Source organism: Salipiger sp. ABN3_019 (assembly GCF_056158605.1).
The window spans coordinates 2012360-2125163 of record NZ_JBSWTP010000009.1 but is presented as its reverse complement, the minus strand read 5'-3'; the positions used below and the strand labels follow the sequence as shown (position 1 = coordinate 2125163).

The following is a 112804-nucleotide window of genomic DNA, read 5'->3' as shown; positions in this document are numbered from 1 at the left end:
CAAAAGCCGAACCCGTTCCCCAAGTCGATCTACGACAACGTCGCTTACGGGCCGAAAATCCACGGGCTGGCCAAGAACAAGGCCGAGCTTGACGAGATCGTCGAGAAGGCCCTGCGCCGCGGCGCCATCTGGGATGAGGTGAAGGACCGTCTCGACGCGCCGGGCACCGGCCTTTCGGGCGGCCAGCAGCAGCGTCTGTGCATCGCCCGCGCCGTGGCCACCGAGCCCGAGGTGCTGCTGATGGACGAGCCCTGCTCGGCGCTCGACCCGATCGCCACCGGTCAGGTCGAGGAACTGATCGACGAGCTGCGCGAGAACTACTCGGTGGTGATCGTGACCCACTCCATGCAGCAGGCTGCGCGGGTCAGCCAGAAGACCGCCTTCTTCCACCTCGGCAATCTCGTGGAATACGGCGACACCTCGCAGATCTTCACCAACCCCGTGGATCCCCGCACGGAATCCTACATCACCGGACGGATCGGATAAGTCATGAGTGACGAGCTGAAGAAACACATCGCCTCGGCCTTCGACCGCGACCTCGAGGGCATTCAGGCGCAGATCCTCAAGATGGGCGGTCTTGTCGAGGCGGCGATCCATGATGCCGCGCTCTCGCTCGAGAGCCGCGACGAGGAACTGGCACAGAAGGTCGTCGCCGGTGACAAGGCGATCGACGAGCTCGAAGAGCTGCTCAACGAGGAAGCCGCGCGGGTGATCGCGCTGCGCGCCCCCACCGCCCGCGACCTGCGCGTGGTGCTTTCGGTGATGCGGATGTCGGCCAACCTCGAGCGGATCGGCGATCTGTCGAAGAACATGGCCAAGCGCACCTCGGTGCTCTCGCAACTGGCGCAGATCGAAGGCTCGGCCACCGCGCTGCGCCGCATGTCGCGCGAGGTCGAGCATATGCTCAAAGACGGGCTCGACGCCTACATCCGCCGCGATGAGGCGCTGGCCAAAGACGTTATCGAGCGCGACCGCGATGTGGACCAGATGTACAACACGCTGTTCCGCGAGTTCCTGACCTTCATGCTCGAGGATCCGCGCAACATCACCTCCTGCATGCATCTGCATTTCATCGCCAAGAACGTCGAGCGCATGGGCGACCATGTGACCGCCATCGCCGAGCAGGTGATCTTCCTCGCCACCGGCGAGATGCCGCATGAGGGTCGGGTGAAAGAAGACCGCACCTCCTCCGACCCGGCGCTCAGCGCCGATGCGGGCAAGGAGTGAGGCATGGCCGCTGATCAACCCACGGTTCTGGTGGTCGAGGATGAGGCCGCGCAGCGCGAGGTGCTGCGCTACAACCTCGAGGCCGAGGGCTTCCGCGTCGCCGCCGCTGGCAATGGCGAAGAGGCGCTGGTGCTGCTCGACGAAGAGAACCCGGATGTGGTGGTGCTCGACTGGATGCTGCCCAACCTCTCGGGGATCGAGGTCTGCCGCCAGATCAAGACCCGCACCGAGACCCGCAGCCTGCCGGTGATCATGCTCTCGGCGCGTTCCGAAGAGGTTGATCGCATTCGCGGCCTCGACACCGGCGCCGACGATTATGTGGTCAAACCCTACAGCCTGCGCGAGTTGATGGCGCGGGTGAAGGCGCAGCTGCGCCGCGCGCGCCCCTCGGCGGCCGGGCTGCGGCTGGAGTTCGAGGACATCGTGCTCGACGCCGAAACCCACCGTGTGATGCGCGGCGGGCAGGAACTGAAGCTCGGCCCGACCGAGTTCCGCCTGCTCTCCACCTTCATGGAAAAGCCCGGCCGCGTCTGGTCGCGCGAGCAGTTGCTCGACCGGGTCTGGGGCCGCGACATCTATGTGGACACGCGCACCGTCGACGTGCACATCGGCCGGCTGCGCAAGGCGCTCGGCGCCCATGGCGGCGAGGATCCGCTGCGCACCGTGCGCGGCGCCGGCTACGCGCTCGGCTGAGCGCGCACCTCACACCCCACAGCGAAAAGGGCGGCCCTAGGGCCGCCCTTTTCTTGTCCGCGCTTCTTCTCTTTTAAAATACGCCGGGGGAGTCCGCGGCAGCGGACGGGGGCAGCGCCCCCATCGCGATGGGCGTCAGCCCGCCGCGCCCGCGGTATCCACATCCACCACGACCGAAAAGCCGGGCCGCAGCGCCTGCGCATCCTGTCCCTCGTCGATGGAAATACGAACCGGCAGCCGCTGCGCGATCTTGGTGAAATTGCCCGTGGCGTTGGACCCCGACAGCAGGCTGAATTCCGAGGCGGCGGCGGGCGAGAAGCCCTGCACATGCCCCGCAAAGGCGCGCCCGCCAAGCGCGTCCACGGTAAAGCGCACGGGCTGTCCCGCCTGCAGCCCGTGCAGCGCGGTTTCCTTGAAGTTGGCGATCACCCACAGATCGGTGCCCACATGGCTCACCAGCGTGGTGCCCGCCGTCGCATATTGGCCCACATGCGCCGAGACCTGACCAAGGCGGCCATCCGCCGGGGCGCGGATCTCGGTGTGGTTAAGGTCGATCTGCGCCAGTTCCACCGCCGCCTCGGCGCTTTCCACATCCGCGTTGCGCGCGGCGATCTGGAGCTTTGCGCTTGCGGTGGCCTCGCGCTGGACCTGAAGCTGCGCCTCGGCCTGCCGCACAGAAGCCTGCGCCTGCCGCAGCGCAAGATCGGTCTGGTCGGCGCTGGACTGGGACGTCACGCCGCGCTCGCGCAGCTTGTCCATCCGCTCGGCGTCGGTCTGCGCGGTCTCCAGCGTCGATTGCGCCGAGGCGAGCGCGGCCTCTGCCGCATGCTCGCTGGCCACCGCCGAGCTGACGCTCTGTTTCGCCACATCGACGGCGGCCTTGGCGGAGGCCAGCGTCGCCTGCGCCTGTGAGAGTTTCTGGCGATAGCTCGACGGGTCGATGCGCGCGATCAGATCGCCTTGCTTGACGGTCTGGAAGTCGCTCACGTCGACCTCGGAGAGATAGCCCGAGAGCTGCGGCGCGATCTGCGTGACCTTGCCGCGCAGATAGGCGTTTTCGGTCGAGGGATGGGCGGCGGCAAACGGCGGCAGGTGCCATGCAAACAGCAGCAGCAGCACACCGGCGATGCCGATCGCCGAGGCGATGAGGGTCGGGAGGGAGAGGAATTTCTTCATTGTTCTTGCTCGGATGGGTCAGGAGGGTTGCGGCTCTGGCTGGGTGTCTTGCTCGGTGTCGGGCCGGGCAAGGCGCGCCGCCAGCCAGTCGCGGAAGATGTGCAGCACCAGCGCCACGAGCGACGCCAGCGCCACGAGAGAGATCATGAAATAGCCGTCGTTATAGGCCATCACATAGGCTTGGCTCGAGGCGGTGCTGGCCAGTTGCGACACAGCCTGCGCCTTGAGTTGCGCGCTGTCGGCGATCTGCGGCGCAAGCTGCTGCATGCTGGCGGCGATGCTCTGCGCGGTCATCGGATCGGCGCTGGTGAGTTCCTCGCGCAGTACCTGCAGGTGGAAGGCCTGCCGCTCGTTGATCAAGGAACGGAAGATGCCCGAGCCGAGGATGCCGCCAACGCTCTGGGTGACCAGAAAGACGATGACGAAAGAAAGCAGATACATCGGCCCTTTGCTCAGCGCGGCGATCAGCCCCTTCATCATCGCGGGCGCCATGAAGAGCATCGAGGCGAAGGCGATCAGCGTCTGGCTCACATACATCTGCTCGGGCCGGGTCTGCAGCGTCGAGGCGCTGTCCATCCACGCGCCAAACGCGATGAGCGCCAGCGAGACGAAGTGATAGGCAGGCTCGCGTCCGGGCTTCATCCACCCCACGCAGGCCAGCGCGCCCATGGCGGTGCCCGCAAGGATCATGGTGAACAGTCCGGTCATCTGCGCGCTGCCCAGCCCCAGCGCCTGGAACAGCGCCGGCGCGCCGGTGCTCTGCTCTGACAGCAGCAGGCGGAACAGGAACAGCGTGAAGGCAAGGTGCAGCATCGCCGGGGTCAGCAGCCAGCGGATGTCGATCAGCGGCGCGTCGCGGTGCAATTCGAGGATTACCGCCAGCGTCAGGCACAGCACAGAGGCCGCCAGCAGCCAGCCGAGCCAGGGCAGGGCGGTCCACCAGTGGATCGGCCCCATGATGAAGCCGGTGACCAGCCCGCCGAGGCCGATCGCGATCAGCCCGAAACTGAGGAAATCGGCGCGCTGGATCACCTTGCTGCGCGGCATCGGTCCCATCGGCAGCAGGTAGACCAGCATCAGGCAGACCATCGACAGGCCCAGCGTGGTGAAATGGATGCCCGCCAGCCCGCCATCGCCGATCAGCCACGGCGAGACCACCCGCGCCAGCGTCGGCCCGGAGGTCAGCAGCATCAGCGCGATCGGCAGTCCGAGGCGCAGCTTCCACTGCTGTGCAAGCGGCTCGAGGATATAGAGAAACGCCAGCGTCGAGAGCGGCGCGGCGGCTATCCCCGAGAGGAACTCGATCACCACCGCCGAGCGCAGATCGGTGATCCACAGCGAGATGAAGGCCACCACCACATAGACCGCGATGCCGATCTCGGCGAAGCGCCGCAGCCCGTATTGGGTGCGCAGCTTGATCAGCATGATGGTCAGCGAAGCGCGGGGGATCATATAGGCGGCCATGAGCCAGCTGGCCTGCGCCGTGGTGATCCCAAGATCGCCGGCGATCTGCGGCAGGTTGGTGGAGATGAACCCCTGTCCCAGCCCCTGCGTCACACCGATGGTGAGCGAGGCGCCGATATAGGGCAGCGCGCGGCGCAGGGGCATGCCCGGCGCGGGCGGCGGCGGTGCGGCCGGTTGTGATGCGGCCGGTTCTGGTGCGGCCGGTGTCGGCGTGTCGGAAGGGGGCTCCTCCGCGCGCTCCGGCTTCTGGTTTTCTGTGGTTTGGTCGGTCATTCGGAAGTCAGCTTGGTTGCGTTGAGCGCGATGCGTTCCAGCACTTCGCAGGCGAGGTCCTGATCCTCAGGTGAGATCCCGTCGAGAAGGTCGGCGCGCACGCGCCCGAGAAAACAGGTGATGCGGCTCGATCTGGCCTTGTCGGTGAGATGCAGCGCGCGTTTGCGGGCGTCGCCGTCGAGCGCCCGGCGCTCGATGAAGCCCTGCGCCTCCAGCGCGTCGATCTGGCGCTTGAGCGCCGGGGCCTCGATGCGCAGCACGCAGGCCAGTTCCGCCTGCGTCGCGCCCTCGTGCCGTGCCAGTTCCGACACCACCCGCGCCCGCGAGAAGGTCAGCCCGAGGTCCTGCGCGCTGGCATCATAGTGTGTGCGGATCTCGCGCGTGGCGGCGAGCAGAGCTTCAAGTACGCGTGTAGACTGGCGGGCGTCGGAGGTGTGGGAGGTATCGGACATGAGGTTGGGCCGGGTTACTGCGGTTGCTTAATAGGATTGGTACTTAACAGGGTAAGTAGTTTCCGCAAGCGGGGCTCACGCAGGCGTGACCCTGCGGCAGGCTTGGGGTGATGGGTTGAAAGAAATGGGGCTCTGCCCCGTCCGCTTGCGCGGACTCCCCGGGATATTTGTCTCTAGACGAAGGGTGCGGGGCGTGGGTCTTCGTCTAGATCAAAATATCCCCGCCGGAGGCAGACCATAAAGCGCCGCCAGAAACCACGACCGGGCATTGCGCTGAGAGGAATTTGCGGCTCCAGGGGTTGCGCGCTCACGGGAACGGGAGTATAGGCGCGCCCACGAGAACGCCACAGGCGGGGTCGGGCCTTTGGGGGAGACATCCCCAAGCGTCCACCGGTTGTCCCAAAAGGATGAGCCCCCGCTGAGGATTTATGAAACCGGAAAGGATATACGGACATGGCTCTCCCCGAGTTCACCATGCGCCAGCTGCTTGAAGCAGGCGTGCACTTTGGTCACCAGACGCAGCGTTGGAACCCCCGCATGGGCGAGTTCATCTACGGCGCGCGCAACGGCATCCACATCATGGACCTGACGCAGACCGTCCCGATGCTGGACGCTGCGCTGAACGCGATCCGCGAAACCGTCGCCAAAGGCGGCTCGGTGCTCTTCGTTGGCACCAAGCGTCAGGCAGCTGGCCCGATCGCCGAAGCCGCAGAGAAATGCGCACAGTTCTACATGAACCACCGCTGGCTGGGCGGCACGCTCACCAACTGGCAGACCGTTTCGCAGTCGATCCAGCGTCTGAAGACCATCGACGAGCGCATGGAAACCGGCGCAGAAGGCCTCACCAAGAAAGAGCGCCTCGGCATGGAGCGTGACCAGGCGAAGCTTCAGGCATCGCTCGGCGGTATCCGCGAAATGGGCGGCCTGCCCGACATGCTCTTCGTCATCGACGTCAAGAAAGAAGCGCTGGCCGTGGCCGAAGCCAACAAGCTGGGCATCCCGGTTGTCGCCATCGTCGACACCAACTGCTCGCCCGAAGGCGTGGACTACATCATCCCCGGCAACGATGACGCGGCACGCGCCATCTCGCTCTACTGCGACCTCGTTTCGCGCGCAGCCCTGGATGGCATGACCGGCCAGATGGAAGCGGCAGGCGTTGACCTCGGCGCTCTGGAAGACGCACCGGCAGAAGAGCTGCTCGCCGACGCGAACGCAGGCAAGTAAGCCATCCGCGCCTGCCGCGCCCCCGTGCGGGGCGGGCGCACCACGCTCTCGCGCGTCCCATGGGTCAGTTCCCTGGGCCTGTCGCGAAAGCGTCACGAATTCATGACAGGAGCGGGTGGCCCGGGGCAGGGCCGCCCCACCGAATTTGAGATGAGGAGAGCCGAGATGGCGATCACTGCTGCACAGGTTAAAGAACTGCGCGAGATGACCGGCGCAGGCATGATGGATGCCAAAAAAGCGCTGACCGAGACCGATGGCGACATGGAAGCCGCGGTTGACTGGCTGCGCACCAAGGGCCTCGCGAAAGCTGCGAAGAAATCCGGCCGCACCGCCGCAGAGGGCCTCGTGGCCGTTGAGGTTGAAGGTGGCGTGGGTGTTGCCGTCGAGGTGAACGCCGAGACCGACTTCGTTGCCAAGAACGCCGAATTCCAGGGCATGGTCCGCGACATCGCTGGCGCCGCTCTGAAAGTGGACAGCGTGGAAGCGCTGGCCGACGCAGAGATCGAAGGCAAGAAAGTCTCCGAGCTGGTCACCGACAAGATCGCCAAGATCGGCGAGAACATGACCCTGCGCCGGATGGCCAAGATCGAAGGCGAAGTCGTCGCCACCTACGTGCACAACGCAGCAGCGCCCGGCCTCGGCCAGATCGGCGTGCTGGTTGCCATGACCGGCGGCAGCGAAGAGTTCGGCAAGCAGGTCGCGATGCACATCGCAGCTGCCAACCCGGCCTCGCTGAACGAAGCTGAGCTGGACCCGGCGGTTGTCGAAAAAGAGCGTCAGGTTCAGATCGACATCGCCAAGGAATCCGGCAAGCCGGACGCCGTGATCGAGAAGATGATCGTCGGCCGCATGAAGAAGTTCCTTGCCGAAGTGACCCTGCTGGGTCAGCAGTTCGTGGTGAACCCCGATCTGACCGTCGAGCAGGCTGCGAAAGAAGCTGGTGCCGAGATCACCGGTTTCATCCGTCTGCAGGTCGGCGAAGGCATCGAGAAAGTCGAAGAAGACTTCGCGGCAGAAGTGGCCAAAGCCGCTCAGGGCTAAGCCCGCTCCGGGGCCATCTCGGCCCCGCTGCCGAAAGATCGAGAGGCGTCCCATCCGGGGCGCCTCTTTTGCTTTGGTTCATTGTGCCGCGCAGCGGGGCGCGCAGGGCCGGATGCTCGAAGGTGCCAGAGGCCCATGCAGGTCCATGCGTGAGCCGGGGCAGGGGCAATGGGCCAGAACGAACGTTCTTCTACGAGGGCTTCGTGTTTGGGCGAATTTCGCCTGCCAGATGTGGGCCGAACGAGGGCCAGACGGGGGCTGAAAACAAGAGCGGAGCCGCTCCTTGGAGCGACCCCGCAACCTGTGTTTCTCGGCACCCCAATACATTTGGGGATGAGGCCGGAGTGCCAAGACAGGCGTGCCAAGCCGAGCCCAAGCGGAAATTGCGAGGGACCGATCTGGCTCCGGTATAAACCGGGAGGCTGGCAGAGCCCCGAAATTGCGGGGAGTGACAGTCTCGGGTTCCTATGGCCAAAGCCACCACTCACGGAACATGAGTGAGTGTGCAACGGACTGACGCTAAGTAAAAGAGGGGTGATGCAGCGCGAGGCACTTTAGAGCGCATTCCCGGGCATTTCCGGCCACAGTTTCCAGTTTTTCAAATGTCGCCATAAGCAAACGCAAAAAAGAACACGCGCGATGCGTGCTCTGGGGGCATTGTTTCGATGTCCGATTCGAATTTGTCGCTCTGTTAATTCAGGCGCTCTTATATATCCAAAATGAACATTTGGTTGAGAAATGTCGCCTTAGCGACAGCTTGTGCGCTGGTTTCTACGTTCAGTGTGTCTCTTGCGCGACGCAAGTGCTTTTCCACAGTCGCCTGCGTCAGCCCCATGATTTGTGCAATGTCCTGAGTGGTTTTGCCGTCGCCGACCCATTCCAGTGCCTCGCGCTGGCGCGGCGTCAAACTCTGATCGGGCGGGATGTAGGGCAGGGTGAGCACGCGCAGGTGGAGTACATTGTTGCACAGCAAAATGGTCTCGCCATGGGCAGCCCAGATCCGCTCGACCTGGTCCTGCGTCATGCCGGGCCGCGCGGTCAGCGCGATTGCGCCCTTGGCCCGATGCGAAAGTGATTTAAAACCAATGGTGTAGCCCGCGGTGACCTGTTTGGACGCGTTGAACGCCACGACCCGCCGCGCATCTTCCGACAGCTCGCCCCGCTCGAGCGCCGCGGCTGTTCGGCTCCAAGAGCGCGGGCCTTCGTTCTCCAGCGCCCAGCGGACCATGGGAGAATGACGATAGAGCCCGTTGCCGATGAACTCGCGCGTGTAATCGGGCCGGTGGTTGGTCAGAACGAGGAAATCATTGGGATCGCCCAGCGAGGTCGGCGTGCGATAGCGGGTGAACCCGTAAAGCAGACGATCGAACCCATATCCGGCCATTTTCGCAACATGCATGGACCATGCGGTCTCGATGCTGGAGGCATTGGTGAGTGCCAGAAGATGGGCCCGATCATCCGGGGTCATGAGCGTGTCACTCCAAGTGGGACACCAGCGCATCCATGGCCAGCGTGTAGCCGCGCGCACCGAAGCCGCAGATCACGCCAAGCGCGACCTTGGCGATATAGCTGGTGTGGCGAAAGCTTTCGCGGGCGTGAACATTCGACAGGTGTAATTCGATCGTCGGAACTTCTGCCGAGCTGATCGCATCCATCAGAGCGACCGAAGTATGCGTGTAAGCGCCGGCGTTGAGAATGATACCATCTTTGGTGCCGCGCGCGGCATGGATCGCGTCGATCAGCGCGCCTTCATGGTTGCTCTGAGCGAAATCCAAGGTGACGCCGATCTTTTCCGCGTGAGCGCGGCACATGGCCTCGACGTCGGCCAGCGTGGTGCGGCCATAGACTTCGGGCTGGCGCTGGCCAAGCAGGTTGAGGTTCGGGCCGTTCAGAATGAGCAGCGAGTGCATGGGCAAGTCTCCGGTAATTCCCGCCCAGATAGCGCGGGCGTGATCGGCTTGTCCAGAAATCCCGCTAGCGGAGCCTGTCTTGGCGATGATGCCGGTGGCGGCGCAGCAGCAGTGCGGCGGCCAGCGCGACGGCGAGCGCGGCGAGCAGCGTGGTTACATCGCTCGAGAGCTGGGCGATCTGCGGGATGAAAGGCGCGAAGGCCGCGCCGAGGCCCATATAGGCGCTGACCCAGACCAGTTCTCCGGCGAGATCGGCCAGCGCGAAGCGCAGCCATGGCAAGCCGCCAGCGCCAGCCACCAGATTCATCGCGGGGCCAAGCGGCGCGATCAGCCAGCGCGTCAGAAACACCGCCATGGCGCCGCGCTCGGCCAGCAGCGCCAGCGCGCGCTCCAGCGTCGGCCCTTGGCGCGCGGCCAGCCGGCCGCCAAGCAGCCGCGTGCCCAGCAGACGCCCAAGCCAATATCCCAGCTGATCGCCCAGCAAAGCCGCGCAGAGCGCGGTGAGCGCCGTGGCGACAATGGGCAGCTCACCAGCGGCAGCCAGCGTGCCCGCGACAAGAACCATCAGCGAGCCCGGCGCCATCGGCAGTCCGAGCGAGGCCAGCATGATGGTTCCGCCAAGCACCGGCAGACCCAGCTCGGGCAGCAGCGCGAGGATCGTATCGCTGAGGCTGCCCGTGACATCGCTCATTGCTTCTCGGCCTCGATCACGGCGCCAACCTCGGCGAGAAGCTGCGCCAGTGGCTCGTTGCGCGTCGCGGCGATCTCCTCAAGGCTCAGCGGCTCGCCGGGCTGCGGCGACAGCCCAAGCGCCGGGCCGAGGCTGCGGTGTGGCAACTGATGCGAACGCTCGAGATAGCCAAGCGTCATCCAGCCCTCGGGAGTGACATTGCGATGCGCCGGATCGGCCCAATAGAGCGCGTGACGCACGGTGCGGACGCCGACAAAGACCGCTGCGGCAAGGGCAAGGGCGATAATCGCGATGAGGATGGGACGTGCGGGATTTCGGCGCATACCACCAGAATGCGGAGATTTTCGCGCCGCGTCAAAGGGCTATCTGGTCTTTCTCAGTGCCACGCATCTGCAGTTTAAGTACATAATACCAATTATGAGAATCGCTATAGTGGGAAAGGCACATTCTAAACTCCGTTGCGACAATTCCCCTATCTTTCTGGAAAGTAAGGAGAACGGATGATGGCGCACACAGAGTTAGACCTTCGTGAACGGCGCAGTATCGAAGACATGCTGAACGCAAAGCTGCCAGTCAGTAGGATTGCCGCTGAACTCGGCCGTCACAGGTCCAGCGTCTACCGAGAGATCAAGCGCAATAGTTTTGTCGCTGACGAGCTGCCGGAGCTGAACGGCTACTATGGTGTCGTGGCGCAAAAATCAGCGACCGCGCGTCGCGCAAGGCGACGCAAGCTCATCAGGCTTCCTGCCTTGCGTGAGGCCGTGATCGACCGGTTGAAGGAAGGTTGGTCTCCGGAGCAAGTTGCGGGGCGTCTTGCCTTTGAGGGTCACGAGACCCGCATCAGCCATGAAACCATCTATGCCTGGGTCTACGGCCCCGAGGGTCGTGCCGAAGAGTTGGCGCGACATTTGCCGAGGCGGCGCCAGAAACGCAGGCCCCGGTATGCACGGCGTTCCCGCAACCAGGTCTTTCCTCCCGAACGCTCGATCCATCAGCGACCAGAATACGTTAAAGCACGGGAAACATTTGGTGAATGGGAAGGTGATCTGATGATCTTCGAGCGCGCACAAGGCTCGATGAACGTCGCGGCGCTGGTCGAGAGAAAGACCCGCTTCGCAGTCCTGTTCCGGAACAACGATCGCAGCTCCACGCATTTCATGAACAGCTTGATGAACGTGATGACACCGCTGCCTCAGGCGGCGCGCAAGTCGATCACCTTCGACCGTGGGTTCGAGTTTCGCGACTGGCGAAAGCTCGAGGCCGGCATCGGGACAACCGCCTGGTTCTGCGACCCGCAGGCACCCTGGCAGAAAGGTTCGGTGGAAAACCTGAACGGACGTGCCCGCCGCGTCCTGCCCCGTGATACGCCTCTCGCATCGCTATCAACACCCCAGATGAAGGAGATCAGCGAGAGACTGAATGCGACACCGCGAAAGTGCCTCGGATGGCGCACGCCAACGGAAGCCTTCAGAGAAGAAATGGTGAAACTGAGATAGCGGAACCTGTCGCAACCACCCTTGAGCTCACAAAATCGAGGTGGGAATTTTGGTGTCCCCACCTCGAATTTTGGTCAGACGCGCACCAGCTGCTTGCCCAGATTGGCGCCGCTCATCATGCGCAGGAATGCTTCGGGCATGCGCTCGAACCCCTCCAGAACGTCCTCACGGTAGCGGATATGCCCCGCGGCCTGCCATTTGCGCAGATGCCGGAACGCCTCGTCGCGCTTGTGCCACCAGTCGAAGACCACCAAGCCCTCGACCCGTGCGCGCGTCACGATCAGCCGCGCGCTGGCCCTGAGGCCGATGTCCTCGCTCGCGGGCTTGTCGACCACCGCGATGCGACCGCAGATCACCACACGCGCCCGCGTCGCCAGTTGCGCCAGCACGATGTCGTGGATGGTGCCGCCGGTGTTGTCCCAGAAAACATCGACGCCCTCCGGGCACGCCTCTGCCAGCGCCTCGGCGAGCTTTGGGTCGCGGTGCGAGATCGCAACGTCAAAGCCCAACTCACGGCAATAGTTCAGCTTTTCCTCGCTGCCTGCGATCGCCACGACGCGCGCGCCCATCAGTTTTGCGATCTGGCCCACAAGCTGTCCCACAGCGCCCGAGGCTGCCGAGACGACCACGGTTTCACCCGGCAGCGGCCGCGCGATCTCGGTCAGCCCAACATAAGCCGTCAGCCCCGGCATCCCGAGCCACGACAGCGCCGCCTGCGCCGGAACCCCTTCGGGCACCCGGTTCGTGGCCTGAGCGCCCGGCAGATCCGGGCTCAGCACCGCATGGGTCTGCCAGCCAAACCTCATGCTTTCGGCCATGTCGCCGACCTTCCAGCCCGGATGCGCCGAAGCGATCACCTCACCGACACCGCCGCCCTGCATCAGCCCTCCGGGCGCAACACCGGCGGTGTAATTGGCCCCAGGAGCGATCCGCCCGCGCATATAAGGATCAAGCGAAAGCCACTGGGTTTTCACAAGAATTTGCCCTGGCTCAAGCTCTGGGATCGGCGCGTCTTCGAGCCGCCAGACGTCCTCGGTTGCCGCGCCCTGCGGATAGTGATCAAGCACCCATCGGCGGTTCATCATGGCTCTATTCCTCCCAAATCCGGCGCGTTCATGCGTGTTTCCGCCGAAGCGCTAGCAGCCGTGCGGCTTTGCATCAATGCTCTTGCCCCGGCGCGCACGCTCGGTCACAAGGACAGAATGAACAGCGCCCCCGATATCCTTTGCATCGGCTCCGTCCTGTGGGATGTGATTGGCCGATCCGCCAGCCATATGCGTCAGGGCTCGGACGTGCCCGGACGTATCACCCGCCTGCCCGGCGGCGTCGCGATGAACATCGCGATGACCCTGACGCGCTTTGGTCTGAAGCCCGGACTGCTTAGCGCGGTCGGTCAGGACCCCAACGGGCACGAGCTTGTCGATGCCTGTGAGCGGCTTGGGTGTATCACGGAATTTCTGTATCGTTCCGAGGACTTGCCGACCGATATTTACATGGCGGTTGAAGGTGCGAACGGGCTGATCGCGGCGATTGCCGACGCGCATTCGCTGGAACAGGCCGGTGCGCGTATCCTAGCGCCGCTGATCGACGGCCCGCTTGGTCAGACCGATGCGCCATGGAGCGGGCCGGTCGCGCTCGACGGCAATCTCACCGAGGCGCTGCTGGAGGAAATCGTCCGCCTGCCCGCCTTCCGCGCCGCCGACCTGCGCATCGCCCCGGCGAGCCCCGGTAAGGCCGAGCGTCTGACGCCCTTCCTGCGCGCGGGACGCGGCGTGCTTTATGTGAATCTCGAAGAAGCCGGCCTTCTGTGCATGCAGAGCTTTGACGATGCCAAGACCGCGGCGGCTGCGCTGATCGAGCGCGGCGCGGCACGTGCGCTGGTCACCGATGGCGGCAAGCCCGCCGCCGATGCCACCGCCGAGGGCGTCGTGTCCGAATGTCCGCCCGAGGTGCTGGTGACCCGTGTCACCGGCGCGGGCGACACTTTCATGGCGGCGCATATCGCCGCCGAACTGCGCGGCGCTGACCGTGCCACCGCGCTGCATGAAGCGCTGGAGGCCGCCGCAACCTACGTATCCGGAGATATCGCTTCATGAGCCTCGTGCATCTGTCCGCCCCCGTTGCCGACGCGCTGGAAAACGGCGCGCCCGTGGTGGCGCTGGAATCCACCATCATCACCCACGGTATGCCTTGGCCGCAGAACCTCGAGATGGCGCGCAAGGTCGAGCAGACCATCCGCGACGGCGGCGCCACGCCCGCGACCATCGCGGTGCTCGACGGCAAGCTCTGCGTAGGGCTCGACGATGCGCAGCTTGAGAATCTGGCGCAGACCAAACACGCGGCGAAGCTCTCGCGCGCCGATATGGCGGTTTGCATGGCGCGCGGCGGCACCGGCGCCACCACCGTTGCGGCGACGATGATTGCGGCGCGGCTCGCGGGGATCGAGGTTTTTGCCACCGGCGGCATTGGCGGCGTGCATCGCGGTGCCGAGCAGAGCTTTGACATCTCGGCCGACCTGCAGGAACTGGCGCAGACCCCGGTGACCGTGATCGCGGCCGGCGCAAAGGCGATCCTCGACCTTTCGAAGACGCTGGAAGTGCTTGAAACCCTTGGTGTTCCGGTGATCGCCTTTGGTCAGGACCACCTGCCCGCCTTCTGGTCGCGTGAGGCTGGTCTGGCGGCGCCGCTGCGGCTCGATACTCCCAAGCAGATCGCCGAGGCGCAGCGGATGCGCGCGGCCTTGGGGCTTCCGGGTGGCCAGCTTGTCGCCAATCCGATCCCGCCCGCGGCGGAAATCCCGCGCGACACCATGATGCCGATCATCCAGCGCGCCATGGAAGATGCCACAACGCACGGCATCCACGGCAAAGCTGTGACGCCCTATCTGCTGCAGCGCATCTTCGAGCTGACCGAAGGCCGCTCGCTGGAGAGCAACATCGAACTGGTGCTCAACAACGCCAAGCTGGGCGCTGCGATCGCTTCGGAACTGAGCGCCCTGCCCCGAAGCTGACATCACAGGCTCGCGCGCCCATTGTGAAGCGGCGCGCGAGTGCCTAGGTTGGTGCGGTAACTTCTTTTTCCGGACCACGAATGAACACCCCCTTCGACGAAAAGCCGCGCCGTCCCGGCATCTTTGCGAGCCTCCGGGCCAGCTTCCTCACCGGGCTGGTGGTGATCGCGCCGGTCGGCCTGACGGTCTGGCTGATCTGGACCCTGTTTGGCTGGGTCGATGGCTTTGTGCTGCCGCTGGTGCCGCAGCGGTTCAATCCCGAGGAATACATCGGGATCAACCTGCGCGGCGTCGGGGTGATCTTCTTCCTTGTCTTCACCATCGTGGTGGGCTGGGTCGCCAAGGGCCTCATCGGCCGCTCGGCGATCCGCTTTGCCGAAACGCTCGTGGACCGGACCCCGGTGGTGCGCTCGATCTATTCCGGCATCAAGCAGATCGCCGAGACGGTGTTTGCCCAGACCGAGCGCAGCTTTGAGAAGGCCTGCCTTGTGCAATACCCGCGCAAGGGCATCTGGGCGATCGGCTTCATCTCGACGCAGGCCAAGGGTGAGGTGCTGGAGAAATCCGACGTCACCGGAGAGCTTGTGTCGGTCTTCGTGCCGACCACGCCGAACCCCACCTCGGGCTTCCTGCTCTACTTCCCGGTCGAGGATGTGGTGGAACTGGAGATGAGCATCGAGGACGCTGCGAAACTGGTGATCTCCGCCGGTCTCGTCTATCCGCCCGAGAAACCCGGCGGCAAACCCAAGGTCGAGCCGGTGCGCCGCGCGAGCTGAGGCTCAGCGCAACTCGGTGACCATTTCCGCCGCCAGCCGCAGGTCCTGCTCGAACAGGGCCTCGGCTGCCGGTCTGTCCGCGTCGGGCAGACGCAGCAGGTAGGATGGGTGCAGGGTGATCAGCACCGGCGTGCCGTCTTCGGTGTGCTCCACCCGTCCCCGCCGCGCCATCAGCGCCGCGCGACTTCCAGTGAGGCTCTCGGCGGCAGTCGCGCCCATGGCGAGGATCAGTTTCGGCTGCACCTGCGTGCGCTCGATGTCGAGCCACCAGCGGCAGTGCATCACCTCGCCCCGGTTCGGCGCCTGATGGATCCGGCGCTTGCCGCGCGGGGTGAATTTGAAATGCTTTACCGCATTGGTCAAATAGGCCTGCGCCCGGTCGAGCCCGGCCCGCGCCGCCACCTTGTCGAAAAGCTGCCCTGCCGGGCCGACAAACGGACGGCCTTCGAGGTCTTCGCGATCTCCGGGCTGTTCGCCCACCACCATCAGCGCCGCATCCTTCGGCCCCTCGCCGGGTACCGGCTGCGTCGCGTCCTGCCACAGCGGGCAGCGGCGGCAGCCCTGTAGCGCCTGCGCCAGATCGTCCGGTATCTCGGGCGCTAAATCCGGCGCGCCGCGCAGCCTTGCGGTGATCTTCCCGGCGCGCGCCGGGGCCAGCGTCGGTGCGGCCTCGGCCATTTCCTGTGCCCGCGCCTGTGCGCTGGCCAGAAGTTCGGGGATCAGCTGGGTTTCGGGCATATTGTGCCAGTATTTCTTTGGCATCTCCGCCTGCATCGCCCTGGGCTTCAGCCGGGCGGGATTGAAGATATTGCGGAAATAGGTGCGCCAGAGGTCTTCTGTGGCATCCTCGGGCAGATCGGGGCGCGTGGCCCCGGCGGCGAAGCGCAGATCGCCGCCCTCGAAATGCGCCGAGATATCGGGTGTGAGAATACACCAGTCCATGTCGCCGAAACGGCTGACGAAGAAGGGCGCGGTCAGCTCGACAATATGATGCGTCGGCTCGAACCACGCGGCAAAGCTGCGGCGGTTGGCACCGGGGGCGCCGATCTCGCGGAACCGAACGAAGGCGGTCATCTTGTGGCGGTCGCGGCGGACCTCTTTGGCCATCCGTTCGAGCCGGTCGATGCGCGGATCGGCGCGGTCGCTCAGCAGGCGCTTGTCCGAGCGCAGCGCCCAAAGCAGCGCATAGAGCCGGGCGAAGCGCTCGGGATCTCTGTGGCAGATCACCAGCCGCGCAAGATCGACAAAGCCGCGCGGCACAGAGGGCGGCGCGGCGGCGCCTGATGGCGGAGCTTCGGCGCCGGGGCCATTGGAAATGAGGGCATCGGAAAAGAGGCCATTGGAAAAGAGGTCAGCCGCACCCTGCCCGCGCTGCCACAGCAGCTCTTCGGGCGGGACTGAGGCGGCAAGCAGAGCCCGCGCCTCGTCGCGCCACGCCTCGAAGGTGCCGATCTCTGGCAGGCTGACGCTGCGCATCAGATCAGCTGCAACTGCTCGGGCGGCGGCGCGAAACGGGCGCGAAGATCGGCAGCATCGCTCAGCGCGCGCGGGCGCCAGTCGAGCAGCGTGATGAAGGGCTTGGCCTGTTTGAGGTTCGCCCCCATCCGCCGCAGATCGTCATAGCGCAGCGTGCGGTGGCGGCGTGTGGCAAGGATGCGCCCGACGCTCTTGGTGCCCAGCCCCGGCACCCGCAGCAGCATCTCACGCTCGGCGCGGTTCACATCGACCGGAAACAGATGCCGGTTGGTCAGCGCCCAGGCGAGCTTTGGGTCGATCTCCAGATCGAGATGCCCGCCCTTGCTCGAGGCCGCGATCTCGTCGACGTCGAAGCCATAAAAGCGCAGCAACCAGTCCGCCTGATAGAGCCGATGCTCGCGCATCAGCGGCGGCTTGATCAGCGGCAGCGCGGCGGAACTGTCGGGGATCGGCGAGAAGGCCGAGTAATAGACGCGCTTCAGCCCGTAGCTGGAGTAAAGCCGGGTCGAGCTGCGCAGAATGGTGGTGTCATCCGCCCCATCGGCGCCGACGATCATCTGCGTCGACTGCCCCGCGGGCGCAAAGCGCGGCGGGCGCTTGCCGGTAAAGCTTCGCTCCTTGCGGGCCTCGCGCTTCAGCCGCACGTCGGCCATGGCGCGGCGGATCTGCGCAGGATCCTTTTCCGGCGCGTAATCCTTCACCGCGCGGTCGGTCGGCAGTTCCACATTGATCGACAAACGGTCGGCATAGAGCCCCGCTTCCTCAATCAGTTCGGGCGCGGCATCGGGGATGGTCTTGAGGTGGATATAGCCGCGGAAGTGATGATCGAGCCGCAGCATCCGCGCGATGCGCACCATGTCGGCCATGGTCTCGTCGGGGCTGCGGATGATGCCGGACGAGAGGAACAGCCCCTCGATGTAATTGCGCCGGTAGAACTCCAGCGTCAGCGTCACCACCTCCTCGGGCGAGAACCGGGCACGGGTGACGTTGGAACTGACGCGGTTTACGCAATAGGCGCAATCATAGATGCAGAAGTTCGTCATCAGGATCTTCAGCAGGCTGATGCAGCGCCCATCGGGTGTATAGGCGTGGCAGATGCCAGAGCCGGTGGTCGAGCCGAGGCCCTTACCGTCGCGCGAATTGCGCTTCTGCCCCCCGCTGGAGGCGCAGGAGGCATCGTATTTTGCCGCGTCGGAAAGAATCGCGAGCTTCTGATCGAGGGTCATTCTTGCCATGTGTTCATGATATGTTCACATGAGCACCCGATCAACGGGGGAAGTTGCGGGGACACCGCGGCTCACGCCGAAGTGTCCCCGAAGCGGTGCCGGATCAGAGCGCGGTCCAGCCGCCGTCGACCGAGATCGTCGTGCCGGTGATCTGCTCGGCTGCGTCCGAGCACAGGAAGACCGCCGTGCCGCCGATCTGCGCGGTGGTGGCGAATTCTTTCGAGGGCTGACGCTCGAGGATCACCTTCTCGATCACCTCTTCCTCGGACATGTTGTACTTGGCGGCGGTGTCGGGGATCTGCGCCTCGACCAGCGGGGTCTTCACATAGCCCGGGCAGATGGCGTTGCAGGTGATCGGCTCTTTCGCGGTCTCCAGCGCCACGGTCTTGGTCATGCCGACGATGCCGTGCTTGGCCGAGACATAGGCTGATTTGAACGGCGAGGCGGTGAGCCCATGCGCCGAGGCGATGTTCACCACCCGACCCCAGCCCGCCTTGCGCATCATCGGCAGCGCCGCGGCGGTGGTGTGGAACGCCGAGGTAAGGTTGATGGCGATGATCGCGTCCCATTTCTCGATCGGGAACTCGTCGATCGGCGCCACATGCTGGATGCCGGCGTTGTTGACGAGGATGTCGCAGGCCCCCGCCTGCTCGATCAGCGCGCGGCATTCGTCGCCCTTGGACATATCGGCCTTGATGTAGCGCACCGGCACGCCGAACTCTTTGGACATGTCGGCGGCGAGCTGATGATCCTCGTCACGGTCGGTGAAGGAATTGAGCACCACCGACGCGCCGGCCTGCGCCAGTTCGCGCGCGACGCCGAGGCCGATGCCCGAGTTCGACCCGGTGACGATGGCTGTTTTGCCCTTGAGAGACATGCGAAAACTCCTCGATTGCTGCGGCGCCAAAATTGCACGCCTCACTGGGACCAAGGGACAACCCATCCTCCCGGTTCCCTGTCCGCCCCATTGCTCTGCTATCCAAGCGGAAGCTGCAAGCCCGGGATCGCAACGTCATCACGGATAAGTAGGCCCTGTGGATGAATGCCCCCCTAGGCAAGCGGGGCCTTGGCCTGTATGGCTCCGGGATCGCTGCCCGTCATGCCGCGCTGCCGCATTTGCAGGCAGAAGGCGCGCGTCGCAGCCCCTCTTCAACTCGTCCTTCTGGGCGGGGAAAACGGGCTGCGCCTCTTCGGAAAAGTGTTGCGAGACATAAAAAAAACGCCGGCACGAAGCCGGCGTTCAGTCATTGAGGCAGGTTTCATACAGGCAAGAAACCTATCGAGCAGTGACTTCTTTATACGCGCTTTGCCGCCGGAGTCCAACCTAAAAGTTTGAAAAGACGTAAAAGCCCCGGTAGGCTCTGAAGCCAAGAAAACAAGGGCAGAGCAGGACGGTTTCCAAGATGACCGCGAATTTTTTCAAATTCCCCTCGCTGGGAAACAGCACATTGACCGCGCTGGCGATCTGCGCCGGATTCGGCGCTGCGGCAGAGCCCATGCACGGCATCGCCATGTATGGCGCGCCCGCCCTGCCCGCCGATTTCGACCATCTGCCCTACGTCAATCCCGATGCCCCCAAGGGCGGCCGCATCGTCACCGGCGAAGTGGGCAGTTTCGACAGTCTCAACCCGCATATCCTCAAGGGTTCGGTGCCGTGGCAGCTGCGGTTTCTGGCTTATGAATCCCTTATGGGCCGCAGCTGGGATGAGCCCTTCACACTTTATTGTCTGATCTGCGAAACGGTCGAGACCTCGCCCGAGCGCGATTGGGTCGAGTTCACCCTGCGCCCCGAGGCCAAGTTCTCGGACGGCACGCCGGTGACGGTCGAGGACGTGATCTGGAGCTTCGACACGCTCGGCACTGTCGGCCATCCGCGCTATCAGGGCACGTATAACCGGATCGAGAGCATCGAAAAGACCGGCGAGCGTAGCCTGCGCTTTACCTTCAACACCCCCGATCGCGAGCTGGCGCTGATCGTCGGCATGCGTCCGATCCTCAAAAAGGCGCAATGGGAGGGCAAGGATTTCGCCGAGTCCGGCCTCGACGTGATCCCGATCACCACCGCGCCCTATGTCATCGACGATTTCGAGGCGGGGCGCTACGTCTCGCTCAAGCGCGACCCCGACTATTGGGGCAAGGATGTGCCCTTCATGAAGGGTCAGGCCAACCTCGACGAAGTGCGCATGGAGTTCTTCGGCGATGGCACCGCGATGTTCGAGGCGTTCAAGGCCGGGCTGCTCAACTCGAACCGCGAGTTCAACTCGGAGAAATGGGAAAGCCAGTACGGTTTCCCGGCGATCGAAAGCGGCGAGGTGGTCAAATCGGTGATCCCGCACGGGCGCCCCTCGGGGATGACCGGCTTTGTGATGAACACGCGCCAACCGGCCTTTGCCGACTGGCGGGTGCGCGAGGCGATGATCCAGCTGTTCAACTTCGAATATATCAACGAGACGCTGACCGGCGGCCGCCAGCCGCGCATCACCTCCTATTTCTCCAACTCCGAACTGGCGATGAAGGACGGTCCCGCCGGTGGCCGGGTGAAGGAATTGCTCGCACCTTTCGCGGACAGCCTGCCGCCGGGCGCTCTCGAGGGCTACAGCCTGCCTCAGGGCGATGGCTCGGCGCGCAATCGCGCCGGTCTGCGCAAGGCGATGGGCCTTCTGGAAGAGGCTGGCTACACCGTGCAGAACGGCGTGATGACCGGCCCCGACGGCCAGCCCTTCGGCTTCGACATCCTGCTGCCGCAGGGCGAGACCGAGGCGGGCTCGATGATCGACATCTATGTGCAGGCGCTGCAACGCTTGGGGATCGAGGTGCGCGTCGATACGGTGGATTCCGCCCAGTACAATTCGCGCACTGCCTCTTTCGATTTCGACGTCACATGGTTCCGCCGCGGTCTGTCGCTGTCGCCGGGCAATGAGCAGCGCCTCTATTGGGGTAGCGCCGCCGCCGATCAGGAGGGCTCGCGCAACCTCATGGGGATGAAGAGCCCCGCCGCCGACGCGATGATCGAAGAGCTTCTGACCGCCACCTCGCGCGACGATTTCCTCGCCGCCACGCGGGCGCTCGACCGGGTGCTCACCGCGGGGCGCTACGTCATCCCCACCTACCAGTGGAACCAGAGCTGGATTGCCCACGCCAAAGGGCTAAAATATGCCGAGCCCACCCCGGTCTACGGCGATTGGATCGACTGGCAGCCCAACGCCTGGTGGTGGGAAGACGAGACGACCAAACAATAAGACCAACACGACAACGAGAAACGAGCAGACAGTATGAAACGCCTTATCCTCATCGCCCTTCTGGCCGCCCCGCTTGCCGCTTGCGGCACCGTCGATGGCTTCGGACAGGACGTCTCGCGCGCCTCGCGCACGGTCGACAGCTGGTTCTGATCCCGGCCCCTTCCTCTTGGCAGAAATATCCCGGGGGTGCGGGGGCAGAGCCCCCGTGGTCTATCCTGCGTACGGGGGCAGAGCCCCCCGTGTCTAACCTGCGTGCGGGGGCAGTGCCCCCGCGTCACGGCTCGCCCAGCATCGGGCGCAGCCGGGTCAGCACCGCCAGCAGAAACGCCGTGCTGACCCCGAAGGTCAGCAGCCCGGTGATCGCCGCGAAGCTGCCGAAGATGCGCATCCCCTCGCCCAGCGTGATGTCGCCATAGCCCAGCGTGGTGTAGCTGACGACGGCGAAATAGAACGCCTCGTTCAGCGTCTCGAAGGCCCCGAGGCGGCGAAAGCTCGCGGCCCAGATCCAGACCTGGATCGTATGTGCCACCACCATGGCGCCGAAGGCCGCGCAGATCAGGACAAAGAGCTTCAAACGGCTGGCCTGCAATTCGGGCCGCGCGGCGTGGCGCATCAGCCGCGGCCCCACCAGCGACACCAGCCAGATCTGCACCAGCGCGCAGAGAAACAGCAGCCCGGTGCCCAGAACGATCTGTAGTCCCATCCCCATCCTGCGGCTCCCCGTGCCTCAGCGCGCTTTGAACAGGCTGCCGAGAATGCCGCGCACCAGCCTTTTGCCGGTGGTGCCCGAAAGCTCTTTCAGCACCGCCTGCCCCAGCGCCTCGCCGATGCTGTCGGGGGCGCTGTAGCGGGTGCTGCGGCTCTTGCTGCTGGAGCGGGCCCCGGCGCGCGGCGTCGGATCGTAGCGGCGCGCACGGTTATAGTCGCGCACCTCGGCTTCGATCGTTTGCTGCGCCGTGCTGGTGGTCTCGGCGGCCTCGGCCTCGCGCGCCGCGGCCTCGGCGCGGGCCTTGAGCATCTCATGCGCCGAGTTTCGATCCACCGGCGTGTCGTATTTGCCCTTGAGCGCCGAGGCGTCCATCAGCTGCGTGCGCTCGGCGTCGGTGATCGGGCCGAGCTGCGAGCTTGGCGGGCGCACCAGCGTGCGCTGCACGATGCCCGGCACGCCCTTCTTTTGCAGAAACGAGGTGACAGCCTCGCCGGTGCCAACCTCGCGGATGGTGGTTTCGGTGTCGAAGGCGGGGTTCGGGCGGTAGGTTTCGGCGGCTTGCTTGAGCGCCTTCTTGTCGCGCGCGGTGAAGGCGCGCAGCGCGTGCTGCACGCGGTTGCCAAGCTGGCCGAGGATGTCTTCGGGGATGTCATCGGGGTTCTGGGTGACGAAATAGACGCCAACCCCTTTCGAGCGGATCAGCCGCGCGACCTGCTCGACCTTGTCGACCAGCGCCTTGGGCGCGTCGTCAAACAGCAGATGCGCTTCGTCAAAAAAGAACACCAGCTTGGGCTTGTCGGGATCGCCCACCTCGGGCAGTTCCTCGAAGAGCTCCGACAGCAGCCACAAAAGGAAGGTGGCGTAGAGCCGGGGTGCGCCCATCAGCGCATCTGCTGCGAGGATGTTGATATGCCCGCGTCCGTCCGGGGCGCAGCGCATCAGATCCGCCAGATCCAGCGCCGGCTCGCCAAACAACCGCGTGCCGCCTTGGTTCTCGAGCACCAGAAGGCGCCGCTGGATCGCCCCGACCGAGGCGGTGGAGACATTGCCGTAGCGCAGGCTGAGCTCCTTGGCGTTCTGCCCGACCCAGACCAGCAGCGATTGCAGGTCCTTGAGATCGAGCAGCGGCAGCCCCTGCTCGTCCGACAGGCGGAAGGCAATGTTGAGAATGCCCTCCTGCGCCTCGGTAAGTTCCAAAAGCCGCGCCAGCAGCAGCGGGCCCATCTCGGCCACCGTGGTGCGCACCGGGTGGCCCTTGGCGCCGAAGAGATCCCAAAAGACCGCAGGGAACGCCTGATAGGTGAACTCATCATAGCCGATGGTGGCATTGCGCTCGGTGAACGGGCCATGCAGCGGCGCGCTTTCCGACCCGGCCAGCGCAAGCCCCGAAAGATCGCCCTTCACGTCCGACAGGAAGACCGGCACGCCCGCTGCGGAAAAGCCTTCTGCGAGGATCTGCAGCGTGACGGTCTTGCCGGTGCCGGTCGCCCCGGCGATGAGCCCGTGGCGATTGCCGTACTTCAGGCCAAGGTATTGTTTTTCGGAGTAGCCTTCGCCGCCACCGCCTACAAAAACGTCACTTTCCATGACCCGCCTCCGATGTCGCTTTGCTCTGCCAAATCCGGCCCGCCCCCGAGCATACAATCTTAACTCTTTGGTGCCAGTATGAAATTCGTCCGGGGCAACATGTCCTCTCCTGCCTCGGGCGAACTTCCTCCCTGTCTGACTTGCCGCGTCCGTGTTTCGGGCGCGGCCTTTTGCACAAAAGTGTAGCCCTGACCTTGCAAAGCCTGTTGACCGGTGCCGAAGAGTTTCGTAGCGTCCCGTCAATGACAAAGTCGGCCGGTCCGACAGGGAGCAAGGGAAAGGGGACCGCACGGTCCCTTTTCTCTTTTTTTTGAACTAGTTTCGCGCTTTTTTGCCGCTCTCGTGATCGCGAGGAATTCCCGACTGACACCGTTTGACGTGCATGCTAAGCGGTCAGTGAGGCAAGAATGAACGTTCAGGGGGAAACCATGACCACACCGCTTCACATTCTGCGCGTGCTGCCGCTGGCGGCTGCGCTTGTTGCGCTGCCCGCCTATGCGCAGGACACCGCCGAGACCGAAGACGCGCCCGCTGCGGCGGCAGAAGGATCTGTCGCGCCGGGCGGCCTGTCGCTGGGCGAAGACACCGGCGCTGGCGCTGCGGCCGCACCGGCGGCGGGCCAGAACCAGCCCGAAACCTATGTCAAAGCCACCCATGGCTCGTGGGAGCTTCAGTGTCTGCGCGCCCCCGAGGGCAGCGAGGCAGAAGATCCGTGCCAGATGTACCAGCTGCTGCAGGATGGCGACGGCAATAACGTTGCCGAGGTCAGCCTGTTCCGCGTCGCCAATGGTGGCCAGGTCGCGGCTGGCGGCACGTTCGTCGTGCCGCTCGAGACGCTGCTGACGCAGAAGATGACCATCGCCGTCGATGGCGGTCAGGCGAAACGCTATGATTTCTCGTTCTGCACCCCGGTGGGCTGCTACGCCCGCGTCGGCTTCACCGAAGAAGACGTGAACCGCTTCAAGGGCGGCGCAAGCGCCAAGATCACCATCGTTCCGGCGCTTGCCCCGGATCAGAAGGTCGAGCTGGACATGTCGCTGTCGGGTTTCACCGCTGGCTATGAAGAGACCAGCGCGCTGCGCCAGTAAGCGCGGCTAAGGCCCAGAAAACAAAGCCCCGGCATCGCGAGGATGCCGGGGCTTTTTTGTATTTCGGCATTTCCCGAAACTGGGGTTACCCGGCTTGGCGGATCCCGTCGAGCACCGCGTCGGCGGCGCGCTGGCCGGGGGGCGGTCCGCCCTTGCCCAGTTGCTCCATCGTGTCGCGCATCGCGGCGATCTGCTCTTGCGGGGCGTCGAGAACCCGCAGCACCGCATCAGCAATCGGTCCCGGTCTGCAGGCATCGCCCACATATTCCGGCACGCTGCGGCTGCCGGTGACGAGGTTCACAAGGTTCACCGAGTCCACCAGCATCAGCCGCGAGATGATCTGCCGCGACAGCCAGCCCATGTCATAGGCCACCACCATGGGTGTGCTGGCGGCGGCAAGCTCCAGCGCCACGGTGCCCGAGGCGGCAAGCGCCACATCGGCGGCGGCAAAGGCGGCGCGCTTCTCGGCCTTGCCCGCTTCGCCCTGCGCGCGCGGATCAAGCAGGATTGGATCCACCGGCCAGTCCGCCACGGTTTCGCGCACCAGATCGGCCACCGGCCCCGCCATGGGCAGCACGTAGCGCAATTCGGGCCGCGCATCGCTCAGCTGTTCCAGCGCCTCGCCGAAGACCGGGCCAAGGCGGCTGATCTCGGAGCGGCGCGAGCCCGGCAGGATCAGGCACAGCGGCGCATCGCCGATCCCGTGGCGCAGGCGAAACTCGGCCTCTTCGCTATGGCTCGCCTGCGGGTCGGTCACCACCGGATGGCCGACGAAATCGCAGCGCATGCCAGCAGCCTCCATATAGGGCGGCTCAAACGGCAGTAGCGCAAGCACCTGATCGATGTGTTTGGCCATCTTGGCGGCGCGCCCTGGACGCCACGCCCAGACCGTTGGGGCGACGTAATGCACCGTGCGGATGTCCGAGCGTTCCTTGACCAGCTTGGCGACGCGCAGCGAAAACTCCGGCAGATCGACGGTGATCAGCACGTCGGGCTTGGCGGCGACGATGGCATCGGCGGTCTGGCGGATGCGGGCCTTCAGCGCGCCGTAGTGGCGCAGGATCTCGGTGATGCCCATGATCGAGATCTCATCCATGGGAAAGAGGCTCTGCAGCCCCTCCTCGAGCATCCGCTCGCCGCCGATCCCCTCGAAGGAGACATCGGGCACGCGCGCCTTCAGCCCATGCATCAGAGCGCCGCCCAGACGATCGCCCGAGGGCTCGCCCGCAATGATGAAAACCTTCATGCGTCCCGCTCCCGTACCCACAGAAAGAGCCCTGCGGCATCCAGCATTTCGATCACCGCCGCGCGGTCGAGCATCATCACCCCGCCCGCTTCGATCACGATCCCCGCCAGCCCCGCGCGGATCGCGCCGACGGCGGTGTTGGGACCAATGACCGGCAGATCAGCGCGGCGCTCTTGGCCCGGTTTCGGCGCTTTGTAGAACAGCCCGCCGGGCACGGGGGGCAATTCGCCAAGCATGGCGTCGGTGCCGCGCGCATCCTCTTGCGCGACCACCTGATCGCCCGAGATGACACAGCACTGCCCGAGATCCTGAAGCCCTTGCCGGTGGCTCACCTGATCGGCCAGCGCCGCCATGGCCGCGGCGCCGTCGCCCGGCTGTGCGGCGGTCAGAACACCGGCCTCGGGCAGCAGCGCGGGCGCGGCCTCATGCGCGCCGATCACCTGAAAGCCACTGTCTTCGAGCATCCCGATGACGATCCGAAGCGCGCCATCATCGCCCCGCTTCAGCGCGCGCAGCACACGCGGCAACAGCATCAGCGTCGGCAGGTCGAGCTTAGAGAGCTTGACGTCAGGCCGACCGACCGCGCCACACATGCACACGCGGGTGACGCCACGCGCCTTCAGCCAGCGAAAGAAACTGCCCAATTGCTCGACGCGGAACAGATGATCAGGCGTGATCCTGTCGGGCGGCGAGCTTTCCATGGCGCAGACCAGCGCCGGTTCGGGCAGCGCGTCCACCACCGCCCGTGGCAGATCGCCCTGCCCTGCGATCAGCGCCAGCATGCGCTCAGCCCGGCGTCAGGAAATGACGGTCGCTGTCGCCGAGGATGAAGGCGACGATCTCGCGGACATACTCGCTCTCGGTCTCGTCGCCGAGGCGCTTGGCGCGCTCGGCGAAGGCGCCTTCGCCCTGCGCCAGCATCTGGAAGGCGGCGCGCAGCGCGGTGATGTCCGAGCGCGCGACGCCGCGGCGCTTGAGCCCCACGAGGTTCAGCCCGTCGAGCTTGCCGCGCGGTGCCTGCACAAGGCCATAGGGGATCACGTCATTGGTCACCATGGTGACCGCGCCGATGATCGCGCCGCGCCCGATGCGCACCCATTGGTGCACCCCCGAGAGCCCGCCGACGATCACGTCATCCTCGATCACGCAATGCCCCGCCAGCGCCGAGTTGTTGACCAGAATGACCCGGTCGCCGACCTGCGCGTCATGCGCCACGTGGCAGCCGGCCATGAACAGCCCGTCGTCGCCGACCCGGGTCACCCCGCCACCACCATCGGTTCCGGAGTTCATGGTCACATGCTCGCGGATGCGGTTGCGCTTGCCGATCACCAGCGCGGTCTTCTCGCCCTGGAACTTCAGGTCCTGCGGGATCTCGCCGATCACCGCGAAGGGAAAGATCACCGTGTCCTCGCCGATCTCGGTGCGGCCGGTGACCACGACGTGGCTCTTCAGCTCGACATTCGCCGCCAGCACCACCTCGGGGCCGACATGGCAGAACGGGCCGATCTTGCAGCCCGCGCCGATCTGCGCGCCGGGCTCGACATAGGCGCTGGGATGGATCACCGCCTCGGTCACGCCGGCAGGTCCATCATCGCGGTGAATTCGGCTTCGCAGGCCAGTTCGCCATCGACCTCGGCCACGCCCTCGAACTTCCAGACTTTGCCGCCCGGCTTGCCGCGCAGGGTGCGGACCTTCATCTTCAGCACATCGCCCGGCACCACCTTGCGGCGGAATTTGCACTTGTCGATGCCCATGAAGTAGACCTTCAGGTCCTTGTCCGCGAGATCGAGCGCGACGCCCACCATCACGGCGGTGGTCTGCGCCATGGCCTCGACGATGGTCACGCCCGGCATGATCGGCAGGCCGGGGAAATGGCCCTGGAAATGCGGCTCGTTCATCGTGACGTTCTTGATGCCCACGGCCGAGCTGGTGCCGTCGATCTCTTCGACCTTATCGACGAGCAGGAACGGGTAGCGATGCGGCAGGATGCGCTGGATCAGCTGGATGTCAGCGCTGAGAAGCGTCTCGGTCATCGTGGGCCTTTCAAAAGGAAAAAGTCGCCCTTCCCCTAGCAATCCCTGCGGCGCGGGGCAAGCGGCGCGGCACGTCAGGGCACGCGCGCCCGTAACGCTTTGAAACAGAGCGCGGGCGGCGGCAGCCCCTCAGGGCTTTAGCGGCCCGGCCTGAGTGTCCGGCTCTTGCGCGCTTTCGTCATCGCCCGAAAAGTCGGGCAGCGGCTCGGGATCGTCCAGCACGTCGTTGAGCCGTTCGATGGCCGCATCGGTGATGTCGATCGCCCCCGCCGACAGGAACACAGAGCGTTGGTCGAGAATGGCCAAGGCCCCGGCCTCGCGCATCAGCTGCGCCAGAACCGGCTCTGCGCTGGAGATGAACTCGCGCCTCCGCTCTTCCGAAACATTGCCCAATCTGCGCGCCTTGCTGTCCTGCGCGTCGCGCAGATCTTGCACCTTGATGTCAAAAGCATCGGCGAGCTTGCGGAACGCAACCGGGTCCATCGAGCGGCGCTTCTCCGTAAGGGATTTTTCCTCGGCGGTCAGCTCGGCTTCGATCCGGCGGTTCTCGGCGGCAATGCTCGCACCCGCAGCGTCGAGCGCGGCAGAGGTCTTCTGCCCGAAATCGCTCGAGGAATAGAGACGGTCGACCTCTATGGTCACGATCGGGCTTTGCACGATGCCCTGGCGCATATTGTCCTGCGCCAGAGCCGGTGTTGCCGCGCCGATCGCCAGTGCCAGCCCGAAAGCGGCGGCGCGCAGGGTGCTGCGCGCCATCCGATCAGAAGGTGCTGGACAGCGAGAGGCTGAAGTTCTGCTCGTTGTCATGGTCTTCCTTCGACACCGGGGTCGAGAAGTTCAGGCGCAGCGGCCCAAGCACCGAGTCCCAGAGGATCGACACGCCGATCGCAGAGCGCGCGGTGAAATCCTCATAGAGCACGTCGTTGCCATCCGCCTTGGCGAGCGTTTCGTCGGACAGGCCCCAGACCGAGCCGATATCGTAGAACACGCCACCGCTGATGCCATATTCTTCGGGCAGGCCGAGCGGGAATTCCGCGTCGAACCGCAGCGAGGCGTAGTAGTTGCCGCCCAGCGGGGAGTTGACATCATCCTCCGAGTTGTACTCGCGCGGACCGATGCCCGCGTATTCGAAGCCGCGCAGCATGCTCTCGGTGAGCATGTAGCGGTCGGTCACGCGGCTGTCGCCTTCCATGTAGTTGAGCGCCCCACCCTGCAGCGTGGCCCGCAGCGTCACCTCGTCGTTCCAGACCATGGTCTGCGCGATGGCGCGCACGTCGGTCTGGATGAACTGGGCGTCGCCGCCCGCGCCGAAGTCCTGACCGAACTCAAGCAGGATGCCGCGGTCGGTTTCCAGCCCGCTGCGACGGGTGTCATAGCTCAGCGTATAGCCGACCATGTTGTCCCAGCGTGCGTCTTCCTGCGCTTCGGCAGTCACGATGTTGCCGACCTCATCATCCTCGTCGATGATGTCGGTGTACCGCGCGGTATAGCGCACGCCGAGGCGGCCGTTTTCCGAGATCGGGAAGGTCAGGCTGGGCCGGAAAATCCCGGTCGCCGTGTCATAGTCGGCGCTGTCGTAGGAGGTTTCCTTGTAGCTCAGCGCGAGGCCGAAGGCGACGTCGCGGCCAAGGAATGCGGGCTCCACGAAGTTGAACGTATAGCTCTGGGTGCTCGACGCGGTGTTGATGCCGAAGGACAGACGCTGGCCACGGCCAAGGAAGTTCTGCTCGGCAAAAGAGATCGACGCGCCGAAACCATCGGTCGTCGAATAAGAGCCGCCAAAACCGATCGAGCCGGTGGGCTGTTCGGTGACGTTCACATCGACGATGACCTGCTGCGGGGTCGAGCCTTCGCGGGCCTCCACCTGCGCGTCCGAGAAATAGCCGAGCGCGCGGATGCGCTCTGCAGCCTCGCGGATGGCGCGCGGGTTGAACGGATCGCCCTCGGCGGTGTCGAACTGCTGACGCACAACGCGGTCAAGCGTGGTGGTGTTGCCTTCGATGTCGATGCGCTCGACGAAAATGCGCGGCCCGCGGATCAGGTTGAAGGTCACATCCAGCGTCAGATCGCGCTCATTGCGCGTCACCTGCGGCTCGATGCGCACGAAGTTCAGCCCCTGCTGGGTGGCCAGACGCTCGAGACGGATGATCTCTTTGTCGACCTCTGCGGGCGAATAGGCGCGGCCCGACTTGAGGCTCAGCGCGTTGCGGAAGCTCTCGACGTTCACTTCCGGCAGATCGCTGGCAACGCCGATGCGGCCAAAGTCGAACTGCTGGCCCTCTTCGACGTTGAAGGTCAGGAAATAGCTGTCGCGCTCTTCGGAAAGCTCGGCGTTGACGCCGGTCACGCGGAAATCGACGTAGCCGCGCGAGGCGTAGAAATCCTGCAGCAGCTGGCGGTCAAAGGCCACGCGGTCTTCGATGTAGGTGTCGCTGCGGATCACCGCGCGCAGAAGCCCGGCCTGTTTGGTTTCGATCACGCGGCGCAGGCGTCCGTCGGAATAGGCCTGGTTGCCGACAAAGCCGATACGCTCGACCTCGGTGACACCGCCTTCGAAGATCTCGAACACCAGATCGACGCGGTTGCTCGAACGGCGGATCAGCTTCGGCGTGACCTGCGCGGCGATACGGCCCTGCTGGACATAGGCCTGCGCGATCTGAGCGGCATCGGCCTCGGCCTGACGCGGGCTGTAGACGCGGCGCGACTGGGTTTTCACGATGGCGGCAAGGTCTTCGTCCTTGAGGCGGCGGTTGCCCTCAAAGGCGATCTGGTTGACCGTCGGAAACTCGGTGACTTCGATCACCAGCGTGTTGCCGCGCGGGGTGATCTCGACGCTCTCAAAGAGCCCCGATTCAACGATCCGCTGATAGGCGGCGTTGAGTTCCCCGGCATCCACGGTCTGGCCGCGAGCGATGCCCGCATAGCTCAGGATGGTGCCGGATTCGATCCGCTCGTTGCCTTCGATCTGAACCTGATTGAACGAATAGGACTGCGCGAAAACCGCTTCGGGAAGTGCCGTAAAGGTCACTGCCGCCGCAAGCGAAAGCGCCAGCGCCGAAACGCCAGCGCGGTGCGCGTAAGTCCTGATGCGGGGGCTGCCCGTCTTCTGCCCGATGCTCATGCTCGCTGTCCACTCCGCCGTGTTTTTTTTAAGTGAGTAGCGGCTGGAAGTGGTCTTGTCAAAAGACGAAACGGCGATGTCTCAAAGAGTTCCGAGGAAGGCGCCAAAATACAACGCGGCAAGGATCACCGCCGGGAAGAACATCCGTTCCCAGTTGATCGAAAGCAGCAGGCCGAGCCCGCGATAACCATTCTGTAGGGTCTGCATCTTATCCCCCGACGTGCTATACCTGAAGCTCGGGAAATATCGGTGCATTATGGCTGATTTACGGCGGGATTATGCGCCGCTCGGGAAATTTTTCGGGTGGCGGGCGAGCCCAATGGCCCGCCCTGCCCGCGCTTTGCCCGCAGTCTCCCCGATCAGGGGCAGAAAAGGTCGTTGGTCAGCGCAAAGACCATCAGGCTCAGGATCAGCACAAGGCCGACAGACATCAGCATCCGCAGCGCTTTGTCCGACGGCGGTTTGCCGGCGACGGCCTCATAGGCATAGAACACCAGATGCCCGCCATCCAGCACCGGCACCGGGAAGAGGTTCAGCAGGCCAACGGCGGTCGACAGCACCGCGATGAAGGTCAGGAAGCTCTGCCCGCCCTGCGAGGCCATGGCCCCCGAGGTCTCGGCGATGCCGATGGGGCCCGACAGGTTGCACGACGAGATGTTGCCCGCGATCATGTGCCACAGCCCCGACAGCGAGCCCGCCGCGATGTCATAGGTGCGCAGCACCGCGCCCTGCACCGCCTCGACCGGCCCGGCGGCTTCGGTGGCAGGCTCGAACACCATGCCGCCGACGATGCCGATCCGATAGACCGTCTGGAAGCCGCCATCGGGCAGCGGCTCGTCGGTCCGCTTCGGCGTCAGCGCAAGATCAAGGATCTCGCCGTTGCGCCACACCTCCAGCCCCAACGTCTCGCCATCCGAGCTTTCGACCCGCTGCTTGAGCTGGTCGAAGGCAAAGATCGGCACCCCGTCGATCGACATGATGACGTCGCCCGCCTCCATGCCTGCGTCGATGGCCGCCGAGCGCGGCACCACCTGCGAGACGACCGGCGGATAGACATAGGGGCCGGTGACCTCCATGCGCGTGCCATCGCGCTCGACGTCATAGGTGAGCGTGTTCTGCTGCGGCAGACCTTCGAGGAACGCCTCGAAGCCTTCAGCATCGTCAAAGGACGGTGTGGGCGTGCCCTCGATCCCAAGCAGCACGTCGCCGACCTGCAATTCCTGCTCGCTGGGCGTGGCACGCAGCTCACCCACGGTCAGCGGCTCGGCCACCTTGCCCTGGAACATGAAGATGCCGGTGAAAAGCAGAATGGTCAGCGCGAAGTTGAACACCGGCCCTGCCGCGACGGTGGCCGCGCGGGCCCAGAGCGGCGCGCCGGTCATGGTCTGGCGGCGCTCTTCGGCGGTCATCTGGCGCATCACCTCTTCGTCAGAGGTGCCGCTGGCGGCGTTGGAGTCGCCCTTAAACTTCACATAGCCGCCAAAGGGCAGCGCCGCGAGTTGCCAGCGCGTGCCGCGTTTGTCGACACGGCTCAGCAGAACCGGCCCGAAGCCAAGCGAAAAGACATCGGCATGGATCCCAGACCAGCGCCCGACGATGTAATGGCCGTATTCATGGATCGCGACGATCACCGAAAGCGCGATGACAAACGCCAGAAGCGTCCAGATGAGGCCTCCGAATTCCGGAAGCAACTGGGTGATCTCCAAAAGCTCGGCCCTTTCAAATCAGTTCACTCACCCCGCCGAGGCGGCGAGGCTCAATGGTGCTGCAGCATCAGCGCGCGCGCGGTCTCCCGAGCGAGATGGTCAGCGCCGCGCACGTTATCAAGGGTGATGGCGGCGCTGGCCAGATCACTCTCGGCCAACACATGTTCAAGTGTTTGTTCAACGACCTTCGCCATGTCCTGAAAACCGATGCGCTTTTCGATGAAGGCATCCAGCGCCTGTTCCTTGGCGGCGTTGAAAACCGCCCCGGCAAGCCCCCCGGCCTGCATCACCTCGCGCGCCAGCCGCAGCGCCGGCCAGCGGGTCTCGCAGGCGGGGCGGAAGGTCAGCTGCGAGAGCTTCACCAGATCCAGCCGCTCCACGGGAAGCTCTGCGCGCGACGGGTGGTTGAGGGCAAAGCCGATGGCATGGCGCATGTCCGGCGGGCCCAAATGCGCCATCAGCGCCCCATCGCAGAAGCCGACCAGCGCGTGGATCATGCTCTCGGGGTGGACGACCACCTCGATCTTGGCTGGATCAAGGTCAAAAAACTCTTTGGTCTCGATGACTTCCAGCGCTTTGTTGAACATGGAGGCGGAGTCGATGGTGATCCGCTGGCCCATGGCCCAATTGGGGTGCGTCGCCGCCTGTTCGGGGGTGGCGCTGGCCAGGTTCTCCAGCGGCCAGTCGCGGAACGCCCCGCCCGAGGCGGTGATGATCACCCGCTCGACGCGGCTCATTTCCTCGCCGATCAGGGCCTGAAACACCGCCGAATGCTCGCTGTCCACCGGCAGCACGCGGCCGCCATGGGCCTGTGCGGTGTGCAGCACCAGCGGACCGGCGCAGACCATGCTTTCCTTATTGGCGAGCGCCAGTGTGGCGCCCTGTTCCAAAGCCTTCAGCCCCGGCGCAAGACCAGCGGCGCCGACGATGGCGGACATCACCCAATCCGCCGGACGGCTTGCCGCCTCGCAGATCGCTTCCGGCCCGGCAGCGGCCTCGACATTGGAGCCCGCCAGCCGCGCGCGCAGTTCGGGCAGCAACGCAGGGTCAGCGGTTACGGCGATCTCGGCGCCGAATTTACGTGCGTCTTTCGCTAGTTGCGCGACGTTCTTGCCGCCAGTCAGCGCGACGACATGGTAGCTTTCGGGGTCGCGGGCGATCAGGTCGAGCGTGTTCTGACCGATCGAGCCGGTCGCGCCGAAAATGGAAATGCGCCTCATGTCGACGGTCTCACTCAACACCCGGCGGGAAGTCGACGATCTGCCCCGCGATCAGCAAGAAGAGCGCGGCGCCCAGCATGCCGTCGAAGCGGTCGAGCAGCCCACCATGGCCCGGCAGCAGGTTCGAGCTGTCCTTGACCCCGGCGCGGCGCTTGATGGTGCTTTCGGCCATGTCACCGATCTGGCTCGCCATGGAGATGGCGATGGACACACCGATCAGACCAAAGCCCGCCTCGCGCGAGATCATCGCGAAGATCGCACCAACGATGGCGGCACCGATCCAGCCTGCGGCGCTGCCCGACCATGTCTTCTTGGGGCTCACGCGCGGCCACAGCTTTGGCCCTCCGATGGCGCGGCCCGCGAAATAGCCCGCCACATCGGTGACGACCACCACGGTGACCATCCACAGCATCCACGTCAGGCCGAAATCCGAGCGCAGCGCCATGATGCCATAGCCCGCCAGCATGATCATCGCGGTGAACACCGCATAGGTCACGCCGCCGCGCTGCATCTGGCCAAAGCCCGCCATGGACGGCAGCAGCAGCAGCGGCAGCGCAAAGGCGGGCGGCAGGTAGATCGCGGCCAGCGCGCAGGCCCCCGCGACAGCGGCGAGGATTTTGGCCGAGCGATGGCGGTTGGTGTCCACCATGTTGACCAGTTCCCAGACCATGCCGCCGCAGGCCAGCGCGATGGCGGCGCGCCACCAGATGCCACCGAGCCAGACGCAGACCAGGGCGACGACGATAAGCACCGCCGCCGAGGCCATGCGCGGCCCCAGATCGCTCCAACGTGTGCTGTTCATGCCTTCACCCCGCCATAGCGCCGGTCCCGCGCGCCATAGCCGCCGATCAATGTAGAAAATTCCTCGGCCGAGAAATCCGGCCAGAGCGTGTCGACGAACTCATATTCGGCATAGGCCGACTGCCACAGCAGGAAGTTCGAAATGCGCGCCTCGCCCGAGGTGCGGATCACCAGATCGGGATCGGGCAGCACGCAGGTGTCGAGATAGCGCGGCAGGGTCTCTTCGTTGACCTCTTCGGGATCGAGCCGCCCGGCGGCCACATCCTGCGCCAGCCGCTTGGTGGCGCGGGCCACCTCGTCGCGTCCGCCGTAGTTGATCGCGATGGTGAGGTTCACCCCGGTGCAGCCCTCGGTCATCACCTCAAGCTCGTCCATCAGCGTGATCAGCTTCTTGTCGAGCTTGACCCGGTCGCCGATGAAGCGCACCCGCACGTTTTCGGCGTGCAGTGCGCGCGCCTCTTTCTGGATGTAGCGGCGGAACAGGCTCATGAGCCCGGCCACCTCGGTCTGCGTGCGCTTCCAGTTCTCGGTCGAGAAGGCAAAGATCGTCAGATATTGCACCCCGGCATCGGGGCAGGCCTCGACAATCTCGCGGACCCGCTTTGCGCCTGCGTGGTGGCCAAACAGCCGCGGACGTCCCCTTTGGGTCGCCCAGCGGCCATTGCCGTCCATGATGATGGCCACGTGGCGCGGGCCATTGCCGTCTCGGATCGGTTTGGGCATCTGCCCTCCTCGCTTCGGGCGTTTCCGCCTCAGACCTGCATGATCTCTTCTTGCTTGGTCTCCAGCGCGGCGTCGACCTTTTTGATGTAGGTGTCGGTCAGCTCCTGCACCTCGGTTTCCCAGAACTTCTGGTCATCCTCGGACATGCCGTCTGCCTTGGCCTTCTTGATCTGGTCCATGCCGTCGCGGCGGACGTTGCGAACCGCGACGCGGGCGTGTTCGGCATATTGACCGGCCACTTTGGTCAGATCGCGGCGGCGCTCTTCGTTGAGCTCGGGGATCGGCAGCATGATGATCGTGCCGTTGAGCTGCGGGTTGATGCCGAGGCCGCTCTCGCGGATCGCCTTTTCCACCTTGCCCACAAGGCCCTTGTCCCAGACGTTGATGGTGACCATACGCGGCTCGGGCACGTTGACGGTGCCGACCTGATTGATCGGCGTCATGGAGCCATAGGCTTCGACCTGCACCGGCTCGAGCATCGAGGCCGAGGCGCGGCCGGTCCGCAGCGACGCGAATTCGGTGCGGAGGTTCGCCATGGCGCCGTCCATGCGGCGCTGCAGGTCAGCGGTGTCGAGTTCGAAGTCTTCAGACATGTTGGTTCTGCCCGTTCAAGTCATTCCTGTTAAAAGGCGTTCTAAGCCACAGGCGCCCGGATGTATAGCGGTTTGCGGCCACTTCAGGCGCCGCAGAAGCCTCACGCTACGGCGGCTGCCTGCTCGCGAATACGCTCTACCATGGCACGAAGCCCGTTGGAGCGCTGCGCGGAAAGATGCTCGTTCAGACCCAGCCGCCCCAATTCGGCGCGGGCGTCGATCTTCAGCACCTCGGGCGCCGCCAGCCCGTCGTAGAGCCGGTGCAGCACGGCGATCAGGCCGCGCACGATCATCGCGTCGCTCTCGCCCTCGAACTGCAGCTTGCCCGCATCCCACGTCAGATGCAGCCAGACCTGACTGGCGCAGCCCTCGACCTTGGTGGCGGGCACCTTCAGCGCTTCGGGCAGCGGCGCCATCGCCTTACCCAGTTCGATCACCGTGCGGTAGCGGTCTTCCCAATCCTCGAGAAATTCGAAATCCTCGACCAGTTCCTCGAAACCTGCCTGTGCCATCTGCGCTCCTGCTGCCTGCGTCCATAGGTGCATGGGCCCGGAGCGGATCCCCTTGCCCATCTCATTGCACCAGCACGATCGGTGCCAAGAGGTAGGCGGCGGGGCGGCAAAGGTCCAGCCCCGGCAAACCGCGCTTTTCAAGCCCGCCGCGATGCGCTAACCCCGGAGGCAAGACAGGCAAAGGGCAGTTGCACCATGTTCAAAACCGTATCGGTCGTGATGATTTCGGCGCTGGCTTTGGCCGGTTGTGGCGGCCAGAGCGAGGCACCGAGCGTGAGCGCCGAGACCGGGGTGAACAACCCGCTGATCCCGCAGCGCAGCGCCGTGAGCTTCTTTACCAAGAAGGATGAGGTCTATCCCGGCCAGCCGGTCGGCGTGATCACAGAGCTGCTGCTGGAGCGGCGCCCGGGCGGCGCGATCCTGCGCGTCACCGGTGTCGCCGATTATCCCGGCCCCTTCGATGTGCGGCTGGTGCCGGTCGAGGGCTCGGAAGACACCGGCACGCTGACCTTCCGCCTGCTGGCGCTGCAACTGCCCGGGCCGCGCACCGGCGGCGAATTGGCCCGCACGGTGACCGCGGGCCTGTGGCTGAGCGACAAAGCCCTCGCGCCCTACCGCGCGCTGCGCGTCGAAGGGCTGCGCAACGCGCAGAGCATCAGCCGCTGAGAGTGTTTGGGGGGAGGCAAAAGCCTTTGAAGGCTTTTGCAACTCTCTTCAAAGAGAGTTGGGGCGCGCAGGCCTGAGCCGCGCGCCCTTTTGTTTTTAGATCTCGATGACCTGAACCGTCTTGCCCTTCGCGGCAAGGCCGATCTCGCCCGCGCAGAGCCGCAGCGCATCGGCACCGAAGACCTCGTGCCGCCAGCCGCTGAGCGCCTTCACGTCGCGCTGGCCCGCGGCGATCGCATCAAGCTCGGCAGCCGGGGCGATCAGTTTCGAGGCGACGCCGGAGGTTTCGGTCTTGGCCTTCAGCAGCACGCGCAGCAGATCCGCCAGCGCCGGGTTGACCTGTAGCTGGTCACGGCTGGCATCGACCTGCGGCAGGCTTTCCTTGGGCGCGTCGGTTCCGGCCTTCACCGCGGCGAGGATGCCCTCGGCGATCGCGCCCTTGCGCGCCTCGCGCAGCAGCAGGCGCGAGCGTCCGAGGTCTTCCATGGTCACCGGCTTGGTCGAGGCAAGCTCGGCCAGAGCGTCATCCTTGAACACCCGGTTGCGCGGGATGTTGCGGGTCTGAGCGTAATTCTCGCGGAAGGCGGCAAGCTCGCGCACGATGGCCAGAAACCGCGGGCTCGACGAGCGGGTGCGCACGCGCAGCCACGCCTCTTCGGGGCGGGTGATATAGGTCTCGGGATCGGTGAGCGTCGCCAGTTCTTCGGCCACCCAATGCGCGCGCCCGGTCTCTTCGAGCTTGGCGGCGAGAAACTCGTAGATCACCCGCAGATGCGTCACATCGGCCAGCGCGTATTTCTTCTGCGCCTCGGTCAGCGGGCGGCGCGACCAGTCGGTGAAGCGCGAGCTTTTGTCGAGCTGCTGCTTGGCGATGCGCTTGACCAGCGTCTCATAGCCTACCTGCTCGCCGAAACCGCAGACCATCGCGGCGACCTGCGTGTCGAAAAGCGGCTGCGGGATCACCCCGTTGTCGATGAAGAAAATCTCGAGATCCTGCCGCGCGGCGTGGAAGACTTTGACCACATCGGTGTTGCGGAACAGCTCCATGAGCGGATCGAGCGACAGGCCCTCGACCAGCGGATCGACCAGAACGGCATTCTCTTCGCCAGTGCCCGGGATCGCCAGCTGGATCAGGCAGAGCTTGGAGTAATAGGTGCGCTCGCGCAGGAACTCGGTGTCCACGGTCACGTAAGGCGCTTTGGCGGCTTCGGCGCAGAACTCCGCAAGCTCGTCCGTCTTGGTCAATGTCTTCATTCAGGCACCGGCTGGTTCTTGTTTCTCTTGGTTATCGCGCCTCCTACACCTTCGCGCGAGGAAGTTCAAAGCGGCGATGCAAGAAAGCCTCAGAGCGCCGCCTTTTGGCATCAAGCGCGGCGCGAGGAAGGTGTTGGGCGCCAAGGGCTTGGTGGATTCATCACGCTGCGTGATGACGTAGGCGACAAGCATTCGTTTTTGCGAAGGATCGCAGGCGCCTATGTTGCGGGTAATTCGAAATCACACCGCAACCCCAAGAGGAGTTCCTCCCATGACTTCGCTCGACCTTGCCTATAGCTACACCGCCCGCCCCGCCCCGCACGGCGGCGTCACCGCTGGACTTGCGGCGCTTGCCTTGCTGCTGCTGATCGGCCTTCCCGCCCTGCTTGCGCCCGCCCCTGAACCCGGCGCGGCGCAGCAGCTTGACTGGCATGGCAATGCGGCGGCGCTGGTGCCTTAAGGCAGCAGCACCGGCGTCTTGTCGTCCGCGGCAAAGCGGCGGAGCACGGCGGGATAGAGCTTGTGCTCCATCTCCAGCACGCGGGCGGCCAGCGTGTCCGGCGTGTCGCCCGCCAGCACCGGCACCCGCGCCTGACCCAGCAGCGGGCCGTCATCGAGTTCGGGCGTGACCTCATGCACGGTGCAGCCGTGCTCGGCGTCGCCCGCCTCCAGCGCCCGCGCATGGGTGTGCAGCCCGCGATACTTCGGCAAGAGCGAGGGGTGGATGTTCAGCATCCGCCCCTTCCACGGCTCGACGAAGCCCGCGGTCAGCACGCGCATGAAGCCCGCCAGACACAGGATGTCGGGCTGCGCCTTGTCGAGTTCCGCCTGCAGCGCCGCCTCGAAGCCGGGGCGGTCGCCCTTGAACGGGCGGTGATCGACCACGGCGGTAGGAATGCCCATCGCCTCGGCCTTCTTCAGCCCGCCGGCATCGGCGTTGTTCGAAAGTACCAGAACCGGGCGGGCCGGGTGATCTCCGGTCATGCTCTCGGCCAGCGTCACCATGTTGGAGCCCCCGCCCGAGATGAAGATCGCGACGCGTTTCACTTGAGGCTGCCCTCGTAGGAGACGCCCTGCCCTTCGGTCACTGTGCCGAGCGTGTAGACCGTCTCGCCCTCGGCCTCGAGCAGCGCTTTCAGCGCCTCGGCGCGGTCCGCCGAAACCGACAGGATCATGCCGACGCCGCAGTTGAAGGTCTTGAGCATCTCGGCCTCGGAGATGCCGCCCACCTCAGCCATCCAGCCAAAGATCGCCGGAAGCTCCCAAGAACCCAGGTCGATACTCGCGCCGCAGCCCTCGGGCAGCACGCGCGGCAGGTTCTCGGTCAGGCCGCCGCCGGTGATATGGGCCAGAGCATGCACGCCGCCCGCGCGGACCGCCGCCAGCGCCTGTTTGACGTAAAGCCGGGTCGGGGTCAGCAGCACCTCGCCAAGCGAGCCTTCGGCCCAGGGGCAATCTGCGTCCCAGCCAAGGCCGGAAACTTCGACGAGCTTGCGCACCAGCGAATAGCCGTTCGAATGCACGCCATCCGAGGCCAGACCCAGCAGCACATCGCCCGCGACCACGCCGCTCGGCAGGTCGGTGCCGCGCTCCATGGCGCCCACGGCAAAGCCCGCAAGGTCGAAATCGCCCGCCGGATACATGCCCGGCATCTCGGCGGTCTCGCCACCAATGAGCGCGCAGCCCGAGCGCACGCAGCCCTCGGCAATGCCCTCGATGACGCGCGCGGCGCTGTCGGTGTCGAGCTTGCCGGTGGCGAAATAATCGAGGAAGAACAGCGGCTCTGCGCCCTGACAGACCAGATCGTTGACGCACATGGCGACAAGGTCGATGCCCACGCCGTCCACATGGCCGGTGTCGATTGCGATGCGCAGCTTGGTGCCCACGCCGTCGGTCGCCGCCACGAGGATCGGATCCTCATAGCCCGCGCCTTTCAGGTCAAAAAGCGCGCCGAAGCCGCCCAGACCCGACATCGTGCCGCTGCGGCTGGTGCGTTTGGCCGCGGGTTTGATCCGCTCGACCAGCGCGTTGCCCGCATCGATATCCACGCCTGCATCCGCATAGGTGATGCCGTTCTTACCTTCGGTCATGCCAACCTCCGAGACCCCGTTTCGCGCGGGAATAGCGCAGGCGGAGGGCGATGAAAAGCGCCCTTGCCCGACGTTCGGTCAGCGCGGGCGGTGCGAAGCGTATTTGGGGAACAATGAAAGGCAAGGGGAAGGCTGGGCGGCGGCGGGTTTTGAGTATTTTTGGAAAGATGAAAGGGCCGCGGCGGCACGGAGTGCGCGGGGTGGAAAGTTCCGGGATTTCCGCAGCGTAAGTAACTTTCTTGCGGGCGCATACGTACTACTGGGTATTCACAGCCGCGTGAGGCTTGGCTAGCTTTCGCGACAGGCACAAATGCCTGCGGTGTCCTTGGGAGGGGACGCTGCTTCAGGGAGGAAAGACATGATCAACAAGACCTTCACGGCCGTTTCGGCCGCCGCTTTTGCTTTTGCAGGGGCAGCCTCGGCGCAGGAACTGCTCGAGATGACCTCGGGCTATTCCAAGAACCTGCCGATCCTCGGCACCGCGGCGGTCAATTTCGTCGACAAGATCAACAACATCTCGGAAAGCGTCGAGTTCGAGCATTTCGATCCGGGCGAGCTGGTGCCGTCGCTGGAGATGCTCGACGCGGTGTCGAACGGCTCGGTGGATGCGGCCTATTCGACCTCGGGTTACTGGCAGGGCAAGATGCCCGCCGCGGGCCTTTTCGCCGCCGTGCCCTTCGGCCCGGAGCCGGGCGAGATGCTGGCGTGGATGCTCTATGATGACGGCATGACGCTGTTCCAGGAGATGTATGACACCAACGGCTACAACGTGCATGTGGTGCTCTGCGGCTCCTACGCGCCCGAAACCTCGGGCTGGTTCAAGGAAGAGATCACTTCGCTCGAGGACCTCAAGGGCCTGAACATGCGCTTCTTCGGCCTTGGCGCCGAGGTGATGCAGAAGATGGGCGTGTCGACCTCGCTCTTGGGCGCGGGCGACATCTTCCCGGCGCTGGAGCGCGGCGCGATCGACGCCACCGAGTTCTCGATGCCGCTGGTGGATGCGAACCTCGGCTTCTACAACATCGCCAAGTTCAACTACTTCCCCGGCTGGCACCAGCCCGCCACCATGTTCGAACTGCTGATCAACAAGGATCGTTGGGAAGATCTGGACGAGAAGAGCCAGAAGCAGATCGAGATCGCCTGCATGGCCAACCTCACCGACAACTTTGCGGAAGGCGAGGCCAAGAACTTCCCGGCGATGGTCGAGAACGTCGAAGAGCATGGCGTGACGATCAAGAACTGGACGCCCGAGCAGCTGAAGGAATTCGAAGCGGCGTGGCTTGAGGTGGTGGAGGAGCTGAAGGCCGAGGACGAGATGTTCGCCAAGACCTGGGCCGACCTCAGCGAGTTCCGCGAGGGCTACTCCACCTGGTACAACAACATCTACCTGCCGCGTCCCTGGAAATAACAGCGAGCGGCTGAGCGCCGGGCCTTCGGGTCCGGCCCTTCCCGGCGCGCCCCGGTCTCACGCTGGCGCGCCGTTTTCGCGTCGAGACGCCCGCCTGGGCGCGGCGCGCATCCCCGACCAAGGCAGGCAAAGCAAAGGACAAGGCCCGTGGAGGATTTCAAGGTCGCCATCTCCGACCCCGGAGAGATCGGACGCAAGGACCAGAACCGGGGCGACAGGCTCATCGTGCATCTGTCCAACATCGTCGCCTGGCTGTTCCCGATCCTGATGATCGCCATCTGCGCGCAGGTCCTGCTGCGCGGCGCGGGGCACAACCAAGCCTGGCTCGATGACCTGCAGTGGTGGCTCTACGGTGTCGCCGTTTTGGTCGGCATCGCCTATGCGGTGACCACCGGCAGCCACGTGCGGGTCGATATCTTCTACGACAATTTCGCCAAGCGGAAACGGCTGATCATCGACATCATCGCGCTGGTCTGGCTGTTCTTCCCCTTCGTGCTGCTGTGCTGGGACGTGACGCTGGATTATGCGCTGACCTCCATCGCCTCGGACGAAGGCTCGTCGAGCCCCAATGGGCTGCACAACCTGTGGATCCTCAAGACGCTGATGAACCTCAGCTTCATCGTGATCATGGTGGCGATCTGGTCGGCCTATGTGCGCCACCTGTCGCAGCTGACGCGCCCGGCGCTGTGGAAGCAGCTGCTCTTTGCCCTGCCCTCCACCATCTTCGGTGTTCAGCTGATCATCTGGTACGCCTGCGTCGGCTGGCTGATGGCCACCGACCCCGAGATCGACAGCATGCGCAAGGCGACGCGCGCGCCGATCTTCGACGACCTCGCCTTCGGGCCGTGGGAAATGAAAAAGACCATCGCTCTGGCGCTTGTCGCCTCGGCGGTCGTGATTGTTGTGGCGCGTCTCTTCGCGCGTAAGGAGCGCTGAGATGCTGCAGTTCCTCGGCCAATTCCTGACGCTGAACGAGATCGCCGTCGCGGCGATGTTCCTGACCTTCATCTACATGCTGTTCCGCGGCATCCCCGTGGCCATGGCGCTGGTAGGCGTGAGCCTGATCTTCGTCATCCTGTCGCAAATCCTGCTCGACCCGTTCCGCGCCGACTTCAAGGACGTGATCGAGTTCGACCGCATCGGGCTGGAATACAACCGCCTGCTGGCGCTTTCGGGTCGCCTGTTTGGCAATATCGTCAACAACCCGGTGCTCGTGGCGCTGCCGATGTTCATCTACATGGGGCTGATGCTCGACCAGTCGGGCGTGGCGCAGCGGATGATGCACGCCATGCAGAAGCTCTTTGGCTCGCTGCGCGGGGGGCTGTCGCTGACCGTGCTGCTGATCGGCATCATCCTTGCGGCCTCCACCGGGGTGATCGGTGCCTCGGTGACGCTGCTGGGGGTGATGGCGCTGCCCGCGATGATGGCGCAGAATTACTCCAAACCCATCGCCACCGGCACCATCGCCTCGGCGGGGACGCTGGGGATCCTGATCCCGCCGTCGATCATGCTGGTGATCATGTCGGACCAGCTGGCGATCTCGCTCGGGGATCTCTTCATGGGGGCGCTTTTTCCGGGGCTGATCCTTGGGGCGCTCTACATCGTCTTCATCGTGGTCTATGGCTTCCTCTCGCCCGACGCGATGCCCGCGCCGGAGAAGTCCGAACACGTGGGCTGGCACGAGGTGAAGGAAGTGCTGCTGGCGGTGGTGCCGCCGATGCTGCTGATCCTGCTGGTGCTGGGCTCGATCTTCGTGGGTGTCGCGACGCCAACCGAAGCCTCTGGCCTCGGCGCGCTTGGGGCCACGCTCCTCGCGCTGCTCAACCGCAAGCTCGACTGGAAGGTGTTCCGCGAGGTGGCGCGTTCGACGCTCAACACCGCCGGCTACATCACCGGGATCTTCCTTGCGGCGAACTTCTTTGCCTTCGTGCTGCGGCGCTACGGCGGCGATGAGATCGTGCAGCACCTTGTGCTCTCGGCCTTCGACAACCCCTACCTGACGATCGCCTTCATCCTGTTCATCGTCTTCTGCCTCGGCTTCCTGCTCGACTGGATCGAGATCACCATCATCATCATGCCGCTGATGCTGCCGATCATCCAAGGGCTCGATCTCGCGGTACCGGGCTTTGATCAGGTGCGCGATCCGCAGGTGGTCTGGTTCGCCATCCTCGTGGCGGTGACCTTGCAGACCTCTTTCCTGACGCCACCCGTGGGCTTTGCGCTCTTCTATCTCAAGGGCGTCTGCCCGCCGGGTGTCACGCTGGCGCATATCTACAAGGGCATCATCCCCTTCGTGCTGCTGCAGCTTCTGGGGCTCTTCATCGTCTTCGAGTTCCCGGCGCTGACCACATGGCTGCCAGCGATGGCCTACGGAGAATGACCTTGACCTAAGACCGGAACCCGCCGCCCTTGCGCGGCGGGGTCTTCACGGGCATGTAGGCGCGGCACGAAGACCCCCGGGAGATCCCGCATGAGCCGCCCTGAAAAGCCCCAGTACAAAACCTGCATCGTCACCTCCGACTACCATGTGCCGGGCGAGACCTTCATCAACCGCCATATCGAGCACATCTTCGGCGGCGACACGGTGGTGCTCTGCGGCAGGTTCAACGGCAAGAACCCCTACGGCAAACCGCTGTTCGAGCGCCGCGCGAAGCTCTCGCTCTCCGACAAAGTGCTGGCACCGCTCGCCATGGGGTGGAATTCCCTGACCGAGGGCACGGGCCGCCTGCCCTTCGGCGCCAATAAATCCCATCTCAAGCACTGGTTGCGCGATCAGGGCGCCCAGGTCATCCTCGCCGAGTTCGGCACGCAGGCGCTGGTGGTGGCCAAGCTTGCCAATGAGATGAACCTGCCGGTCTTCACCTATTTCCGCGGCACCGATGCCTCGCGCGCGCTGACCTCGGCGCAGCGGGTCAAAAGCTACCGCAAGATGATGCCGCGGCTCGACGGGGTGTTCTCGGTCTCGCAGTTCCTGCTCGACAATCTCGCCAGGCACGGCGTCACCCACCCCAATTCCCACGTGGTGCCCTCGGGCGTCGACGTGCGCCGTTTCGTCCCGGGCGAGAAAGTGCCGGGCAGTTGCCTCGCCGTGGGCCGGATGGTCGACAAGAAAGCGCCGCAGGTGACACTGCGCGCCTTCGCCGCCGCCGCCAAGGGGCGCGAGGCGCATCTCACCTTCATCGGCGATGGCCCGCTGCTTGAGCCCTCCAAGGCGCTCGCGGCCGAGCTTGGCGTCGCAGAGCAGGTCACCTTCACCGGCGCGCTGCCGCACGACGAGGTCCGCAAGCAGCTGCTCACCACCGAGACCTTCCTGCAGCATTCGATCACCGACAAGAACGGCAATACCGAAGGGCTGCCCACCGCCATTCAAGAAGCGCTGGCCGCGGGCTGCATCACCGTCTCGACCCTGCATGCGGGGATTCCCGAAGCGGTGACCGAGGGCGAGACCGGCTTTCTGGTGCCCGAATGGGGCGAGGCCGGGTTTGCCGGGGCAATCTCGAAAGTGCTCGACCTGCCCGACCGCGCCGCCATGTCCCGCGCCGCCCGCGCCACCGCCGAGGCGAAATTCGACAACGCCATCCTGCTGGGCAAGGTCGAAGACGAGATCCGCCGCGTGGTCGCCCTGCGTGAAAACGCGGCCTGAGCCTTTCATCTTTCCATAAATACTCATTCGACGACTGGGCCCTTGCCAGCGCTTCGTAGAGGGGGCGCTGCCCCCTCGGCGCTGCGCGCCTCACCCCCGGGATATTTGTGCCAAGAGGAAGCTGCCGTCGGTGCGCGGCTTGCATCGTCGGGCGATTCCGGCCATGTTCTGAACAAGTGTTCATTTCCGGGGTTGGGAGGCCCCGGAGCCATCGGGAAAGGGAGGCCCCATGGAGTTTGCACCGAGCGAGGAGCAGCAGGCGATCTTCGACATGGCAAAGGCGTTCGGGCAGGAGCATATCGCGCCCTTCGCCCGCGACTGGGAGGCCGAGGGCACCATCCCCCGCGATCTCTGGCCAAAGCTGGCGGAACTGGGGTTCGGCGGGCTTTATGTCACCGAAGAGAGCGGCGGCTCGGGGCTGTCCCGGCTTGATGCCACGCTGGTCTTCGAGGCGCTCAGCATGGCCTGCCCCTCGGTGGCGGCCTTCCTGTCGATCCACAATATGTGCGCCAAGATGATCGACGCCTATGGCTCGGAGGAGATGAAGGCGCGGGTGCTGCCCGGCGCGCTGAGCATGCAGACGGTGCTGTCTTACTGTCTCACCGAGCCGGGCTCGGGCTCGGACGCCGCCGCGCTGCGCACCAAGGCCGAGAAGAGCAACGACAGCTATCGGCTCACCGGCAGCAAGGCGTTCATCTCCGGCGGCGGATATTCCGATGCCTATGTCGTCATGTGCCGCACCGGGGCTGAGGGGCCCAAGGGCATCTCGGCGCTGCTGGTCGAGGATGGCACCGAGGGGCTGAGCTTTGGCGGGCTCGAGCAGAAGATGGGCTGGAAGAGCCAGCCGACGCGGCAGGTGCAGTTTGACGGCTGCGAGGTGCCGCTGGGCAATCTGCTGGGCGAGGAAGGCAAGGGCTTTCGCTACGCCATGGCCGGGCTCGACGGCGGGCGGCTCAATATCTCGGCCTGCTCGCTCGGCGCCGCTCAGGCGGCGCTGGATGCGACGCTGGATTATATGGCCGAACGCCGCGCCTTCGGTCAGAGCATCGACCAGTTTCAGGCGCTGCAGTTCCGTCTTGCCGATATGGAAATCGAACTGCAGGCCGCCCGCGTCTTTCTGCGGCAGGCGGCGTGGAAGCTCGACACCGGCGCGCCCGATGCCACGAAATTCTGCGCCATGGCCAAGAAGTTCGTGACCGAGGCGGGATCAAAGGTGGTCGACCAATGTCTGCAATTGCACGGTGGCTATGGCTATCTTGCGGACTACGGTATCGAGAAGCTGGTGCGCGATCTGCGCGTGCACCAGATCCTCGAAGGGACCAATGAAATCATGCGCATGATCACCGCGCGCAGCCTGATTGGAAGCCGATGACCGAGATGCCCACGCTGGAAAACCCGATGACAGAGGTCGAGACCCGCAAGAGCGGCCGTGCCGGCCATATCACCCTCACCCGCCCGAAGGCGCTAAACGCGCTCAGTTGGGAAATGTGCCTTGCCATCGAAAAGGCGCTGGACGCTTGGGCGGACGATCCCGAGGTGGCGCTGATCATCCTCGATGCCGAGGGCGAGCGGGCCTTCTGCGCCGGGGGCGATATCGCCGAGATGTACCGCCGCGGCCTGAAGGGCGACGTGGATTTCGGCCGCCGGTTCTGGGCGGATGAGTACCGGATGAACGCCAAGCTCGCCGCCTACCCCAAGCCCATCGTCGCCTTCATGCATGGCTTCATCATGGGCGGCGGCGTTGGTCTTGGCGGGCATTGTTCGCATCGGATCGTCGGCGAGAGCGCGCAGGTGGCGATGCCCGAATGCGGCATCGGTTTTGTGCCCGACGTCGGCGGATCCTGACCTTCTGGCCCGCGCACCGGGGCGGCTCGGCGCGCATCTGGCGCTGACCGCCGCGCGCATGGGGCCCGGCGATGCGCTGCACGCGGGATTTGCCGATCACTTCGTGCCCGAGGAAGACTGGGTGTTGCTCAAAGAGCGCCTGATCGACAGCGGAGAGGCCTCGGCGCTGGAAGAGGTGGCGCGCCCTGCCCCGGAGAGCCCCATGGCCGCGGCGCAGGCAGAGATCGACGCCGCCTATGCACCCGGTAGCCTGCCGAAAATTGCCGAGAGCCTAGAGGCCGAGAGCGCCGATTGGGCCGCGGCCGCGCTCAAGCAGATCCGCCGCAATTCGCCGCTGTCGATGGCGACCACGCTGGAGATGCTCGCCCGGCTCGGTCCGGCGCCAAGCGATATCGACGCCGCGCTGGCGCAGGAATTCCGCGTCGCCTACCGCATCATGCAGGAGGGCGATTTCCTCGAAGGGGTGCGCGCGCAGCTGATCGACAAGGACCGCAACCCGCATTGGGGCATGGCGCTGGACGCGGTGCCGCCAGAGCGTGTCGCCGCGCTGCTCGCTCCGCTGGGGGCGCAGGAACTGGTGCTCTGACGGGGCGAATGCAGCAAGGTTAAGGGGGAGGAGAGAGATGAAGATCGGATTTATCGGGCTTGGCAATATGGGCGGGCCAATGGCGGCCAACCTTATCGCTGCGGGCCATGAGGTCACCGGGTTCGACGTGGCGGGCGTGCGCGTCGAGGGCGCTTCGCAGGCCTCCGGCGCAGCCGAGGCCGCCACGGGCGCGGAGGTGGTGATCACTATGCTGCCCAATGGCGCCATTCTGCGCAGCGTGGCCGAAGAGATCATCCCGGCGATGACGCCGGGCGCGGTGCTGCTCGATTGCTCCACCGTCGACGTGGAAAGCGCGCGGGCGGTGGCCGAGGCGGCGCAGGCCGCAAGTCTGGGCGCGCTGGATGCGCCGGTGTCGGGCGGCATCGGCGGCGCTGCGGGCGGCACGCTCACCTTCATGGTCGGCGGCAGCGCAGAGGCTTTTGCCATCGCGGGGCCGCTCTTTGACATCATGGGGCAGAAAGCGGTGCACTGCGGGCCATCGGGCAATGGGCAGGCGGCGAAGATCTGCAACAATATGATCCTTGGCGTCACCATGATCGCCACCTGCGAGGCCTTCGCGCTGGCCGACAAGCTGGGGCTGTCGCGCGAGGCGATGTTCGATGTGGTTTCCACCTCTTCGGGCTACAGCTGGTCGATGAACGCCTATTGCCCGGCGCCCGGCGTCGGGCCGCAGTCGCCCGCCGACAATGACTATAAGCCCGGCTTCGCGGCTGAGTTGATGCTCAAAGATCTGGGGTTGTCGCAGCAGGCCGCCGAGGCGGCGGATGCCGACACGCCGATGGGCGCGCGGGCGCTGGAACTCTACCGTAGCTTCGTCGAAGAGGAAGACGGTCGGGGCCGGGATTTTTCCGCCATGTTGCCGCGGTTCGAAGGGCGTGGGCGCGGCTGATCTTTTGCGGCATGAGGGGGCGCTGCCCCCTCGGCCTTCGGCCTCACCCCCGGCGTATTTTGAAAGAGAAGAAGCCGGGGGAGCGCTTGCCTGTGCCGCAGATCTGGGCGTTTCGGAATTTTCCGAAATAGGCGGTTAGAGCGCCGCTGTGCCTCGCCAATCGCCCGCGCGGCTGTTAAGAGGCCGCAAAGGATGGATGACCGATGACCACGCTTGATATTTTCTCCGACCCGATCTGCCCTTGGTGCTACATCGGTAAAGGCCTTCTGGACCGTGCGCTTGCGGCGCATCACGACCACCCGTTCACCATCCGCTGGCGCCCCTTCATGCTCAATCCCGAGATGCCCGCGGGCGGCATGGACCGCCGCGCGTACCTCGAGGGTAAATTCGGCGGCAAGGAGGGCGCGGTCGAGGCTTATCTGCCGGTGGCCGAGAGAGCCGCGGAGGCCGGGCTGGAGATCAACCTCGACAAGATCGCCACCACGCCGTCGACGCTGGATGCGCATCGGCTGATCCATTGGGCCGGGATCGAAGGCGTGCAGACCGCCGTGGTGTCCTCGCTCTTCCGTGCCTATTTCGTCGATGGCCGAAACATCGGGGATGCCGAAGTGCTGGGCGATATCGCTGACAGCTGCGGCATGGATGCCGCCGTGGTGCTGCGGCTGCTGGACTCGGAGGCAGATCGCAAAGAGATCGCCGAGATGGACCAGGCGGCGCGCGGCATGGGCGTGCAGGCGGTGCCGACCTTTGTGGTGGCCGGGCAGCACGCGGTGCCGGGCGCGCAGGCGACCGAGCTTTGGGAGCGGGTGATCGAAGAGGTCAAGGCGCAAGCCTAAGGGGGCGTCTGTGCGTGAGGCGTGAGCGCTCTGTGCGCCAATGGAGCCTCGGCGGCCTTTCGTTACGTGACGTTTCGAGATAGCCCTGCGGCATCTCCCTACCCTGCCCCTCCCCCTGCGTTCATCGTGCCCGCGGGGTTTTTCCGCCGAGGCCGAAATGACCATGACTTCCTCCCAAACCCCGGATGCGGCCGCCGCGTCCAAGGGCCCGAGCCGTTTCGAACTGATCGCGCTGCTGGCGTCGATGTTCGCGACGATCGCGTTTTCCATCGACGCCATGCTGCCCGCGCTGCCGCAAATCGGGCAGGAGCTGACGCCGGATGACATCAACCGCGCGCAACTGGTGGTCACCAGTTTCGTGCTCGGGATGGGTGTTGGCACGCTGTTCACCGGGCCGCTGTCGGACACCTTTGGGCGCAAGCCGGTGATCCTTGGCGGGATCGCCGTCTACATCTGCGCCGCTCTGCTGGCGGCGAATGCCGAAACGCTCGAATGGGTGCTGGCCGCGCGTATGCTGCAGGGGCTCGGCGCTGCCGGGCCGCGGGTGGTGGCGCTGGCCATCGTACGCGACGTCTATGCCGGGCGCGGCATGGCGCAGATCATGTCCTTTGTGATGATGGTCTTCACCCTGTTCCCGGCACTGGCACCGAGCATCGGCACGCTGATCATCGGGCTTTCGGGCTGGCGCGGCGTGTTTCTGGCCTTCGTCGGGTTTGCCTCGGTGATCGCGATCTGGCTGAGCATCCGCCTGCCGGAAACCCTGCCGCGCGAGCGTCGGCGCCCGTTCCGCGCGGGTCCGCTTTGGGCGGCGGTAAAGGAGCTTTTGGCGCATCCGGTTGTTCGCGTCTCGATCGGCGTGCAGGCGCTGTGTCAGGCCACGATGTTCTCGATGATCTCGTCGGTGCAGCAGATCTATGACGTGAGCTTCGATCAAGGGACCTATTTCCCGATCTGGTTCGGGGCTGCGGCGGTCTTTGCTGCCTCGGCGAGCTTTGTGAATGCGCGGCTCGTGGGCCGACTTGGCATGCGTCGGATCGTGACCGCGGTGCTTGCTGCGCAGATCCTCTTTTCCGGCGTCGCGATCGTGGCGTTTGCCAGCGGGCTTTCCGGAACCGCAGGCTTTGCCGTCTTCTACCTGTGGCAGATCACCGTGTTCTTTCAGATGGGGATGACCATGGGCAATGTGAACGCCATCGCCATGGAGCCGGTGGGGCATATCGCCGGGATGGCCTCTTCGCTGATTGGTGCGATTTCCACCGTGCTGGCGGTGCTGATGGCGGTGCCGGTCGGGCTGATGTTTGACGGTACGCCGCTGCCGCTCGCCTGTGGTGTTTTTGCCGAGGTGATCGTCGCAACGCTTCTGATGCTCAAGCTGAAGAAGCTCGAGGCGGCGGGGTAACGGCAACCCCCGATCCCGTTCGGCTGTTGCCCAGCCGGAAGATCGCCATCTCTTGCGTGAGATCGCGCGCGTGGCCGCGTAGCCGGAGGCCCATCGCGGCCATTTCCTCGCTCAGCGCCGCGCTCTCCTGAGTTTGGCTGTCGAGGCGGGAGACGGCATCGGAGAGCGTGGAAAGCCGTTCGGATTGGCCGCGCGCATCGTCGCGTATCTCAGCGATCATATTGCTGACGGTGCTCACCGCGTCGACGATGCTGGAGAGCCTGCCCCCCGCCTCATTGACCAGCTTGGCGCCTTCGGAGACCTGATCCTCGCTGTCGAGGATCAGCTTTTTTACCCCGGCGGCGGCTTCGGAGGTGCGCTGTGCAAGTTGCCGCACCTCAGAGGCGACCACCGCAAAGCCCTTGCCACTTTCACCGGCGCGGGCGGCCTCAACCCCGGCATTGAGCGCCAGAAGGTTGGTCTGAAAGGAAATATCGTCGATCAGGTCGATGATCTTGCCGACCTCTGACGAGCTTTCTTCGATCAGTTGCATCGCCTCCATGGCGCGATGGGTGACCGTGCCGCCTTCTTCGGCGCTGGTGCGCGCGAGCCGGGCCTGATCGGCAAGCTCCCCGGCGCGCTGCGCGGTGCCGCGCAAGGCCGATGTCACTTCGGCCATGCCGCTTGCCGCGCCGCTAAGTTCCTGCGCTTGCCGCTCGCTGCGGGTCGAGAGATCGCCGGTCACCTGCTCCAGCGCCGCGGCCTCTTCGTCGACGCCATCGGCGGTGCGGCGCGAGCTGCCCAACGCCCCCTGCAACTGGCTCAGCGCTCGGTTGAAATCGCGGCGGAGATCTTCGAAGGCGCCGTCCATTGGCGTCTCGACCGCGCAGTCGAGGTTGCGCTCGGCAAGGTCGTGCAGATGCCGCGAGAATTGTGCGGCCATGTCCTCGGTCTGCCGTGCCGCCTGCTCGGCGCGCTGCTTGGCCTCAGCCGCGCGGTGACTTTCGTCGGCGAGCCGTTCGGCGCTTTCCGCAAGATGGCGCTGTGCGGCGTTGCGCTGCATGATCGCCATGGTGAGGATCATCCCCTCCATCAGGACGATGCCGCCATGCAGAAGCACGCGCATCAGATTTTCCACCAGATCGGTCGAGGGAAAGACCAGCGCCGGCATGATGAACACCAACGCGAGGTGCTGAACCGCGACGAGCGCGCAGCCGAACATCAGCACGCTCACCCGTCCGAGGATCGAGATCCCGGCCAGCATGACGAAATACAACATATGGGTATCAAGCTGCCACGGGTGCAGGCGATAAGCCGCCGTGAGTTCGACGACTTCGGCGATGACCACGGCGGCGAGCACATAGTCGGTCAACCGGCTGCGCAGACGCGTTGCGGCACCGGCGACCAGCAAGAGCGTGACCGAGATCAGCGTGCCGGTCATGCCGGGACGCCCGAGGTAGAGGTCGGTGACCATATGCACCGGCAGCAGCATGACGCCCAGCAGCAGAAGCAGCGTCTGCGCCGACATCGCCTGCACGCGCGCCTGCAGGGCGCGTAGGCCGAGGAAATTCGCTGCCCTACTCATGGCTTTGCCCCGCAGTAGGCCGCCAGCGCCGATGCATCGCGCACACCCCATGCGCCGAGCGCGCGCAACCCGTCCACCGGGACCGCGCCGTCGAAACTCGCCAAGGCCCCAAACGGTGCGCTTACCGGGCCGACCATCCGCCCGCCAGCGCCGTGGATCAGAGCCGCGGCCCCCGGTCCCCAGGGCGGCGCGATGACCAGCACGGGGCCCGGCGCAGCGCCATTCGCCGAAGAGCCGCCAACCAGCGCCACGCCGCCTGCCGCGAGGGAGACGCTTAGAACAAATCCCAAAAGCAGCACGGTCATGAAATCCTCAATCTTCTGATCCATGACGCCTGCATAAGTGGCGAAGGTTTTCCATTTCGCTAATTCCGCCGGGCTCATCATGGAAAAATGACGACGTTACGGTATACGAATGCATACCATCCTTCCCTCCCGCGGGGAAACGCGCTACATGCCACTCAGCCAACTCAGCCATCGAAAGGGACACCCATGTCGAAGATCAAGGTCGAGAACCCCATCGTCGAAATGGACGGGGACGAGATGACCCGGATCATCTGGGACTTCATCAAGAAGAAACTGATCCTGCCCTATCTGGACGTCGATCTGCTCTATTACGACCTCGGGATCGAAGAGCGTGACCGCACCGAGGACCAGATCACCATCGACGCGGCCGAAAAGACCAAAGAGATCGGTGTCGCGGTGAAATGCGCCACGATCACACCCGATGAGGCACGGGTCGAGGAATTCGGCCTCAAGAAGATGTGGCGCTCGCCCAACGGCACGATCCGCAACATCCTTGGCGGCGTGGTCTTCCGCCAGCCGATCATCTGCCGCAACGTGCCGCGTCTGGTGCCCGGCTGGACCCGGCCGATCGTCATTGGCCGCCACGCCTTCGGCGATCAGTACAAAGCCACCGATTTCCACTTCCCCGGCGCTGGCACGCTGACGATGAAATTCGTCGGCGAAGACGGCACGGTGATCGAGAAAGAGGTCTATCAGGCGCCTTCTGCCGGCGTCTATCAGGCGATGTACAACCTCGACAGCTCGATCATCGACTTCGCCCGCGCCTCGTTCAACTACGGGCTGATGATGGGCTGGCCGGTATATCTGTCGACCAAGAACACCATCCTCAAGGCCTATGACGGGCGCTTCAAGGACCTGTTCCAGAAGGTCTTTGAGGAAGAGTTCGAAGCCGAGTTCAAGAAGAAGAAAATCTGGTACGAACACCGGCTGATCGACGACATGGTGGCCTGCGCCATGAAGTGGAACGGCGGTTTCGTCTGGGCCTGCAAGAACTACGATGGCGACGTGCAGTCGGACACCGTGGCGCAGGGCTTCGGCTCGCTCGGCCTGATGACTTCGCAGCTGATGACCCCCGATGGCAAGATCGTCGAGGCGGAGGCCGCACACGGCACGGTCACCCGCCACTACCGCCAGCATCAGGCGGGTCAGGCGACCTCGACCAACTCCATCGCCTCGATCTTCGCATGGACCGGCGGTCTCAAGCACCGCGCCAAGCTCGACGCCAACGCGCAGCTCATGAGTTTTGCCGAGACGCTCGAGAAGGTGGTGGTGCAGACGGTGGAATTGGGCTGGATGACCAAAGACCTCGCGCTGCTGGTCGGGCCGGACCAGAAGTGGCTCACCACCATGGGATTCCTCGAGAAGGTGGACGAGAACCTCAACAAGGCGCTCGGCGCGGCCTGACGCCAAGCCCCTGAAAACACGGCCGGTCCCAAGGGGCCGGCCGTTTGCTTTGCTGCCTCATTTCTGTGCGTCCCCCGCGGGCTGACGCCGCGCTGCAGCGAACACCCCTTGACCTTGCCGATAAAGGTCAGCATTCCTGCCCCATGCTCCTCCTCGAAAGCCCCCCTCCTGATCGTCATACGCTGTGGGAAGACGTCCACGGCATTCTCGTCGGCACCACACTGGTTGCGCTGGGGATCCAGTTCCTGCGCGCCTCGGGTCTCTTCACCGGTCAGATCGCCGGTCTCGCGCTCGTGCTGGGCGAGCCTACGGGGCTGCGCTTCGGCCTGCTCTTCTTCCTGCTCAATGCGCCCTTTTACATCCTCGCAGTGAAACAGCTGGGCTGGCGCTTCACCATCAAGAGCTTCATCTCGGTGGCGCTGATGTCGAGCATGGTGGACCTGCTGCCGCTGGCCATGGATATCGAGGTCTCGCCGCCGCTGGCCGCCGCGCTCTTTGGGGTCTGCGCAGGCATCGGCCTGCTGTCGCTTTTCCGCCATGGTGCGACACTGGGCGGTGTTGGCATCGTGGCGCTTTGGCTGCAGGACACCCGCGGGATCAAGGCGGGATGGGTGCAATTGGGCTTTGACCTGCTGGTCTTCGCGCTGGCGGCGCTGCTGTTCGAGCCGATGCAGGTGCTCTGGTCACTCTTAGGCGCAATCATTCTCAACGCGCTGATCTCGATCAACCACCGCCGCGACCGCTACATCGCCCGCTCCTGAGCGTTTCCGGCTGGCCTCCGCGCGCGCGCAATGGCACTCAGGGGACCAAAGAGCACCCCAAAGAGCACCCCTGAGAGCCTCGCAATGCCCGCCCTTTCATTGTTCCGCAAATACGCCGGCCCGCCGCCTGCCCCGCAGCGCGCCGCCCGCGATCTCGCCCCCGCCGGAGGCTGCGCATGCCCGCGCTGATGCTGCAGGGCACCGGCTCGAACGTCGGCAAATCCATGCTGGTGGCGGGGCTCTGCCGGGCCGCGCGGCGCCGGGGATACAGCGTCGCGCCCTTCAAGCCGCAGAACATGTCGAACAACGCGGCGGTGACGGCGGATGGCGGCGAGATCGGCCGGGCGCAGGCGCTGCAGGCCCGTGCCTGCGGGCTCGAGCCGATCACCGACATGAACCCGGTGCTGCTGAAGCCAGAAAGTGACATCGGCGCGCAGGTGGTGCTGCAGGGCAAGCGCATCGCCACCACGCAGGCGCGCGATTACGCCGGGCTGCGCCCGCGGCTGATGGAGGCCGTGCTGGAGAGCTTCGCGCGGCTCCGCGCGGCGCATGATCTGGTGCTGGTCGAAGGCGCGGGCAGCCCCGCCGAAGTGAACCTGCGCCCGCGCGACATCGCCAATATGGGCTTTGCCCGGGCCGCGAATGTGCCCGTGGTGCTGGCCGGAGACATCGACCGCGGCGGCGTCATCGCGCAGATCGTCGGCACGCAGGCGGTCATGGATGCGGGTGATGCCGAAATGGTGAAAGGCTTCCTGATCAATAAGTTCCGGGGCGATCCTACGCTTTTTGACGATGGCTACCAGATGATCGCCGAGCACACCGGCTGGCGCGGCTTCGGCGTGCTGCCGTGGTTCCGCGACGCGCATCTTCTGCCCGCCGAGGATGCGCTCGACCTGCCGCGCCGCTCCCGGGATGAGGGGCTCAGGGTGGTCTGCCTCGCGCTTTCACGCATCGCCAATTTCGACGATCTCGACCCGCTGGCGCAGGAGCCGGGCGTTTCGCTGTCGATGCTGGCCCCCGGCGAGGCGATCCCCGGCGACACCGATCTGGTGATCCTGCCCGGTAGCAAATCCACCCGCGGCGATCTGGCCTTTCTGCGCGCGCAGGGCTGGGACGTGGATCTTGCCGCGCATGTGCGCCGCGGCGGCCATGTGCTCGGCATCTGCGGCGGCTACCAGATGCTGGGCCGAAGCATCTCGGACCCCGAGGGCATCGAGGGCGCCGCTGGCACGGACGCGGGGCTTGGCCTGCTGGACGTGGATACGGTGATGACCGCCGACAAACGCCTGACCCGCGTGCGCGCCACCCATGCCGCCAGCGGCCTGCCGCTCGATGGCTATGAGATCCACATCGGCCAGACCGACGGCCCCGATTGCGCCCGACCCTTCGCGATGATCGACGGCGCGCCCGATGGGGCGATCTCATTGGGCGGGCGCATCACCGGCAGCTATCTGCACGGGCTGTTTGCCGATGATGCCTTCCGCGCGCGCTGGCTCGACGGGCTGGGCGTGGCCCGCAGCGATCTGCGCTATGAGGCCAAGGTCGACATCGTGCTCGATGCGCTGGCCGATCATATGGAGCAGCATCTGGACGTGCCGGGCCTGCTGGCCCTCGCGCGCTAGCCCGCGGCAATAGAAAACGCCCCCCGGTCTCCCGGAGGGCGCCAATCTGCAGCACAGCAAAGGGTTACGCCTGCGCGACGGCCCGTTTGGTCAGCACGCCGATGAGATGCGCGCGGTAGGCCGCCGAGCCATGCAGGTCGGTCATCAGCCCCTCCGCAGGCACCGACAGCCCGTCCAGCGCCGCCGCCGAGAAATCGCCCGACAGCGCGTCTTCGGCCTCGGTCCAGCGGAACACGCCCTCTTCCGACGCGCCGGTCACCGCGACGCGCGCACCGTCCGCGAATTTCGCCACGAAGACCCCCACCAGCGCAAAGCGCGAGGCGGGCTGTTCGAACTTGATGTAGGCGGCTTTCTCCGGGATTGGGAATTTCACCGCGGTGATGATCTCGCCTTCGTCGAGCGCCGTGGTGAACATGCCCTGAAAATACTCGTTCGCCGCGATCTCGCGCGCGTTGGTCACGATCGTCGCGCCCGAGGCCAGCGCCGCCGCCGGGTAGCAGGCCGCCGGATCATTGTTGGCAAGGCTGCCGCCCGCGGTGCCGCGGTTGCGCACCGCCGGATCGCCGATATTGCCCGCCAGCGCCGCCAGCGCCGGGTAGCTCGAGGCCGCCTCACGCGCCACGCTGGCATGGCTGGCGCCGCCGCCGACCGTCAGCACGCCGCCCTCGCTCGACACGCCCTTGATCTCTTCGATCCCCGTAAGGCTCACCAGCACCGAGGGCATGGCAAGCCGCTGCTTAAGCGAGGGGATCAGCGTCTGTCCGCCCCCCAGCGCCTGCGCCTCATCCTCGCCAAGCGCGGCCAGCGCATCATCCAGCGTGCCGGGTTTCACAACGTCGAAGCTGTACATCGTCATCCTCCTGCGAAAAGGGTACGGGCCCTGCCGCTATCCCTTTCATCTTTCGCCAAATACTCACGTCCCCCGGCGCGAGATGCAAGCACCTGCGCCGGGAAATAGCGCTGAAATCCCCTAGCCCTGCATCGCCTGCCACACACGATGCGGCGAAACGGGCATGTCGATATGCGCCACGTCATGTCCCGCATGGTTGAGCGCATCGAGCACCGCGTTGACCACCGCGGGCGGCGAGCCGATGGCCCCGGCCTCGCCGCAGCCCTTCACCCCAAGCGGGTTGTGGGTGCAGGGCGTGGCGCAGCTGTGGTCGACCATGTAGAACGGCACATCCCCGGCGCGCGGCATGGCGTAATCCATGTAGCTGGCCGAGAGCAGCTGGCCGTCGGCATCATACACGCAGCTTTCCAGCAGCGCCTGCCCGATGCCCTGCGCCAGACCGCCATGCACCTGCCCCTCGACGATCATCGGGTTCACCACATTGCCGAAATCATCGGCGGCGGCAAAGCGTTCGATTGTCACCTTGCCGGTCTCGGGATCAACCTCCACTTCGCAGGCGTAGGCCCCCGCGGGATAAGTGAAATTGGCCGGATCATAGAAGGCAGTCTCTTCCAGCCCCGGCTCGATCTCGGTGAGTGGGTAGTTGTGCGGCACATAGGCGGCGAGGGTCACATCGCCCCAAGCCACGGATTTGTCGGTGCCCGCCACGGTGAACTGCCCGTCCTTCAGTTCGATGTCGCCCTCCGAAGCCTCCATCAGATGGGCCGCGATCTTCTTGGCCTTATTGATGATCTTCTCGGTGGCGCGGACCATGGCCGAGCCGCAGACCGCCAAGGAGCGCGAGCCATAGGTGCCCATGCCGAAGGGGATTTTCGAGGTGTCGCCGTGGACGATGTCGATCATGCTCTCGTCGATGCCCAGCATGTCGGCCACCACCTGCGGAAAGGCGGTCTCATGCCCCTGCCCGTGGCTGTGCGCGCCGACCATCACCGAGATCGAGCCGGTGGCATTCACCCGCACGGTCGCCGCATCGTAGAGCCCCGCCCGCGCGCCAAGCTGCCCGACAAGGTTCGACGGCGCGATGCCGCAGGCCTCGATGTAGCAATTGACCCCAAGGCCGCGCAGCTTGCCCTTCGCCTCGCTCTCGGCGCGGCGGGCGGCAAAGCCGGGAATGTCGATCATCGCTTCGAGCTTGTCCATGGTCGCCACATAGTCGCCGGTGTCATATTCCACCGCCACCGGGGTCGCATAGGGGAAGCTCTCGATGAAGTTCTGACGGCGCAGCTTGATCGGGTCCACGCCCAGCTCCCGCGCCGCCTTGTCCACCAGCCGCTCAAGCTGGAAGGTCGCCTCGGGGCGGCCCGCGCCGCGGTAGGCGTCGACCGGCACGGTGTTGGTAAAGACCGCCTTGACGTTCACCTGAATGGCCGGGGTCTTGTAGTTGCCGGCCATCAGCGTGCCGTGCAGCCATGTGGGCACCGAGCTGGAGAAGGTCGACAGATACGCCCCCATATTGGCCAGCGTGTCGGTGCGCAGCCCGATGAAGTTATTGTCCGCATCGAGCGCCAGTTCGATCTTGGTCACATGGTCGCGGCCATGGGCGTCGGACATGAAGGCCTCGGAGCGGGTCGAGGTCCATTTGACGGGCCGGTTGATCTGCCGCGAGGCGAAGGTGACGAAGGCTTCTTCGGCGTAGTGGAAAATCTTCGTGCCAAAGCCGCCGCCCACGTCGGGCGCGACCACGCGCAGCTTGTGCTCGGGAATGCCCAGCACAAAGGCCCCCATCAGCAGGCGGATCACATGCGGGTTCTGCGAGGTGGTGTAGAGCGTGCTTTCGTCATTGGCGCGGTTGTACTCGCCAAGCGCCACGCGCGGCTCCATCGGATTGGCGACCAGCCGGTTGTTGACCAGCTCCAGCGTGGTGACATGGGCGGCCTTCGCAAAGGCCTTGTCCACCGCCTCCTGATCCGAGCCGAACTGCCAGTCATAGCACAGGTTGTCCGCCAAATCGTCGTGCACCAAGGCCGAACCGCTCTCCAGCGCCGCCTTCATGTCGACCACCGCCGGAAGATCTTCGATCTCCACCTCGATGGCCTCGGCGGCATCGCGCGCCTGATCGAGCGTGTCGGCAATCACCGCGCAGATCGGATCGCCCACGTGGCGCACCTTGCCCTGCGCCAGCACCGGATGCGCCGGTTCCTTCATCGGCTCGCCGTGCTTGTCGGTGACCTGCCAGCCGCAGGGCAGCCCGCCGATGCCTTCGAAATCCTTGCCGGTGAAGATGCGCACCACGCCCGGCATCGCCTCGGCGGCGCTGGTGTCGATTGAGGTGATCTTGCCATGCGCCACATCCGAGCGCAGGAAATGGCAGTAGGCCTGCCCATAGGTGTTGATGTCGTCGGTGTACTGACCGGCGCCGGTCAGAAAGCGCACGTCCTCGCGCCGCTTCTGCGCCGCGCCGATTCCATGATCCTTCGGCATGGGGTCTCCTCCCTGATATGCCGGCGGGTCTGCCTGGGCTGTCTGTCGCGCCCGCCCCGCCTCGAACTCTCCACCCGGCGCGCTTTGCTCCCGCCGGTCCTCCCGTCACCGATGGCGGTCTCCCCTCCGCCTCCGGTCCGTCAAAAGCGCCGCTCAGCGCCTTTCATTGTTCTGCAAATACGCACGGCCGAACGCCTCCAAACGTCCCGCCGCTCTCATTTGGCCCGCATTACTCCGCCGCGATGCTGCTCACGTCCTGACCGCTGGCGGCCATGATCGCCTTGACGATGTTATGATAGCCGGTGCAGCGGCAGATATTGCCCTCGAGATAATGCCGGATCTCGGCCTCGGAGGGTTTGGGGTTCTCCTGCAGCAGCGAGGCGGCGGCCATCACCATGCCCGGTGTGCAAAAACCGCACTGCAGGCCGTGGTGGTCCTGAAACGCCTGCTGGATCACGTTGAGCGAGCCGTCGGCATTGGCCTGCCCTTCGATCGTGCCGACCTCGGCGCCGTCGCATTCGGCGGCGAAGATGGTGCAGCCCTTCACGTTCTCGCCGTTGACGTGGATCGTGCAGGCGCCGCATTGCGAGGTGTCGCAGCCCACATGGGTGCCCGTCAGATGCAGCTCGTCGCGCAGAAACTCGGTCATGAGCATATTGCCCCGGACCTCCTTGCTGATCGATTTGCCGTTCACCGTCATCGTTACCTTGGTCATACGTTCCCTCCCTGGGATGACTGTTCGGTTTTGGCTTGGTGTTACTCTGGCACGGGGATCAGCCCGAGACCATCCGCTTGAACCAGCCTTTTTTCTTACCCTCTTCGGCGGCTTCGCCTTCGGCCTCGGGTGCTGCCTCGGCGTCTGCCGGGCCTTCGACCGCGTCCTGCAGGTTGGTGAAGAACTGGTCGGCCATCTTCTTGGCGAAACCGTCGATGATCCGGCTGCCGAGCTGCGCAAGCTTGCCGCCAACCTTGGCGTCCACCGCATAGGTCAGCTCGGTGCCCTCTTCGACCTCTTTGAAGCTGACATCGGCGCCGCCCTTGGCAAAGCCCGCCGCGCCGCCTTTGCCCTCGCCCGAGAGCGTCAGGCTTTCGGGCTCGTTCATGTTGGACAGGGTCACCGTGCCCTTGAAGGTCGCCTTCACCGGGCCGACCTTTTGCACCACGGTGGCCTGATATCCCTCTTCGGGCGTGCCGGTCAGTTCGGTGCAGCCCGGCACGCAGGCCTTCAGCACCTCGGGGCTCAGGATCGCCGCCCAGACCACCTCTCGCGGGGCCTTGATCACGCGGGAATCGCTCATCTCCATGGCTCAAATCCTTCTTCGAGTGCGCCCAGCCTATCAGGCCATGATCGGGCGCATATTAGACCAATGGCTTATGCGCCGCACCGCGCGCGGGCAGCAGAGCCTTCAGGGTCAGAGGATTGCGCCGATGGCGGCGCTTCGCAACCCCTCCTGCGCGCGGGGCCTTGGCGTAACCCATGCGGCAGCGCAGAAAATCCCCGCCGCGGACCCCCGCAGGGCGGTTGCGGGAACCCGCCGTTGACCAAAGGGCAAAGGCGCCCGACAACAGAGCCATGAGCCAGACATTTGACCGCACCGCCCTTTACACTCTCGCCCGCAGCCTGCTGGAACAGGGCGGTCTGCCCGCCGACAAGGCCGCCACCGTGGCCGAGCTTTTGATCCAGACCGATGAGATCGGGGTCACCACCCATGGCATCTCGATGGTGTCCTACTACCTGCCCGAGCTTGCCAAGGGTCTGATGACCAAGGAGGGCAGCCATGAGGTGCTGGCCGACAATAAGGTCACGCTGCTTTGGGATGGCAATTATCTGCCGGGCCACTGGGTGATGCGCCACGCGCTCGACACCTGCATGGCGCGCGCTGCCGACTATGGCATGGCCGCCATGGCGATCCGCCGCAGCCATCACATCGGCTGTCTGTCGGCCCTGACCCGGATCGCCGCCGAGAAGGGCTATGTGTGCTACATCGCCACCTCCGATCCCTCGGGCGAATGGGTGGCGCCTTACGGCGGCTGCGAGCCGCTGCTCACCCCGAACCCATGGGCGGTGGGCTATCCGGGCCGCGATCACCCGGTGCTGATCGACACATGCGCCTCGATCACCACGCTGTCGAAGGTGCGTGAGCACATCAATTCCGGCACCGAGTTCGCACATCCGTGGATGCTGGATGGCACCGGCCATGCCACCACCGATCCCACGGTGATCAACCAGAGCCCCAAGGGCTCGATCCTGCCGGTCGGCGGGGCCGATCATGGCCACAAGGGGTTTGCCATGGGGCTGATGGTCGAGATGCTGACGCAGGCGCTCGCGGGCCATGGCCGGGTCGAGGCGCCGACGCGCTGGGGCGCGAATGTGTTTCTGCAGGTGATCGACCCCGAGGCCTTCGGCGGGCGCGAGGCTTTCGTGGCGCAGGTCGAGCATCTCAATGAGGCCTGCCGCAACAGCCGCCCGATCGACCCTGCGCGCCCGGTGCGCATCCCCGGCGACCGCGCCGCCAGCGCCGCCGCACGTGCCCGCACCGAGGGCGTCACCCTGCCCGGCGAAGTGCTCACCCGCATCCGCGCCTGCGCCGCCGAGGGTGGGCTCGCCTTCCCCGATCCGCTCTGAGGCTGCGCTGCGCGCTAGCGGCGCGGCGGAATGGCATAGGTCAGCGAGGCATGGGCGACCGCCTTGCGCGTGCCTTCGCTGTAGAGCAGCACATCGGTCACGCTCAGGCTGCGCCCGAGCTTCAGCAGCCGCGCCTCGGCCAGCAGGTCGCAGCCGGAGGCAGGCTTGCGCATGAAGTCGATCGAGCAATGGGTGGTGACGGTCAGCGCCTGCCGCCCGATGCGCGCCAGCGTCGCCACATAGGCCGCCACATCCGCCAGCGCGAACATCGACGGGCCAGAGACCGTGCCGCCGGGGCGCAGATGCTGATCACCGGTGATCAGCCGCATCACCAGCAGATCCTCGTCCATCCGGTCGATGCCGAACATCCCCTCGACCTGCGGAAAAACCTCCGACAGATAGCCCTTCATCTCCGGTATGGTGAACTGCAGCGTCATGCGACCTCCCGCCTCTTTCGCCCCTCATCTCCGCTGGCTAGGCTGCCCGCGAGGATGGAGGAGGACAAGATGGCAATTCTCGAACGTCACGACACCGGGCCGGTGGCGCATCTGCGGCTGAACGCGCCCGAGCGGCTGAACCCGCTGTCGGATGCCATGCTGGCCGCGCTGCAGGAACAGATCGACGCGCTGGGGCAAGACAGGGCGATCCGCGCCGTGGTGATCTCGGGCGCGGGCAAGGTGTTCTGCGCCGGACACGACCTGCGCGAGATGCAGGCCGGGCGGCAGGCCGAGGACAAGGGCGCGGGCTATTTCGCCGATCTCTTCGCCCGCTGCGCCAAGGTGATGACCGGCCTCACCCGCCTGCCCCAGCCGGTGATCGCGCAGGTCCATGGCATCGCCGCCGCCGCCGGATGCCAGCTTGTGGCGAGCTGCGACATGGCGGTGGCGGCAGAGGACGCGCGCTTTGCGGTCAATGGCGTCAACATCGGTCTCTTCTGCTCGACGCCGATGGTGGCGCTGACCCGTAACCTGCCGCGCAAACATGCCTTCGAGATGCTGACCACCGGCCGCTTCATCCACGCCGACGAGGCGCGGGCCATGGGGCTCATCAACCGCGTGGTGCCTGCCGAAGACCTCGCTGGCGCGGCGCTGGAGCTGGCTGAAACCGTGGCCGAAAAACTGCCTACAGCGGTGAAGATCGGCAAACAGGCCTTCTACGCGCAGGCCGTGCTGCCGCTCGACGAGGCCTATGCGCTCGCCGGACACGTGATGGTGGAGAACATGCTCGAGCGCGACACCAGCGAAGGCATGTCGGCCTTTCTGGATAAGCGAAAGCCCGATTGGAGCGCCTGAGCCGCGCGCGGAAATCCGCTGATATTTGCATGTGTTGCGGAACCGCTGCGGCGGGGGACTGCGTTCGCTGCGTATAACTCCGCACCACGTACAGGAGAGCATGATGTTGCGTACCCTCACTTTCGCGGCCCTGTCCGCTGCCGCTCTGGCCACCCCGATGGCCGCCACCGCCGCGCCCAAGGGCTGCCCGCCGGGCCTTGCCAAGAAGAACGCGGCCTGCATGCCGCCGGGTCAGTACAAGAAGCAGGCACCGGTGCGTCACGACCGCGACCGCGATCACTACGACCACGACCGCTATGACGATCGCGACCACGACCGGGTGCGCTACCGCCGCTTCGACCGGGGTGAGCGTATCGACCGCGACTACGTGGTGATCCGCGACCCGCGCCGCTACGATCTCGACCCGCGCCGCACCTATTACAACGTCGATGACTACATCTACCGCGTCGATCCCGACACCGGCGCCGTGCTCGACATCATCGGCGGTCTCGCGCAGTTGGCGCGCTAAGAACAGCCGGGGGCGCTGCCCCCGGACCCCCGGGATATTTTGATCTAGACGAAAGAAGGACCGGCGCTGGCACAAGCGCCGGTCCTTCTTCTCTTTTCAAATACGCATGGCACAACCTCGCGGCCGCGCCGCGCTGCTATTCCGCGGCGACCTTGCCGGTGCGCAGCATCGGCTTGAGATACTGGCCGGTGTGCGAGCGCCCAACCTCGGCCACATCTTCAGGCGTGCCGGTCGCGACGATCTCGCCGCCGCCGTCGCCACCCTCGGGGCCGATGTCGATGATGTGGTCGGCGGTCTTGATGACGTCGAGATTGTGCTCGATTACCACCACCGTATTGCCCTGCTCCACCAATTCGTGCAGCACTTCCAAAAGCTTGCGCACATCCTCGAAATGCAGGCCTGTGGTCGGCTCGTCGAGGATATAGAGCGTGCGCCCGGTCGAGCGTTTCGCCAGTTCCTTCGAGAGTTTCACCCGCTGCGCCTCGCCGCCCGAGAGCGTCGTCGCTTGCTGGCCGACCTTCACATAGCTGAGGCCGACGCGCATGAGCGCGTCCATCTTCTCGCGGATCGAGGGCACCGACTGGAAGAACTCCTGCGCCTCTTCCACAGTCATATCAAGGACATCCGCGATGCTCTTGCCCTTGAACTTGATCTCCAGCGTCTCGCGGTTGTAGCGCTGGCCCTTGCAGGTCTCGCATTCAACGTAGACGTCGGGCAGGAAGTGCATCTCGATCTTGATGACACCGTCGCCCTGACAGGCCTCGCAGCGCCCGCCCTTGACGTTGAAGCTGAACCGCCCCGGCTTGTAGCCACGCGCCTTGGCCTCGGGGAGCCCGGCGAACCAGTCGCGGATCGGGGTGAAGGCGCCGGTATAGGTGGCCGGGTTCGAGCGCGGCGTGCGTCCGATCGGGCGCTGGTCGATGTCGATGACCTTGTCGAGATACTCAAAACCCTTGATCGTCTCGCAGGGCGACGGGGTTTCGCGCGCGCCGTTGAGCCGCATGGCGGCGTTCTTGTAGAGCGTCTCGATGGTCAGCGTGGACTTGCCGCCGCCCGACACGCCGGTGACGCAGACGAATTTGCCCAGCGGAAACTCGGCGTCGATTCCCTTGAGGTTGTTGCCGGTGGCTTTGACCACTTTCAGCATCTTGCCGTTGCCCTTGCGCCGTTCGGTCGGCACGGCGATCTCGCGCGTGCCGGCGAGATACTGGCCAGTGAGGCTGGCAGGATCATCGGCGATCATTGGCGGCGTGCCGTGGCTGACCACATTGCCGCCGTGCACCCCGGCGCCGGGGCCGATGTCGAAGACATAGTCGGCCTGCCGGATCATATCCTCGTCATGCTCGACCACGATCACCGTATTGCCTTGATCGCGCAGCGACTTCAGCGTGCCGATGAGCCGGTCGTTGTCGCGCTGATGCAACCCGATCGAGGGCTCGTCGAGCACGTAGAGCACGCCTGTCAGCCCGGACCCAATTTGCGAGGCCAGGCGGATGCGCTGGCTCTCGCCGCCCGACAGCGTGCCCGCGGCGCGGGACATGGTCAGATAGTCGAGGCCGACGTTGTTGAGGAAACCAAGCCGCTCGCGGATCTCCTTGAGGATGGCGCGGGCGATCTCGTTCTTCTGACCCGAGAGCGCGTCGGGCACGGTCTCGATCCACTCATGTGCCTCGCGGATCGACTTCTCGACCACATGGCCGATGTGCAGCAGATTGTCCTGCCCGGCTTTGGCGTCGCCGATCTTCACCGCCAGCGCCTCGGGGCGCAGGCGGTAGCCGCCGCAGCTGCCGCAAGGGCGATTGTTCTGGTAGCGCTCGAACTCTTCGCGCACCCAGGCGCTGTCGGTCTCGCGGTAGCGGCGCTGCATATTGGGGATTACGCCTTCGAAGGCGCGGGTCACTTGGTAGACGCGCCCGCCCTCGTCGTAGCGGAAGGGGATCTCTTCCTTGCCCGAGCCGCGCAGAAACACCTCCTGCACCTTCTTGGGCAGATCCTTCCAGCGGGCGTTCTTGTCGAAGCCATAGTGCTTGGCGATCAACTCGATGGTCTGCAGGAAATAAGGCGACTTGCCCTTGCGCCACGGCGCGATGGCGCCATCGGCGACCTTCAGCGTGATGTCGGGCACCACGAGGTTCTCGTCGAAGAACAGCTCCACCCCAAGCCCGTCGCAATCGGGACAGGCGCCCACGGGGGCGTTGAAGGAAAACAACCGCGGCTCGATCTCGGAGATGGTGAAGCCGCTGACCGGGCAAGAGAAATTCTCGGAGAAGGTGATCCGCTCGGCCTCGCCCTCGCCATCGCGCGGCGCGGTTTCCAGCACGGCAATGCCGGAGGCCAAGTCAAGCGCGGTGCGAAAACTGTCGGCAAGCCGCGTTTCCAGCCCCTCACGCACGACGATGCGGTCGACCACCACGTCGATGTCGTGGCGGAATTTCTTGTCGAGGGTCGGCGGCTCGTCAAGCTCGTAGAACTCACCATCCACCTTGACCCGCTGGAAGCCCTGCTTGCGCAGCTCGAGGAATTCCTTGCGGTACTCGCCCTTGCGGTCGCGGATGATCGGCGCCAGCAGGTAGCCGCGGGTGCCCTCCTCCAGCGCCATGACACGGTCGACCATGTCCTGCACCTGCTGCGCCTCGATGGGCAGGCCGGTTGCGGGGCTGTAGGGCGTGCCGACGCGGGCAAACAGCAGGCGCAGGTAGTCGTAGATCTCGGTGACCGTGCCGACCGTCGAGCGCGGGTTTTTCGAGGTGGTTTTCTGTTCGATGGAGATCGCCGGCGAGAGGCCCGCGATATGATCGACATCAGGCTTTTCCATCATGTCGAGGAACTGCCGCGCGTAGGCCGAGAGGCTCTCGACATAGCGCCTCTGGCCCTCGGCATAGATCGTGTCGAAGGCCAGCGAGGACTTGCCCGAGCCCGACAGCCCGGTGATCACCACCAGTTCGTCGCGGGGGATGTCCACGTCGATGTTCTTGAGGTTGTGCTCGCGCGCGCCGCGAACTTCGATCTGCTTGAGCTCTGGCATGAAGACCCTCGGGAAAGGAACGCCTCTACACATAGGGGAAACCAGCCGGATCGCAATGCTCAAAAGAGAACTTTTGCGGAACACGAGGGGCGTTCCGGCGCCATTTCAGTGTAAATCAGCCCAGCCCCGTGCAAAACAACTCTCTTCGAAGAGAGTTGCAAAAGCCTTTCAAGGCGTTTGCCCTGCTCAGCGATAGAGCAGCGAGACGCCATCCGAGAAAAGATGCACCTTCGCAGGCTCCGCCGTGAGCGCCACATCGCTGCCACGCAGCCCCTTGTGGATGCCCGGCAGCTTGGCGATCACCGCTTCCTTGGCGCCCTCGGAGGGCTCGAAATGCAGCAGCGTCACCTCGCCGAGCGCCTCGGTCAGCGCCACCCTGCCCCGGAAGATCGCCGCGCCTTCGGCAATGGTGAAATCCTCGGGCCGGATGCCGACGTTGACCTTCAGCCCCATGTCGGCGTCGGTGGTGGGCACGTCCGACAGCGCGGTGCCGCCCGCCTGCAGCGCCACGGTGGTGCGTGGGCCGGTGCCGGTGACCTCGCCCGCCAGCATGTTCATCGCCGGAGAGCCGATGAACTGCGCCACGAACTCGCTGTTCGGGGTCTCGTAAAGCTCCAGCGGCGAGCCGACCTGCGCCACGCCCTTATTGGCCAGCACCACGATGCGGTCGGCCAGCGTCATCGCCTCGACCTGATCATGGGTGACATAGATCATCGTGCGGTCCGGCATCGCCTCTTTCAGCTGGGCGATCTCGATGCGGGTGGCGACGCGCAGCGCCGCGTCGAGGTTCGACAGCGGCTCGTCGAAGAGATAGACCTTGGGGTCGCGCACGATGGCCCGGCCGATGGCGACACGCTGGCGCTGCCCGCCCGAGAGCGCCTTGGGCAGACGGTCGAGATAGGGCTCCAACTGCAGCATCTTGGCGGCGCGCTCGACCGAGGCGGCAATCTCTTCCTTGCTCTTCTTGGCGATCTGCAGCGCGAAGGACATGTTGTCGCGCACGGTCATGTGGGGATAGAGCGCGTAGCTCTGGAAGACCATGGCGATGCCGCGCTGCGCGGGCGGCACGTCGTTGACCAGTTGCCCGTCGATCTCCAGCGTGCCGGCGGTGATCCTTTCGAGCCCGGCGATCATCCGCAGCAGCGTGGACTTGCCGCAGCCCGACGGACCGACGAAGACGATCAGCTCGCCCGCCGTGATGTCGAGGTTGATGTCCTTCAGCACTTCGACGGTGCCGCCGTAGGTTTTGCCGACGCTGGCCAGTTTCAGATCCGCCATGGTCTCCCCCTTATCCTCGTTGCCTGCCCATCACCCTGCTGATCACATCCGCAGCGCCAGCGCGGGCTGCCACGGCCCGAGATGGAACTTGCCGTCGGGCGCCGTGCCGGTGGAGCCCAGTTCGACCCCCACCTGCTGCCACTTGCCCGCGGGCGCGTCGATCGCCGCCGGGTCACGGCCGATGTTGAAGGCGCAGAACAGCTCTTCTTCGTCGTTGATGCGGTGGAAGCTGAGCACGCTGCCCTGCGCCTTAACATCGGTGATCTCGCCCTTGCGCAGCGCCGAATGGGCGTGGCGGAACGCGATGGCGCGGCGGTAGTGATGCAGGATCGCCGCCGGATCCTTCTCCTGATCTTCGACGGTCATGCGCAGATGCTCGTGGCTCACCGGCAGCCACGGCTGGCCCTCGGTGAAGCCGCCGTGATGGGCGTGCGGCTCCCAGACCATCGGCGTGCGGCAGCCATCGCGGCCCTTGAACGCGGGCCAGAAGCGGATGCCATAGGGATCCTGCAGATCCTCGAAGGCCAGCACAGCCTCGGGCAGCGCCAGTTCCTCGCCCTGATAGATGCAGGCCGAGCCGCGCAGGCACATCATCAGCGTGGTATAGGCCCGCGCGCCGCCGTCGCCGATGCCCCAGCGCGTCACATGGCGCACCACGTCATGGTTCGAGAAGGCCCAGCAGGCCCAGCCGTCGCTGGCGACCTCATGCACCTTGTCCATCACATCCTTGACGTAGGCGGCCGAGGGCGGCTTGTCGGAAAGCAGCTCGAAGGCATAGGACATCTGCAGGTGCTCATTGCCCGAGGTGTATTCGCCCAGCACTTCCAGACCGCGCAGATCCTCGCCGATCTCGCCCACGGCGGCGGCGTTGTAGCGGTCCATCAGCTTGCGCAGCTTGGCGAGAAACTCGAGGTTCTCGGGCTGGGTCTTGTCGTAGAGATGTTCCTGCCACGTGTAGGGGTTCACCGCCGGCGCGGTGATCGGGTTGCGCCGCTCGGGGGGCAGCGCGGGGTTGTCGCGCAGCTCCTTGTCGTGGGTGTAGAAGTTCACCGTATCGAGGCGGAAGCCATTGACCCCCCGGTCGAGCCAGAACTGCGCGGTTTCAAGCAGCGTCTGCTGCACCTCGGGCTCGTGGAAGTTGAGATCGGGCTGCGAGGTCAGGAAGTTGTGCAGGTAATACTGGCAGCGCACCGTGTCCCATTGCCATGCCGAGCCGCCGAAGATCGACAGCCAGTTGTTGGGCGGCGTGCCATCGGGCTTTGCATCGGCCCAGACGTACCAATTGGCGCGCGGGTTGTCGCGCGAGCTGCGGCTTTCCTCGAACCACGGGTGCTGGTCCGAGCTGTGCGACATGACGAGGTCGATCAGCACTTTCAGGCCAAGCTGATGCGCCGTCTCGATCAGCGTGTCGAAATCCGCAAGGCTGCCGAACATCGGGTCGACATCGCAGTAATCGCTAACGTCATAGCCGAAGTCCTTCATCGGCGAGCGGAAGAACGGCGAGATCCACACCGCGTCCACCCCCATCGAGGCGATATGCGGCAGCCGGCGCGAGATCCCCAGCAGATCGCCAACACCGTCGCCGTTGCTGTCCTGAAAGCTGCGCGGATAGACCTGATAGATCACCGCGCCGCGCCACCAGTCGCGGTCTTCGGTCGAGGGCACGGGGAGGGTTGTCTTTTTGCTCATGGCTCAGGGACTTTCGATCACTTTACGGAACCGGCCAGCAGGCCGCGCACCAGATATTTCTGCATCGCGAAGAAGACGAGCAAGGGCACCACGATCGACACGAAGGCCGAGGTGGCGAGGATTTCCCACTGCCCGCCGCGCGAGCCCATGAGGTTGACCAGCCGCGCGGTCAACACCAGCCGGTCGTCATCGGTGCCGAGGAAAACCAGCGCCACGAGCAGATCGTTCCACGTCCAGAGGAACTGGAAGATGGCAAAGCTTGCCAGCGCCGGGAACGACAGCGGCAGCACGATCTTGGTGAAAATCTGGAAATCCGACGCACCGTCGACGCGGGCGTTCTCGATGATGTCTTTCGGCAGGCCGACCATGTAGTTGCGCAGCAGGTAGATGGCGAGCGGCAGGCCAAAGCCGGTGTGCGCCAGCCAGACCCCAAGATAGCCTTTGCCGATGCCGATACTGTTGTGCAGCTGCAGAAGCGGGATCAGCGCCAATTGCAGCGGCACCACCAAGAGCGCCACCACCGCCGCCACCAGCAGCGCGCGACCGGGGAATTCCATCCACGCCAGCGCATAGGCGGCGAAGGCCGCGACCAGAATGGGGATCACCGTCGCCGGGATCGCCACCGTCAGCGTGTTAAGGAAGGCCTGCCCCACGCCCGCCCCGGCGGTCGTGCCAAAGAGCACGTTTTCGTAGTTCTCCAGCGTGAACTCCGGCGGTGTGGTGGCGGTGCTGAAGACCCGCGGCAGCCGCTCGCCTTCAAAGCTCTGCGGGCTGCTGAGGCGGAAGGCGCCCGAGCTTTCCACCGTCAGCTGCCAGCCGTCTTTCAGATCGACCGTCGTGTCGGGCTCATAGGCCTCGGGTTCGCGCGAAGAGGTGCCCCATGCCGACAGCGTTGTTTCCGCCGTGCCGAAGAGGTTGCCGTCGATGACGTAGAGATCGCCCTCCTGCACCTCGTCGCCCTCGATCCGGATCGCCGGAAGCTGGCCCTTCTGCGCCGAAAAGGCCGACCACCAGCCCGAATTGCTGATCTGCTCGGCGGTGCGGAAGGATGACACCAAAAGCCCCACGGTGGGGAAAAGCCACAGCGCCACCAGCAGCGCCACCGAGATATGCACCGCCCATGTGAGGTGGGATTTCTGGCCCGCGATATTCTCCATCTCTTCGCCCTCCCTCAGCGCATCTCGCGGCGCGCGTTGATCACGTTCCAGACAAGGATCGGCGAGACCAGCAGCATGATGACCATGGCCGAGGCCGATCCGACGCCCCAGTCGAAGGCGCGGAACAGCTTATCGTACATGTAGTTGGCCAGAACCTGTGTCTGCCACTGGCCGTTGGTCATGGCGAGCACGATGTCGAAGATCTTCAGCACCACCAGCGTGATCGTCGTCCAGACCACCACGATGGTCGAGCGGATCTGCGGCACCTTGATCTTGAAGAAGATCTGGAACGGGTTCGCGCCGTCGACGATCGCCGCCTCCACCGTCTCTTCGGGGATGCCGCGCAGCGCCGCGCCAAGGATCACCATGGCAAAGCCGGTCTGGATCCAGATCAGCACCACCATCAGCAGAAAATTGTTCCACGGGGTGATGGTCAGCCATGTCTGCGGCGCGCCGCCGAGCCAGACCCAGACGGCGTTGAGGATGCCGATCTGCTCCTGCCCGATGGGGCGGAAATCATAGACCAGTTTCCAGATCACCGAGGCGCCCACGAAAGAGATCGCCATCGGCATGAAGATCAGCGACTTGGCGATATTGCCCCAGCGGATGCGGTCGGTGAGCTGCGCCGCCAAGAGCCCGAACGCGGTGGAGGCGGCGGGCACCACCACCAGCCAGAGCATGTTGTTGCGGATTGCCTCCCAGAATTTCGGCTCGCGCATCATCTGCTCATAGTTGGCGAGGCCGACGAAAGCGCCGCCCTGATTGCGGTCGGTGAGCGACAGCCAGAAGGTCGCCACCACTGGATAGGCCAGATAGAGGCCAAGCGCGAAGAGCGCCGGGAAGAGGAAGAGCCAGGGCCGGATCATCTCGGCGCGGCGGATGTTGCGCCCGATGTTGGGCCCGCGCGCCGGGAACAGCACCTTGTCGAGAAGCTGGTTGGACAGCCAGAAATAGGCGATGCAGCCGCCGAGCCCGATTACGATGGTCAGCACGGCCTGAAGTGCCGGATGCATGGTCTCCTCCCCCCGTTCAGCCTTGGTCAGTCACTTGGGTCAGTCACTTGAGTTGCCTCCGGGACCCGCAAATCTCTTCGAAGAGAGTTGCAACTTCCTTCGATGGAAGTCGCGCGCGGGCCCCGGCGCGTCTTCGGCCTTACTTCGCGGCGTCCCAGCTGTTCTGGATCGCCCCGGCCACGTCCTCGGCGGATTTGCCGCCCACGTAATCGACCATCCCGGTCCAGAAGCTGCCCGCGCCCACCGCGCCCGGCATCAGGTCGGAGGCGTCGAAGCGGAAGGTGGTGGCATCAAGAAGGATCTCGCCCATCTTCTTCAGCGTCGGCGTGCCGTAGATCTCGGGATCGGTTTCCTTATAGGGGGTCAGGAAGCCGGACTGCGCCATCCAGATCTCATGCGCAATCGGGGTCTGCAGGAATTCGATGAAGGCGCGCGAGGCGTCGCTGTCCTTGGTGATGAAGGCCAGTGTCCCAGCACCCAGCACCGGCTGACCAAGGTCCTTGCCCTCATAGGCGGGCATGTAGAAGAAATCCGCATCCACGCCCATCTGCGTGCCTTCGGGGAAGAAGGTCGGGATGAAGCTGGCCTGATGGTGCAGGTAGCACTGCGGCGGCGAGGCGAAGAGGCCATTGGGGCTTTCGCGGAAGTCGGTGGTGGCCACCGCGCCGGTGCCGCCCGCGACGAAATCATTGTTCTTGGCGAACCAGCCGAACTCTTCGATGGCTTCGATCACCTTGGGATCGTCGAAGGGAATCTCGTTGCTGACCCATTGGTCGTAGACCTCGGGCGGCTGCACCCGCAGCATCATATCCTCGACCCAGTCGGTCGCGGGCCAGCCGGTCGCCCCGCCGGATCCCAGCCCGATGCACCACGGCGTCTCGCCCTCTTCGGCGATCTGCTCGGTCAGCGCCTTCAGGTCTTCGAGCGTTTCGGGCACTTCATAGCCCGCGTCCTCGAAGTTCTCGGGTACGTAGAAGACCAGAGACTTTACGTCGATCTTATAGGGGAACGCATAGAGCGCCTCCTCGCCGTCCGGCCCTTCGTAAGACCCGAGGCTCACCCAGCTGTCGCCTGCGGCGTAATTCTCGCGCAGCCATTCGGCGGTCTCGTCGCCAAGCGGCTCGACAAAGCCCTTTTTGACCAGATCGGCAATCAGCCCCGGCTGCGGCAGGATCGCGATATTGGGCGGGCTTCCCGCCTCGGTGTCGATGACGATCTGCTGCTCATAGGTCTCCGACGAGGCATAGCTGACCGTCGCGCCCGTGGCTTCCTCGAAATAGGCCAGCACGGTTTCGACCAGCGCCTGATCGTCGCCGCGCCACGGTCCGAAGATGCTGAGCGTCTGCCCCGAGAGATCATGCTCGGCGCCGAAACTGTCGAGGCTTTCCCAGTTGAAATCCCCCTCGCCCGGCGTGAACACCAGATCCGCCTGTGCCGTGCCAGCGCAGAGCGCCAGCGCCGCAACGGATCCAAGAATGGCGCGCGTGCCCGATTGCTTCGTCATGCCAATGGTCATGTCGTCAGAGTCCTCCCGTCATGTCGCGGCCTCCCGTGCCGCGTGAAACTCCCAGTATCAGCGCAATGTATCAGCGCAATTTGAGGGAAAAATCCCCCAAAGCGGTTTGAGATTGCCGAAGCGTCCCGCGTTTGCCCCCGTTTGTCAATCACGCAATCCGCTGCCGCAGTGTTAATTTTATGCTGCACTGCAGCTAAAAAAGGCAGTTTTGAAAAGGTCTTTCCGTGACCCTGCTTTTGGCGATAATGTCGATGATTACCGAAGCGCTTTGGAAGACCTCGCGATGAACCTCAAGCAACTGGCCGCGCACCTCAATCTGTCGCAGACCACGGTAAGTCGCGCGCTCAACGGCTATCCCGAGGTCAGCGAGCAGACCCGCAAACGCGTGGCGGAAGCGGCGCAGGCCCTGAACTATGCCCCGAACGCCAGAGCCAAAGGGCTGGCGACGGGACGGGCCATGGCCATCGGCCATGTGATCCCGATCTCGACGCAGCACCAGATGATGAACCCGGTGTTCGGTGACTTCATAGCTGGCGCGTCCGAGGAATACGTCAAGGCCGGGTATGACATGACCCTCTCTGTCACCGGCGACCGCGACGAGGAAGAGAACTACCGGCGGCTCAAGGCCAAGGGCAATGTGGACGGCATCATCGTGCATGGCCCGTCGATGCACGACGGGCGCATCCCCTTCCTGCGCAAGCTCGGGCTGCCCTTCGTGGTGCATGGCCGCGCCTCAGAGCTCGAGACCGCCTACAGCTGGGTCGATATGAACAACACCCACGCTTTCCAGCGCGCGACGAATTTCCTGCTCGACCTCGGCCACCGCAGGATCGGGCTGATCAACGGGCTGGAGTTCATGGACTTCGCCTATCGCCGCAGGCTCGGCTTCGAGCAGGCGCTGACGGCGCGCGGCGTTGCGCCCGATCCGGCACTTCTGGCGAGCGGCGAGATGACCGAAAGCTACGGTTTCGAGGCGGCGCAGCGCCTGCTTGCCCTGCCCGAGCCGCCCACCGCGCTGCTCACCTCCTCGGTGATCGCCGCCATCGGTATTCGCCGGGCGATCCATGCCGCCGGGCTGGAAATGGGGCGCGACGTTTCGGTGATCACCCATGACGACGATCTGAGCTTCCTGCGCAACGGGCCGGATCTGCCGATCTTCACCGCCACACGCTCGTCGGTCTATGAGGCCGGGCGCATCGCCGCCGCGATGCTGCTGGCGCATATCGAAGACCCGAGCCTTCCGGCGCAATCGCGCCTGCTAGAGGCGCAGCTGATCATCGGCGGCTCCACCGGCCCAGTTCCCTCATCGGCCCCCGCATCGCCCAGCTGACCCCCAATCGCCCAACCCCACAAGGACAGGCCATGCAGTTTACCCGCAAGGATTTCCCCGAAGACTTCCTCTTCGGTGTCGCCACCTCGAGCTATCAGATCGAGGGTCATGCCTTCGGCGGTGCCGGGCGCTCCCATTGGGATGATTACGCCGCCACGCCGGGCAATGTGGTCCGCGCCGAACATGGCGGGCGGGCCTGCGATCATTACCACCGCTATGAGCAGGATCTCGATCTGGTGCAGGCGGCGGGGCTTGATGCCTACCGCTTTTCCACCAGCTGGGCGCGGGTGTTGCCCGAGGGGCGCGGCACCCCCAATCCCGAGGGCCTCGATTTTTACGACCGGCTCACCGACGCCATGCTCGAGCGCGGCATCAAACCCTGTGCCACGCTCTATCACTGGGAGCTGCCCTCGCCGCTCGCCGACCTCGGCGGCTGGCGCAACCGCGATATCGCTGGCTGGTTCGGCGATTTCACCGAAGTGCTGATGAAGCGCATCGGCGACCGCATGTATTCCGTCGCACCGATCAACGAGCCGTGGTGCGTGGCGTGGCTGTCGCATTTCATGGGGCTGCAGGCACCGGGGCTGCGCGACATTCGCGCCACCGCCCGCGCCATGCACCACGTGCTGCTCGCCCATGGCCGCGCCATCGAGGTGATGCGGGGCCTCGGCATGAGCAACCTTGGCGGCGTCTTCAACATGGAGTGGGCCACCGCCGCGGACGACACCGATGACGCCCGCCATGCGGCGGCGCTCTATGATGGCATTTACAACCGCTGGTTCGTCGGCGGGGTCTTCAAAGGCGCCTATCCCGAGATCGTGCTCGATGGGCTCGAGCCGCATCTGCCGCAGAACTGGCAAGACGATTTCCCGACCATCACCCAGCCGCTCGACTGGTGCGGGCTGAATTACTACACCCGCAAGGTGATCGCGCCCGACCCCGGCCCGTGGCCGTCGCTCACCGAGGTCGAGGGACCGCTGCCCAAGACCTTCATGGACTGGGAGATTTACCCGCAGGGTCTGTCGCAGCACCTCATCCGTCTGGCGCAGGAATACACCGGTGATCTGCCTCTTTATGTCACCGAGAACGGCATGGCCGCGCCCGACCCGCTGGTGGATGGCGGCGTCGACGATCAGGACCGCATCGCCTATATCGACGATCATCTCGCCGAGGTCCGCCGCGCCATCGACGCGGGCGCGCCGGTGAAGGGGCATTTCGTCTGGTCCCTGCTCGACAATTACGAATGGAGCCTTGGCTACGAAAAACGCTTCGGGCTGGTGCATGTGGACTTCGAGACGCTTGAACGCACGCCCAAAGCCTCTTACCACGCGCTGGCGAGAGCGCTAACGACGGGATGAGCCGTAACGGCACGGACCAAGGGCGCGGCGAAACGGAGTGAGGGCATCATGAGCAGCAGCGGCACAGCAGTTCTGGCGGACATCGGCGGCACCAACACGCGCGTCGCGCTCAGCGAAGGCGGCACGCTGATCGAAGGCTCGGTCAAACGCTACCGCAACGCCGAGAACGACGGCATCGGTGCCGTGCTCAAGCATTACCTCGCAGAGATCGGCGCGCGGCCTCAGGCGGCCTGCGTCGCCGTGGCCGGGCCGGTGCGCGACGGGGCTGGGCGGCTGACCAACATCGATTGGGAGATTGACCGCCCCACGCTCGCCGAGGCCACCGGTGCCAGCGTGATCTCTGTGCTCAACGATCTGCAGGCGCAGGGCCATGCGCTGGGGCATATCGCGGACGACTGCCTGACCCCGATCCTGACCGGCCAGACCGCCAGCCCGCAGGCCGCGCGTCTGGTTGTCGGCATCGGCACCGGGATGAACGCCGCCCCCGTCTACCGGCTTGGCGACCGCACGCTGGTGCCGCCGTCCGAGGCCGGGCACACGGCGATCCCCGTGCAGACCGAGGCCGAGATGCGCCTGCTGCGCTTCATCGAGCGCAAACACGAAGGCCCCGGCGTCGAGCACATCCTGTCGGGCCGCGGCTTCGAGCGTGTCTATGCGTGGCTCTGCGACGAGGATGGCGAGGGCGAGCCGCTGGAGGCGCAGCAGATCATGGAGGCCGTACAGGCCGGCACCGACGCGCGCGCCCTGCGCGCCATCGACGCCTTTGTGGGCATGATGGGCCGGGTCTGCAGCAACCTTGCGCTCACCACCCTGCCCTTCGGCGGCATCTATCTGATCGGCGGTGTCGCGCGGCACTTCGGCCCCTATCTGACCACCGGCGCCTTCGAGGAGGCTTTTGTGGATCGCGGCCGCTTCAAGGAGTTCATGCATCAGTTTCCGGTCAGCCTTGTGACCGACGATTATGCGGCGCTCACGGGATGTGCCTGTCACTTGAGCGAATTGCCGGAATTCTCGGCGTGATGCGCAAGAAGGTCGCCTTTTCACAATAAAGTCTGTTCATCAATCGAGCGAACGCCCTAGGTCGACCGGCGCAACCCTTCGTCTTTTCCAAAGCGAGTGAGCCTTTCCATGACCACCACTGCCTCCCTGCGTGAGTCCGTCCTCCAACACCTGCGCTATTCTTTCGGCAAGGATCCCGAGCACGCGATCCTCGAAGATTGGCGCATGGCTTTGAGCTATGCGGTGCGGGACCGGATCACCGACGCGTGGATCGACGCCACGCATAAGACCTATGAGGCAGGTGCCAAGCGGGTGTACTACCTGTCGATGGAGTTCCTGATCGGGCGGCTGATCGAGGATGGCATCGTCAACCTCGAACTGGTGGACGAGGCCAAGGCGGTGCTGCATGAGTTCGGCAAGGACTATGCCGCCGTGCTGGCCGACGAGCCCGATGCGGCGCTCGGCAATGGCGGCCTTGGGCGGCTGGCGGCCTGTTTCCTCGAAAGCCTCTCGACGCTTGGCTGTCCGGCGCACGGCTATGGCATCCGTTATGAGCATGGCCTCTTCCGCCAAAGCTTCGTTGATGGGCGGCAGGTCGAGCAGCCGGAACTTTGGCTCGAACAGCGCCACGCGTGGGAGTTCGAACGCCCCGAGGTGCGCTATCGCATCGGCTTTGGCGGTCATGTGGACACGCGCGGCGAAACCGTGCGCTGGCACCCGTCCGAAGTGGTGGATGCCGAGGCCTATGACACGCCGATCGTCGGTTGGAAGGGCCGCTGGGCCAACACGCTGCGCCTGTGGTCGGGCCGCGCGATCCATCCGTTCGATCTCGACCGGTTCAACCACGGCGACTTTGCCGGGGCCGCCCAGCCCGAGGCGCTGGCGCGCACCATCAGCCGCGTGCTCTATCCCGACGACACCACCGTCGAGGGCAAGGAACTGCGCCTCAAGCAGGAGTATTTCCTCACCGCCGCCGCGCTGCGCGACATCCTGCGCCGCTTCGACAACCAGTTCGGCGACCTGCGCAAGCTGCCCTCGAAAGTCGCCATCCAGCTCAACGACACCCACCCGGCCATCGCCGGGCCGGAACTGGTGCGCGTGCTGCATGACGAGCGCGGCCTGTCGTTCGAGGAGTTGATGGAGATCGCCAAGGGCTGCCTGAGCTACACCAACCACACGCTGCTGCCCGAGGCGCTGGAGACATGGGACGAGGCGCTCTTTGGCCGCCTGCTGCCGCGCCATATCCAGCTGATCGACCAGATCGACAGCACCCATGCCAAGCAGAACCCCTCGCGCCTCAACTCCATGCGCGCCGATCATCAGGTGAAGATGGGGCCGCTCAGCTTTGTCATGGCGCATCACGTGAACGGCGTCTCGGCGCTGCACACCGAGCTGATGAAGACCACCGTCTTCGAGGAACTGCACAACCTGCACCCCGAGCGCATCGTCAACGAGACCAATGGCGTCACCCCGCGGCGCTGGCTGCTGTCGTGCAACCCGCGGCTGGCGGGCCTGATCACCGAGACCATCGGTGAGGACTGGGTCGACGATCTCGAGCAGCTGCAAAAGCTGGAGCCCTCGATCGAGGATGCCGCTTGGCTCGACCGCTACACGCAGGTCAAGCGCGACAACAAGGCTGAACTGTCGAACTGGATGGGCCAGACCTACGGGCTGCATGTGGACCCCGAGATGCTGTTCGACGTGCAGATCAAGCGCTTGCACGAATACAAGCGCCAGCATCTCAATATCCTCGAGACCATCGCCCATTGGGCCGAGATCCGCGACAACCCCAACGCCGATTGGACGCCGCGCCTGAAGCTCTTTGGCGGCAAGGCGGCACCGGGGTATTTCTTCGCCAAGGACATCATCCGGCTGATCAATGACGCGGCCACGGTGATCAACAGCGATCCCGTCACCGCGCCTTTCCTCAAGATCGCCTTCCTGCCGAACTACAACGTCAGCCTTGCAGAGCGGATGATCCCCGCCGCCGATCTGTCGGAGCAGATCTCGACCGCGGGCAAGGAGGCGTCGGGCACCGGCAACATGAAGTTCGCCCTCAACGGCGCGCCCACCGTCGGCACGCTGGATGGCGCCAACGTCGAGATCCGCGAACACGTGGGGGCCGAGAATTTCTTCCTCTTTGGCATGACCGCCGAGGAGGTGATGGAGCGCCGCAAGATCGAGGGCCACGCGCGCAAAGCAATCGACGCCGATCCGCGTCTGAAACGCGCGCTGGACCTTATCCGCGAGGGCCGGTTCTCGCCCGGCGAGCCCGAACGCTACCACGGCATCACCAGCAACCTTGAAGGCGCCGATTACTTCCTCGTCTGCTCGGATTTCACCGACTACTGGCGGGCGCAGCGCGAGGTGGATGTGGCCTTCAAGGACACGAGGGCCTGGGCGCATATGGCGGCGCTCAACACCGCGCGCTCGGGCTGGTTCTCGTCCGACCGGACGATCCGCGGCTACATGGGGGACATCTGGGGCGCGACAAGTCTTCTTTGAGACAACGTGTCTTAGATCATTGCCAGCGCTTGCGAAGCAGCTACAGTCACCTCCATGACCAGCGCTTCGCATCCCCCCGACTCCGCGCTGCTGCGCCTGCTTCGCGGGCAGCATGACGATCCCTTTGCCGTGCTCGGCCCACATGAGGTGGACGGGGCGAGGTATGTGACAGCCTATGATCCCGGCGCCGACAGCATGTGGGCCGTGGTCAAAGGCGTCAGCCACCCGCTCCTGCCCACCGATGTGCCCGGCTTCTTCCGCGGCGCGGTGCCCGGCGATCTGCCCTACCGGCTGCGCGGCGAGGGCCATGGCGACGAAGGGCCGTTCTCTTTCGAGAAGGAAGACCCCTATCGCTTTGGCCCGGTGCTGGGCGAGATCGACGAATACCTGCTTGGCGAAGGCAGCCACCTGCGGCTGTGGGAGGCGCTTGGCGCGCATGTGATGGAACATGAGGGCATCCAAGGCACGCATTTCGCGGTCTGGGCGCCCAATGCCAAACGCGTTTCAGTGGTTGGCGATTTCAACTGGTGGGACGGGCTGCGCCACCCGATGCGGCGCCGCGGGGCCACCGGCGTGTGGGAGATTTTCCTGCCGGAGATTGGCGATGGCGCCTTCTACCGCTACGAGATCGTCGGCCCCGACGGCACCGTGCAGCCGCGCAAGGCCGATCCCATCGGCTTCGGCTCCGAGCACCCGCCCGCCAATGCCTCGATCGTGCGCGACATCTCGGGCTATGGCTGGTCTGATGAGGACTGGATCGAAACCCGCGCCGAGGCGCATAAGCGCAGCGCGCCGATCTCGATCTACGAGGTCCATCTGGGCTCGTGGCGGCGCAAGGACTGGGGGCGTCCGATCTCATACATCGAGGCGGCGCAGGAACTGGTGGATTACGTCGCCGAGATGGGCTTTACCCATATCGAACTGATGCCGGTCAGCGAGTATCCCTTCGACGGTTCTTGGGGCTACCAGCCCATCGGCATGTTCGCGCCGACCATCCGCCACGGGCTGCCGCATGAGTTCCGCGATCTGGTCAACGCCGCGCACCGCGCCGGGATCGGTGTGATCCTCGACTGGGTGCCCGGCCACTTCCCGACCGATGCGCATGGGCTTGGCCGGTTCGACGGCACCGCGCTTTATGAGCATGCCGACCCCAAGGAAGGCTTCCACCACGACTGGAACACGCTGATCTACAACTACGGGCGCGCCGAGGTGTCGAACTATCTCACCGCCAACGCGCTCTACTGGCTCGACGAGTATCACGCCGACGGGCTGCGCGTGGATGCGGTGGCCTCGATGCTCTACCGTGACTATTCCCGCCCGGCCGGTGAATGGGTGCCCAACAAGGATGGCGGGCGCGAGAATTACGAAGCCATCGCCATGCTGCGCCGGATGAACACGGAAACCTACGGCCAGCATCCCGGCATCCTCACCGTCGCCGAAGAGAGCACCGCCTATCCGGGCGTCTCCTCGCCGGTCGATCAGGGCGGGCTCGGCTTTGGGTTCAAGTGGAACATGGGCTGGATGAACGACACGCTCGAATACATCCACAAAGACCCGATTTACCGCAGCCACCACCACCACCAGATGACCTTCGGGCTGGTCTATGCGTTCTCGGAAAACTTCATCCTGCCGATCAGCCACGACGAGGTGGTGCACGGCAAGGGCTCGATGCTGGGCAAGATGCCGGGCAACGGGTGGGAGAAATTCGCCAACCTGCGCGCCTACTATGGCTTCATGTGGGGCCATCCGGGCAAGAAGCTGCTGTTCATGGGACAGGAGTTCGCGCAGGCGCACGAATGGAACCATGACGCCGAGATCGACTGGCCCTGCCTTGGCGATCCGCAGCACGCGGGGATGCAGCGGCTGGTGCGCGATCTCAACCACCTTTACCGCGACACGCCCGCGCTGCACGCCAAGGACTGCGAGCCCGAGGGGTTCGCTTGGATCGCGGGCGGCGACACCGGCAATTCGGTGCTGTCGTGGATCCGCCGCGGACGCGCCGACGAGCCCGAGGTGGCGGTGATCTGCAACTTCAGCAACGCCGAGCAGCAGGCCTATCGCATCGGCCTGCCCGACACCGGCGTCTGGCGCGAGGCACTCAACACCGACGCAGAAATTTACGGAGGCGGCAACCGCGGCAATTTCGGCCGTGTCGTCGCCGATGACGAGCCCAGCCATGGCTATCCCGCCTCGGCCGAGCTGTTCCTGCCGCCGCTTTCGGCGATCTTCCTCGTGCGCGAGGAAACTTGAAGATTTCATACCCCTGTCACGGCCATCGCCGAGACATTGCATTCAACTGAGGAGGAGATTGATGCCCCGACGGTCTCAGAGGCTCGCCAGCCGCAGTATGGCGTTCGTCCTCGCGGGCGGACGCGGATCGCGCCTGCATGAGCTGACGAATTTTCGAGTGAAACCAGCCGTCTATTTTGGCGGCAAGGCGCGGATCATTGATTTCGCGCTGTCCAATGCGCTCAATTCCGGCATCCGAAAGATCGCGCTCGCGACGCAGTACAAGTCGCACAGCCTGATCCGCCACTGCCAGCGCGGCTGGAACTTCTTCCGCGCCGAGCGCAACGAGTTTCTCGACATCCTGCCCGCCTCGCAGCGCTACAACGAACAGACGTGGTATCGCGGCACGGTCGACGCGGTGGCGCAGAACATCGACATCATCGACAGCTACGACATTGACCATATCGTCATCCTCGCGGGCGACCACATCTACAAGATGGACTACGAGGAGATGCTGCAGCAGCACGTCGACAGTCAGGCCGAGGTGACGGTGGGTTGTCTGACCGTGGACCGCAATGAGGCCAGCGCCTTTGGCTGTATGGCGGTGAACGAGAGCGACCGGATCACCTCGTTTCTGGAAAAGCCAAAAGATCCACCGGGCCTGCCCGACGATCCCGAGAAGACGCTGGTCAGCATGGGGATCTATGTCTTCAGCTGGAAATACCTGCGCGGCAAGCTGATGGAGGATCTGGGCTCGGAAAGCTCGACCCATGATTTCGGCAACGACATGATCCCCGAGATCGTCGCCTCGGGCGGCGCGCAGGCGCACCGCTTCGAGGACAGCTGCGTGCGCAATGCGGGCAAGCCCGCCTATTGGCGCGACGTGGGCACCATCGACGCCTTCTGGCGCGCCAATATCGACCTGACGAATTTTGACCCCGATCTTGACCTCTGGGACACCGACTGGCCGGTCTGGACCTATGCCGAGGTTCTGCCCCCCGCCAAGTTCATCCACGACGAGGAAGACCGGCGCGGATCGGCGGTCAGTTCGCTGATCGCGGGCGGCTGCATCGTCTCGGGCACCGAGATCCGCGAGTCGCTGTTGTTTACGAACGTGCACACGAATTCATATGCTTCGCTCGAGCAGGTGGTGCTTTTGCCCAATGTTTACGTCTCGAGGCACGCGCGGCTCACCAAGGCGGTGGTCAATCGTGGGGTGCATATTCCCGAAGGGCTTGTGGTCGGCGAAGATCCGGAGGAAGACGCTAAGTGGTTCCGTGTTACCGCTTCGGGGGTGACATTGATCACGCAAGGAATGCTCGACCGGAGGGAAGCCGCCAAATGACTCGTGTCCTGTCTGTCGCCTCGGAATGTGTGCCGCTGATCAAGACCGGAGGGCTCGCCGATGTGGTCGGCGCCCTGCCCGCGGCGCTTGCAGTTCACGGGGTCGACATGCGGGTGCTGATCCCCGGCTATCCTCAGGTGATGGCCAAGCTGCCGACGCAGGAGGCGGTGGCCGATTACGACGATCTCTTTGGCGGTCCGGCGCGGGTGCTTAAGGCGCCGCTGGGGGATCAGATCCTCTATGTGCTCGAAGCGCCGCATCTCTATGACCGCGACGGCGGGCCCTATATGGACAAGGGCGGCAACGACTGGCGCGACAACCCCGAGCGGTTTGCCGCGCTCAGTTCGGTCGCCGCGATGATCGGTGCCGACGGCATCGACGCGTGGCGTCCCGAGGTGCTGCACTGTCACGATTGGCAGGCCGGTTTCGCCCCGCTCTACCTGCGCGAGCTTGGCGCGGCGGGCCGGGTCGCCACGCTGATGACCATTCACAACATCGCCTTCCAGGGCATGGCCTCGGCGGCGCGGATCGGCACGCTCGGCCTGCCGCGCACGGGCTTTCATCAGCGCGGCTACGAGTTCTGGGACAGCGTGTCGGCGCTCAAGGCAGGGCTGGTCTATGCCGACAAGCTGTCGACCGTCTCGCCGACCTATGCGGGTGAGCTGATGACCAAGGAATTTGGCATGGGGCTCGACGGCGTGCTGCGCGAGCGGCAGGCGGATCTGGTCGGCATCCTCAACGGCATCGACGAGACGATCTGGACCCCGCCCTATAAGACCATCGCGCAGAAGGCCAAGCACAAGGCGGCGCTGCGCAAGGAGCTTGGCCTGCCCGACAATTGGCCCGGTCCGCTCTGCGTGGTGATCTCGCGGCTCACCGAGCAAAAGGGGCTCGACATCCTGCTGCAAGCCCTGCCCGCGCTGCTTGATCGCGGCGGCCAGCTGGCGCTTTTGGGCTCGGGCAATCCGGGGCTTGAAGAGGCGTTCCAGCGCAAGGCGCAAAAACACCCCGGCGTGGCGGTGCACATCGGCTATGACGAGGGGCTGGCGCAGCGCCTTATCGCGGGCGGCGATGCGATCCTCGTGCCGTCGCGCTTCGAGCCCTGCGGCCTGACCCAGCTTTACGGGCTGCGCTACGGCACGCTGCCGCTGGTGGCGCTCACCGGCGGTCTGGCGGACACGGTGATCAACGCATCGCCTGCTGGATTGGCAGCGGGATGTGCCACAGGCGTACAATTCCACCCGGTGACCGCACAGGCACTGGCCCAAGCGCTGATGAAGCTTATAACTCTGTACCAGGACAAGGAAACCTGGACCCGCATGATGACCAACGCCATGGCCTCGCCAGTCAGCTGGACCCATTCCGCCGCAAAATACGCGGCGCTCTATCAGGATATGGTGAAGGCCAAGAGCCCATGAGCGATCCGGTGATCCTTGCGGGGAGTGCCACCCCGCTGGGCGCGACGTTCGACGGTGACGGCGTGAATTTCGCGGTGTTCTCGGCGCATGCCGAATCCGTCACCCTGTGCCTGTTCGATGCGGAGGGCAATGAGACCCACCGCCTGCCCCTGCCCGAGCGCGACGGCGATGTCTGGCACGGGCGCGTGCCCGGCCTCACACCGGGACAGCAATATGGCTACCGCGTCGACGGGCCGTTCCAGCCAAAACAGGGCCACCGCTTCAATCCGCACAAGCTGCTGCTCGATCCCTACGCCCGGCGCATCACCGGCCATCCGGTCTGGAACGACGCGCTGAACGGCGGCACCGAAAGCCGCAACACCACCGACAGCGCGCCCTATATGCCCAAAGGCGTGGTCGAGGACCCCAGCTTTGACTGGGGCGGCCATAGCTCCCCCGAGACCCGCCTTGCCAAAAGCGTGATCTACGAGGCGCATGTGAAGGGCCTCACCCAACAGTTCCCCGGCGCAGAGCCTGCGGGAAAATTTCTCGGCATCGCGTCGGACCCGGTGCTCGAGCATCTCACCAGCCTTGGCATCACCGCGATCGAACTGCTGCCGGTGCAGGCCTTTCTCAACGACCGCTTTCTGGTGGAAAAGGGCCTCAAGAACTACTGGGGCTACCAGACCCTCGGCTTTTTCGCCCCGGACCCGCGCTATCTCGAACAGGGCGCGCTGTGGGAGTTCCAGCATATGGTCGCCCGGCTGCATGCCGCCGGGATCGAGGTGATCCTCGACGTGGTCTACAACCACACCTGCGAAGGCGACGAGTTCGGCCCCACGCTGTCGTTCCGCGGTCTCGACAACCTCAGCTACTACCGTCTGCCCGAGGACCGGCGCCACTACATCAACGACACCGGCACGGGCAATACGCTCAACCTCGATCACCCGATGGTGCTGCGCATGGTGATGGACAGCCTGCGCTATTGGGCCGATACCATGGGCGTCGACGGCTTCCGCTTTGATCTCTGCTCTACGCTGGGGCGCACGCCCACCGGCTTTGACCGCAACTCCGCCTTCTTCAAGGCGCTGCGGCAGGACCCCATTCTGGCCAGCAAGAAACTCATCGCCGAGCCTTGGGACATCGGGCCGGGTGGCTATCAGCTTGGCGCCTACCCGCCGCCCTTCAGCGAGTGGAACGATCAGTACCGCGACGGCGTGCGCCGGTTCTGGCGCGGCGATCTGGGGCATGTGCCGGTGATGGCCGACCGGATCACCGGCTCGGCGGGGCTGTTTGACCATTCCGGACGCAATGCCACCGCCTCGGTGAACCTGCTGACCGCCCACGACGGGTTCACCCTGATGGACACCGTTTCTTACAACGAAAAGCACAACGAGGCGAACGGCGAGCACAACCGCGACGGCCATGGCGAGAATTACTCGGACAATATGGGCGTCGAAGGGCCGACCGACGATGCGGCGATCCTCGCGGCGCGGGCCCAGCGGCGGCGCAACATGATGGCGACGCTGCTGCTCAGCCAAGGCACGCCGATGATCCTTGCCGGTGATGAGATCGGCAACTCGCAGGGCGGCAATAACAACGCCTACGCGCAGGACAATGAGACCGGCTGGATCACTTGGGGCGAGAAGGATGACGCGTTCCTCGCCTTCACCCGCAAGCTCATCGCCTTCCGCAAGGCGCATCCGATCGTGCGGCAACGGCGTTATCTGCACTCCATTCCCCGCCGCGTCGATGGTGTGCCCGATCTCTTCTGGTGGCGGCCGGACGGGCAAGAGATGGGCCGCTCTGACTGGACCAATGGGCATCTGCATGTGCTCTGCGCCGAGTTTCGCATGGCCTCGGGCACGCCGCTCTACAAACAGCGCGAAGAGGCGATCTATCTTGCCTTCAACGCAGGCGACGCGGTGGATCTGACCCTGCCCGACCCGGGCGAGGATTTCCTCTGGGTGCGCCATCTCGACACCGCGGATCCCACCGCCGACCCCGCAACGGTCTCGGGGACGGTGACGCTCGCGGCAAATTCCGTACTGGCACTGGTGGAGGAGCCGCGATGAGCGATCTCGACGCGCGCGCCGAAGCCGCCGGCATCCTTGGCGAGTACCGCGACCTCTATGGGACATGGCACGACACCCCGCCCGAGACCAAAGCCGCGCTGCTGGCGGCGATGGGACAGGACGCCGATGCAAGCCCCCACAGCCGGACCCTGCCGCGCTGGCACGTCTGCACCCATGCCGAGCCGCCCAGCCTTGGCGTGCGCGGCCCGTGGCAGATCACGCTGGAGGACGGGCGCGGTTTCGAAGGCGAAGGCCGCCTGCCCGCGCTGCCCATGGGGCGGCACCGGCTGGACGCGGCTGAAGAGGTCTGCTGGCTGCTGAGCGCGCCGCCGCGCCTGCCGCTGCCCGAGCGGGACTGGGGCCTGATGGTGCCGCTGGCCTGTCTGCGTCCCGCGGATCAGGGCGGCATCGGCAGCTTCGCGGACCTGGCCGTGGTCGCCGAAGGCGCCGCGGCGCAGGGCGCGGGGTTTCTCGGGATCAACCCCATCCACGCCGGATTTCACGTGGCCGACCCCGGCGGCTTCAGCCCCTACACCCCCTCGCACCGCCGCCGCCTCGCGCCGCTCTACCTGCCCACCGGTAGCGCTGCGGCGCCCGGTCCGATCGTCGATTTCGCGGTGGAAACCCCTGCCCGCCTCGCCGAGCTTGAGGCGCAGTTTCGCGCCGCGCCGCCGGGAGCCGCCTTTGACGCATGGCTTCGGCACGAGGGCGAGGAGCTGCAGCAATTCGCGCTCCATCAGGCGCTGTCGGAAAAGCTCGGCGCCTATTGGGATGCGTGGGATCCGGCCTATCAGGATCCGGCCAGCCCACAGGTGGCCCAGGCCGCGCGCGAGTTGCATGAGCGGGTGCGGTTCCACGCGTGGCTGCAATATGCCGCCGAAGGGGCCGTCACCGACACGCAGCGCCGCGCCAAAGCCGCGGGCATGGCGCATGGGCTTTATCTTGATCTGGCCGTGGGCACCCATCCGCATGGCGCAGAGACATGGACCGACCGCGCCAATTTCGCCACCGGTGCCAGCCTTGGCGCGCCGCCCGACGCCTTTGCGCCGCAGGGCCAGAACTGGCGGCTCGCGCCGTTCAACCCGGTGGTGCTGGAAGCGACCGGATTCGAGGCGCTGGCGCTCACCCTGCGCCAGCAGTTGCGGTTCTCGGGGATGCTGCGCATCGACCATATCATCGGCTTCGAGCGCGCCTATTGGGTGCCCGACGAGGAAGGTCTGCCCGGTGCCTATGTGAAGATGCCGCGCGAGGCGATGTTCGCCGTGGCGCGGATCGAGGCGGCGCGGGCCAACGCGGTGATCATCGGTGAGGATCTCGGCGTGATCCCCGACGGGCTGCACCATGCGATGGACGAAAGCGGCCTGCTCGGCTGCCGCCTTGCCTGTTTTGAGCACGAGGGCGACCCGCCCGCCTTCAAGCGCCCCGAGCATTACGACGAGGCGGTGATCGCTAGTTTCACCACCCACGACCTGCCCACATGGAAGGGCTGGCGCGCCGGACGCGAGATCGACACGCGGGTCGAGATCGGCCTCACCCCGCCAGACCATGCCAATGGCATGCGCGACTGGCGCGGGCGCGAGATCGCCGGTTTCGACTGGCTCTCGGGCCAGTTCCGCGGCGACCTGCCGCCCGAAGCGCCCGAAGCGATGTTCCACGTCCTTGCCGCCACCAAGGCGCGGCTCGTCGCCGTGCAGGTCGAGGACGTTCTGGACAGCGATGTCCAACCCAATCTTCCGGGCACCGTCTCGGAATACCCAAACTGGCGCCAGCGCCTGCCTCTGGGGCCGCAAGCGATTGCAGACACCCCGGTTCTTGCCAATGCCGGTCGGATCATGGAAGCATCCGGCCGAAGGAGAAAGTCATGACGCACAGCATCCGCACCGTCCCTACCGAGCCGATCGAGGGCCAGAAGCCGGGCACCTCCGGCCTGCGAAAGAAGACCCCGGTCTTTCAGGGGCACCACTACCTCGAGAATTTCATCCAGAGCATCTGGGACGGCATCGGCGGCGTCGAAGGCAAGACATTGGTGCTGGGCGGTGACGGGCGGCACTTCAACTCGCAGGCGGCGCAGGTGGTGCTGCGCATGGCCGCGGCCAGCGGCGCCAAGAAGGTGATCGTCGGCGAGCGCGCGCTGCTCTCGACACCCGCCGCCTCGAACCTCATCCGCAAGCGCGGTGCCGATGGCGGCATCATCCTGTCCGCCAGCCACAACCCCGGTGGCCCCGAGGGCGATTTCGGCGTGAAGTACAACGCCGCCAACGGCGGCCCGGCTCCGGAAAGCATCACCGACAAGATCTTTGAGGCCACCAAGACCATCAAGGAATTCAAGATCCTCGACAGTCAGGACGTGGGCCTTGCAGGCACCGGCATGGTGATGCTGGGCGATATGGAGATCGAGATCGTCGATCCCGTCGCCGACTACGCCGAGCTGATGAAAGAGATTTTCGATTTCGACGCGATCCACGCGCTGTTCCGTTCGGGCTTCACCATGCGGTTCGACGCGATGCATGCGGTCACCGGCCCCTACGCGCGGATGATCCTCGAAGGCGAGCTTGGTGCCGGCCCCGGCACTGTGATCAACGCCATCCCGCTGCCCGATTTCGGCCAAGGCCACCCCGATCCCAACCCGATCTGGGCCAAGCCGCTGATGGACGAGATGATGGGCGATCACGCGCCCGACTTCGGCGCCGCCTCGGATGGCGACGGCGACCGCAATATGATCGTCGGCAAGCATTGCTATGTGACCCCCTCGGACAGCCTTGCAGTGCTCGCCGCCAATGCCACGCTGGTTCCGGCCTATGCCGAGGGCCTGAAGGGCGTTGCCCGCTCGATGCCCACCTCCGGCGCGGTGGACCGCGTGGCCGAGGGGCTTGGCATCGACTGCTACGCCACGCCCACCGGCTGGAAGTTCTTCGGCAATCTGCTCGACGCGGGCCGCGCCACGCTCTGCGGCGAGGAAAGCGCGGGCACCGGCTCGGACCACGTGCGCGAGAAGGATGGCCTCTGGGCCGTGCTCTTCTGGCTCAACGTGCTGGCCAAGAAGCAATGTTCGGTCGCCGAACTGATGGATGCCCATTGGAAAGAATACGGCCGCAACTACTACTCGCGCCACGATTACGAGGGCGTCGACAGCGATGCGGCGAACGGGCTGATGGACCATGTGCGCGAGCAGCTCGGCGTGCTGCCGGGCAATGAGGTCGCAGGCATGAAGGTCACCTCCGCCGAAGAGTTCGCCTATGACGATCCGGTCGACGGCTCGCGCGCCGAGAAACAGGGCCTGCAGATCGGCTTCGAGGGCGGCTCGCGTCTCGTGCTGCGCCTGTCGGGCACCGGCACCGAAGGCGCCACGCTGCGCGTCTACCTCGAGAAGGTCGAGACCGATCCGGCAAAATTCGCGCTTGATCCGCAGGTGGCGCTGGCCCCGGTGATCTCCGCCGCCGAAGCCATCGCCGGGATCAAGACCCGCACCGGGCGCGACGCGCCTGACGTGATCACCTGACCGAAAGGCAGTAAAATGGATACCCTTCGCGCCATCGGCATGATGGTGCTTGGCATGGCGTTGCTGGCTCTCAGCGACGCCTTTATCAAGCTGTCGACCCTGCAGGCACCCGCAGGTCAGGTGATGATCGCGCTCGGGATTGGCGGCTGTCTCGTCTTCCTGATCCTTGCACGGCTCAAGCGGATGCCGCTGCGCCGCGCCAATGCGCTGCATCCCAAGGTGCTGCTGCGCAACGTCTTCGAGATGATCGGCGGGCTCGGGATGATCGTCGGCCTGTCGCATATCCCGCTGTCGGTGATGGCGGCGATCATGCAGACCGCCCCGCTTGCGGTGACCCTCGGGGCCGCGCTGTTCCTTGGCGAGACCGTCGGCTGGCGGCGCTGGTCGGCAATCGCCGTGGGGCTGGTGGGCATGCTGATGGTGATCCGCCCCTTCGGCGCGGCCTTCTCCGGCTGGGAGATTTTCGCGGTGGTCGGCGTCATCGGTCTTGCGGCGCGCGATCTCGTCACCCGGACCCTGCCCGTGGCGATCCCCTCGGTGGTGGTCTCGGCATGGGGCATGGCCTCGATCGCGCCGGTGGGTCTGGTGCTGCTGCTGGTCTCGGGCGAGCCGCCGGTCTTTGCGCCAAGCGCGCTGGCCCCGATCCTCGCCGCCGTCGCGGTGACCGCGGGCGGCTATCTTGCGGTCACTACCGCCATGCGGCTTGCCGAGGTCGCGGCGGTCTCGCCCTTCCGCTACACGCGGCTGATTTTCACCGCCAGCCTTGGCATGCTGATCTTTGGCGAGCGGCCCGACGGCTGGACCTATGCCGGTGCCGCGCTGATCCTCTGCGCCGGGCTTTACACCTTCGTGCGCGAGCACCGTCTGGCACGGGCCAAAGAGCGCGACGTGAACCGGGGGCTCTGAGACCTCCGGTTCGCGCCGCGCGGCACCTCAGCCGCCGATCACCTCGACGCTGGGGTGCATATCCGTCTCTGGCCGATCCACCGACACCGTCTCGCGGGTGCGCGGCAGCGCCTCGGGCATGTCGCGCTGGATCCAAGTGATCAGCTTCTCGCGGATCTCGCAGCGCAGGTCATAGGTGCGCGGCGCGTTGCGGGCCGAGGCGAGGATGCGGATCTCCATCACCCGCTCGCGGAAGTCATTCACCTGCAAGTGGCACACATTGCCATCCCAAAGCTCGCTCTCACGGCAAATCTCGTTCATCTTCGCGCGGATGCGGTCGATATCGGCGCAATGATCGAGATAGAGCAGCACCCCGCCAATCAGCGAGGCCCCGTCCCGCGTCCAGTTCTGGAACGGCTGCTCGATGAAATAGCTCAGGGGCACGATCAGCCGCCGCCAGTCCCAGATCTTGATCACCACGTAAGTCCCGGTGATCTCCTCGATCCAGCCCCATTCGCCCTCGACGATCACCGCATCGTCGATGCGGATCGGCTGGGTGATCGCCAGCTGGATCCCCGCGATCAGGTTCTTCAGCACCGGCTGGAAGGCAAAGCCGACGACGATACCCGCCGCCCCCGCCGAAGCCAGCAGCGAGACGCCCCATTGCCGCACGCCCGGAAAGGTCATCAGGATCGCCGAGACGGCAACGATGATGATCAGCCAGCCCGCCAGCCGCATGAGGATACGGCTCTGCGTCACATGTTTGCGCGCCAGCGTGTTGTCCTCGGCGTCGAGCGAAAATTTGCGCAGATGCACCGTGGTCCAGATGTAAAGCGCGGTGTGGATCACCCAAGCCACCAGCACCATGAAGGCGATGAGCAGCGCGTGCTGCGGCAGGTTTCTCCATTCCTCGTTCATCGGCGCCACGGCGACGCCGATGGCAAGAAAGGCCACCACCAGCCCCATGCGCAGCGGCCTGCGGGTGCGCGACACAAGGCTGCGCCAGAACAGATCGCGCTTCGCCACAGCCTTGGTCAGCGCCCAGAACACCAGCCGATAGGCCGAGACGCCGACGAGAAAGGCCAGCGCGATCACCACCGTCGGCATCACCCAATGCGGCAGCACCGGGATGATCGCCTCGACCGTGTCGGAAAAATCCGCCACCTGCTGCTCAAGCTGATCCAGCTCCGAGATCTCTGCCACCTGCTGCCCGATCTCGCTGATTTCTTCATCCATGCATGTATTTCCGCGCCCCGCCGTCCTCCCCTCGGCGCTGCCCTGCGGCCTTTCCTGCTGTTTGCTCTTTTCGCGGTTGCAGCAAAACTTAGGGGGTTTTCGCTGCAGGGCAAAACCCTGCGCGCCGCGCCGCCGCATTGTTAGCGCAACCCAATAGAAACAAACGGGAACAGGCGCTGTTAGCGTTAGCACAATTGTTTACTTCTTCGCCGCCCCTGTTATAGCTCGTCGCGAACCCATTCCTTTGCGAGGGACCCATGAGCATCATCATCGACATTCACGCGCGCGAAATCCTCGACAGCCGCGGCAATCCCACCGTCGAAGTCGACGTCACACTCGAAGACGGCACCATGGGCCGCGCCGCCGTGCCCTCGGGCGCCTCGACCGGCGTGCACGAAGCCGTGGAAAAGCGCGACGGCGACAAATCCCGCTACATGGGCAAAGGCGTGCTCGAAGCGGTCGAAGCGGTGAACGGCGAGATCGCCGAGACCATCGTCGGCTTTGACGCCACCGAGCAGCAGGCCATCGACATGGCGATGATCGAGCTCGATGGCACCGACAACAAGGGCCGCCTCGGCGCCAACGCCATCCTCGGCGTGTCGCTGGCGGTGGCCAAAGCGGCGGCGGAATTCACCGGCCAGCCGCTCTATCGCTACGTCGGCGGCACCGCGGCGCGCGTCCTGCCGGTGCCGATGATGAACATCATCAACGGCGGCGAGCATGCCGACAACCCGATCGACATTCAGGAATTCATGATCATGCCGGTCTCGGCGACCAGCATCCGCGAAGCGGTGCGCATGGGATCCGAGGTCTTCCACACGCTGAAAAAAGAGCTGTCGGCGGCGGGCATGTCCACCGGTCTCGGCGACGAAGGCGGCTTCGCCCCCGAGCTTGGCTCGACCCGCGAGGCGCTCGACTTCATCCTCAAGTCGATCGAAAAGGCCGGCTACAAACCTGGCGAGGACATCTATCTCGCGCTCGACGCCGCCTCGACCGAATACTTCAAGGACGGCAAATACGAGATGAAGGGCGAAGGCCTCTCGCTCACCCCGGCCGAGAACGTCGATTACCTCGCCGCGCTCTGCGACGACTACCCGATCATCTCGATCGAAGACGGCTGCGCCGAGGATGACTGGGACGGCTGGAAGCTGCTGACCGAAAAGCTCGGCGACAAGATTCAGCTGGTCGGCGACGATCTCTTCGTCACCAACCCCGAGCGTCTCGCCATGGGCATCGAAAAGGGCGTGGCCAACTCCATGCTGGTGAAGGTCAACCAGATCGGCTCGCTGTCCGAGACGCTGAAGGCCGTCGATATGGCCCACCGCGCGCGCTACACCAACGTGATGTCGCACCGCTCGGGCGAAACCGAGGACGCCACCATCGCCGATCTCGCCGTGGCCACCAACTGCGGTCAGATCAAGACCGGCTCGCTGGCCCGCTCCGACCGGCTCGCGAAATACAACCAGCTGATCCGTATCGAAGAGATGCTCGATGAAGCGGCGGAATACGCCGGGGCCTCGATCCTCAAGCGCTGAGCGCTACAGCACCAAAAGATAAGGGCGGGAAATTTTCCCGCCCTTTCTCGTAGGACATTCCCAAGCGCGGCCCCTCGCGCCGCGCTATCGGCAACCGGGCGTAAACCCCCAGCCCTTCTTCTCTTTAAAAATACGCAAATCCCGCCCCATCCAAGGGCGCGGCGGCAGGGGTCATTCCCCTGCCTTCTCCTCGACCTCGGCGGCCAGTGCCTCGGCCCGGGCGGCAAGCTCGGCCATGGCTTCGGTCACCCCCTGCGGGATCACCGGCACCTCGACGCGCTGCGGCTCGGGCGGCGGCGCGTCGCGGAGGGCGCGCACCTCGGAGGACATGGCGGCGAGCCGGTCCTCGGCCTCGCGCAGCCGCGCCTCGGTTTCGGTCAGCCGGTCTTCGAGCCCGGCGGTCTTATCGGCGAGCATCAGCCCCGACATCAGCAGCATGCGCCCCTCGGGCATCCGCCCGATCTGGCTGACCAGCACCTGCGCCTCGGTGTCGAGCATGCGCGCGGCGGTCTGCAGGTATTGTTCTTCGCCCTGCTGGCAGGCCACTTCGAAGCTGCGCCCGCCGATGATGATTTCAACCTCGATCTGCGACATCACTGCTCCTCCGCTTCGCTCTGAATCTCGCCCTGAGGCTCGCTCTGGCCGTCGCTGGCGGCACCGGCCAGCAACGGTTCCAGCCCGGTGATCAGCGCCTTGGCCTCGCTGACCTCGGTGGCGCGCGCGGCGCGCATGGCCTCAAGCTCGGCAAGCATCGCCTGATTGATCAGATGCGGCTCGCCGACACCTGCTTCGAGCGCGCTGCGCATTTCCTGCTGCGAGGCCAGAAGCGCGGCATTGGCCTGACGCAGGCGCTGCAGGTCCTCGTCGAGCGCTGCCATGGCACCGCGCTGCGCGTCGATCTGCGCCGCCAGCGCGTCCGTGTCCGCGTCCTTTTCAGCAGCCGCCTCAACCGGCGGGTTCTCGATCTGCGCATGCAGCGCGCGCACCCGCTCCTCGAGCTGGGCGTTGGCCATGCGCTCATCGTCCAGCGCCTTGCGCAACGCCTCGATCTCATCGCTCTCGCCGCCCGGCGCGGCGGCGCCCGGCGCCGTGCCCAGAATCTCGACGCCGGTCGAGATACGGTCGAGTGCGCGGGTGATCCGTGAGTGCAACTCGTCGATCTGGGTCATCCTGCGTCCCTTGTTTCCTTGGTCTTGCCTCCCGCCTTTGCGCGGGTTTGGTCCGTCCGATGCTGCTTCGGCCAGTGCCGGGCCGACCGGCGGCCTCGGCGCGAATTATACCATCGAGACGGGAAAGGCGAATCAATGCAAGCGGGTTTCGTAAAAGGATAGCAAGCGTGCCGGGAAAATGCGCGCCATATGTTCCAAGGCCTTACGGCCCGCGCTTCATCCTGCGCATCACCGGATTTCCGCGCAATGCTTGAACTTATCGGCCACGCTGCTATTGAGCGCGCTGACAGGCTTCCGGCAAGAGGACAAAGCCCCGTGGATATCGACGCACTCCGAGCCAACAACCCCGAGCACTGGACCCGCGCCTGCGCCATTCGCGCGCTGACGCTTGATGCGGTAACCGCCGCCAACTCCGGCCACTCCGGCATGCCCATCGGCATGGCAGACGTTGCGACCGTGCTCTATTCGAAGCATCTCAAGTTCGATGCGGCCAACCCCAAATGGCCCGATCGCGACCGGTTCATCCTGTCGGCGGGCCATGGCTCGATGCTGCTTTACTCGCTGCTCTATCTCACCGGCGATCAGCAGATCACCCTCGATGAGGTGAAGAACTTCCGCCAGTGGGGCGCCCGCACCGCAGGCCACCCGGAAAACTTCCACGCCGACGCAATCGAGACCACCACCGGTCCGCTCGGTCAGGGCATCGCCACCGCCGTCGGCTTCGCCATGGGCGAAGAGATCCTGCGCGCGCGCTTTGGAAAAAAGGTCGTGGATCACCACACCTATGTGATCGCCGGCGACGGCTGCCTGATGGAAGGCGTGAGCCAAGAAGCGATCACCCTCGCCGGCCGCTACGGCCTCGGCAAGCTGATCGTCTTCTGGGACAACAACGGCATCACCATCGACGGCAAGGTCGAGCTTTCGGACAAGACCGATCAGCCGGGCCGTTTCCGCTCGGCGGGCTGGGAGGTCATCGAGATCGACGGCCATGACCCCGAAGCGATCGACGCGGCCATCGTGGCAGCGAAGAAGAGCGCACAGCCGACGATGATCGCCTGCAAGACGCATATCGCCCTCGGCCACGCCGCGCAGGACACCTCGAAGGGTCACGGCGCGCTGACCAACGGCGAGCAGAACGACGCGGCCAAGAAGGTCTGGGGCTGGACCACCGGCCCGTTCGAAGTGCCCGCTGAGGTCAAATCCTGGTGGGAAGAGGTCGGCAGCCGCGGCGCCGCCGAGCGCGCCGAATGGGAAACCCGTCTGGGTGGCCTGTCGGACAGCCGCCAGAAAGAGTTCGCCCGCCAGCAGGACGGCGACGCGCCGAAGAAGCTGTCGGCCGTGATCCGCGCGCTGAAAAAGCAGATCACCGAGGAAGGCCCGAAGGTCGCCACCCGCAAGAGCTCGGAAATGGTGCTCGAGGTGGTCAACCCGATCATGCCCGAAACCGTGGGCGGCTCGGCGGACCTCACCGGCTCGAACAACACCAAGACCGGCGATCTGGGCGTCTTCGACGTAGAGAGCCGCAAGGGCCGCTACGTCTATTGGGGCATCCGTGAGCACGGCATGGCCTCGGCGATGAACGGCATGGCGCTGCACGGCGGCCTGCGCCCCTATGGCGGCACCTTTATGGCGTTCACCGACTACGCCCGCCCCGCGATGCGCCTTGCCGCGCTGATGCAGATCCCGACGGTCTTCGTGATGACCCACAATTCCATCGGTCTGGGCGAAGACGGCCCGACGCACCAGCCGATCGAGCATCTGGCGATCAGCCGCGCGACGCCGAACACGCTGGTGTTCCGCCCGGCCGACACCGTCGAGACCGCCGAAGCATGGGAAATTGCGCTGACGCAGAAGACCACGCCGTCGGTGCTGTCGCTGACCCGTCAGAACCTGCCGACCGTGCGGAAAGAGCACAAGACGAGCAACCTCACCTCGAAGGGCGCCTATGTGCTCGCCGATGCCGAGGGCAAGCGTCAGGTGATCCTCATCGCCACCGGCTCTGAGGTCGAGATCGCTCTGGCCGCGCGCGACGCGCTGCAGGCCGAGGGCATCGGCACCCGCGTCGTCTCCATGCCCTGTATGGAGCTCTTTGCGCAGCAGGATGAGGCCTACCGCAAGCGCGTGCTGCCCGCCGGCCCCGTGCGCGTCGGCATTGAGGCGGCAACCCGTCTGGGTGGCTGGGACCGCTGGCTGCTCGGCGAGCGTGGCCGCGAGGCCAAGCAGGCGTTCGTGGGCATGGACAGCTTCGGCGCTTCGGCCCCGGCAGAGGTGCTTTACGAGAAGTTCGGCATCACCGCGGAGAACGTGGTCGAAAAGGCCAAGGGTCTGCTCTGATACGCGAAGGATGAGGGGGCGCTGCCCCCTCGCCCTACGGGCTCACCCCCGGCGTATTTGTCAAAGAGAAGAAGTTTGAAGGGCGCCTCTGCTGGGGCGCCCTTTTTTCGTCAGAAGGCCGCGAGGCATATTGTTTCATGCAGGCAGCGCAGATCAAGCCGGGGGGTGATCTGGCGCGGGGCGATGTCGCCATTGACGCAGCTGGCGGAGATAGAGAGCGGCGCGCTGCCCGGCAGCGGCGCGCCGGGGCCGAAGCTGAAACTCTGTTCGAGCGCGGCGCAGGCCTCGCCTTGCGGCGCGCTGCGGCAGGCATCAGGCAGGCTGTCGAACCAGCGCGCGCATTGGCGTATCACCGCGGTGACGTCAAAGCTCTGCAGCCGGGCGATGCCATCCACATAATGGCGGCCGACCGGGAAATTCTGTTGGGCTGTGCCGGTGGGTCCGGAGATGCGCAGCTGCGCGATGCCTGCGTCGCAGCGGGCGGTGGCGGTCCAGTCCTGAGTGAGCGCCTCTTGCAGCGCCGCGCTGCCGGGTTGGCGCAGCACTGCGCCTGCCTCACTGTCCGCGCCGATGCAGACCCATGCCGTTGCCGCCTCCGCCGGGGGCACCAGCATCACGTAGCTGCGGTCGGTGAGAAAGGACTCGTCGATCAGCGGGCTCTGCGCAGGCAGCGCCGCCGGGAGGGCTGCGCAGAGCAGCGCTTGCAGCGTGAGACACGGGTGAACAGCCATGCAAGGCCTCTCTGGAGATCCGGGGCAGATCCCGGGGAGACGCGGCGCGGATCGCTTCCTCTGCGCCGCGCTCAGCCTAGCACGCCCTGTCCGCCGCAGGCAGCGCTGCGGCGGGCGGTTGGCACAGAGATCTGTGCTGTGATCAGTGCTGCGATCAGTGCTGTGCCTGCTTTTTGCTCCCGAAGAGCGGCATCACCAGCTTGGTGACGATCGGCACGAGGATGATCCCCCAGATCACCCCGAGGATGCCGTCACAGACCGCCGTCACGATCCAGAGCGCCGCGGGCTGCAGGTCTTCGGAGACCTTATGCGCCGCGCCTTCGGCGATATGGTGGATGGTTTCCTCGGGCATATGCCAGCCCATCTCGGCCAGCGAGTGCACAAGGATCGAGCCGCCGACCCAGAGCATCGCCACGGTGCCCACGGTCGAGAGCAGCCACATCACCACCGGCATCGCCTTGACGATGCCGCGCCCCAGCGAGCGCGTGGCGCCGAGGCGGCCGACGCGGGTCAGCCACAGGCCGATGTCGTCCATCTTCACGATCAGCGCCACGGCGCCATAGACGATGGCAGTGATACCGACGCCAACGAGACCGAGCGCCACCGCCTTGATCCAGATCTCGGTGACCTCGATGGCCGAGAGCGAGATGGTCATGATCTCTGCCGACAGAATGAAGTCGGTCTTGATCGCGCCTTTCACCTTCTGCTCTTCGAGATGCACAGGATCGCCCTTGGCCGCCTGTTTCTCGGGCCCGCTCGCCTCATGGCCGGGTTTGAGCACATGCAGCACCTTCTCGGCCCCCTCGAAGCAGAGGAACGAGCCGCCCGCGATCAGCAGCGGCGGGATCATCCACGGCGCGAAGGTCGAGAGCAGCAGCGCCAGCGGCAGCAGGATCACCACCTTGTTGAACACCGATCCGCGCGCGATGCGCCAGATGATCGGCAGCTCCCGCTTGGCTTCGAAGCCATGCAGGTATTTCGGCGTCACCGCCGCGTCGTCGATCACCACCCCGGCGGCCTTGGATCCGGCCTTGGCGGCGCTGGCCGAAATGTCATCGACCGAGGCCGCGGCGATCTTGGCGATTCCCGCCACATCGTCGAGGAGCGCGAGAAGTCCGCTCATGTCCGTCTCCGTTCTGTTTCGCCGCAAGGTAAGGCGGCGGGCGCGATGCGCAAGGGCACAAGCTGCCGTCGCGGCACTGCCTAAGGTTATACGCTATCAGTGACTCATGTTAGCGCCCGCAGCATAGTTTATCGCTAACATATTGCAATATTTGTATTTTTCGCGTTGCCGCCACGGTGTGCGCCTGTATACGAAATGGCAAGTTCCGCCATATGACCAGGAGACCAATCCATGACCGTGACCGTCGGGATCAACGGATTTGGCCGTATCGGCCGCTGCACGCTCGCCCATATCGCCGAGAGCGCGCGCAACGACGTGCAGGTGGTGAAGATCAACGCCACCGGCCCGCTCGAGACCGCCGCGCACCTGCTGCGCTATGACAGCGTGCATGGCCGTTTCGCCGGCGACGTGCGGATCAGCGGCTCGACCATGGACCTCGGCCGCGGGCCGATGGAAGTGATGTCGACCTACGATATGACCGAGCTCGACTGGACCGGCTGCGATGTCGTTCTGGAATGCACCGGAAATTTCAACGATGGCGAGAAAGCCGTGCAGCACATCCATCAGGGTGCGCGCTCGGTGCTGATCTCGGCACCCGCGAAGAACGTGCAAAAGACCATCGTCTACGGCGTCAACCACCGCGAGCTGGAGAAAGGTCACACGATGATCTCCAACGGCTCGTGCACCACCAACGCGCTGGCGCCGCTGGCCAAGGTGCTGGACGAGGCGATCGGCATCGAGAGCGGCATCATGACGACGATCCACTCTTACACCGGGGACCAGCCGACGCTGGACCGCCGCCACAAGGACCTCTACCGCGCCCGCGCCGCCGCCATGGCGATGATCCCCACCTCCACCGGCGCAGCCAAGGCGCTTGGCGAGGTGCTGCCGAACCTGCGCGGCAAGCTCGACGGCTCGTCGATCCGTGTGCCGACGCCGAACGTCTCGGCGGTGGATCTGACCTTCCAGGCGGGCAAGGACGTGACCGTGGCGGATGTGAACGAGATCATCCGCGAGGCGGCTGGCGGGCGCATGGGCTCGGTTCTGGCCTATGACCCCGAGCCCAAGGTGTCGGTCGATTTCAACCACACCACGCACAGCTCGATCTTTGCGCCGGACCAGACCAAGGTCATCGGCCGCACCGTGCGCGTGCTGGCATGGTACGACAACGAATGGGGCTTCTCGGCGCGTATGGCCGATGTCGCCGCCGAACTCGGGCGCACGCTGCACTGAGTTGGGGCGCTGAGCCCGGTCTGTTTCGGCTATCTCCGAAATACCACTATTTCCGAAATACCAAAGGGCGGCCCGTCGCGGGGCCGCCCTTTTCTTTGGCGTTGCGCATTGAGCCGCGCTCAGACGTGCTTTTCGATCAGCTCCGCAAAGGCGCTCATGATCGTTCCGAGGAATTTCTTGGTGTCCTCGTTCTGCACCTCGCCGTCCTCCGAGATCAGCTTCGTGATGTTGCCGATATAGGCCTCGGGCTGCTGCAGCGGGTGCATGTTCAGAAACACCATGGACTGGCGCAGCTGGTGGTTGGCGCCAAAGCCGCCGGGGCCGCCCGGCGAGCCGGTGATCACAGCCGTCGGTTTGCCATCCCAGATGCTGTCGCCATAGGGGCGCGAGCCCACATCCAGCGCGTTCTTCACCGCCGCAGGCAGGCCGCGGTTGTATTCGGGCATGACGAACAGCACCGCTTCGGCGGATTTCATCTGGCTGCGGAAGCGGCTCCACGGCTCGGGCGGCGTGCCCTCGTCGAAGTCGGGATTGTAGAGCGGCAGATCGCCGATCTCCACGAAGTCGAACTCAAGCCCTTCTGGCGCGACCTCGGTCAGCGCCTTGGCGAGTTTGCGGTTATAAGAGCCCTCGCGCAGAGAGCCCACGATGACGGCAACTTTTCTGGACATGACGATCTCCTTTCCTTTCCTTCGCCCTTAGATATGGGGCGTGGGCTGGAGAGGAGGAGGCCGAATTGCGCACCGGATCTGCGCAGGAATGCGCGGAACAGGAGTGGCGAGAGCGGCGAGAGGACGGCGGACACAGACCTGCCCGCCGCGCCGTCTCATTGGATCACACCTTGCGCAGCGCCAGCACCGCGTTCAGCCCGCCAAAGGCGAAGGCGTTCGACAGCACCACCGAAACATCCGCCTCGCGCGCCTCATTGGGCACCACGTCGAGCGCGCATTCCGCGTCGAACTCCTCATGGCCGATCGTCGGGGCGATCACCCCGTCGCGCAGCGCCATGATGCAGGCCAGCAGTTCGACCGCGCCGGTGCCGCCGATGCAGTGGCCGTGCATGGATTTGGTCGAGGAGATCATCAGCCGGTCGGCCTGCGGCCCCATGGCATCGGCCACGGCGGCGCATTCGGTCTTGTCGTTGGCGGCAGTGCCGGTGCCATGGGCGTTGATATAGCCCACCTCATCGCGGTCAATCTTGCCGTCGCGCAGCGCGCCAGAGATCGCCCGTGCCGCGCCCTGTTTCGAGGGCATAACGATGTCGGCAGCATCCGAGGTCATGGCAAAGCCCACCACCTCGGCAAGGATATCCGCGCCGCGCGCCTTGGCGTGATCATAGTCCTCAAAGACATAGACCCCCGCGCCCTCGCCCTGCACCATGCCGTTGCGGTTGGCCGAGAACGGGCGGCAGGCGTCTTTCGACATCACCCGCAGGCCTTCCCACGCCTTCACCCCTCCAAAGCAGAGCATGGATTCCGACCCGCCGGTGATCATCGCCGGGCACGCCCCCGAGCGCACCATCTGAAACGCAAGCCCCATGGCGTGGTTGGAACTGGCGCAGGCGGTGGCGACGGTGAAGGTCGGGCCGCGCAGGTTGAGCTCCATGCTGACATGACTGGCGGCGGCGTTGTTCATCAGCTTGGGCACGACAAAGGGATGAACGCGGTTCTTCCCCTCTTCATAGACCGAGCGGTAATTCTCGTCCTGCGTGGTCAGACCGCCGCCCGAGGTGCCCAGCACCACGCCCGAGCGGTCGGCCATGTCGCCGTGAAACTCCAGCCCAGACTGCGCGATGGCCTCACGCGCTGCGATCAGCGCGAACTGCGTGAAGCGATCGTAAAGCGCAAGCTGCTGGCGGTTGAAGGTCTCTTCCGGCTCGTAACCCTTGATCTGGCCGCCGATGCGGATGGCCAGACGCTCGACGTCCCGAAACTCCAGTTCCCCGATGCCACAGCGCCCCTCGCGCATGGCCTCGAATGTCGCAGGCACGCCGCGCCCCAGCGCGTTGATCGTGCCTGCGCCCGTAATGACGACCCGTTTCACGCGGTCTGCTCGGCCACCAGCTTTTCGATGCCCTCGACGATGCTCGCCACCGTGGAGATGTCGAAATCGCTTTTTTCGGGCTCATTGGCGTTGAACGGGACCGAGATGTCAAAGGCTTCCTCAATGGCGAAGATGCTTTCCACCAGCCCGAGGCTGTCGATGCCCAGATCTTCGAGGGTGCTGTCCATCGTCACATCCGATGGCTCCAGAACAGCCTGTTCGGCGATGATCTCGATGACCTTGTCTTTTACACTCATGGTGCGGCGCTCCCCTTCTCGTCGTCGCAGCTTCGGCGTCGGTCTCGGCTTACTCACTCCCGGTGAGCTTGGAAACAGCTTTCTTGAGATCGGCAACTTCGCGGAAGAGGCGTGGCAAACGGCGCAGACCTTTGTAGGTTTCGACGTGGGTTTCCATCTTCATCGCCGGGTAGCCCAGCATCACGCGGCCCGCCGGAATGTTCGACAGAACCTTGGTGCCGCCGCCGGTAATCACGTTGTCGCCGATGAAGATATTGTCCGACACGCCGGTCTGCCCGGCCAGCACGACGTTATTGCCGATCTTGGTCGATCCGGCGATGCCGCAGCAGCCGCAGATCAGCGTGTTGTCACCCACCACCACGTTATGGCCGATCATCACAAGGCTGTCGATCTTGGTGCCATTGCCGATGCGCGTGTCGCGCACCGAGCCGCGGTCGATACTGGCGTTGGCCCCAACCTCGCAATCGTCGCCGATGGTGACCGCGCCGAGCGAGTGAATCCGCGCCCATTGCTGCGCGACCTGCGTGCCTTCTTCGCCAAGACTGGCGCGGGCCTTCTCGACCCCCGACACCTCGGGGGTGACATAGCTGAAGCCGTCGCCGCCGATGGAACAGTTGAACTGCGCGAAGAAGCGTTTACCGATGGTGCAACGCGCGCCGATGCGCACGCCCGAATGGATCACCGCCTCTTCGCCGATGGTGGCATCTTCGCCGATGAAGACCTGCGGGCCGATGATCGAACGCGCGCCGATCTTGGCATAGGCGCCAATGACCGCAAGCGGGCCGACCGAGACGCCCTCGCCCAGCTGCGCCGTCGGGTCGATGATCGCGCTCGGGTGGATGCCCTCGCCATAGCCGTTGCCCCGGTCGAGCATGGCCGACAGCCCCGACAGCGCGTGGCGCGGACGCGGCGCAAGGATCGCCGCCTCAAGGCCCATGCCCTGCCAGTCGGCACCCTCCCAGAGCATGGCGGCGCGCGCCTTGCCCTCCCCCAAGGTTGCGGCGAACTCGGGCTTCATGGCCAGCGCCAGTTGGTCGGGTCCGGCCGAGGCGGGCTCGGCAACCGAGGTGACAAGAATGGTGCCGTCGCCCGCGGCCTCAAGGCCAAGCGCGGCGGCGATATCAGCGATGCTGTGGCTCTGAACGGTGCTGTCTAGGGACATGGGGTCCTCCGGGATGGTCTCCCAGAGGATTTAACTCGGCCCGCCTGCCAGTACCACCCCTGCGGCGCTCAGCGCCTCCCAAATCCGCGCATCGCGGCCATAGACATCCTCGCGGTATTCCATCTCGCCCTTCACCGTGGTGAAGGCTGTGCGATAGATTAGATGCACCGGCACCTTCTGGTCGAGATTGACGCGCTGTTCGCGTCCGGTGGCCAGTTTCGACTGGAAGAACCCCTGCGGATCGGCGGTCTGCCGCGCCAGGAGCGCATAGGCGAAGTCATGCGGATCGCTGAGCCGGACGCAGCCATGCGAGAAGGTGCGCGTGGTGCGGTCGAACAGCGACTTCGACGGCGTGTCGTGCAGGTAGATGTTGTATTTGTTGGGGAACATGAACTTCACCGTCCCCAGCGCGTTGCGCGGCCCCGGCGGCTGCCGCATGGAGAACGGAAAGCTCGACGCGCTGTATTGCGAGAAGCCGTTGGCCCGGTTCACCCGCCGGCCCTGCCGGTCGGTGATCTCCAGATGGCTGGCGGCACCGGGGTTGCGGCGCAGCAGCGGCAGATATTCGTTCACCACGATCGAGCGCGGCACATACCACGACGGGTTGATCACCATGTGGTTCATCTCGTCCGAAAATTCCGGCGTGCGGCGGTCGCTCTCTTGCGAGCCGACCACGGCGCGGGTCTCGAAGGTCACCTTGCCGTCGTCGATGATCTTGGCGTGGAAATCGGTGAGGTTCACGGTGATGTGGCGCTTACCCAGCCCGCCGGGCAGGTTCATCCAGCGCTCGCGCTCCATAGCCACAAGCACCTGCTCGAGCCGCTGCTCGGCGCTGATGTTGAGTTGGCTGAGCGTGCTGGACCCGGCGATGCCGTCCACCGCCAGACCGTGGTGGGTCTGGAACTCCTTCACCGCGCTGGTGAGCGCGCCATCGTAAGAGGCCGAGAGCGTCGGCTCGAGATAGCCCATGGCAATCAGCCGGTCGCGCAGCACGACCACATCGCCGCCGCTCTGCCCCGGCTCGAGCTTGGCGGTGCGCACCACCGGCCCCCAGCCGCCGCCTGCGACGGTCTGTTCGAGGCGCATCTTGGCGCGCATCAGCCGGGCGTATTCATCCGACGACGGCGCAAGATGCTGCAGCACCTGATGCGGATCGCTGGCGGCCAGCACTTCGAGCAGGATCTTCGGATCGCGCCGCGGCGCCTCGCGCTTGATGCCCGGATCAGTCTGGTTCGGGGTCAGGATGCCGCTCTGCAGGTCAGCGGCAAACTGCAGGAAGGTGCGGCTCAGTTCGACCTCAAGCTCACCGCGGGCCCGCTCGCCCTCGACGTGGCGCAAGCGGCGAATGAGCCCGTCGAGATCATAGCGGCGCGCTGGCAGGCCATGCGCCTGCGCGGTGCCCAATGCCTCGATCAGTGCTGCGCGGCGCAGCGCCGCCGTGTCGTCGGGGCCGGTCCAGATGGGGGCGAAATCGCGCGAGCGATAGAAGGCCGCCATGCCCGAATCTTTCGACAAATTCTCGGCCACGGCCTGCCGGTAGGCGGTCAGGCCAAGCACGGATGTCATGGATTGCGCGCCCGCAGCCGGCGGCTGGAAGGCAAAAAGCGCCCCTGTCAGCGCCAACACTGCGAGGCTGCGTCCACTCCGGAAACTCTGCATCATGACCATGACTACCCGATAATTTTATCATTCATCTCAGGTGCCGATTTTCCGGTGCGGGGCCTGAGGTTGTCCACACACAATCGCGCAAGAAACGCGAGTTTTCGGCACCTGATACGTCAATGCATCGCGTGGCGGCAGGTTCCCGCTTTGGGCAAGTCAGCTATTCCATACGTGCGCAAGATCTCGCCGATTTCCGCATGGGAACCACTATACACGGGAAAACATCCTTCATCCATTAATCTCCATGTGCCATAAAAGCCGCACATCTGGGGGAAAGATGGTAGGTCCGCCCAACGAGGCGGAACAAACAGGCACAGCGACTAAACGGGACAGGCGCTTCACATGACAAACAAGACTGCAAGCTGCATTTCGCGGCGTGGCCTCATTGGCGCGTTCGCGGCAACCGTCGTCACGGCAGCACCAACTTACGCGAGCGCGGCGGGTTTCCTTCGGGGTGCAGGTGATGTCCGGAGACTCCGGGCGTACTCCTCGCGCACTGGCGAAACGCTCAACATGATCTACTGGATCGAAGGGGAATATATCCCCGATGCGCTGAAAGAGATTTCCTACTTCATGCGCGACTGGCGGACCAACGAGGTGAAACACATCGATCCGCGCACCATCGACATCATGACGGCAGCCCATAACCTCATGGACGTGAGCGAGCCTTACATGCTGATCTCGGGCTACCGCTGCCCGAAGACCAACGCGATGCTGCGGGCCCGTTCCTCGGGCGTGGCGAAAAACTCGCGTCACCTCAAGGGCGAAGCGGCCGACCTGCGGCTCAACTCGCGCTCGGTGAACCAGATGGCGCGCGCAGCCTCGGCCTGCGCTGCAGGTGGCGTTGGCCGCTACACCAGCTCGAACTTCGTCCATATGGACTGCGGCCCGGTGCGCAGCTGGGGCAGCTGATCACGCTGCGAAGCAAAAACGTCTTTATGTGACACGGGCGCCCCATTGGGGCGCCTTTGTTCTTTTGGCGGGGCTGCATTTTGGGGCTCTGCCCCCGCCGCGCGGGGCGCGGCTCCCCCGGGATATTTGTGCCAAGAGGAAGGGGCTAAGTGCCCTGGCCGCGCAGCGCGCGCCATTCTGCCAGCGCGGCGTTGTCGGTTTCGGCGACCTCGGGCGCCTTATCAGTGGGCGGCGCGCTGGCGGCAGCCATGCCGACGATGATCTGGCGCTGCAGATCCTGCCCTTTGGCCTGATGCCGCGCCCCGAAATAGAAGCTGACCACCGCGCCCAACAGCCACCAGAGCGGCTCGGGCACCAGCGCAAGGCCGGTCATGCGGGCGGCAAACCACTCCGGCGCGGCCATGGCGCTGGCCAACAGCGCCAGCGTGCCGAGGGCCATGGCGGGGCGCGGCAGGCGGTTCACCCCGTCGATCACCCGGTCAAAGCGCGTCGCGGGCGCGCGGGCGAACTCCTGCGCAAATTGCGCGAGGGCCGCCGCGCTGAGCCCTGCCCGGCGGCTGGCCTCGGCTTCGGCGTTGACCCGGAACACCTCGGCGGTGTCGCGGATCACATTGCCGCCGCTGCCGAAAAGCAGCTGAAACATCCGGTCGATCATCCTGTCGCCCCCCATGCTGCGGTGCGCGCCTCGAACTGCGCCTGCGTGAGGTGAAAGCGCGGCGAGATGAACCCTTCGGCGCGGCGGATCCAGCCCCCTTTGCCGCCTGTCCGGCTGCGCGCGAATTTGCGGCTCGCGGGACGACGGTCGGCCAGCGCGAAATAATAGTTCCGGCGCGCGATGCCGTAAGCGTCGGCGATATGCTCCGGCGCCTCGGAGGCCGCGCGCGCCGCCGCCGCCTCGGTCTGCGGGCCGATCACCCCGTCGACGGTAACGCTCTGGTCCATATCGCACAAAAGCCGCTGCAACAGCTTCACCGCCCCGCCGCCCGCGTTGACATACATGTCGAACACCGAAGGTTGCAGCAGCGCCGGAAGCCGCGAAATGCCGGGCCCGTGGAAATAATGCCGCAGAAAGATCTCTGTGGCGTCCGAGGGCTGCAGCTGCCGCACATCCTGCGCATCGATATCGCCATCGAAGTCCATATCGCGCCCCAGCTGCCGCAGCGTGCCCAAGGTGACGCCATGGTTGGTGGCGCCGCCGGGATCGTCGGGATCGTTCACATAGCCGCCCTCGCGGGCGACGATATCTTCGGCCATGCGGCGGACCTCTGTGTCGTCGCTCATCTCACTGCTCCTGCTGCGTGCCTCTGGGCTTTTTCCCAAGCCCATGGTTTGCCACAAAGCGTAAACAGCCGATCAGCGCAGCGAACGGAGGATGCCGTGACCCAGACCATGACCGCCGAGGAGATCATCGCCCTGCTAGAGCTTTCGCCGCATCCCGAGGGCGGGCATTATCGTCAGACGTGGATCGCCCAAGGAGAGGGTGCGGCGCGTCCGGCGGGCACCTGCATCTACTTCTTGCTGAGGGCCGGAGAGCGCAGCCATTGGCACCGGGTGGATGCCGCAGAGATCTGGCATTTCTACGCGGGCGCACCTTTGGAGCTGTCGACGGCTGCCAGCGATGCCGGTCCGCGGCAGGATCATCTGCTGGGCCCGGATCTCGCCACTGGCGCACGGCCGCAGCTTATCGTGCCGCAGGGCCATTGGCAGGCCGCACGCAGCTTGGGGGATTGGACATTGGTGGGCTGCACCGTCTCGCCCGCGTTTCGCTTCGAGGGGTTTGAACTTGCCGCTCCGGGGTTCGACATCCGCTGACCGTCTGCTGACAATATGCGCATGAAAAAGGCCGGGGCTCTCTGCCCCGGCCTTTGTGTGCCTTAGAGATACTTCGGCGTAGAAGCCTTAGTTCATCGGGCCTTCGTCGATGTCTTCAAGGCTCTCCAGCTCTTCCGAGGTCATGTTGGTGACCACCGAGTAGGACCCGTCGTCGATCGGAACGAATTTGGCGTTGTCGATCTCAAGCAGCACGTGCTTGTCGCCGATGTCGAGGAAACCGCCAACCTCGGCCACGATGCCACGGAACGAGCCGTCGGCGTTGAGAACGATGTCTTCGATCTCGCCCACGTTGTCCCATTCTTCCGAGACGGCGTCATAGGACATCAACTCGTCCCAGTCGGTGGCTTCGCCGTCGGCGTCGATGGCGTAGACGGTGCCGCCGGTGATGTCGCGGGTGCGGATCAGGCCGTCGGAGTCGGCGCCGAACGGGCCGTCAACAGCTTGGGCCATCTCATTGCCCATCTCGCTGGCTTCCTGCTTCATCTCGTCGCCAGCTTCGGCCATCGCATCGCCGGCCTCTTCCATGGCCTGCTCGCCTTCGGCAACCGCTTCGTTGGCTTCGTTTTCGATCGCGTCGCCGGTGTTCTCGATCGCCTGCTCGGCGTTCTGCATGGCGGCGTCGGCGTTGTCCTTCGCGGCGTCCATGTTGTGGTTGTCCGCATAGGCAGCGGTACCCGCGGTGAGGGCGATGAGGGCGGCAGTGGTGGTAAGGCGTTTCATGGTGTCTCCTCCTTCATGGGATCGTCATCTTGTCTGCCACCACAACACGCGGGGCCCGGCAGTGTTCCTGCCGGGCCCCAGAATTAATTACTTATTATCTATGGAACTTTTTCAGACATTCCGCTGCGCATATGCGACGAGCTGGCGGGTCGAGCCGTCCTTTTCGTCGGCGCTGGCCTGCCCCGAAACGATCGGGCCGAGCGCCGTCGCGAGCTCTTTGCCCAGTTCCACCCCCCATTGATCGTAGGAGTTGATATCGAGGATCACCCCCTCGACAAACACCCGATGCTCGTAGAGCGCGACGATCATGCCAAGGGTGCGCGGATCGAGCTGCTGGTACATCAGCGTGGTCGAGGGACGGTTGCCGGGGAACACCCGGTGCTTGGCCTGACGCTCCAGTTCCGCGCCCTCGAATTTGCCTGCGACCTTGCTCCGCGCCTCGTCGAGATCACGGCCGCGCATCAGCGCCTCGGACTGCGCGAGGCAATTGGCCAGCAGCAGCTCGTGGTGATGGCGCAGGTTCGGCTCATGGCCGCGCGCGCCCACCATGAACTCGCAGGGGATCACCCGCGTGCCCTGGTGGATCAACTGGTAGAAGGCGTGCTGGCCGTTGGTGCCGGGCTCGCCCCAAACCACCGGGCCGCTGTCAAACGCCAGCGTCTCGCCATCCATCGCCACCGACTTGCCGTTGCTCTCCATCTCGAGCTGCTGAAGATAGGCCGGCAGCCGCGCGAGACGGTTCTCATAGGGCAGCACGGCGCGGGTGGCATGGCCCAGCACCTGATTATGCCACATGCCCACCAGCGCCAGCAGTACCGGCATATTGGCTTCGAGCGGGGCGCTGCGGAAGTGATCGTCCATCGCCTGCCCGCCCTCGAGGAAGGCGCGGAAGTTTTCGGGGCCCACGGCGATCATCATCGAAAGGCCAATCGGCCCCCACATGGAATAGCGCCCGCCGACCCAATCCTCGAAGCCGAAGACGCGCGACGCCGGGATGCCCCATTCGCCCGCCTTCTCGGCATTGGACGACAGAGCCACGAATTTACCCTCGGTCGAAACGCCCTTCGCCTCGAGCCAGTCCCAGGCGGTGCGCGCGTTGGTCATGGTCTCGATGGTGGTGAAGGTCTTGGACGCGATGATGAAAAGCGTGGTCTCGGGTTGGCAGTGCGCCAGCGCGTCGGCGATATCGGCGCCATCGACGTTCGAGACGAAATGGCAGCGCGGGCCGTCATGGTAGGGCGCAAGCGCGATGGTCCCCATCTTTGGCCCCAGATCAGAGCCGCCGATGCCGATGTTCACCACATCGGTAATCGCCGAGCCGCGCACGTCCTTGGCCAGCGCCTCCATGCGCGACAGCGTGTCCAGCACCTGCGGCATCACGTCGGTGCCGTCCACCTCGACCGGCGTGCCAGAAAGGTTGCGCAGTGCGGTGTGCAGAACCGCCCTGCCCTCGGTCTCGTTGATCTTGGCACCACCGAACATCGCCTCGCGCCGCGACGCGACATTGGCATTCTGCGCCACCGCCAGAAGCGCGGCCAGCACCTCATCGTCGATCTGCGTCTTGGAGTAGTCGAAGAGCATACCCTCGGCCTCGACCGAGAAGGTCTGCGCCCGCTCCGCATCTTCGGTAAAGAGCGCATCGATCCGGCGGCCGTCACGTGCTGCCGCGAGGCGTTTCAGGTCATCCCACATAAAGGTTCTTCCCGTGTTGATCCGTGGCCCAGAAGGCGGGGCCCAAAAGCTGCGCCCAGAGTTAGCGTCACTCGGCCCAGTGTACCACCGCTTGATCGAGCACCGCATTGATCGGCGCCTCTTCGGCAGGCAGGCCCTTGGCCTTTTCGAGGGCCGCGCGTTTCTCGGCGCCATAGATGAGCACATGTTTGCTGAGCGCCCCGTCGAGCACGGGGGCGGTCAGCGTGATGCGCGGTTCAGGCGCCCCGGGCGCGCGCATGGGCAGCAGCACCGGCGCCTTCGGCGACAGCGCTTCTGAAAGCTTGTCGGCCCCGGGGAAGATCGAGGCGGTATGCAGATCGGCCCCCATTCCCAGCAGCACCACGCCAAGCGGCAGCGCCGCCTCGATCGCCTCGGCCAGATCGGCAAGCTTTTCCTCGGGCGTCTCGGCCTCGGCGTAGAGCGGCAACAGTGTTGCCGCCGCCGCCTTGCCGGTGAGAAGCCGCTCGCGCAAAAGGCGCGTGTTCGATCGCTCGGAGGTTTCGGGCACCCAGCGTTCGTCGCCCAGCAGCACGTCCACACGGTCCCAGTCGAGCGAGGTGGCGCTCAGCGCGTCAAAGATCGGCCCCGGCGAGGTGCCGCCGGGCACTGCCAGCGACACCCGCTTGCTGTGCGACAGCTGCGCGCGCAGCTCTCCGGCGATCATATTGGCCAGATCGATGGCCAGCATCTCGCGGTCGGGGTATTCTCGGAATTCGTAGGTCATGTCTTGATCGCCCGCCAACGGCGGCCGTCCTTGTTGATCAGGAAGGCCGCGTCATCCGGCCCGGTGCTGCCCGCGTCATAGGGTTTGGGGTGATCGCCGCGGCGCTCCCAGCCCTCGATCAGCGGATCTGTCCACGCCCAAGCGGCCTCGACCTCGTCGCCGCGCATGAACAGCGTCTGGTTGCCACGGATCACATCCATGATCAGCCGCTCGTAGGCATCCGGCGCATCCTCGGCATCCGGCCCCAGCGCATCGGCAAAGGACATATCCAGCGGCACATCCACCAGACGCATCCCGCCCGGACCCGGTTCTTTGATGGTGACCCCAAGCGTCATGCCCTCGTTCGGCTGCAGG

The 112804-nt window shown here is 65.1% G+C and carries 102 protein-coding genes and 1 pseudogene (2 of these 103 cut by a window edge); 45 read left to right on the top strand and 58 right to left on the bottom strand.

Annotated features, from left to right (window positions below; translation table 11 throughout):
• The 3 genes in view from pstB to phoB are tightly spaced (at most 3 nt apart) and all read left to right on the top strand, a layout consistent with a single transcriptional unit that may run on beyond the window.
• On the top strand, nt 1-486 hold the 3' portion of the coding sequence (gene pstB, locus ACXAD2_RS18435) for a phosphate ABC transporter ATP-binding protein PstB (protein WP_224904126.1). The gene continues 312 nt to the left of window position 1, outside the view; the window shows 486 of its 798 coding nt (coding positions 313-798); its start codon lies beyond the left edge, outside the window; it ends in the stop codon at nt 484-486.
• Between the two features lie 3 nt (nt 487-489).
• Nucleotides 490-1227 carry a phosphate signaling complex protein PhoU gene (gene phoU / locus ACXAD2_RS18430; protein ID WP_066099963.1) on the top strand — a complete coding sequence of 246 codons (738 nt, stop codon included), beginning with the start codon at nt 490-492 and terminating at the stop codon, nt 1225-1227.
• A 3-nt stretch (nt 1228-1230) separates the two neighbouring features.
• Nucleotides 1231-1920, top strand: coding sequence for a phosphate regulon transcriptional regulator PhoB (gene phoB, locus ACXAD2_RS18425; RefSeq protein WP_066099960.1), 690 nt, complete (start codon nt 1231-1233; stop codon nt 1918-1920).
• A 135-nt stretch (nt 1921-2055) separates the two neighbouring features.
• On the opposite strand, the gene ACXAD2_RS18420 is transcribed toward phoB, so the two are convergent.
• The 3 genes from ACXAD2_RS18420 to ACXAD2_RS18410 form a co-directional block, all read right to left on the bottom strand.
• Nucleotides 2056-3096: an HlyD family secretion protein gene (locus tag ACXAD2_RS18420; protein ID WP_475172734.1), complete on the bottom strand. Its 1041-nt coding sequence runs from the start codon at nt 3094-3096 to the stop codon at nt 2056-2058.
• A gap of 18 nt (nt 3097-3114) precedes the next feature.
• Nucleotides 3115-4704, bottom strand: a complete 1590-nt coding sequence (locus tag ACXAD2_RS18415; RefSeq protein WP_475172731.1) for an efflux MFS transporter permease — start codon at nt 4702-4704, stop codon at nt 3115-3117.
• A 125-nt stretch (nt 4705-4829) separates the two neighbouring features.
• A complete protein-coding gene (locus ACXAD2_RS18410) occupies nt 4830-5285 on the bottom strand; it encodes a MarR family winged helix-turn-helix transcriptional regulator (RefSeq protein ID WP_475172728.1) in 456 nt (151 codons plus the stop codon).
• 453 nt (nt 5286-5738) lie between these two features.
• On the opposite strand from ACXAD2_RS18410, the gene rpsB reads away from it, so the two are divergent.
• Together rpsB and tsf are read left to right on the top strand one after the other, a co-directional pair.
• On the top strand, nt 5739-6509 hold the full coding sequence (rpsB, locus tag ACXAD2_RS18405) for a 30S ribosomal protein S2 (RefSeq protein WP_066099950.1): 771 nt from the start codon (nt 5739-5741) through the stop codon (nt 6507-6509).
• Nucleotides 6510-6674: 165 nt separating this feature from the next.
• Entirely contained in the window at nt 6675-7550 is an 876-nt protein-coding gene (gene tsf, locus ACXAD2_RS18400) for a translation elongation factor Ts (protein ID WP_066099947.1), read from the top strand.
• A gap of 706 nt (nt 7551-8256) precedes the next feature.
• Here tsf and ACXAD2_RS18395 read toward each other — a convergent pair.
• From ACXAD2_RS18395 to ACXAD2_RS18380, 4 genes are all read right to left on the bottom strand, one after another.
• A complete protein-coding gene (locus ACXAD2_RS18395; protein WP_475172718.1) occupies nt 8257-9018 on the bottom strand; it encodes a LuxR family transcriptional regulator in 762 nt (253 codons plus the stop codon).
• Nucleotides 9019-9025: 7 nt separating this feature from the next.
• On the bottom strand, nt 9026-9460 hold the full coding sequence (gene aroQ / locus ACXAD2_RS18390) for a type II 3-dehydroquinate dehydratase (protein WP_066099941.1): 435 nt from the start codon (nt 9458-9460) through the stop codon (nt 9026-9028).
• A 64-nt stretch (nt 9461-9524) separates the two neighbouring features.
• Nucleotides 9525-10151: a DedA family protein gene (locus tag ACXAD2_RS18385; RefSeq protein WP_475172713.1), complete on the bottom strand. Its 627-nt coding sequence runs from the start codon at nt 10149-10151 to the stop codon at nt 9525-9527.
• Nucleotides 10148-10474 carry a hypothetical protein gene (locus ACXAD2_RS18380; RefSeq protein ID WP_475172711.1) on the bottom strand — a complete coding sequence of 109 codons (327 nt, stop codon included), beginning with the start codon at nt 10472-10474 and terminating at the stop codon, nt 10148-10150. The genes ACXAD2_RS18385 and ACXAD2_RS18380 overlap by 4 nt, the downstream gene beginning before the upstream one ends.
• 180 nt (nt 10475-10654) lie before the next feature.
• Between ACXAD2_RS18380 and ACXAD2_RS18375 the strand changes: the two genes are divergently transcribed.
• Nucleotides 10655-11647: an IS30 family transposase gene (locus ACXAD2_RS18375; RefSeq protein WP_475174954.1), complete on the top strand. Its 993-nt coding sequence runs from the start codon at nt 10655-10657 to the stop codon at nt 11645-11647.
• Nucleotides 11648-11721: 74 nt separating this feature from the next.
• On the opposite strand, the gene ACXAD2_RS18370 is transcribed toward ACXAD2_RS18375, so the two are convergent.
• A complete protein-coding gene (locus ACXAD2_RS18370; protein WP_475172707.1) occupies nt 11722-12732 on the bottom strand; it encodes an NADP-dependent oxidoreductase in 1011 nt (336 codons plus the stop codon).
• A 117-nt stretch (nt 12733-12849) separates the two neighbouring features.
• Between ACXAD2_RS18370 and ACXAD2_RS18365 the strand changes: the two genes are divergently transcribed.
• The 3 genes from ACXAD2_RS18365 to ACXAD2_RS18355 all read left to right on the top strand — a co-directional run bounded on the left by ACXAD2_RS18365 (nt 12850) and on the right by ACXAD2_RS18355 (nt 15433).
• Entirely contained in the window at nt 12850-13743 is an 894-nt protein-coding gene (locus ACXAD2_RS18365) for a PfkB family carbohydrate kinase (protein WP_164179596.1), read from the top strand.
• Entirely contained in the window at nt 13740-14657 is a 918-nt protein-coding gene (locus tag ACXAD2_RS18360; protein WP_475172702.1) for a pseudouridine-5'-phosphate glycosidase, read from the top strand. Before ACXAD2_RS18365 ends, ACXAD2_RS18360 begins: the two co-directional genes overlap by 4 nt.
• Nucleotides 14658-14737: 80 nt before the next feature.
• The gene (locus ACXAD2_RS18355; protein ID WP_224900656.1) at nt 14738-15433 is read left to right on the top strand and encodes a DUF502 domain-containing protein; all 696 of its coding nucleotides are present in this window, start codon (nt 14738-14740) and stop codon (nt 15431-15433) included.
• A 3-nt stretch (nt 15434-15436) separates the two neighbouring features.
• On the opposite strand, the gene ACXAD2_RS18350 is transcribed toward ACXAD2_RS18355, so the two are convergent.
• The 3 genes from ACXAD2_RS18350 to ACXAD2_RS18340 form a co-directional block, all read right to left on the bottom strand.
• Nucleotides 15437-16909 (bottom strand): UdgX family uracil-DNA binding protein, encoded by a 1473-nt coding sequence (locus tag ACXAD2_RS18350; protein ID WP_475172698.1) that lies wholly within the window; start codon nt 16907-16909, stop codon nt 15437-15439.
• Entirely contained in the window at nt 16909-18144 is a 1236-nt protein-coding gene (locus ACXAD2_RS18345) for a putative DNA modification/repair radical SAM protein (protein WP_475172696.1), read from the bottom strand. Before ACXAD2_RS18345 ends, ACXAD2_RS18350 begins: the two co-directional genes overlap by 1 nt.
• Before the next feature lie 94 nt (nt 18145-18238).
• Entirely contained in the window at nt 18239-19012 is a 774-nt protein-coding gene (locus tag ACXAD2_RS18340; RefSeq protein ID WP_066099916.1) for a 3-hydroxybutyrate dehydrogenase, read from the bottom strand.
• A 526-nt stretch (nt 19013-19538) separates the two neighbouring features.
• Between ACXAD2_RS18340 and ACXAD2_RS18335 the strand changes: the two genes are divergently transcribed.
• Nucleotides 19539-21374 carry an extracellular solute-binding protein gene (locus ACXAD2_RS18335; protein ID WP_475172692.1) on the top strand — a complete coding sequence of 612 codons (1836 nt, stop codon included), beginning with the start codon at nt 19539-19541 and terminating at the stop codon, nt 21372-21374.
• Between the two features lie 33 nt (nt 21375-21407).
• Nucleotides 21408-21524 carry an entericidin EcnA/B family protein gene (locus tag ACXAD2_RS18330; protein WP_066099911.1) on the top strand — a complete coding sequence of 39 codons (117 nt, stop codon included), beginning with the start codon at nt 21408-21410 and terminating at the stop codon, nt 21522-21524.
• Nucleotides 21525-21648: 124 nt separating this feature from the next.
• On the opposite strand, the gene ACXAD2_RS18325 is transcribed toward ACXAD2_RS18330, so the two are convergent.
• Nucleotides 21649-22083, bottom strand: a complete 435-nt coding sequence (locus tag ACXAD2_RS18325) for a potassium channel family protein (protein ID WP_475172688.1) — start codon at nt 22081-22083, stop codon at nt 21649-21651.
• Nucleotides 22084-22101: 18 nt separating this feature from the next.
• Nucleotides 22102-23670, bottom strand: a complete 1569-nt coding sequence (locus ACXAD2_RS18320; RefSeq protein WP_475172686.1) for a helicase HerA-like domain-containing protein — start codon at nt 23668-23670, stop codon at nt 22102-22104.
• Between the two features lie 428 nt (nt 23671-24098).
• Here ACXAD2_RS18320 and ACXAD2_RS18315 point away from each other — a divergent pair, with 428 nt between their 5' ends.
• Nucleotides 24099-24758, top strand: a complete 660-nt coding sequence (locus tag ACXAD2_RS18315) for an invasion associated locus B family protein (protein ID WP_224900639.1) — start codon at nt 24099-24101, stop codon at nt 24756-24758.
• A gap of 85 nt (nt 24759-24843) precedes the next feature.
• Here the strand turns inward: ACXAD2_RS18315 and lpxB are convergent, their stop codons facing one another.
• The 13 genes from lpxB to ACXAD2_RS18250 form a co-directional block, all read right to left on the bottom strand.
• The gene (gene lpxB, locus ACXAD2_RS18310) at nt 24844-26004 is read right to left on the bottom strand and encodes a lipid-A-disaccharide synthase (protein WP_164179615.1); all 1161 of its coding nucleotides are present in this window, start codon (nt 26002-26004) and stop codon (nt 24844-24846) included.
• Nucleotides 26001-26786, bottom strand: a complete 786-nt coding sequence (locus tag ACXAD2_RS18305) for an LpxI family protein (protein ID WP_475172682.1) — start codon at nt 26784-26786, stop codon at nt 26001-26003. Before ACXAD2_RS18305 ends, lpxB begins: the two co-directional genes overlap by 4 nt.
• A gap of 4 nt (nt 26787-26790) precedes the next feature.
• Entirely contained in the window at nt 26791-27579 is a 789-nt protein-coding gene (gene lpxA / locus ACXAD2_RS18300) for an acyl-ACP--UDP-N-acetylglucosamine O-acyltransferase (protein WP_475172680.1), read from the bottom strand.
• On the bottom strand, nt 27576-28037 hold the full coding sequence (gene fabZ, locus ACXAD2_RS18295; protein ID WP_066099889.1) for a 3-hydroxyacyl-ACP dehydratase FabZ: 462 nt from the start codon (nt 28035-28037) through the stop codon (nt 27576-27578). Before fabZ ends, lpxA begins: the two co-directional genes overlap by 4 nt.
• 129 nt (nt 28038-28166) lie before the next feature.
• Entirely contained in the window at nt 28167-28793 is a 627-nt protein-coding gene (locus ACXAD2_RS18290) for an OmpH/Skp family outer membrane protein (RefSeq protein WP_475172677.1), read from the bottom strand.
• A 4-nt stretch (nt 28794-28797) separates the two neighbouring features.
• Complete coding sequence (gene bamA / locus ACXAD2_RS18285; protein ID WP_475172675.1) at nt 28798-31158, bottom strand: outer membrane protein assembly factor BamA; 2361 nt, start codon at nt 31156-31158, stop codon at nt 28798-28800.
• 81 nt (nt 31159-31239) lie between these two features.
• Nucleotides 31240-31365 carry a hypothetical protein gene (locus tag ACXAD2_RS18280; protein WP_257784696.1) on the bottom strand — a complete coding sequence of 42 codons (126 nt, stop codon included), beginning with the start codon at nt 31363-31365 and terminating at the stop codon, nt 31240-31242.
• A 152-nt stretch (nt 31366-31517) separates the two neighbouring features.
• Complete coding sequence (gene rseP, locus ACXAD2_RS18275; RefSeq protein ID WP_475172671.1) at nt 31518-32864, bottom strand: RIP metalloprotease RseP; 1347 nt, start codon at nt 32862-32864, stop codon at nt 31518-31520.
• A 50-nt stretch (nt 32865-32914) separates the two neighbouring features.
• Nucleotides 32915-34084: a 1-deoxy-D-xylulose-5-phosphate reductoisomerase gene (dxr, locus tag ACXAD2_RS18270; protein ID WP_475172669.1), complete on the bottom strand. Its 1170-nt coding sequence runs from the start codon at nt 34082-34084 to the stop codon at nt 32915-32917.
• A 10-nt stretch (nt 34085-34094) separates the two neighbouring features.
• Nucleotides 34095-34886 carry a phosphatidate cytidylyltransferase gene (locus ACXAD2_RS18265; RefSeq protein ID WP_164179631.1) on the bottom strand — a complete coding sequence of 264 codons (792 nt, stop codon included), beginning with the start codon at nt 34884-34886 and terminating at the stop codon, nt 34095-34097.
• A complete protein-coding gene (locus ACXAD2_RS18260; RefSeq protein ID WP_066099873.1) occupies nt 34883-35608 on the bottom strand; it encodes an isoprenyl transferase in 726 nt (241 codons plus the stop codon). The genes ACXAD2_RS18265 and ACXAD2_RS18260 overlap by 4 nt, the downstream gene beginning before the upstream one ends.
• A 29-nt stretch (nt 35609-35637) precedes the next feature.
• Nucleotides 35638-36201 (bottom strand): ribosome recycling factor, encoded by a 564-nt coding sequence (gene frr, locus ACXAD2_RS18255; RefSeq protein WP_066099870.1) that lies wholly within the window; start codon nt 36199-36201, stop codon nt 35638-35640.
• A 101-nt stretch (nt 36202-36302) separates the two neighbouring features.
• Nucleotides 36303-36713, bottom strand: coding sequence for a SufE family protein (locus tag ACXAD2_RS18250; RefSeq protein WP_066099867.1), 411 nt, complete (start codon nt 36711-36713; stop codon nt 36303-36305).
• Nucleotides 36714-36908: 195 nt separating this feature from the next.
• On the opposite strand from ACXAD2_RS18250, the gene ACXAD2_RS18245 reads away from it, so the two are divergent.
• Nucleotides 36909-37379 carry a hypothetical protein gene (locus tag ACXAD2_RS18245; RefSeq protein ID WP_224900619.1) on the top strand — a complete coding sequence of 157 codons (471 nt, stop codon included), beginning with the start codon at nt 36909-36911 and terminating at the stop codon, nt 37377-37379.
• Between the two features lie 96 nt (nt 37380-37475).
• Here ACXAD2_RS18245 and rnd read toward each other — a convergent pair whose 3' ends face one another.
• Nucleotides 37476-38633, bottom strand: a complete 1158-nt coding sequence (gene rnd, locus ACXAD2_RS18240; RefSeq protein WP_066099860.1) for a ribonuclease D — start codon at nt 38631-38633, stop codon at nt 37476-37478.
• Nucleotides 38634-38904: 271 nt separating this feature from the next.
• On the opposite strand from rnd, the gene ACXAD2_RS18235 reads away from it, so the two are divergent.
• Nucleotides 38905-39093: a hypothetical protein gene (locus ACXAD2_RS18235; protein ID WP_066099857.1), complete on the top strand. Its 189-nt coding sequence runs from the start codon at nt 38905-38907 to the stop codon at nt 39091-39093.
• On the opposite strand, the gene purN is transcribed toward ACXAD2_RS18235, so the two are convergent.
• Nucleotides 39090-39680, bottom strand: a complete 591-nt coding sequence (purN, locus tag ACXAD2_RS18230; RefSeq protein ID WP_066099850.1) for a phosphoribosylglycinamide formyltransferase — start codon at nt 39678-39680, stop codon at nt 39090-39092. The genes ACXAD2_RS18235 and purN overlap by 4 nt on opposite strands.
• The gene (purM, locus tag ACXAD2_RS18225) at nt 39677-40723 is read right to left on the bottom strand and encodes a phosphoribosylformylglycinamidine cyclo-ligase (RefSeq protein ID WP_066099848.1); all 1047 of its coding nucleotides are present in this window, start codon (nt 40721-40723) and stop codon (nt 39677-39679) included. The genes purN and purM overlap by 4 nt, the downstream gene beginning before the upstream one ends.
• A gap of 358 nt (nt 40724-41081) precedes the next feature.
• Between purM and ACXAD2_RS18220 the strand changes: the two genes are divergently transcribed.
• From ACXAD2_RS18220 to ACXAD2_RS18180, 9 genes and pseudogenes are all read left to right on the top strand, one after another.
• Nucleotides 41082-42131, top strand: a complete 1050-nt coding sequence (locus tag ACXAD2_RS18220) for a TRAP transporter substrate-binding protein (protein WP_193789497.1) — start codon at nt 41082-41084, stop codon at nt 42129-42131.
• Between the two features lie 147 nt (nt 42132-42278).
• Nucleotides 42279-43067 (top strand): TRAP transporter small permease subunit, encoded by a 789-nt coding sequence (locus ACXAD2_RS18215; protein WP_475172655.1) that lies wholly within the window; start codon nt 42279-42281, stop codon nt 43065-43067.
• A 1-nt stretch (nt 43068) separates the two neighbouring features.
• A complete protein-coding gene (locus ACXAD2_RS18210) occupies nt 43069-44511 on the top strand; it encodes a TRAP transporter large permease (protein ID WP_475172652.1) in 1443 nt (480 codons plus the stop codon).
• A gap of 90 nt (nt 44512-44601) precedes the next feature.
• Nucleotides 44602-45774 (top strand): glycosyltransferase, encoded by a 1173-nt coding sequence (locus tag ACXAD2_RS18205; RefSeq protein WP_475172649.1) that lies wholly within the window; start codon nt 44602-44604, stop codon nt 45772-45774.
• A gap of 229 nt (nt 45775-46003) precedes the next feature.
• On the top strand, nt 46004-47146 hold the full coding sequence (locus ACXAD2_RS18200; RefSeq protein ID WP_475172647.1) for an acyl-CoA dehydrogenase family protein: 1143 nt from the start codon (nt 46004-46006) through the stop codon (nt 47144-47146).
• A 26-nt stretch (nt 47147-47172) separates the two neighbouring features.
• Nucleotides 47173-48205, top strand: a pseudogene (locus ACXAD2_RS18195) (enoyl-CoA hydratase/isomerase family protein).
• Nucleotides 48206-48242: 37 nt separating this feature from the next.
• Entirely contained in the window at nt 48243-49115 is an 873-nt protein-coding gene (gene mmsB, locus ACXAD2_RS18190) for a 3-hydroxyisobutyrate dehydrogenase (RefSeq protein ID WP_475172643.1), read from the top strand.
• Nucleotides 49116-49318: 203 nt separating this feature from the next.
• The gene (locus tag ACXAD2_RS18185) at nt 49319-49951 is read left to right on the top strand and encodes a DsbA family oxidoreductase (protein WP_224900581.1); all 633 of its coding nucleotides are present in this window, start codon (nt 49319-49321) and stop codon (nt 49949-49951) included.
• 163 nt (nt 49952-50114) lie between these two features.
• A complete protein-coding gene (locus ACXAD2_RS18180; protein ID WP_475172640.1) occupies nt 50115-51350 on the top strand; it encodes a multidrug effflux MFS transporter in 1236 nt (411 codons plus the stop codon).
• Here the strand turns inward: ACXAD2_RS18180 and ACXAD2_RS18175 are convergent.
• Together ACXAD2_RS18175 and ACXAD2_RS18170 are read right to left on the bottom strand one after the other, a co-directional pair.
• On the bottom strand, nt 51319-52914 hold the full coding sequence (locus tag ACXAD2_RS18175; protein ID WP_475172637.1) for a methyl-accepting chemotaxis protein: 1596 nt from the start codon (nt 52912-52914) through the stop codon (nt 51319-51321). The genes ACXAD2_RS18180 and ACXAD2_RS18175 overlap by 32 nt on opposite strands.
• The gene (locus ACXAD2_RS18170; RefSeq protein ID WP_475172634.1) at nt 52911-53243 is read right to left on the bottom strand and encodes a hypothetical protein; all 333 of its coding nucleotides are present in this window, start codon (nt 53241-53243) and stop codon (nt 52911-52913) included. The genes ACXAD2_RS18175 and ACXAD2_RS18170 overlap by 4 nt, the downstream gene beginning before the upstream one ends.
• Before the next feature lie 162 nt (nt 53244-53405).
• Here ACXAD2_RS18170 and ACXAD2_RS18165 point away from each other — a divergent pair, with 162 nt between their 5' ends.
• The 3 genes from ACXAD2_RS18165 to ACXAD2_RS18155 all read left to right on the top strand — a co-directional run bounded on the left by ACXAD2_RS18165 (nt 53406) and on the right by ACXAD2_RS18155 (nt 57006).
• Nucleotides 53406-54623 (top strand): NADP-dependent isocitrate dehydrogenase, encoded by a 1218-nt coding sequence (locus ACXAD2_RS18165; protein WP_475172631.1) that lies wholly within the window; start codon nt 53406-53408, stop codon nt 54621-54623.
• Between the two features lie 143 nt (nt 54624-54766).
• Entirely contained in the window at nt 54767-55384 is a 618-nt protein-coding gene (locus tag ACXAD2_RS18160; protein WP_475172628.1) for a DUF6198 family protein, read from the top strand.
• 176 nt (nt 55385-55560) lie between these two features.
• Nucleotides 55561-57006, top strand: a complete 1446-nt coding sequence (locus ACXAD2_RS18155) for a cobyric acid synthase (protein ID WP_475172623.1) — start codon at nt 55561-55563, stop codon at nt 57004-57006.
• 64 nt (nt 57007-57070) lie between these two features.
• Here ACXAD2_RS18155 and ACXAD2_RS18150 read toward each other — a convergent pair whose 3' ends face one another.
• The 4 genes from ACXAD2_RS18150 to ACXAD2_RS18135 all read right to left on the bottom strand — a co-directional run bounded on the left by ACXAD2_RS18150 (nt 57071) and on the right by ACXAD2_RS18135 (nt 61641).
• Nucleotides 57071-57856: an FAD binding domain-containing protein gene (locus ACXAD2_RS18150; RefSeq protein ID WP_475172621.1), complete on the bottom strand. Its 786-nt coding sequence runs from the start codon at nt 57854-57856 to the stop codon at nt 57071-57073.
• A gap of 120 nt (nt 57857-57976) precedes the next feature.
• The gene (locus ACXAD2_RS18145) at nt 57977-60337 is read right to left on the bottom strand and encodes a xanthine dehydrogenase family protein molybdopterin-binding subunit (protein WP_475172618.1); all 2361 of its coding nucleotides are present in this window, start codon (nt 60335-60337) and stop codon (nt 57977-57979) included.
• Nucleotides 60338-60566: 229 nt separating this feature from the next.
• Nucleotides 60567-61052, bottom strand: a complete 486-nt coding sequence (locus tag ACXAD2_RS18140; RefSeq protein WP_475172613.1) for a (2Fe-2S)-binding protein — start codon at nt 61050-61052, stop codon at nt 60567-60569.
• Between the two features lie 58 nt (nt 61053-61110).
• Nucleotides 61111-61641, bottom strand: a complete 531-nt coding sequence (locus ACXAD2_RS18135) for a CoxG family protein (RefSeq protein WP_164179671.1) — start codon at nt 61639-61641, stop codon at nt 61111-61113.
• Nucleotides 61642-61910: 269 nt separating this feature from the next.
• Here ACXAD2_RS18135 and ACXAD2_RS18130 point away from each other — a divergent pair, with 269 nt between their 5' ends.
• On the top strand, nt 61911-62963 hold the full coding sequence (locus tag ACXAD2_RS18130) for an Ldh family oxidoreductase (RefSeq protein ID WP_475172609.1): 1053 nt from the start codon (nt 61911-61913) through the stop codon (nt 62961-62963).
• A gap of 14 nt (nt 62964-62977) precedes the next feature.
• On the opposite strand, the gene ACXAD2_RS18125 is transcribed toward ACXAD2_RS18130, so the two are convergent.
• Nucleotides 62978-63400, bottom strand: coding sequence for a PaaI family thioesterase (locus ACXAD2_RS18125; RefSeq protein ID WP_475172607.1), 423 nt, complete (start codon nt 63398-63400; stop codon nt 62978-62980).
• Between the two features lie 54 nt (nt 63401-63454).
• On the opposite strand from ACXAD2_RS18125, the gene ACXAD2_RS18120 reads away from it, so the two are divergent.
• Both ACXAD2_RS18120 and ACXAD2_RS18115 read left to right on the top strand, forming a co-directional pair.
• Complete coding sequence (locus tag ACXAD2_RS18120; protein ID WP_475172604.1) at nt 63455-64255, top strand: enoyl-CoA hydratase; 801 nt, start codon at nt 63455-63457, stop codon at nt 64253-64255.
• A 103-nt stretch (nt 64256-64358) separates the two neighbouring features.
• Entirely contained in the window at nt 64359-64763 is a 405-nt protein-coding gene (locus ACXAD2_RS18115) for an excinuclease ABC subunit A (RefSeq protein WP_475172601.1), read from the top strand.
• Nucleotides 64764-64899: 136 nt separating this feature from the next.
• Here ACXAD2_RS18115 and uvrA read toward each other — a convergent pair whose 3' ends face one another.
• From uvrA to ACXAD2_RS18085, 6 genes are all read right to left on the bottom strand, one after another.
• Entirely contained in the window at nt 64900-67788 is a 2889-nt protein-coding gene (uvrA, locus tag ACXAD2_RS18110; protein ID WP_475172598.1) for an excinuclease ABC subunit UvrA, read from the bottom strand.
• A gap of 186 nt (nt 67789-67974) precedes the next feature.
• Nucleotides 67975-69066, bottom strand: a complete 1092-nt coding sequence (locus ACXAD2_RS18105; RefSeq protein ID WP_066099794.1) for an ABC transporter ATP-binding protein — start codon at nt 69064-69066, stop codon at nt 67975-67977.
• 42 nt (nt 69067-69108) lie between these two features.
• The gene (locus ACXAD2_RS18100) at nt 69109-70755 is read right to left on the bottom strand and encodes an alpha-glucosidase (protein WP_475172595.1); all 1647 of its coding nucleotides are present in this window, start codon (nt 70753-70755) and stop codon (nt 69109-69111) included.
• A 17-nt stretch (nt 70756-70772) separates the two neighbouring features.
• Nucleotides 70773-71912, bottom strand: a complete 1140-nt coding sequence (locus tag ACXAD2_RS18095; RefSeq protein ID WP_475172592.1) for a carbohydrate ABC transporter permease — start codon at nt 71910-71912, stop codon at nt 70773-70775.
• A gap of 14 nt (nt 71913-71926) precedes the next feature.
• Nucleotides 71927-72925, bottom strand: coding sequence for a carbohydrate ABC transporter permease (locus tag ACXAD2_RS18090; protein WP_164179689.1), 999 nt, complete (start codon nt 72923-72925; stop codon nt 71927-71929).
• A gap of 139 nt (nt 72926-73064) precedes the next feature.
• A complete protein-coding gene (locus tag ACXAD2_RS18085; protein ID WP_475172588.1) occupies nt 73065-74441 on the bottom strand; it encodes an ABC transporter substrate-binding protein in 1377 nt (458 codons plus the stop codon).
• A 283-nt stretch (nt 74442-74724) separates the two neighbouring features.
• On the opposite strand from ACXAD2_RS18085, the gene ACXAD2_RS18080 reads away from it, so the two are divergent.
• From ACXAD2_RS18080 to ACXAD2_RS18030, 11 genes are all read left to right on the top strand, one after another.
• On the top strand, nt 74725-75771 hold the full coding sequence (locus tag ACXAD2_RS18080) for a LacI family DNA-binding transcriptional regulator (protein WP_475172585.1): 1047 nt from the start codon (nt 74725-74727) through the stop codon (nt 75769-75771).
• A gap of 32 nt (nt 75772-75803) precedes the next feature.
• Nucleotides 75804-77129, top strand: a complete 1326-nt coding sequence (locus ACXAD2_RS18075) for a GH1 family beta-glucosidase (protein ID WP_475172582.1) — start codon at nt 75804-75806, stop codon at nt 77127-77129.
• A gap of 48 nt (nt 77130-77177) precedes the next feature.
• On the top strand, nt 77178-78149 hold the full coding sequence (locus ACXAD2_RS18070; protein ID WP_475172579.1) for a glucokinase: 972 nt from the start codon (nt 77178-77180) through the stop codon (nt 78147-78149).
• A 108-nt stretch (nt 78150-78257) separates the two neighbouring features.
• On the top strand, nt 78258-80633 hold the full coding sequence (locus ACXAD2_RS18065) for a glycogen/starch/alpha-glucan phosphorylase (protein WP_475172576.1): 2376 nt from the start codon (nt 78258-78260) through the stop codon (nt 80631-80633).
• Between the two features lie 54 nt (nt 80634-80687).
• Complete coding sequence (gene glgB / locus ACXAD2_RS18060; RefSeq protein ID WP_066099771.1) at nt 80688-82883, top strand: 1,4-alpha-glucan branching protein GlgB; 2196 nt, start codon at nt 80688-80690, stop codon at nt 82881-82883.
• Nucleotides 82884-82944: 61 nt separating this feature from the next.
• Nucleotides 82945-84207 carry a glucose-1-phosphate adenylyltransferase gene (gene glgC / locus ACXAD2_RS18055; RefSeq protein WP_475172572.1) on the top strand — a complete coding sequence of 421 codons (1263 nt, stop codon included), beginning with the start codon at nt 82945-82947 and terminating at the stop codon, nt 84205-84207.
• Nucleotides 84204-85625, top strand: coding sequence for a glycogen synthase GlgA (gene glgA, locus ACXAD2_RS18050; RefSeq protein ID WP_475172569.1), 1422 nt, complete (start codon nt 84204-84206; stop codon nt 85623-85625). The genes glgC and glgA overlap by 4 nt, the downstream gene beginning before the upstream one ends.
• Nucleotides 85622-87679 carry a glycogen debranching protein GlgX gene (gene glgX, locus ACXAD2_RS18045; RefSeq protein WP_475172565.1) on the top strand — a complete coding sequence of 686 codons (2058 nt, stop codon included), beginning with the start codon at nt 85622-85624 and terminating at the stop codon, nt 87677-87679. Before glgA ends, glgX begins: the two co-directional genes overlap by 4 nt.
• Nucleotides 87676-89544: a 4-alpha-glucanotransferase gene (locus ACXAD2_RS18040; RefSeq protein ID WP_475172562.1), complete on the top strand. Its 1869-nt coding sequence runs from the start codon at nt 87676-87678 to the stop codon at nt 89542-89544. Before glgX ends, ACXAD2_RS18040 begins: the two co-directional genes overlap by 4 nt.
• On the top strand, nt 89541-91178 hold the full coding sequence (locus ACXAD2_RS18035) for an alpha-D-glucose phosphate-specific phosphoglucomutase (RefSeq protein ID WP_475172560.1): 1638 nt from the start codon (nt 89541-89543) through the stop codon (nt 91176-91178). Before ACXAD2_RS18040 ends, ACXAD2_RS18035 begins: the two co-directional genes overlap by 4 nt.
• Nucleotides 91179-91193: 15 nt before the next feature.
• The gene (locus ACXAD2_RS18030; RefSeq protein ID WP_475172558.1) at nt 91194-92084 is read left to right on the top strand and encodes a DMT family transporter; all 891 of its coding nucleotides are present in this window, start codon (nt 91194-91196) and stop codon (nt 92082-92084) included.
• A gap of 27 nt (nt 92085-92111) precedes the next feature.
• On the opposite strand, the gene ACXAD2_RS18025 is transcribed toward ACXAD2_RS18030, so the two are convergent.
• The gene (locus tag ACXAD2_RS18025; RefSeq protein ID WP_066099751.1) at nt 92112-93299 is read right to left on the bottom strand and encodes a mechanosensitive ion channel family protein; all 1188 of its coding nucleotides are present in this window, start codon (nt 93297-93299) and stop codon (nt 92112-92114) included.
• 257 nt (nt 93300-93556) lie between these two features.
• Here ACXAD2_RS18025 and eno point away from each other — a divergent pair, with 257 nt between their 5' ends.
• Nucleotides 93557-94834 (top strand): phosphopyruvate hydratase, encoded by a 1278-nt coding sequence (gene eno / locus ACXAD2_RS18020; protein ID WP_164179711.1) that lies wholly within the window; start codon nt 93557-93559, stop codon nt 94832-94834.
• Between the two features lie 171 nt (nt 94835-95005).
• Here eno and ACXAD2_RS18015 read toward each other — a convergent pair whose 3' ends face one another.
• The gene (locus ACXAD2_RS18015) at nt 95006-95428 is read right to left on the bottom strand and encodes a cell division protein ZapA (protein WP_164179713.1); all 423 of its coding nucleotides are present in this window, start codon (nt 95426-95428) and stop codon (nt 95006-95008) included.
• Complete coding sequence (locus tag ACXAD2_RS18010) at nt 95428-96003, bottom strand: hypothetical protein (RefSeq protein WP_475172553.1); 576 nt, start codon at nt 96001-96003, stop codon at nt 95428-95430. Before ACXAD2_RS18010 ends, ACXAD2_RS18015 begins: the two co-directional genes overlap by 1 nt.
• 315 nt (nt 96004-96318) lie before the next feature.
• On the opposite strand from ACXAD2_RS18010, the gene tkt reads away from it, so the two are divergent.
• On the top strand, nt 96319-98337 hold the full coding sequence (tkt, locus tag ACXAD2_RS18005) for a transketolase (RefSeq protein ID WP_475172550.1): 2019 nt from the start codon (nt 96319-96321) through the stop codon (nt 98335-98337).
• Between the two features lie 110 nt (nt 98338-98447).
• On the opposite strand, the gene ACXAD2_RS18000 is transcribed toward tkt, so the two are convergent.
• Both ACXAD2_RS18000 and ACXAD2_RS17995 read right to left on the bottom strand, forming a co-directional pair.
• Nucleotides 98448-99068, bottom strand: coding sequence for a hypothetical protein (locus tag ACXAD2_RS18000; protein WP_475172548.1), 621 nt, complete (start codon nt 99066-99068; stop codon nt 98448-98450).
• A 154-nt stretch (nt 99069-99222) separates the two neighbouring features.
• Nucleotides 99223-100191, bottom strand: a complete 969-nt coding sequence (locus tag ACXAD2_RS17995) for a DUF808 domain-containing protein (protein WP_475172545.1) — start codon at nt 100189-100191, stop codon at nt 99223-99225.
• 231 nt (nt 100192-100422) lie between these two features.
• Here ACXAD2_RS17995 and gap point away from each other — a divergent pair, with 231 nt between their 5' ends.
• Nucleotides 100423-101424 carry a type I glyceraldehyde-3-phosphate dehydrogenase gene (gap, locus tag ACXAD2_RS17990; RefSeq protein ID WP_475172543.1) on the top strand — a complete coding sequence of 334 codons (1002 nt, stop codon included), beginning with the start codon at nt 100423-100425 and terminating at the stop codon, nt 101422-101424.
• A gap of 119 nt (nt 101425-101543) precedes the next feature.
• Here gap and ACXAD2_RS17985 read toward each other — a convergent pair whose 3' ends face one another.
• From ACXAD2_RS17985 to ACXAD2_RS17965, 5 genes are all read right to left on the bottom strand, one after another.
• Entirely contained in the window at nt 101544-102095 is a 552-nt protein-coding gene (locus ACXAD2_RS17985; RefSeq protein ID WP_475172540.1) for an NADPH-dependent FMN reductase, read from the bottom strand.
• Between the two features lie 163 nt (nt 102096-102258).
• A complete protein-coding gene (locus ACXAD2_RS17980; RefSeq protein ID WP_475172538.1) occupies nt 102259-103467 on the bottom strand; it encodes a beta-ketoacyl-[acyl-carrier-protein] synthase family protein in 1209 nt (402 codons plus the stop codon).
• Nucleotides 103464-103724 carry an acyl carrier protein gene (locus tag ACXAD2_RS17975; protein WP_066099719.1) on the bottom strand — a complete coding sequence of 87 codons (261 nt, stop codon included), beginning with the start codon at nt 103722-103724 and terminating at the stop codon, nt 103464-103466. The genes ACXAD2_RS17980 and ACXAD2_RS17975 overlap by 4 nt, the downstream gene beginning before the upstream one ends.
• A 49-nt stretch (nt 103725-103773) precedes the next feature.
• On the bottom strand, nt 103774-104886 hold the full coding sequence (locus ACXAD2_RS17970; protein WP_066099716.1) for a UDP-3-O-(3-hydroxymyristoyl)glucosamine N-acyltransferase: 1113 nt from the start codon (nt 104884-104886) through the stop codon (nt 103774-103776).
• A 30-nt stretch (nt 104887-104916) separates the two neighbouring features.
• On the bottom strand, nt 104917-106545 hold the full coding sequence (locus tag ACXAD2_RS17965) for a L,D-transpeptidase family protein (RefSeq protein ID WP_475174950.1): 1629 nt from the start codon (nt 106543-106545) through the stop codon (nt 104917-104919).
• Between the two features lie 345 nt (nt 106546-106890).
• Between ACXAD2_RS17965 and mepK the strand changes: the two genes are divergently transcribed.
• Nucleotides 106891-107460: a peptidoglycan L,D-endopeptidase MepK gene (gene mepK, locus ACXAD2_RS17960; protein ID WP_475172534.1), complete on the top strand. Its 570-nt coding sequence runs from the start codon at nt 106891-106893 to the stop codon at nt 107458-107460.
• 145 nt (nt 107461-107605) lie between these two features.
• Here the strand turns inward: mepK and ACXAD2_RS17955 are convergent, their stop codons facing one another.
• Both ACXAD2_RS17955 and ACXAD2_RS17950 read right to left on the bottom strand, forming a co-directional pair.
• The gene (locus ACXAD2_RS17955) at nt 107606-108103 is read right to left on the bottom strand and encodes a holin family protein (RefSeq protein ID WP_475172532.1); all 498 of its coding nucleotides are present in this window, start codon (nt 108101-108103) and stop codon (nt 107606-107608) included.
• A gap of 8 nt (nt 108104-108111) precedes the next feature.
• The gene (locus ACXAD2_RS17950) at nt 108112-108741 is read right to left on the bottom strand and encodes a holin-associated N-acetylmuramidase (protein WP_475172527.1); all 630 of its coding nucleotides are present in this window, start codon (nt 108739-108741) and stop codon (nt 108112-108114) included.
• Nucleotides 108742-108849: 108 nt separating this feature from the next.
• On the opposite strand from ACXAD2_RS17950, the gene ACXAD2_RS17945 reads away from it, so the two are divergent.
• A complete protein-coding gene (locus tag ACXAD2_RS17945) occupies nt 108850-109272 on the top strand; it encodes a cupin domain-containing protein (RefSeq protein WP_475174946.1) in 423 nt (140 codons plus the stop codon).
• Nucleotides 109273-109359: 87 nt separating this feature from the next.
• Here ACXAD2_RS17945 and ACXAD2_RS17940 read toward each other — a convergent pair whose 3' ends face one another.
• From ACXAD2_RS17940 to zwf, 4 genes are all read right to left on the bottom strand, one after another.
• Nucleotides 109360-110013, bottom strand: coding sequence for a PRC-barrel domain-containing protein (locus ACXAD2_RS17940; protein WP_475172524.1), 654 nt, complete (start codon nt 110011-110013; stop codon nt 109360-109362).
• A gap of 111 nt (nt 110014-110124) precedes the next feature.
• Entirely contained in the window at nt 110125-111705 is a 1581-nt protein-coding gene (gene pgi / locus ACXAD2_RS17935) for a glucose-6-phosphate isomerase (protein WP_475172521.1), read from the bottom strand.
• Between the two features lie 67 nt (nt 111706-111772).
• Nucleotides 111773-112450 carry a 6-phosphogluconolactonase gene (gene pgl, locus ACXAD2_RS17930; protein WP_475172518.1) on the bottom strand — a complete coding sequence of 226 codons (678 nt, stop codon included), beginning with the start codon at nt 112448-112450 and terminating at the stop codon, nt 111773-111775.
• A protein-coding gene (gene zwf, locus ACXAD2_RS17925; protein ID WP_475172515.1) for a glucose-6-phosphate dehydrogenase crosses the window boundary here: on the bottom strand, nt 112447-112804 show its 3' end. It continues 1100 nt past the right edge of the window; the window shows 358 of its 1458 coding nt (coding positions 1101-1458); its start codon lies beyond the right edge, outside the window; its stop codon occupies nt 112447-112449. The genes pgl and zwf overlap by 4 nt, the downstream gene beginning before the upstream one ends.

What these genes read in the sequence shown, in the direction of transcription:
- phoU (WP_066099963.1), top strand. Translation starts at nt 490, where the DNA reads ATGAGTGACGAGCTGAAGAAACACATCGCCTCGGCCTTCGACCGCGAC.
- phoB (WP_066099960.1), top strand. Translation starts at nt 1,231, where the DNA reads ATGGCCGCTGATCAACCCACGGTTCTGGTGGTCGAGGATGAGGCCGCG.
- ACXAD2_RS18420 (WP_475172734.1), bottom strand. Translation starts at nt 3,096, where the DNA reads ATGAAGAAATTCCTCTCCCTCCCGACCCTCATCGCCTCGGCGATCGGC.
- ACXAD2_RS18415 (WP_475172731.1), bottom strand. Translation starts at nt 4,704, where the DNA reads ATGCCCCTGCGCCGCGCGCTGCCCTATATCGGCGCCTCGCTCACCATC.
- ACXAD2_RS18410 (WP_475172728.1), bottom strand. Translation starts at nt 5,285, where the DNA reads ATGTCCGATACCTCCCACACCTCCGACGCCCGCCAGTCTACACGCGTA.
- rpsB (WP_066099950.1), top strand. Translation starts at nt 5,739, where the DNA reads ATGGCTCTCCCCGAGTTCACCATGCGCCAGCTGCTTGAAGCAGGCGTG.
- tsf (WP_066099947.1), top strand. Translation starts at nt 6,675, where the DNA reads ATGGCGATCACTGCTGCACAGGTTAAAGAACTGCGCGAGATGACCGGC.
- ACXAD2_RS18395 (WP_475172718.1), bottom strand. Translation starts at nt 9,018, where the DNA reads ATGACCCCGGATGATCGGGCCCATCTTCTGGCACTCACCAATGCCTCC.
- aroQ (WP_066099941.1), bottom strand. Translation starts at nt 9,460, where the DNA reads ATGCACTCGCTGCTCATTCTGAACGGCCCGAACCTCAACCTGCTTGGC.
- ACXAD2_RS18385 (WP_475172713.1), bottom strand. Translation starts at nt 10,151, where the DNA reads ATGAGCGATGTCACGGGCAGCCTCAGCGATACGATCCTCGCGCTGCTG.
- ACXAD2_RS18380 (WP_475172711.1), bottom strand. Translation starts at nt 10,474, where the DNA reads ATGCGCCGAAATCCCGCACGTCCCATCCTCATCGCGATTATCGCCCTT.
- ACXAD2_RS18375 (WP_475174954.1), top strand. Translation starts at nt 10,655, where the DNA reads ATGGCGCACACAGAGTTAGACCTTCGTGAACGGCGCAGTATCGAAGAC.
- ACXAD2_RS18370 (WP_475172707.1), bottom strand. Translation starts at nt 12,732, where the DNA reads ATGATGAACCGCCGATGGGTGCTTGATCACTATCCGCAGGGCGCGGCA.
- ACXAD2_RS18365 (WP_164179596.1), top strand. Translation starts at nt 12,850, where the DNA reads ATGAACAGCGCCCCCGATATCCTTTGCATCGGCTCCGTCCTGTGGGAT.
- ACXAD2_RS18360 (WP_475172702.1), top strand. Translation starts at nt 13,740, where the DNA reads ATGAGCCTCGTGCATCTGTCCGCCCCCGTTGCCGACGCGCTGGAAAAC.
- ACXAD2_RS18355 (WP_224900656.1), top strand. Translation starts at nt 14,738, where the DNA reads ATGAACACCCCCTTCGACGAAAAGCCGCGCCGTCCCGGCATCTTTGCG.
- ACXAD2_RS18350 (WP_475172698.1), bottom strand. Translation starts at nt 16,909, where the DNA reads ATGCGCAGCGTCAGCCTGCCAGAGATCGGCACCTTCGAGGCGTGGCGC.
- ACXAD2_RS18345 (WP_475172696.1), bottom strand. Translation starts at nt 18,144, where the DNA reads ATGGCAAGAATGACCCTCGATCAGAAGCTCGCGATTCTTTCCGACGCG.
- ACXAD2_RS18340 (WP_066099916.1), bottom strand. Translation starts at nt 19,012, where the DNA reads ATGTCTCTCAAGGGCAAAACAGCCATCGTCACCGGGTCGAACTCGGGC.
- ACXAD2_RS18335 (WP_475172692.1), top strand. Translation starts at nt 19,539, where the DNA reads ATGACCGCGAATTTTTTCAAATTCCCCTCGCTGGGAAACAGCACATTG.
- ACXAD2_RS18330 (WP_066099911.1), top strand. Translation starts at nt 21,408, where the DNA reads ATGAAACGCCTTATCCTCATCGCCCTTCTGGCCGCCCCGCTTGCCGCT.
- ACXAD2_RS18325 (WP_475172688.1), bottom strand. Translation starts at nt 22,083, where the DNA reads ATGGGGATGGGACTACAGATCGTTCTGGGCACCGGGCTGCTGTTTCTC.
- ACXAD2_RS18320 (WP_475172686.1), bottom strand. Translation starts at nt 23,670, where the DNA reads ATGGAAAGTGACGTTTTTGTAGGCGGTGGCGGCGAAGGCTACTCCGAA.
- ACXAD2_RS18315 (WP_224900639.1), top strand. Translation starts at nt 24,099, where the DNA reads ATGACCACACCGCTTCACATTCTGCGCGTGCTGCCGCTGGCGGCTGCG.
- lpxB (WP_164179615.1), bottom strand. Translation starts at nt 26,004, where the DNA reads ATGAAGGTTTTCATCATTGCGGGCGAGCCCTCGGGCGATCGTCTGGGC.
- ACXAD2_RS18305 (WP_475172682.1), bottom strand. Translation starts at nt 26,786, where the DNA reads ATGCTGGCGCTGATCGCAGGGCAGGGCGATCTGCCACGGGCGGTGGTG.
- fabZ (WP_066099889.1), bottom strand. Translation starts at nt 28,037, where the DNA reads ATGACCGAGACGCTTCTCAGCGCTGACATCCAGCTGATCCAGCGCATC.
- ACXAD2_RS18290 (WP_475172677.1), bottom strand. Translation starts at nt 28,793, where the DNA reads ATGGCGCGCAGCACCCTGCGCGCCGCCGCTTTCGGGCTGGCACTGGCG.
- bamA (WP_475172675.1), bottom strand. Translation starts at nt 31,158, where the DNA reads ATGAGCATCGGGCAGAAGACGGGCAGCCCCCGCATCAGGACTTACGCG.
- ACXAD2_RS18280 (WP_257784696.1), bottom strand. Translation starts at nt 31,365, where the DNA reads ATGCAGACCCTACAGAATGGTTATCGCGGGCTCGGCCTGCTGCTTTCG.
- dxr (WP_475172669.1), bottom strand. Translation starts at nt 34,084, where the DNA reads ATGAGGCGCATTTCCATTTTCGGCGCGACCGGCTCGATCGGTCAGAAC.
- ACXAD2_RS18265 (WP_164179631.1), bottom strand. Translation starts at nt 34,886, where the DNA reads ATGAACAGCACACGTTGGAGCGATCTGGGGCCGCGCATGGCCTCGGCG.
- ACXAD2_RS18260 (WP_066099873.1), bottom strand. Translation starts at nt 35,608, where the DNA reads ATGCCCAAACCGATCCGAGACGGCAATGGCCCGCGCCACGTGGCCATC.
- frr (WP_066099870.1), bottom strand. Translation starts at nt 36,201, where the DNA reads ATGTCTGAAGACTTCGAACTCGACACCGCTGACCTGCAGCGCCGCATG.
- ACXAD2_RS18250 (WP_066099867.1), bottom strand. Translation starts at nt 36,713, where the DNA reads ATGGCACAGGCAGGTTTCGAGGAACTGGTCGAGGATTTCGAATTTCTC.
- ACXAD2_RS18245 (WP_224900619.1), top strand. Translation starts at nt 36,909, where the DNA reads ATGTTCAAAACCGTATCGGTCGTGATGATTTCGGCGCTGGCTTTGGCC.
- rnd (WP_066099860.1), bottom strand. Translation starts at nt 38,633, where the DNA reads ATGAAGACATTGACCAAGACGGACGAGCTTGCGGAGTTCTGCGCCGAA.
- ACXAD2_RS18235 (WP_066099857.1), top strand. Translation starts at nt 38,905, where the DNA reads ATGACTTCGCTCGACCTTGCCTATAGCTACACCGCCCGCCCCGCCCCG.
- purM (WP_066099848.1), bottom strand. Translation starts at nt 40,723, where the DNA reads ATGACCGAAGGTAAGAACGGCATCACCTATGCGGATGCAGGCGTGGAT.
- ACXAD2_RS18220 (WP_193789497.1), top strand. Translation starts at nt 41,082, where the DNA reads ATGATCAACAAGACCTTCACGGCCGTTTCGGCCGCCGCTTTTGCTTTT.
- ACXAD2_RS18210 (WP_475172652.1), top strand. Translation starts at nt 43,069, where the DNA reads ATGCTGCAGTTCCTCGGCCAATTCCTGACGCTGAACGAGATCGCCGTC.
- ACXAD2_RS18205 (WP_475172649.1), top strand. Translation starts at nt 44,602, where the DNA reads ATGAGCCGCCCTGAAAAGCCCCAGTACAAAACCTGCATCGTCACCTCC.
- ACXAD2_RS18200 (WP_475172647.1), top strand. Translation starts at nt 46,004, where the DNA reads ATGGAGTTTGCACCGAGCGAGGAGCAGCAGGCGATCTTCGACATGGCA.
- mmsB (WP_475172643.1), top strand. Translation starts at nt 48,243, where the DNA reads ATGAAGATCGGATTTATCGGGCTTGGCAATATGGGCGGGCCAATGGCG.
- ACXAD2_RS18185 (WP_224900581.1), top strand. Translation starts at nt 49,319, where the DNA reads ATGACCACGCTTGATATTTTCTCCGACCCGATCTGCCCTTGGTGCTAC.
- ACXAD2_RS18180 (WP_475172640.1), top strand. Translation starts at nt 50,115, where the DNA reads ATGACTTCCTCCCAAACCCCGGATGCGGCCGCCGCGTCCAAGGGCCCG.
- ACXAD2_RS18175 (WP_475172637.1), bottom strand. Translation starts at nt 52,914, where the DNA reads ATGAGTAGGGCAGCGAATTTCCTCGGCCTACGCGCCCTGCAGGCGCGC.
- ACXAD2_RS18170 (WP_475172634.1), bottom strand. Translation starts at nt 53,243, where the DNA reads ATGGATCAGAAGATTGAGGATTTCATGACCGTGCTGCTTTTGGGATTT.
- ACXAD2_RS18165 (WP_475172631.1), top strand. Translation starts at nt 53,406, where the DNA reads ATGTCGAAGATCAAGGTCGAGAACCCCATCGTCGAAATGGACGGGGAC.
- ACXAD2_RS18160 (WP_475172628.1), top strand. Translation starts at nt 54,767, where the DNA reads ATGCTCCTCCTCGAAAGCCCCCCTCCTGATCGTCATACGCTGTGGGAA.
- ACXAD2_RS18155 (WP_475172623.1), top strand. Translation starts at nt 55,561, where the DNA reads ATGCCCGCGCTGATGCTGCAGGGCACCGGCTCGAACGTCGGCAAATCC.
- ACXAD2_RS18150 (WP_475172621.1), bottom strand. Translation starts at nt 57,856, where the DNA reads ATGTACAGCTTCGACGTTGTGAAACCCGGCACGCTGGATGATGCGCTG.
- ACXAD2_RS18145 (WP_475172618.1), bottom strand. Translation starts at nt 60,337, where the DNA reads ATGCCGAAGGATCATGGAATCGGCGCGGCGCAGAAGCGGCGCGAGGAC.
- ACXAD2_RS18140 (WP_475172613.1), bottom strand. Translation starts at nt 61,052, where the DNA reads ATGACCAAGGTAACGATGACGGTGAACGGCAAATCGATCAGCAAGGAG.
- ACXAD2_RS18135 (WP_164179671.1), bottom strand. Translation starts at nt 61,641, where the DNA reads ATGGAGATGAGCGATTCCCGCGTGATCAAGGCCCCGCGAGAGGTGGTC.
- ACXAD2_RS18130 (WP_475172609.1), top strand. Translation starts at nt 61,911, where the DNA reads ATGAGCCAGACATTTGACCGCACCGCCCTTTACACTCTCGCCCGCAGC.
- ACXAD2_RS18125 (WP_475172607.1), bottom strand. Translation starts at nt 63,400, where the DNA reads ATGACGCTGCAGTTCACCATACCGGAGATGAAGGGCTATCTGTCGGAG.
- ACXAD2_RS18120 (WP_475172604.1), top strand. Translation starts at nt 63,455, where the DNA reads ATGGAGGAGGACAAGATGGCAATTCTCGAACGTCACGACACCGGGCCG.
- ACXAD2_RS18115 (WP_475172601.1), top strand. Translation starts at nt 64,359, where the DNA reads ATGTTGCGTACCCTCACTTTCGCGGCCCTGTCCGCTGCCGCTCTGGCC.
- uvrA (WP_475172598.1), bottom strand. Translation starts at nt 67,788, where the DNA reads ATGCCAGAGCTCAAGCAGATCGAAGTTCGCGGCGCGCGCGAGCACAAC.
- ACXAD2_RS18105 (WP_066099794.1), bottom strand. Translation starts at nt 69,066, where the DNA reads ATGGCGGATCTGAAACTGGCCAGCGTCGGCAAAACCTACGGCGGCACC.
- ACXAD2_RS18100 (WP_475172595.1), bottom strand. Translation starts at nt 70,755, where the DNA reads ATGAGCAAAAAGACAACCCTCCCCGTGCCCTCGACCGAAGACCGCGAC.
- ACXAD2_RS18095 (WP_475172592.1), bottom strand. Translation starts at nt 71,912, where the DNA reads ATGGAGAATATCGCGGGCCAGAAATCCCACCTCACATGGGCGGTGCAT.
- ACXAD2_RS18090 (WP_164179689.1), bottom strand. Translation starts at nt 72,925, where the DNA reads ATGCATCCGGCACTTCAGGCCGTGCTGACCATCGTAATCGGGCTCGGC.
- ACXAD2_RS18085 (WP_475172588.1), bottom strand. Translation starts at nt 74,441, where the DNA reads ATGACCATTGGCATGACGAAGCAATCGGGCACGCGCGCCATTCTTGGA.
- ACXAD2_RS18080 (WP_475172585.1), top strand. Translation starts at nt 74,725, where the DNA reads ATGAACCTCAAGCAACTGGCCGCGCACCTCAATCTGTCGCAGACCACG.
- ACXAD2_RS18075 (WP_475172582.1), top strand. Translation starts at nt 75,804, where the DNA reads ATGCAGTTTACCCGCAAGGATTTCCCCGAAGACTTCCTCTTCGGTGTC.
- ACXAD2_RS18070 (WP_475172579.1), top strand. Translation starts at nt 77,178, where the DNA reads ATGAGCAGCAGCGGCACAGCAGTTCTGGCGGACATCGGCGGCACCAAC.
- ACXAD2_RS18065 (WP_475172576.1), top strand. Translation starts at nt 78,258, where the DNA reads ATGACCACCACTGCCTCCCTGCGTGAGTCCGTCCTCCAACACCTGCGC.
- glgB (WP_066099771.1), top strand. Translation starts at nt 80,688, where the DNA reads ATGACCAGCGCTTCGCATCCCCCCGACTCCGCGCTGCTGCGCCTGCTT.
- glgC (WP_475172572.1), top strand. Translation starts at nt 82,945, where the DNA reads ATGCCCCGACGGTCTCAGAGGCTCGCCAGCCGCAGTATGGCGTTCGTC.
- glgA (WP_475172569.1), top strand. Translation starts at nt 84,204, where the DNA reads ATGACTCGTGTCCTGTCTGTCGCCTCGGAATGTGTGCCGCTGATCAAG.
- glgX (WP_475172565.1), top strand. Translation starts at nt 85,622, where the DNA reads ATGAGCGATCCGGTGATCCTTGCGGGGAGTGCCACCCCGCTGGGCGCG.
- ACXAD2_RS18040 (WP_475172562.1), top strand. Translation starts at nt 87,676, where the DNA reads ATGAGCGATCTCGACGCGCGCGCCGAAGCCGCCGGCATCCTTGGCGAG.
- ACXAD2_RS18035 (WP_475172560.1), top strand. Translation starts at nt 89,541, where the DNA reads ATGACGCACAGCATCCGCACCGTCCCTACCGAGCCGATCGAGGGCCAG.
- ACXAD2_RS18030 (WP_475172558.1), top strand. Translation starts at nt 91,194, where the DNA reads ATGGATACCCTTCGCGCCATCGGCATGATGGTGCTTGGCATGGCGTTG.
- ACXAD2_RS18025 (WP_066099751.1), bottom strand. Translation starts at nt 93,299, where the DNA reads ATGGATGAAGAAATCAGCGAGATCGGGCAGCAGGTGGCAGAGATCTCG.
- eno (WP_164179711.1), top strand. Translation starts at nt 93,557, where the DNA reads ATGAGCATCATCATCGACATTCACGCGCGCGAAATCCTCGACAGCCGC.
- ACXAD2_RS18015 (WP_164179713.1), bottom strand. Translation starts at nt 95,428, where the DNA reads ATGTCGCAGATCGAGGTTGAAATCATCATCGGCGGGCGCAGCTTCGAA.
- ACXAD2_RS18010 (WP_475172553.1), bottom strand. Translation starts at nt 96,003, where the DNA reads ATGACCCAGATCGACGAGTTGCACTCACGGATCACCCGCGCACTCGAC.
- ACXAD2_RS18000 (WP_475172548.1), bottom strand. Translation starts at nt 99,068, where the DNA reads ATGGCTGTTCACCCGTGTCTCACGCTGCAAGCGCTGCTCTGCGCAGCC.
- ACXAD2_RS17995 (WP_475172545.1), bottom strand. Translation starts at nt 100,191, where the DNA reads ATGAGCGGACTTCTCGCGCTCCTCGACGATGTGGCGGGAATCGCCAAG.
- gap (WP_475172543.1), top strand. Translation starts at nt 100,423, where the DNA reads ATGACCGTGACCGTCGGGATCAACGGATTTGGCCGTATCGGCCGCTGC.
- ACXAD2_RS17985 (WP_475172540.1), bottom strand. Translation starts at nt 102,095, where the DNA reads ATGTCCAGAAAAGTTGCCGTCATCGTGGGCTCTCTGCGCGAGGGCTCT.
- ACXAD2_RS17975 (WP_066099719.1), bottom strand. Translation starts at nt 103,724, where the DNA reads ATGAGTGTAAAAGACAAGGTCATCGAGATCATCGCCGAACAGGCTGTT.
- ACXAD2_RS17970 (WP_066099716.1), bottom strand. Translation starts at nt 104,886, where the DNA reads ATGTCCCTAGACAGCACCGTTCAGAGCCACAGCATCGCTGATATCGCC.
- ACXAD2_RS17965 (WP_475174950.1), bottom strand. Translation starts at nt 106,545, where the DNA reads ATGCAGAGTTTCCGGAGTGGACGCAGCCTCGCAGTGTTGGCGCTGACA.
- mepK (WP_475172534.1), top strand. Translation starts at nt 106,891, where the DNA reads ATGACAAACAAGACTGCAAGCTGCATTTCGCGGCGTGGCCTCATTGGC.
- ACXAD2_RS17955 (WP_475172532.1), bottom strand. Translation starts at nt 108,103, where the DNA reads ATGTTTCAGCTGCTTTTCGGCAGCGGCGGCAATGTGATCCGCGACACC.
- ACXAD2_RS17950 (WP_475172527.1), bottom strand. Translation starts at nt 108,741, where the DNA reads ATGAGCGACGACACAGAGGTCCGCCGCATGGCCGAAGATATCGTCGCC.
- ACXAD2_RS17945 (WP_475174946.1), top strand. Translation starts at nt 108,850, where the DNA reads ATGACCGCCGAGGAGATCATCGCCCTGCTAGAGCTTTCGCCGCATCCC.
- ACXAD2_RS17940 (WP_475172524.1), bottom strand. Translation starts at nt 110,013, where the DNA reads ATGAAACGCCTTACCACCACTGCCGCCCTCATCGCCCTCACCGCGGGT.
- pgi (WP_475172521.1), bottom strand. Translation starts at nt 111,705, where the DNA reads ATGTGGGATGACCTGAAACGCCTCGCGGCAGCACGTGACGGCCGCCGG.
- pgl (WP_475172518.1), bottom strand. Translation starts at nt 112,450, where the DNA reads ATGACCTACGAATTCCGAGAATACCCCGACCGCGAGATGCTGGCCATC.